Below are 85,250 nucleotides of genomic sequence, written 5' to 3' on the forward strand. Positions count from 1 at the left end.
TCAAAACCTTCGAAGCTTAAAAACGACTCATCAATACTATACACATCAACATGCGGCGTATGCTGGCTGAGTACGTCTGTCACTCTGCGGCTCATGTCTCCATATAAAGCATAATTAGAGCTCAGTAGCGTACATTGCCGACGTATGTGAGGGTCGATCTGATGCGCGGGCATCCCCATTGCTACGCCTAAGAGCTCTATTTCAGCTGACCTCGCTACCACACAGCCATCGTTATTAGACAGAACGCCTACGGGCTTACCTTCCAGGCGGGGATTGAATACGCGCTCACAGCTGACGTAAAAATTATTGCAATCGACGAGCGCTATCACACTGAAAACCCAGGAGCGAGAACATGAATATTATGTGTGACCACACCCCATGCGTGGCAGTCATGGCCAGAGAGGGGGATAGGTTTAAAATTTGGGTTAGTCGTTGTTAAATAGTAACGGTCACCGATCTTGCTTAGACGCTTGCACGTGAGATCGCCATCCACGCACATGATAACGACGTGACCACGACGAGCAGTAAGTGAGCGATCAACTATCAGTAAGTCCCCGTCGTGAATGCCGTCATCTATCATAGACGTGCCTTTGGCTCGTAAGTAGAAAGTGGCTGATGGGTGTTGAATAAGGTGCGCTACAAGATCGAGATCGGCTTCAATGTAGTCATCAGCAGGGCTAGGAAAGCCAGCACGAACAAAACCGCCAACTAGAGGAATGCCAACAGGTGGTGCAATCGTATCGACGCGGCCCAAAACAGTTAAGTGCATACTCATGACATAGACTCTTCAGGGTTCCAGCTGATTCCAACATGCTCAGCCTCGTCGTCAATCGGGGTGAGCGTGACGTTTTCAACAGTGCCCAATTCTGAGATCACTCGTGCCCAGTCTTCCTGTTCATCGTCGGCATGACGTTTTATCTCTACCCAGTGTTTCGATTGAGCGCCAGGGCTATTGATTGCCCGCTGCACTCGCTTGACTAATTGCTCGTATGATTTTGACATAAGCGCCTCCTTTGGTACTGGTAATATATGGCTATGTTGGCATCTTCTGTTGATGTGCTTTAAATATACTGTATAAAATACTGTATATGCAGCCTTCCTCTGGAGCATGCCATGAAGCAAGCAGACTTCAAAATCCTTGAGCAGTCACTATTCAGCCTTCCAGTTGATCGCAAGAAATACATTGCGGAACGACTCCTTGGGCAAATCAGCTCCCAGGCGAATACGCTGATTGATACCTTAAACCATCACCTTCCATGCCCACATTGTAGCGGCGAGCACGCTGTTAAGTGGGGGCGCAGCGGTGGCCTGCAGCGGTATCGATGCCGGAATCCCGAGTGTCACAAGACATTCAACGCCCTCACAGGCAAGCCCTTGGCCAAGCTGCAACACCGGGATAAATGGTTCGACTACCTGCGCTGCATGCAAGACAGCCTGACGTTGCGCGCCTCAGCGGCCCGAGTGGGTATTGATCTGAAGACGGCTTTCCGATGGCGGCATCGTTTCCTGAAAACGAGTGCTCAAGACAATGCCAACCCACTATCTGGCATCATTGAGGTAGATGAAACCTTCTTCCTGGAATCCTGCAAAGGAAAACGTAAGATCGCTCATCGCCAACCTCGAAAGCGCGGAGGGCAAGGCAATATTAAAAAGAAAGAACAAAAGATTCAGGTGCTTATCGCGCGAGACCGTAACGGAAAGATTAGTGATTTGGTTGATCCAGCACTTCAGAAATCGACGGTTCATGAGTTTCTGGCACCGATCATCGATCGCGACTCGATTTTATGCTCGGACGGTCACAGCTGGTATAAAACCTTCTCTGCTGAGCATGGGATTGCCCATCATCGACTGATCACACTCGATAATCAGCGAGTGATCGGCAAGGAATACCACATTCAAAATGTGAACAGCTATATGAGTCGTTTGAAAGGGTGGATGAAGCGCTTTCATGGGGTGGGGACAGCGTACTTGCCTAATTACTTGGCATGGCGACGGTTGTTTGAAACCGCAAAGCCAGCCGAGGAGGCGTGGCTTCGTGCGGCGATGGGGACTGACCAACAGCAGATGCCAACATAGCCTAATATATACAGTATAAGTGCAGACGATAAGCGATTAGAAGGGGAGGCTGCAAGTGTTGATATTTAGTGACGGACTGGGAAGTGCAATTTATCGACTATCATTCAATCATGTGTGGAAGATTTGCTCTATTCACCCCCTTAGGACAGTTGGCCAAAATGGTCGCAGTGACTGTACCTGAGCGTATAGCGCAACCGCGTTACAACATCGCTCCCGGCACATGGATCACTGTCGTTAAGCAGCTGTCAGAAAACGAGCCGCCGTTTATCGATGATATGTGGTGGGGGTATCTTCCAGCGTGGGTAAATGGAACGGGCAATCAGCCTATTAACGCGAGGGTTGAGACAGTAGCGTCTAACGGCTATTTTAAATCAGCTTTCTCTAAGCATAGGTGCTTGATCCCCGCCAACGGGTGGTATGAATGGATCAAGAATTCAAATCCTAAACAACCGCATTTCCTGGCCCGTGTTGATAAGCAGCCCCTGTTCTTTGCAGGTATATTTTCTGATCGAGACGACGGAAGCTTAGGCTGTGCAATCATCACAGAAGCTGCACGGGGTAGTGCTGTAGAAGTTCATGATCGTATGCCGTTGATACTTGATAGTGGCTATCTCGAACCTTGGCTAGCACCTGACCTGACGGATCGAGAAGCGATTCATAATATGATGAAGCCTATCGATGCCGCGTTAATAAAGCACTGGCCTGTCAGCACATCTGTTAATAAGCCCTCCGAAGGACAAGGAGAAGGGTTGATCAATCCAGCCCAACATTTTTCATTTGACACTAAGGTTGAAGCGCTAACAGGTCAGATGCTTTATTTCTGTATTACACGTTCTTCTAAGTTAAGAATCAACGACAGATCGACTCGCACGGCACGCCATCTGCATCACCGTCTAATCTTCCGTTCCCACACTGTTGCAAGTGAAAGCGGGCTTCTTCGCAGGAAGCCATCTGTCCGCATGTTTTACGCATGTCGCAACTGTATACCGATGAAGTTTTAGATTGAAAGATGGGTTCCGCCACGTGATCAACGATTTCTACTTCAGCACTAATGGACTCCACGTATGAGTTACTTGTCCCTTGTACTGCTGCGATGCGCCGATTGCGTTCACGCTCCCAGTCATCCACTGCGTCTATGCGATCCCATGCTTCAAATAGCTGCTGCTGTTGACGACTAATTGAAATATCGTAAGTATCACGCATGTACCAATAAATACGAGCAATATCACCAATACGATGAGGGGGAGGTTGAAAGCTACGCTCTTGGAATGACACAGCTACCTGACATGCGCCGTACTCATGCACTGGGTTATTGACCATAGCAAATCGCATGTTAGAGCGGTCTCCATTCACCTCGCCTATGGCTGGCACTAGATTGTGGAGGTCAGCTTCTGCACGCCTGAAGACTTCATCAGTTCGTCGACAATTATCACGCCCGCCTTCTTGCCAACATTGACGCTGACGTCCGATATCATAAGCGGGCATGACGTGCTCCCACTCGATGCGGTTTGCCCGATTAGGCTGTTTGCGTATCTCGTACCCACAACTATTGAGAGTAGGGCCTGTATCAAAATCAAACGTACAGCCGCAGTAGAATGACTCTGTTTGGTCATAGTAAACTTGCTGCTCAGCGACTCGCTTTGCTGAGCTAAAAGAGGATGGGGGAGCAGCGTTTGCAACAAAGCTTATGACTAATAGTATGCCAGCCCAAGCCATGAAAAATGTCTTATACATTGTTATAAAAACCTTATTAACTGTATGATAAACATAGGGGGAGATAGGTTTATTAAACGAGTGACAGTCTATAAAGTAGTTACTAGAATTAAAGTGCGAAAATTCTTTGCAACGTGCGAAACGGAACAAAACTACGAGTCATATTCCATATGCCAGTGATGTTCCCAACTAATGATAGTATTAGATTAACTAAGATGATATGAAACTTAAATATCGTGTCGACAGATATATGCTTTTGATGAGCGATCTCTTAGCAGTTAATGTTATTTCGTTCATAATTGATTGCAATATGATTAAATATTTAAAGCAGGGAAAGGATGCGTGTAATGTTGCCTTTGGTTGCGATGATGAACTTACAATCTAATATTAATTAACTAATATTAATTTTTTAAAATTAGCATTAATTACGTAAGTAAGCAAGCTCAACAATTAATTTTTCACAGCTTGTAGCTAAGATTCTGATTTTGTTGACAATTAAGAATTTACCTCTAGATAGTAAAAAACACCCTCATCCTCCATGCAAGCCTAGTTAGTGCCAATTATGTTCAACAATGGTAGCAATTCAGCGACGACAGGCTGCTAACGGTTATCATAGAGCAGGCAAGCATGCACACTAATTAAGAGCGAATAATATCAGATACAAATTTTCCCTTAGAATTTCATTTTGACTAAGTGGGAGTACTAATTGCTAACACCTTATTCCATCAATAGGATCGGTTGTGTTAATATTACTTAATTAATCAATGGCTTGTCGATAAGCTACTGAAATTACGTTAGGTTTATGTCACAACGTGGCGGATATGGAGAGACAGGCTGTGGCAAACTTTCTAAAAAGCATGGGCAACCTGGCATCACGAAAAAGCAACAGCTTCGAAAATAGCTTGTATCGTTTTCCCTCACTCAAAATCGATAAAATAGCTAGCGATTTACGCCTAAAACAACGAGGGGAAGAGGATGGGAGATTAAACTTCCCAACTGAAGACAGCTTATCTTTGACTGCAGTTGAAAGAGATGCTGTAGAAAATATAAGAAATTTAAGATCAGCAGCTTTAAATAATTTTGAAGCTGAGCTTGAAAGTTACAATACTAGGATTGGCTCTGTTAAAGATGAAAAAGAAAAGATTGAACTTCTAGTAGGTAAAGCAGAACACGAAATCGTTAGCATTTCGAATAACTGGGAAAACAGGCTTGAAAATCAAAGAGTCCGGGTGCGTGAGCACCAGGATAAACTTAAAAAATTTCAGAAAAAAAATAATATTGAAGGCCCTCCAAGAGAGTCAAAAAATATTGTGCTAACTATTGGTTTAATAGCTATCCTTGGTTTAATAGAAACTGTAATGAACGGCTATTTTTTTGCTGAAGCAAATCCAATGGGATATCTTGGTGGCATTATATTAGCAGCAATCATAGCATTTATAAACATTTCTTTCTCAAGTATATTTGGACACTTTTCTAGGCAAATAAACATTAAAAGTATGGTGCCAAAGCTATGGGGTGTTGTTTTAATAATATGTTTTATTATATTTGCTTCAATTCTCAACCTTTCTATTGCTCATTTTAGAGATGCCTTGGAAGTACAGCCATGGGAAGATGCTCTTGTTTCTTCATTAATATCTCTCAAGAATGCTCCATTTGAATTACGGTCAATCAATTCTTGGTTGGTGATCGGTTTTGGTGCGGCTGTAAGTTTCACATCATTTTGGAAAACATTTAGTTTTTCTGACCCCTACCCTGGTTACAGCCGATTGTGGCATGAAAATGAAGAATGCATAGATAATTATACGGATGAGTTTAACGAAGCACATGATGAGCTAGACGCGCATTTTGAAAAGTCATCTAAAAATTTAAGAGATGAAATATTTCGTCGTAGAGATAACATAAAGTCAGCAGAAGATGCTTTGACTGCACGTATTTCTCTTGTAAGAAATCTTAACATTTTCTTAGAAAGCTGTAGCGAAGGTGTTAATAAACTTCTGAGAATTTACAGAGATGCTAACATTAAAGCTAGATCACAACGGGCACCAAAACATTTTGAAGAATTATTCTACTTTGAAGATTATAAAATTGAAGAGCTTAAAAATATGCAAATACGTATCCCAGAAGTAGCTGAAAGAGAATTGATCAAAGCCGAAGAAGCTGTACAAAAAGGAGTGGCTAAACTACTTAAGTCTAGAAAAGAGGCTTTATCTGCATTTCCTACTATTAGACAAATTAAATACGAAGAAGCTTAAATTTCTAGCAACAGCAATGGCAAAGCTTCACTTATAAAAAGTATTAAGCAGAGAAATATATAATGTCTAGACGCCGTTCATATCGTCGAAGAAAGGGAGCTAAATCGACTGGTTTAGGTATAATGCTGATCATTATAACAATCGTCGGTTTTGCTGTTTTGATTTATTTTTGGCAAAGTGAATCTAAACGTCCCGGTATTAATCAAACTACTTTGTGCCCTGAGCATGGGCCTGTTGAGCATTTAGCTATCCTTATCGATACTACCGACCCTCTATCAATGACCCAGCTTCAAGCTGCCAGGCAGAAAGTTGAAAAGATAATACATGATGCGCCTGTAGGAAGTAGAGTAAGTTTTTCGACTGTTTCGCCAAATAATACAGTTCGTCAAAGTTCTTTTTATTCTATCTGTAAACCACCTACAGGAGAAAGCGCGAGCTTTCTTACTCAAAATCCAAAAATAATCGAAAGCAAATACAGAAAGGAATTTTTCTCACCTATCAATAGTGTTCTTGATAGTTTACTAACTCTTGAGTCAGCGGATTCTTCTCCTATAATGGAAGGTCTGCAGGAATTTATTACAAAAATCCCTGAGTTTTCTACTACCAATAATAATAAGGAAATAGTAATAATTTCAGATTTGATACAGCATAGCTCAGATTTTAGTTTTTATCGGGGTTTATCTTGGGAAAGCTTTAATTCAAATGGTTCAGTAGATCAACTTAGTCGTAATTTAGGTGGGGTGAAAATCACTATACTAAGAATTCCTAGGAATTTAGCTAACAAAAATATTGTCGATGATTTTTGGGTACGTTACTTCGAAGCTCAAGGTATCAGCCGAGTCAATGCTTACACGATAGGAAATTTATAAAATGAAAGTCGATAATAGAAAAATAACTTTCGAAATGCTTGGAAGAGATTATCTCGATAAAGTAGTTTTATTTTTAGCTTTTACTGTAGGCATCTTAGGTAGTTTAATAATTAAATACCTAAATGTATCTTTTCTGCTTCCGGCCTTATTTTCAGCAGCAATAATAATAGCTTATGCTATTTGGACGTTTAAGTCGGAATCGATACGCTTAGAACCAGAGCAAATCGGGGATAATGCATATTATCTCGGTTTTGTTCTGACTTTATGTTCACTTGCTTACACTTTGTATGAGATCAGCGGTCATAGTATGGAATCTGATTTTATTGCAGGCGTAATATCAGGCTTTGGTGTTGCCCTTAGCTCAACTATAGTCGGCGTTGCAACTAGGGTTTTTATGCAACAATTTCGATTAGATTTGACTGCCAAAGACAATGAAGCAAGGTTAGCCATCAATAAAGCCATGCAAGATTTTAGGGGGGAATTAACCGACTCTATACGAGGCATGAAAAATTTTGGTACTGAACTTCGACAAAGCCTTGATGAACATCATGAAGCTTCTGCAAAAATACATGAAGAACGCTTGAATAAATCAATGGAGGATGTTCTTAGCGGTTTTAAAATTGCCATGAATACTATTGTTGAACAAGGTAAGAAAGCCAACTCTATTATGGAAAAAAATTCTGAAGAAACAATCACATCTACTACATCTAGTATGGTTGAGGTACTAAAAAGTATCGAAAAATCGGTAGAATTGACTGGTAGAGCAGTATCTTCAGCAACTGAAAACATTGGTAAAACTGTTACACTTAGGCTTAAGGAAAATAGTGATGCTTTGGAAGAGCACTCAAAGCTGACTCAGCAAACCAATAAGCAATTAAAAAGCTCAATCTCACGATTTAATGTTAGCATCAAAACTATAATGGAAAGATTAGAAACAGAGATTTCAACCACTACCCTTGCAACGGAAACTGTTTCTGAATCACTTTCTAAATCGGTATTATCAATGGAAGATGCAATTAAATCAGTAGACAGTGATATGCGTTCAATAAGTAAAAAAATAACTATTCATTCAAATGAAATGCAAACTTTAAAAAGGCAACTTACTCTTGAGGAATCTCAGGGGGCTAATGCTTTAGCGCAATCACTAGAAACAGTAGAAAAACACATAATTAACCTGAATTCTTTAATAGACAGCCAAAGTATGAAAATCAATATTTTTATTGAAAATTTGTCAGAAAAAACAATTCAGTTACAAAAAAATATTGATAAAAGTAGTATCAAATTCAATTTTTTAAATAACTCAGAAAGAGAAAATAGTTTTTCTTTATACCCGGCTAATGTGACTAAAAAATAGTAATGTTAAAGTACTACGAGAATAGCGAAAATTTCGGCGTTACGATCTTTTATTACAAAAAAATTATTTCTCTAGGAGTGATTCTTTGAACAAGTTACCCATGGATCAAAAGTCGAGTTATCGTCGAGGTACGGTCATGGGTCTGACTGCTGCTGAAGCATTTATGCTAATCAGTTTTATTTTGTTATTGCTTCTTGGATTATGGAGACAAAATGCAAATGAGAAAATTGCTGAAATTGAAAATTTCATTTCCAATTTATCCTCTACACAAAGAATAATGGCAATTCGTTATAAGGATGATCTTGATAAACTTGCTCAACTTTCCGAGTATGAAGAAGTGATACAAAAAGCGAAATCACCAGAGGAAATTATTGCCGCATTAGATGTTTATAACCGAGTTAATAATATTGATCCTGATGATGTCGAGAAGCGTGTGCAACTTCTTGACGAACAGCTAGTACAACGCTTAGCTGAAGCAGCTGTACTTATGCCCGAACCTAAACTTCGAACATTAATTGATCTTGCTAAGTTAGAAGAACTACCAACTATAAATGAGCTGAATGAAAAGGCTGAAGAACAAGCAAGACTTCAAGAAGAGTTGGTTACATATACTGAAACAGGTTTAACTCCCGAAGAGGTTGCTGAAATCGGTGAGCTTCGTCGTAATGCAGGGCGCACAGGTGCTGATGTAGCAGCAGCAATCAGAGAACAAGCAGGCGATACAATAGAAAGGCTTGGTGGTGAAATCTTAGAAAATGGAAACGTGATCTTCCCAGATAGCGTGCTATTTGACTCAGGTAGTGCTGAAATCAAGCCTTTGTTTGATAGCGTGTTAAGTCAGTTTTGCCGACCATGGTTTGAAATTCTTTATGATGCTGATCAGTCCCTGAGTCGTGTACAAATTGAAGGCCATGCTTCATCAGATTGGAATGATTCACCTCCAAATCAAGCATTTGAGAATAATCTTGATTTAAGCCAACGTCGTGCGGGTGCAGTTTTTAAAAGATGCTTGGCTTATGGTGGCGAAGACGAAGTAGCTCAATGGGCGCGCTCTAGGTTAGCTGCCATCGGTTTTTCATCGTCACGCCCCATCTTAACTAATGGACTTGAAAATAGAGAGAAATCACGTCGAGTGGTGTTTGCCATTGATACACGATCTGAAGAAGATGCAATTACAGGTGAGTTCGACTTATCTGATTCAAAATCAAACGTACAGCCACAATAGAATGATTCGGTTTGGTCATGATAAATCTGTTGTTCAGCGATTCTCTTTGCCGAGCTAAAAGAGGATGGAGGGGAAGCGCTCACTGCGAAGCTTGTGGTGAGTAGCAATAAACTGAATATAAGAGCAAAACTCGATCTTATCATTTTAAGGAAATATTCGTTTAACATATTGATATTAAATACATTAGGCAGATTTTCCACATGAGTCTATATTTCGCAGTCATGTCAAGCATTGAAGCTTTTTGTTCATAAGTCTATGTAGATTTAAGCTTCTATGCTAAGATGAATTAGCAGAAAGGCTGGTTAAACTTTAACCATCCCAAATATAGAAAAGCCTGTGGAACATGGAAGCTAACCGCCATGACGGGTGACACTATGAATATATATCTAACTAAAAGGCGTTTTTCTATGAAAAAGTTAGTAGCTATCCTTTTCGCTTCAATGATGATTGTTGGCGTAGCCCATGCTCACTCTGGTGGAACTAACAGTAGTGGTTGTCATGCGGGCTCCAAGCCTTACCACTGCCATTAACTAGTTAACTGCTGCACGGAGTGCCTTCTCTCAACTTCGTGCAGCGTATTCTGATTGTCTGTTTTCTAGAATTAAAAGCTGCACATTTCTTACAGCTCATCTCCCAGCCCAATGTATTAACATATTGGGATATTAATATTTCAATCTATGATTTTTCAGAAGCCAGTCACGCTTCACTCTAACAACCGTTAATGTTGTCTAAACATGTTCCGTTGGGGTTGGATCACCAGTGGCCTGGAATGTAGGTGCCATCAGCACGGTAATAGCTATTTGCCCAGTGTCGGCTCGAGTTGGTATAGCTGTTTGCTGGAGCTGCATGGTTACTGTCATTTGCTGCAACCGCTGCTAGTCCAACAGCTGTAATCATTCCAATCGTTTTTCTTACTGAAGCATCTTTTTCCCTCGCCGCGTTTAGCTCTTTCATGGCCATCTTTCTATTGAAGTCATGTCCACGCATTTGCTGAACCCAGTCAGTGATGGTAATCCATTCATCATTCTCACTGTGACCAAACCGGTACTCAGCGATGGCATCATATTCGTTTGCACAATTGCTGAACTCAGTGGTTATTTCTGCAGCAGAATCTCCAGCAGTTGCGTACTCTCCGTAGGAAAAACTATTTCCAGCCGATAAGTTCTTCATGATGACAGTAGCAGGTTCCCTAAAGCCGGACGCACACTCGCTTGTGATAACTTCGGTTTTGTAAGGCGAGGAATTAAATTGGCTTCTTTCCTCAGTCCCTTCGTTCCAAGCCAAAACTTGATGTTGGTTATATTTAATTAAATCGGTTTTAGCCTTTGTGAGGTCGGCAATACCGCTCCATCCCCATCGGGGATCATGCAGTCAACGACACGCAAGCCATTGAAGCAAATAGTAATTGCTTGTTTAAAATATGATCCCTATTCTTCTATTACTTTTTTTATGCGCCGCTGTATCCCGCAACTATGACTCCCGCCTATCGCAATATCAATTTACCTTGGGCTAAGTAGTGTTCAGCTAGGTTGAAAAAATCACTCCATCGCAAAGGAAAAGCTGATAAATAGTTCTTAAATAATAGTTTAAGTCGATCAGGAAGCGGCTCAAGAGGCTTTGTGATTTGCTGCGCAGCTAGTGCCCATTTGGATATACCTTAGAGAACACGCCCCTTAAGAATGTATAGCTGTATTCATATGTGTGCATTTACAACTCATAAGACTACATGTATTATGAACACACTCAAATGACCACGTTGAAGCTTGGAGATGAACACATGGCTGAGTCGACATTCATTCGTGCTTATCTTCGAGCCTCAACTGACGATCAGTATGCGAGCCGTGCTCGTGCTACGTTAAATTCATTCGTCGAGGAGAAAGGATTTAAGGTTGCGGCGTGGTATACCGAGAATGCCAGTGGTACCAAGGTTGATCGTACTGAGCTCTCTCGCTTGATTGATGATGCACAATATGGCGATGTTTTGCTTGTCGAGCAGGTTGATCGACTCACCCGCTTAACCAAACCTGATTGGAATCGGCTCAAAGCTGCAATTCAAAGTGCAGGGCTTCGTGTTGTGTCATTGGATTTGCCAACAAGCCATGCGGCGCTGCGAATGTCCAACAGCGACGATTTTACTGGCCGTATGTTGGATGCTGTTAATTCGATGCTTATGGATATGCTGGCTGCAGTTGCTCATAAAGACTGGGAGGATCGTCGCCGCCGTCAGCGTGAAGGAATAGATCAAGCAAAGCGGGAAGGGCGCTACAAAGGCCGTCCCGTCAACGATGCTTTGCATTCACGGATTTTAGAGTTGCGCCGTCATGGATTGAGTATTCGTAAGACAGCAGAAATTGTTGGATGTGGCGTGAGCACAGTACAACGTGCTGAAAAGCGAACCAGTCAGACCTAATATTATTGATGGTGGGGGTTATGCTGAAAGATTATTTCATCTGCCAGAGTTACTTACAGGAAAACGAATTAGAGTAGGAAAGAGCATGATATTCTTTTCGCCACTCTGGATGGCAAATCCAGAACCCATCACGCTGTCCTTTACCATAAAGATGGTATTTAACCTCATTTTCTGAAACACCATTATTACTTACATAACGCTGCTTCAGGTAACGAAGTGACAAGCCTAGAGCATATACATGCTTCCTTCGGATTTTACAGTAGCGCGACTTGTGGAGCTGATTTCTAAAAAAGAAGGCAACATAAAGTCGTTTATTGTTAACGTATAAATATACTTCATGCTCATTAGGCTCAGGTTTCATATCTATTTTTAAGAATTCTGTTTCAGCTTCAGCAACTATTATCTTATCGTTCTTCTTCAGTGCAGGCGTACGGATAAACCCTATTTCAGCGATGCATTCAATTGCTAAAGAAGTTAGCTCAGCTTCGATCTTTTCTTGACTTTCTCTATAATGCCTTTTCTTTTTTTCTCTCTATCTCTCGTGCTGCTTTAGCTTCTCGGTTTCTTTTATTGCGATCGTCTCTCTCCTGTCTTTGTTCTTCTAAATAAAAATTTGCGTTTGCGAGCATATTTTTCTTTAACTCCTCATGTGCTTCACCCGTTTTGGAATGAAATACCCAGCTTAGGTTATCAATTACTTCTACCGCTGATTGGATATCTTTTGGTGTGGACATCCTATCGATTTTTGATAAATTAATCTCTAAGCTTGAAATGCGATCTTTTTTTATTTTAGCTCTTTTCTCGTCATCTACCTCATGAGTCACTTTAATTTCTACAAGAAGTTCTCTGCCTCCTTTCATAACAACTAAATCAGGCCTATACGAGCCTCTCCACTCTTCAATTCTCGCTTCTTCGAACAAAAAATTCCTTTTTTGTTTTACTACATAACATGAATCACTGTATTCTAACTCACCAATAGTAACTGAAGCACCTACCACCAAAGTAGGGAGTAGTAGTGAAAGATTCTCAGAAATTATTTCTTTTGCTTTTAGGTGAATGCCAGTTTCAGCTGCTAGGGAGCATTCTGAAATATTGTGTTCATGTGCAAAATGAGCTGTGTACTTTCCGTTAATGCTCTTGGCAAGCATACGTGTTCCACAAACAGGGCAATAGCAGCCACAGCGCCGACCTGTATGCTCCTCACTCAGCTCAGAAATATGGACGATTTTACCCTCATAAAGCCCATTCGGTATGTGGGAAGAATTTTTTGATTGATGCTTCATACCTAAATTACCCCCCTCAAGCCTGTGGCGAATGTATGTGATAAATTATTAATATGTGATCTATATACCAAGGCTACCTCGGTTTATTGACTTCGTAAATGGCCACCACAGAGGTCATTAGGTTATTACTGTACTGATTTTAATAATATTTTTTTACAGCTACGGTGTGGCTTTATTTTTTTAGGTGTCAATGTTGCTTTCTGTTAACCTCATGTTCATTTTTCTGCTAATGTTTATTATATACCTTCTCATATTTTAAAGGGCTATAGCCACTTCGACGTCTTGTCGCAAAATGGTACATTGTTCAACACTCTTGCGGACTTATTCGATCCTTGAACGTAGAGTCGTATCCCTTTCAGGTTTTTAACCGACTACCTTTGAGTTAAGCGGCGTGTTCTTCTGATTAGTTAAGGGGGTTTCTGAGAGTTAAGCTTGGATTTGACTTGGCAACAACGAACTTAGTGTTCTGGGAAGCTTAGGGAGCAACTAATGCCAAATAGACAAAGAAACTGGCTAGAGTCTTTAATTGATAAGGCACAAAGGTTTTGGCCTTTATCTCTACTACTCATGGCCTTGACGCTATTAACAAAATTTGAATCTCTACAGGTTTGGTCGGAAGGACTAGCATTTGTTGTAGATCGCTGGCGGGAATTGATGCGACTATTCTGGGAATTTTTGGTCAATTTCATTCGTTCATTGTTTAAATTACCCAAACTGCACATCGAGCATCCTATTCCTGAAGTTCTCACTTTTACCTCATTGTTTTTTACCAGCATTCGAGCAAAAAGTGTAACAAAACACTATTTAATATCCTTTTTAGAAAAAATATGTGCACATACTACCCATGAGGATTTTATATATTTAATCCTTAGTTTTATCTCTGTTATGCTGAGCATTGTCGCTATCGGCATTCTATTCTCAAATATGGACATATCGATCTTAATTTTTACATTTATGTTAATTGGAAGTAAGTTATTAGAGCGTTTTGTTAATAAGTCTGGATCAAGAAATGTAGTTGCGTATGTTAGGTTTTTTAGTTTTGTTGAGTATCTTGTAACCTTTTGGTTTATTACTGCTGGGATAGTAATATTGGGTTGTGCGTTATTTGTTGTGGCAGTGTTTCTTGAGTTATTAGTTGAATATCTTGGCATAATATTTACCCAGTTTGAAAATTTTGAACAGAATAAGATGTAGTTTTCATATATGAAAATATTAAAACTACTTAATGAGGCTGTTTTTATAATTTGGGCAATAGGTTAGTAGGTAAGTGGCAATAGCGATAAAAACTTAAGTTGTGTGGCGCGTCACTTGAAATCGTAAATGTTGTCAACATCATAATTGTTTTCCAATATATACCATTTAATTCGATCATCTCAACGTTACACTCTAAGACGAGGCTTCCTTGCCGCGCTGTTTAATTTGATTTATGCGTTTTCTAGGCGAACGACATGTCCCCATAAGGCCGGTGCCTTACCGTCTTCCGTAATCACCCACAGCACCGGTAAGTCCGGTGTTGCCTCGGGTGTACGTCCATAGCCATCCGTTAAGAACAGCAAACATTCCGGCATGACGTCGTTGGCTCGTTCGAACACAGGGCGAAAGTCGGTACCTCCGCCTCCCCGCAATGTAAGTCCATCGCCATTATCACTACCGATTTCTTGTAACTCCTGTACGTGATTAATGACACGTTCACGATGAATATCTGCATCACACTCGATCAGGTGTATTTCGACGTGCTCGGCACTAGTCAGTAGGGCTTGCAGCTCAGCAATAAACACTTGCAACTGTCGTTGTGTGCTGCCACTGGTATCGATAGCCAACATGAGGGATAAGGCTTTTCCTTGTCGTCCTGGCAGATAATGCCCTTGTGCAAGAGACCGACGATTGATTCGATTCCAGGTTAGCTGGCTTCCGCTATGGCGTAAGAAAAAGTCGTGAAGGGTCGTTCGCCAGTTTACCTGTGGCTTAGCGATGTTATTCACTATCAGTTTCATCCCGGCGGGAATCGATCCCGAAGATACCTGCTGTGCCTCCTGTAACACCATTTCCTGCCAATGCTGAATAATCTGACGTGCCATGTCAGTGTCGACCCGCAGTGGTGCAAAATCGGGATCGACCACCAATGCGTTGTTATCGTCATCTATGGAAGCTGGAGCAAATAGTTCTTCACCATGGCGATCAAAAGGCATATCCATCTCTGGTCGAGGATGTTTTAGCAGCCATTGGTAGATTGTTTCAGCATTACGCCCTGCCTGTGCGGGATAGAATACGGCATCCAATGGCATCCATAGACCATCGAGCATTAAGCGGTAATTGGCTTCCGCATCGACAGCTAAATTCCAGCACAGGCGCTCACGTCCGTATTGACGCATAAAATGCCCCAGCAGCACATGATAAAGCTCATGTCCTATGACGAACCGACGCAGTGCTGATGAGCATTGAGCCGCAAAATGAGCATTGACGAAGACATTGATCCCATCGGTGCAGGCCGTGGGTACACGGGTATCCACGACCATGACCAGTTTTAATCGCATCACCAGCTTGGCGGTGAATGGATAAGCAATCAGCCAATCACGAATTTCTTGTCGCCATACGGTGTGCTGTTGGGCCTTAGCTGTCTGTTCTTCTGCTGTAGGTTCACGGAAGGGTAGAATCTGTAAGGGCTTCATCATGATTACGGCTTCCCTGATAGATTGGCTGCCTTCAGGGAGGCATTGCGAGCACTGGCGGTAGCGAAACGTCCCTCCGGTAAGCCAATGCTTGGGTCTGAAGTGATATGTTCCATGGGCACCCCATGGTGTTGCAGCCATGCTTCAAAATCAGGGTGTGCAAACACACACTCAGCGCGTGTATCCGCATCGGTTTCATCGTTTATCCGAAGAACATCCATGAGCATCAGTGTGGCGAGATCGCTGGTAAGTTGTGTACTGATCTCAAAGAAAACCGAAAGGCGTTGCCCCTGCAGACTGTTATCGCCTTGCCACAGATACGTTGCCACCGACGCACAGAAGGTCAGTTGCTGATCAATGCGGTCTGGAATCGCGACGGGTATTTCACCACGTAACATCGCCGGGATATCAAAACGTAAATGTGCAAGCTGGCGAAAGGCCAAGAACTCAGAGCAGGCTGACTCACCAACAAGGCCTGTAATCATCAGCCGTTGGGTGACGTCATCAAGTTGAATATTCGCCATGAGCAAAGAGGCCACCCGTTCCCATGAGCGGGGTGAAGGCCAACCACGCTGACAGTTGGCATCATTGACTAGCAGGTACTCAGGTTTGAAGCGCAGGAATGCCACGACATCAGCGTGCAGTCCTTTAGAAACGGCGTAAGCACCCCAGGCCTCTATGTCGGCCTTGATCTCTAAATGCAGCAAGCGGTTCGCAAGTGCCGATGACATGGGGACAGACACAGCACGATCTTCAGCGCGGTTACCTGCAGCCATCATTAGCCAGCCATCGGGAAGTGTGTAGAGGTCTCCCAAGCGACGATCCAGCAGCAACTCGTAAGCCGCTACTTGTAATGATCGATCCGCCGCTGAGAGTTCGTCGAACAGTAAAATACCCCGGCTTTTATCGTCACGTGGCCATGAACTCGCTACCAGCCATTTCACACTGTCGCCGTCGGGAACCGGTATTCCACGCATATCCACCGGTTCCATTTGGGAGAGACGCACATCAATAAAGTGAATACCTAGCTGTTGGCAGAGCTCGCGCACTAACTGGCTTTTACCGATGCCAGGTGGCCCCCACAGCATAATCGGCGCAATTTGCTGAGTTGCACAGGGAGACGACCACAGCTGTTGTAGCTGAGTCTCAATGATACGACGGGCTTGGAAAGGGCTGGTAGCAAACGACATAGCGTCTCCTTAATAGTGACCCTAGTAGAGTAAAGGGGTCACACGACGCAGCTTGTCGCTTTTGCTAATTTAATTCAGCCTACACGTGAAATCGCTAGTGCTATCGCTTTGGCACGAAAGCTATCTGCCTCATGTATGTTGTCGCAACGCTCTTCCCGCCAATCACGAGAGCGTTGTGCAATGTTTAATAAACAAGCACGAACTTCGGGGTGGTGGCATCCGATTCTCACCAGTACATCCAATAGGTCTTTAAGGTGTAGGAGCCTTTCGCAAGTAGCTAAATAAGCTCGGTCTAGCTGTTGATCCCCACCATAGCGGGCAGTCAGCATTCGCGCCTGTGTTGCCCAATTAGCAAGACTCAAAGGCTCCTTCGCTGCCATAACGTCCATAACCTCACACCACAGATCAATCTCATCGGTGGAAGTTTGGTTGGAATGCCGCGCCATAGCGTACATCACGGTCTGCATGGCTAATCCATCAGGATGGTTAGCACAGGCTCTCACCATGGCATGGCGATAGTAAAACGCTTCGGGAACTACCGGGGCACACTTTGCCCATAGCTGGTAATCCGATTGCCAACCCTCACGACAAAGATCATCGGGGAGCTGCCACTTCCAATGGCTTAAAGCGATAGCCGTTTTGGATGTTGAATCACGTCGCCGTTTGGTACGAGACGCGAGATGCATTGCCGACAGATCAAGGCGTATCTTCCACACCTGTTCCAGTGGGGCACCTAGTTCGCTCAATTGCTGAAGGAGTTGCAACGCCTTTAAACAAGGCACCGACGGCGACATGGAAGGTATTAACGTCGCTAGTTTCACCATGATGGTTTCTGGGTATTGTGGATAAGCACTGACCAGTGATTTCACCAGAGATTCATCAACAACGACGGTAGCAACACCCAGTAATGCGTCAGGAACCGCACCCTGGCACTGCACGGTCGTTAGAGGAGCTAACATTACCTTGTTGAGCGATGGGCAGTGCATCAGGGACAACTCAGTGGGCTCCTTAATTTCTAGTGATTCCACCGCAGAATGGCACAGCATCATTCGTTCGCTGGTCATCTCCGTTCGTAAGGCACCCGCCCGTTGTGCGACCTGCGTAAGATGTAGATCAGTCACAGCTCCAGTTAGCTGTATCAGAGAACGACAGTCACGAAGATACACGCTAGCAGTAGGTGAATGGACATCCACTGAATGTAGTGCAGGTAATGCCTGTGCTTCGATCTGAGGCTGTATGTCGCCAAGGCATACCACTGATAAGGCCTGTAACTGTTTACCCCCTGAGATGTAACAATAACGTACCTGTGGGGCATCAATCACAAGGTGCGATGTGGCGGGGGATAATATGACCCAGCAATCAGCATTAGATGATACATGGGGTTGGGAAATGTCCTTGAGGTGATGACTGACCCACACACCTTGCCATGGAGTCCCAACACTCTTGACTGAGCAATGGCCCGACGACCAACAGGCATCAAAATGATCCACTCGTCCTTCTACTTGTAAAGAAGGCATGTGAGTTCCGCTATCAAAATGAAGAACAGCACCATTGCCATTATTGGGTACAAGTATGCGTTTTAAAGAAGGGCAATTTTGAAAGGTGATGTGACAGTCTGAATGGCATTGCGATAAATCCAGACAGACCAGTTCAGTACAATTCACCACATCAAGATACTGAAGCTGTGCAGATGCAATGGCGACAGACGTACCACAATGTCCAATGAACTCACCGCCGCCATTGCTATCCACATCCACCCATAAAGCGTTCGTGTTATGACATGATGGGTTATCGGATTCCTGCATCTCACGCTCGCTGTTCTTTTAAATGCAACAGCATAGCCACTGAGTGCGACAAGAAATGACTTAAAGACAAACGTTAGGTAGCTGCTAAAGATGAAACATTGGGATTGCTGTAACCAGCTGCCCAGTTATTTGGGACAGGCAAATCTACGTGATACTGATTATCCAAAGACCAGCGATATGGCCGTGTGGATTCATCACATAAAATAGGGAAATGAATACTTAAACGTTCTGACAAGTCACGCTGGATAGACCGCTGTGTAAGGTACATCCCACGTTGTTCAAGAAGCTGCAGTAGCTCAGGCGTGGTGATGTAACGTGGATGAGAAGGAATGGATTGGAGAATAGTTATGTAGCGATAGAAGACACCTGCGAAATCAGACATATTGCTCTCCTCCGATAAAACTATCGTATTCCAAAGCGATAAAAGCTATGCATTAATTATAATATAAAAACTAACAAAAGAAAATAATAAAGTTCCCAAGAAAAATTGCACGCATGAAACAATTGTCGTTAATTACATATTTCTACTTAGCCTCAACCAGAAGTATTTTAAAAATTAAACCCTCTACTAATGCAATCAACTACTAGCAAGCAAACAGTTATCGTATCAAAAAGCACAACGTTTTCAATTAGATAAATATAAGCCTAAGTTTTATTTTTATATTTTTTTACACACGGAAGCAGTAATTCACTTGAGCATTTCACCATCTTAATTATTAACTATTTCTAAAAATGCACCTGTAAATAAATATTTACAGGTGCTTTGGTAGCATGTAAGTATATTTTTTCAAAAAAGGAAAACAATATATAACTAAATATATATTTCAAAATGCTTAAACAGAAAGCTAGAGGGCATATAGCTATAACTTTATTCCTTCTGGAGTTACCAATTCGTATACAATAGCAAGTTCATTGATATTTGATCTTTTGCCTGGAAATAAGTGGCCAGTTTCTTTATAAACATATTCCAAGACACCCAGTGAATAGTTTATTGGTTTAAACCAAGACAAGCTATCATATCTAGTTGTATATGAAGAGTCTGCTATGCTAGAGGAGCCCCATATGTCAGCAATTATTTCTTTCATTTGAATGAAGCTATACTTTTGAACTTTCTCACTTCTTTTATATGGGTCTTCTATTATTAAGTGGATATGCCAATTGGTTCTTATTTGTCTTTCCAAAACATTAATATGGTTACATCTATCAGCGCCCATCTCAAGAACTGGCAACATTTTTAGAACTCTCTTATCCCTTCTTCCAAATAGAAAATTATTAACCTTAATAATAAATTTATTCAGCTCTGCTAAAGCTCTATCACGAGTTATGTCAAACAGGACTGAAAAATTCAAAGTTAAAAAGTAGCAAGGATCGAATGTTGCTATAAATTGATCCATTTGCTCTTTGTGTATTGGGTGTAGCTTGCTCATTATATATTTTCCTTATTTTTATCATGTCTTATAATAGTTTATTTTTGTTACATGATCTACAAAACAGGGTATCATTGAAAACAATGAAAACCCTGGTTACGCTCATTAGTTGGATATAACCACGCAGAGTAATAATCTTACGTGCCATGAAAAAATGAACACCTAGCTTTGTATAGTGGATAAGCTTCTATACTAGAAGCACATATAAATGCGCCACGAAAGCAGCTTATACAACGTGTTAGCTTTAGGTATATTTAGTAAAAATGTTCGCATCACTGTTAAATCATGATGCGTTGACCATGTATAGCTAGGCATGCACTAGCTACAAAGGCAAAATTTTTGACTTACTAGGTAGGGCTACTAATAAAGCTAATTAAATATTAACACAAATTGATAATAATGTCAACCTAAGATATGTGGCAATGTCAACCTTATTTCTGGAATTTAACAGATGCAATTTTTACGACCAGCCGGAAGGCTGGAAAGAGTCCGTTCAATACCCTTTGAGGTCTGGTCGTTTCATGGAGTATTCCAATGGAAAGTCGCATATACATTAGATTTCCGGAAATGGTGTACAATTTGGGGTATAAAATGATTTATTAAGTTAAAATTCTATAATAAACAACTATGTATAACCTAATGTGTAAAGATGCCCTATAAAGACACCCGATTTTTTACCCATTTAGAGTGCCAGCCGGAACATTTTTATCCAAAAGACCCGCGTGGTTTTTTAAAAAGAACCGGTTGAAAAGAACAGCTTCGAAGTAACTGCTTAAGAAAAATACCGTTTCTCATCCTGGAGAGGGCTGTCAATCAGCGATACGTAAGCGGTTTGATTGCCCCGCCAACCATGCCGAAAGTTGCGCTGCTAGGGCGTCGCTGGCCTCGCCAAACGCATCCACAACGTCCGGAATTTCTGTGCTAACCGCTCGGGTACGGATAACAAAATTGGTCGCTGCTAGCGGATTTCGGTTCTGCGTATTCACCAACTGTACATCTAATTGAAGATGAATACTGGGTGGGGAGGCGTCGTACTCACTTTGGAAGTGGCGCAGCTCGCTAAGTAGCAGTACATCATGGGCCAATCGGTCGCTACTCACGCTGGTGAAGAGTTGGCGCTGCTGTAGGTCTGAAATTAAGCGCGCTTGAAGCATATCAGGGGCGTTTTCATGCCAGCGAGCACCCTCATACACGTTCACCACATTACCTTGTGGATACACCACAATACGGTTGCTGTTAAGCAAGTGACCTGCTCCCGGGGTGGCGATGCCCAGCCGTAAGGGGAAGCTAGTTGCCGCTTGCGTAGCCGGAGAGTTAGGAGACGGTAGCCGATAGAGCGTTGCGGGGTTGCTTTCGGGCAGTATTGAACAGCCTGCGCTTAATAAAAGCGCCGTTAATATGATGATGCTAAACGTAGCACGCAAGCTCATGGACGAAACTCCTCTACCTGATCCCGGCCTAGGAAAAAGTCTGCCGGACTCTCTTCAAGTTGGCGAGTAATACGATCAAGGTTGTTTAGTGTAGAACGCAAAGCTGACAGTGCTGGGGCAATATCTTGTGCTCCTTGCAGTGTGCTGTCGACAGCCCCTGCATTATCGTTAACCAGCTGTTCAATTCGTCGCGCGGCATTGGCTACATCGCGACTGGCGCTTTCAGCGCCTTGCATCATTTGCCGACCATCTTGGCGCAACAGCACGGTCGCTTCCTGGCTAAGAGTGTCGATACTCTCAAGGGTAGCCGTTGCTTGGCGTGACACCTCGCCGAATAGCGCCATATTTTGATTAAGCGCTGTTTGTTGTGAGGCAATCATCTGTGTGATTTGCGCCATACTCGTCAAAATACTTCCGGCTTGTTCGCGGTTGCTGTCATTAAATAGTTCATTAACATTAAGTAAAATAGAGTTAATGTTTTGGACCATTGTTTCGCCTTCATCAAACAGCGTGGCGATAGGAGAAAGGTCGGCGTTGATAAACGGTGCCATGTCATCGGTCTGATCTATCAAGCGTGGACTTTCGGGGGTGCCGCCATACAACTGAACCGACATACTGCCGGTAATGCTGGCAAACGCAAGCTTGGCACGGGTATCTGTCTTAACCGGTGTATCCTCATAGACACGCACACTGGTAATCACTTGGCGGGGGTCGTCGGGGTTTAGCGTCAGTTCGGTCACATCGCCTACTTCAATGCCGTTGTACTGCACCTTACTACCAATCGATAAACCACTGACATTGCGTTCGAACAGAATCCGGTAGGGCTGGTAATCGCGCTCCCCGGCGGCGTAGCTCATCCACAGCGCAAACAGAAGCACAGCCGCGGCAGATAATACGGTAAATAAACCGATGACGACGTGATGGGCACGGGTTTCCATTGATCACTTACTCCTTTAAACCTGACGTTGATGCGTTAGCGGCGTATTGAGCGGCGCGCCCGCGAGGTCCATTAAAGTAGGCTTGCACCCACTCATCGTCAGTATTGGCGACATTTTCAAGCGTATCCGCCACTAATACGCGTTTCTGAGAAAGCACGGCGACGCGGTCACAGGCAGCATAGAGCGTATCTAAATCATGGGTAACCAAAAATACACTAAAGCCCAACGCATCGCGCAGCGTGACTAATAACTGATCGAAAGCGGCTGCCCCGATAGGGTCAAGACCCGCCGTTGGCTCATCAAGAAATAAAATATCAGGATCAAGTGCCAGCGCACGAGCCAGTGCTGCCCGCTTTACCATGCCGCCTGAAAGAGATTCAGGAAACTGCAGTGCTGCCTTAGCGGGAAGCCCAACTAAAGAGAGCTTGATGCGTGCCAGGTATTCCGCATCTTTTCGCGACAGTTTGGCGTGCTCAATAAGTGGTAAGGCAACATTTTCCTGCAAATTCAGAGAGCTGAATAAAGCCCCCCGTTGAAACAGCACGCCAAAGCGGCGTTCAACCTGACTTCGTTGTTGTTCATTTAACTCGTTAAGGCGAGATCCCAGGACATCGATAGTGCCACCATTTGGGCGCTTTAAGCCCACAATGCTTCTCAACAGTACGGACTTACCTGTTCCTGAACCACCCACCACACCGAGAATTTCCCCCTGCTTTAACGTTAAATCGAGGTCTTCATGAACAATCACCGAGCCAAAGCGATTGACCAGCCCTTTAACAGTGATGACAGGTTGCTCGTCTTGTTCGTTTTCAGCTTGCGTCGTCGCTACCATCCGAGCTCCATAAAGAACAGTGCAGCCAGCGCATCGATAAGGATGACCATGAAAATTGATTGCACCACGCTGGAAGTGGTGTGAGAGCCAACTGATTGCGCACTACCGCTGACTTTAAAGCCCTCGAGACAGCCAATAACGCCGATAACAAAGGCAAACACGGGCGCTTTGCTAAGCCCCACTAAGAAGTGGCTGACGGATACATCTTTTTGTAACGTGGTCATGAATTGGCTAATCGATATATCCAGCGAAAGCGTTGCCACCATGGCACCACCAACGAGTCCGCTCAGCATTCCCACGAAAGCGAGCAGCGGAAGGCTAATGAGGAGGGCGATTACCCGGGGAAGCACTAAGAGTTCTATAGGGTCAAGTCCTTGGGCTTGAAGAGCATCAATCTCTTCATTGGACTTCATGGCACCTAATTGGGCAGTAAAGGCACTAGCGGTGCGTCCCGCCAGCAAAATTGCTGCCAGCAACACACCAAACTCACGTAAAAAAGAGAAAGCTACTAAATCGATCGTATATACCGTGGCCCCAAAATCTTGAAGCACAGTGGCTCCTAGAAAGGCCACTACAGCGCCCACCATAAAGGTTAGAAGCGCGACGATAGGTACTGCGTTTAGCCCGCTTGAATGAATATGCGCGATCGTTGCCGTAAAGCGCCAACGATGGGGGCGAAATAGCAGAGAAAACAGCGTTGCAAGCACCAGCCCAATAAACGCTAAAAGTTGACGCTGTTGTGACCATAGCCCCACCATTTGCTGGCCAACCGTCGCCAATGCATCAACGATACGGTTGTTATTTGCAGGCTCGACATCAAGAGGCGTCTCCATCGCCTCGGCAACACGCACTAACAGTGCCTGCTGTTTTGTGGGTAACGAATTTGCCGCTTGTTGCTTGGCGTTTTCAATGCCCAGTAGCTTAACAATTAACGCAGCACCGGCTGTGTCTAGCTGGGTAATACCGCCCAGCGAGACAGCATGATTTTTGGCAGTGTCGCCATACCGCGCCACTAACGATGTTAGTGCCTGATAATGAACTAGCGTCCACTCGTGTTGGAGCGATAGGTTCCCGCTTTCGCGGGTTATCCATTCGTTTGGCATCCCTGCTCCTCATCGACATTCACGACAGACATTCACGACAGACATTCACGATATTGGTAACATTATGATGCATTCAAACGAGCGTTAGTAAAAGAGGTACCGTTCAGCTTATAAAAATTACGCTTATGAAAACTCACGCCATGCGGCATAAGTGCTTAGAAAAACACGCCCGGTCAGAGCCTCTAAAAAGTCACTTTTTTTGAGCTGATCCATAACAGGACCCTTCACTTCGGACAGGTGAAGTTTGACATCGGAATCTTTTAAACGGGCGTTGATGGCATCCAAGCTTTCAAGCGCTGATGCATCAATCAAGTTAACGGCAGAACAGATAAGCACCACATGCTCGAGCTCAGGATAGCTGGCGACCAAATTATAGACGGTATCTTCAAGGTAGCGGGCGTTCGCAAAATAGAGGCTTTCGTCGATCCGTAGGAGCGCCACATTGCTGATGGTTTCAACATCATGGCGTGCTGTATTGCGGAAGTGTTCGGTATCTGGCACCCGGCCAACCAGCGCGCTATGGGGGCGGCTGGTGCGATACAGAAATAACGCGATAGAAAGGCTTACGCCACCAATGATGCCAGCTTCAACTCCTTCAACCAGGGTCAGTAGAATTGTGACGGCCATTGCGGCGAAATCGCTGTGAGAGTAGCGCCATGTTTGGCGCAGCATGGGGATATCCACCAGAGTCAAAATAGACACGGTAATTGTCGCGGCTAACGTGGCAATTGGTAAGTAGTGAAGCCAACCAGTAAAGGCCATCGTTACTAAAGCAATCCCTAGTGCTGCGAAGGCCCCAGCAGCAGGTGTTTGCGCGCCGGCATCATAGTTGATGACCGTGCGTGACAGGCCACCGGTGACGGGCATGCCACTGGTAAACCCAGCGGCTAGATTAGCGGCCCCTAAGCCAATCAGTTCCTGGTTGGCAGAAATACGCTGGCGGCGTTTCGCGGCCAACATTTGCCCCATGGAAACAGATTCCACAAACCCCACCAAGCTAATGAGCAGCGCGGGGATCAAGAGTGCACGCCATAAGGAGGTATCGCCCCATGGAAAGCTCAGTGCAGGCAGCCCGCTGGGAATGCTGCCAACGATGGCAACGCCTTGGTCGGCCAACTGCCAATGCCAGGTAGCTAGCGTGGTGATAGCCACAGCAAAGACGGGGCCAGCTTTGGTGATTAAATCGGCAAGTGTCTTAGGTATACCAATCGCACGAAGACTCTGTTTACCAAAGCGTCGCATTATGATGAGGAAAAATAGCGTGCCAGCACCGATCACCACCGTATATAGGTTAACGGTGGGAAGATTAGGTAACAGCGTTACCACTCGCTCTACCAGTGTAAAGCCACTGCTGGAGACGCCTATCAGGCTGCCTAATTGGCTGACTGCAATCAGAATGCCCGATGCTGTTAAGAAACCAGAGATTACCGGATGACTTAAAAAGTTGCTAAAAAAGCCCATTTTAAGCGCACCCATTGCGACCAATATTCCGCCAGAAAGTAACGAAAGTACCAGTGCTGCTTGTAAATAGTCAGCGCTGCCGGGGGTTGCAACAGAAGAGAGTGCTGCCCCCGTCATTAATGCAATGATGGCCACCGGCCCAACGGCCAAGGTGCGGCTTGTCCCTAAAAAGGTATACAAGAGTTGTGGCAAAATACTGGCATATAAGCCCACCACCGCAGGCAAACCTGCAAGTAAGGCATAGGCTAACGATTGCGGAATAACCATCGCGGTTACGATGAGTCCCGCTAATACATCGGCGCCTAGCAGGCGCTTATGGTAGTGGGGCAACCATGTAAGAATAGGAAAATAGCGCTTAAACATAAGCTCCTGGCGTCAGTTTTGTTGTTTTAAAACCCCAACCACTGGTGAGTCCGTTAGTTTAACGCGTTGTAGGGAAGATGTTGGTCTTTGCTTTCAAACAAAAAACTGTTCTGAACCGAAAGTGCTACTTCTTTTGCGATTATTTTGGCTGTTAGTGCCTTTGGCTGTGTTGGGCATTTCTGTATGGATGATGTCTGCATCTGGCGCTTTCCCCCATATTGCGTTGCTGCTGCTGGCGGCGGGTGCTAGTGCGAGCTTGATGCTGGTTGCAGTGATGACTGTTTATTCAGCAGATCAGGCCGCATTTGACGAAGCCTATTTTCGGTCTCAAACCCATTCGCGCAATGGTTCGCTTCGCGTAATGGTTCACTTCGCGGGCTTACCGGTTGATGAACCAAGCCAGCAGCACCGCTATCGCCTTGGAAGACGTATCGCACTACGCTGATCTCATGGCTCAACGCCTTACCAAGTAGGAAGCCATGGCCAATGAGGCGTCATCGAGTATGAGCGCCATTGATGCCGCCATCATGCAAGTGAGTGCCAGCGCTTCCCAAGTGGCCTCACTTGCCGAGAATGCACGATCTTTCGGTACCCATTTACATTAACGGCAGACACTGGGAAGGCTTTCGCGTTGGTTATCAGACTGAAAAGTCAAACGACAGAGCGCTTGTTGTTGACTATCTGGCTGCTGAAAAGCGATTGGCATCCGCTTCAGATAGCCACTTTTTGGCGCGGACGTGACTGCCAAGAAGACCAAGAATAGAGTGCCAAGCCTGTCCAGATCATCACAAAGGTAATCAATTGGATGAGACCTAGAGGCTCGCCAAAGACGATGATCGCAATCAAAAACTGAATGCTGGGGTTGATGTACATCAAAAAACCCAGCGTTGCTAGCCGTAAGCGACGTGCAGCCCCAGCAAAGGCCATCAATGGTAGGGCGGTTAACACACCGCTAATTATTAACAGAGCACTCATTGGCACATCATGGATAAAGTGAGACTCTCCCTGCCAGCTAAGCCAAGTAATCGCTATTAAGGCGAGTGGAAACAGTAACAGTGTCTCTACAAAAAGGCCTGAAAGTCCATCAAGAGGTACTTGCTTACGAAATAGGCCGTAGCTACCAAAGCTAAGTGCCAGTAATAGGCTGATCCAGGGCAGCTCCCCAAGCATAATGAACTGTATTGCAATCGCCGAACTCGCCAAGCCCAGGGCAACCAGTTGAAGTCGTGCCATCACTTCACGTAGTACTAGTACTCCTAAAGCAACGTTGACCAGCGGAGTCAAAAAGTAGCCTAAACTGGCTTGTAACACCTGCTTACTTTCAACAGCATAAATATAAAGGCCCCAATTAAAGGCGATTAGTAACGCGCAAGCGAGTACACGCCCCAAGCGTTTAGGCTCGACAAGTGCTGCAACCACGGGTGGCCAGCGGCGCAGTATGCTGATTAAGCCGACCAAAAAAAGGCATGACCATAAAATTCGATGTATGAGGATCTCGAACGCAGGAATGCCATCAAACAGAGCGAAAAATAGCGGGAAACAGCCCCACATGGTGTAAGCAGTTAGGCCAAACATAACGCCTTTAACCGCTTCAGGATCCCTTGATGCAGGTGGAAGCATAGCAGCCTCATTAATTAAAAATGTTAATCTAGCACACTATTGACGAACACACTGATGCAAAGGAGACATGGCATGAGTCAACTGAAAACGAGCTTAGTACAGTGCGATTTGCGCTGGGAAGATCCTCAGGCCAACCATGCGCATCTTGAACGGCTGTTAGGGGAATTAGATAGCCACGATACCGATTTAATTGTATTGCCAGAGATGTTTGCCACTGGCTTTACCATGAATTCACGGGAAATGGCCCAGCCCATGGCCGCGAGCCAGAGCGTTGCCTGGCTGCAGGCCCAGGCAAAGGCAAGAGGCTGTGTAATGACCGGTAGCGTGGCGATTGTTGATGACGGGCAATACTACAACCGTATGGTCTGGGCTACCCCGGAAGGTGATGTGCAGTACTATGACAAGCGCCATTTATTTCGTATGGCCGGAGAGCATGAACGCTACGGTATGGGCAACGGCCGGAAAATTGTTGAACTGAAAGGCTTCAAGCTGCTGTTGAGCGTATGTTACGACCTGAGGTTTCCGGTTTGGATGCGCCAGCAGCCAGCAGAAGGCGAGCATTTCGAGTATGATGCGATGCTGTGTGTGGCGAACTGGCCTGCACCCCGGCGGCACCCATGGCGCACGCTGTTACAAGCGCGTGCCGTAGAAAACTTAGTTTACGTAGTGGGTGTAAACCGCGTCGGTGAAGATGCCAAAGGGCTCGCCTATAGCGGCGACTCTATGCTGGTCGATTTCAAAGGGGAACCGCTGATCGACCATCCTGCAAACTCCCCGTTTATCGAGACGGGGACGCTAGATAAAACGGACCTAGATGCTTTTCGTGAAAAATTTCCTGCCTGGCAAGACGCCGATCGCTTTACGTTACTGCCAGGAGTGGGCCAATAATGCGCCTTGATCGCTTTTTAAGTGAAACAACCCCGTTGACTCGCAGCTTAGCGAAGCGTGCGCTCAAAAATGGCGAAGTGACCCTGAACGGCGAGCCCATTAAACAATCAGCGACGCAAGTTGATACCCAGAACGATGAGGTGAAACTCAACGGCGAAATGCTTGCGCTAGTTGGGTTGCGTTACCTGATGATGCATAAGCCGCTGGAAGTAGAGTGCACCGCCCGCCGTGGGCTCTACCCAAGGGTGATTGATTTAATTGATCTTCCTAAAGTAGAGCGGCTGCAGCCGGTAGGGCGCCTGGATGTTGATACTACGGGGTTGCTGTTGCTGACCGATGATGGCCAATGGTCTCACCGTGTTACCTCTCCACGTCATCGCTGTGCAAAAGTGTATATCGCAGACTTAGCGGAACCTATGGAAGGTGACGCTGCCCAGTGGGCGATTAATCAAGTGGCGCAAGGGCTACTGCTCGATGGTGAAGAGACCTTAACTCAACCCGCCTTGCTAAGGTTCATTACCCCCCAGCAAGCGGAATTGACGATTACCGAAGGGCGCTATCACCAAGTAAAGCGCATGTTTGTCGCGCTAGGTAATCACGTTAATGCCCTGCATCGCCGTTCGATTGGCGATGTAGTCCTGACGGATGATCTAGCACCTGGCGAGTGGCGGGAGCTAACGCCAGAAGAAATTGCCAGCTTTTAAACACCCATAGCGTCATTGTTGTTGATATAACACGCTCCAGTCTAAGCACGGTTGTGTCAAGGCTGGGGCGTTTCTATGCGTGATGAAAACGTTATACCGTTATCTTTATTGTATAAACTAAAGTTTACTCAACTTTGAAAACGAAATAGAGAAACATAGAGTTGAGCAGATTAGTGCAAATGAGCAGCTTCTATCAGTGCCTTGGTATAGTGATGCTGTGGGGCAGCGAGGACTTCCAAGCAATTCCCTTGTTCGACCACGTCGCCATCTTTTAGCACCATAACGCGATGCGCCATAGCACGCACCACGGCAAGGTCGTGGCTGATAAAGAGATAACTTAGTTGGCGGCGTGCTTGAAGTTCGCGCAGCAGCGTAACCAACTGTTTTTGCACCGTACGGTCTAATGCCGAAGTAGGCTCATCCAGTACCAATAATTCCGGTTCTAGGATAATTGCCCGCGCTACGGCGATGCGCTGGCGTTGTCCTCCCGAAAACTCATGAGGATAACGGGCAGCACAGCTTTCCGGTAAGTCGACTTCCCGCAGCGTGCGATGCACACGCTCGGTGACTTCTTCATTGCTCAAATTGGGGTAATGAAACCGCAGGCCTTCACTAATAATATCAAACACCGGCATGCGCGGAGAAAGCGCCCCGTAAGGGTCTTGAAAGACCATTTGCAGCCGGTGACGCTGGCGTCTAAGCGCGTCGCCAGAGAGCTGGCTTAACGTGGCCTTACCCAGTGTCACCTCACCTTGGCTAGCGACTAACCGCATGATCGCTGACGCCAGCGTCGTTTTTCCAGAACCTGATTCACCAACAATGCCCAGGGTTTCGCCAGGGGCGATAGTAAGGTCAGTGGCCTTGAGTGCCTCAAACGCAGGCGGCTGGCGCTGAAAAAGGCCAGTTCTCGGTCGCTTGAAGCTCACGCTAAGCTGGCGTGTGGTTAAGAGGGGCGTGATATCGGCAGGTGGCGCAGGGCGGCCCTCTGGTTCGGCGGCAATAAGTGCTTTTGTGTAATCGCTTTGAGGATTGTCAAACACATCGGCCACGCTACCGGTTTCCTGAATTTTCCCCTGATACATGACACAAACACGGTCTGCATGACGGCGTACTAAATTTAAGTCGTGGCTGATAAACAGCACGCCCATACCATGTTGATCACGCAGTTCCTTCAGCAGGGCCAAAATCTCTTGCTGGACGGTCACGTCGAGTGCGGTGGTAGGCTCATCGGCAATCAACAGTGCCGGATTATTGGCAATGGCCATGGCAATCATTACCCGCTGGCGCTGACCGCCAGAAAGTTGATGTGGCCAAGCGTCAAGCAGTTCATCAGGGCGCGGCAGTTTGACTTGTTCTAAGAGCGCTTTGGCCCGGGTGCGTGCCGCTTGTCCACTAAGGCCTTGGTGTAAGCGCAAGGTTTCGCCTATCTGCTTTCCAATGCGGTGCAGTGGATTGAGCGACGTCATGGGCTCTTGAAAAATAAACCCTACACGATTGCCGCGGATGCCATTCCAATCGCGCTTGCCTAGCTGATTGAGGTTGGTCTCCTCTAACCAGCGTTGGCCGCTTACGGCGGCATTGTCCGGGAGTAGATCAATTGCGCCTAGTGCCGAAACAGATTTGCCAGAGCCAGATTCCCCTACGATCGCCAGTGTTTCACCTGCATTGACGGTAAGCGAAAGCGAATCGACAACTACGTTGCCATTAAAGGAAACCGAAAACTCGTTCAAGCGCAGTAGTGGCTTAGCGTTGCTCGCGTTATTAGGCATGCTTGGTTTCCTGGGCGGGTGACAGATGCTGCTTCACATGGCGTGGGTCAAAGGCGTCACGCAGTCCTTCACCAATGAATACCAGCAGTGAAAGCATAATGGCGAGGGTCATAAACGCAGTGATGCCTAACCATGGTGCGTGCAGGTTGTTTTTGCCCTGCGCCGCTAGTTCGCCAAGTGAGGGCGCGCCAGGCGGCAGGCCAAAGCCTAAAAAATCCAGCGCGGTGAGCGTACCAATAGCACCCGTAAACAAGAAGGGGATGAATGTCAGAGTGGCTACCATGGCGTTAGGTAACACGTGCCGCCACATAATCAACCGAGAAGGCAGCCCCATCGCCTTGGCTGCACGAACGTACTCAAGATTACGCGCACGTAAAAACTCAGCGCGCACAATATCCACTAACCCAAGCCACGAAAACAGCAACATGATCCCCAATAACCACCAGAAGCCCGGCTGCACGAAACTGGCTAAAATGATCAGCAAAAACAGTACTGGCAACCCAGACCAGATTTCGGTGAACCGTTGGCCGATGAGGTCTACCTTACCGCCAAAGTAACCCTGTACACCGCCTACAAGAACGCCTAGCACCAAAGAGCCTGCAGTCAGCACTAATGCAAAGGCAACGGATAAACGAAATCCGTAAATCACACGTGCCATCACGTCACGCCCTTGATCATCTGTACCTAGCCAGTGGCGGCTATCTGGGGGTGCCGGCGAAGGTTGAGTCATCAGCATATCGAGGGTTTGGTAGGAATAGGGAATAATCGGCCAAAGTGCCCACCCGTTATCGCTGATTTGCTGTTGGACAAAGGGGTCGAGATAGTCGGTGCGGGTAGGTAAGAAACCACCGAATTCGGTTTCTGGATAATCGACCAGCAGCGGTACATACCACTGACCGTCGTAGTTCATCACGAGAGGCTTATCGTTGGCGATGAGTTCAGCAAATAAGCTGACAATAAACAGGACGCCAAATAGCCACAGCGATACCCGAGCTCGACGATTGGCTTTAAATGCGGCTAGGCGGCGCAGCGTAATCGGCGAGAGACGTGAGCTAATAAATGCCATGGTTATGACTCCCTCGACGCAAAATCAATGCGCGGGTCAACCCACACATAGGTCAAGTCGGATACTAGCTTTAGCAGTAGCCCGATCACTGTGTAAAGAAATAGCGTTCCAAAAATGACTGGGTAGTCCCGCTGCATTACCGCCTCAAAGCCCAATAAGCCAAGGCCATCCAGGGAGAAAATCACCTCGATGAGCAGGGCACCGGTAAAGAAAATGCCGATCATCGCCGAGGGCAAGCCAGCAATAATAATTAGCATTGCGTTGCGGAACACATGACCATACAAAATGCGCTGTTCATCGGCTCCTTTGGCTCGGGCTGTCAGCACATACTGTTTATGAATTTCATCCAAAAAGCTGTTCTTAGTCAGCATGGTGAGCGTCGCGAAACTGCCAATCGCGGCAGCCAGTACCGGTAGAGTGATGTGCCAGAAGTAGTCTTTAATTTTGCCCCATGTCGATAGCTCGGAGAAATCTGGTGAGGTTAAGCCGCGTAGAGGAAACCAATCCAAATAAGTACCGCCGGCAAACACAACAATAAGCAGAATGGCAAACAAAAAGCCGGGGATCGCATAACCGACGATCACCAGGCCCGAGGTCCAGACATCAAAGCGAGATCCGTGTCGTAGCGCCTTGCTAATGCCTAAAGGAATCGAAATGAGATAGACCAGTAGCGTTGTCCACAAACCAAGTGAAATAGACACGGGCAAACGTTCGACCATTAGTTCAATAACCGGACGATCACGAAAAAAACTAGTGCCAAAATCAAAGGTAAGATAATCCGCCATCATGCCGATAAATCGCTCGTGAGCGGGTTTGTCAAAACCAAACTGCTGTTCTAACTGCTCGATAAAGCGTGGATCAATTCCGCGCGCACCCCGAGAATCATCGCTAACTTGAACATCTGCGCCACCCATATCCAGGCGTGTGCTTGCCATGGCATCGGCCCCCTCAAAGCGGGCCAGCATTTGGTCAATGGGGCCGCCGGGAGCAGCTTGAACGATCATGAAGTTAAGCAGCATGATGCCGAACAATGTCGGGATCATCAGTAGCAGTCGGCGTAAGGTATAGCGTGCCACAGCGCGCTCCATGATTAATTAGGGGCCAAAAGTTAGTGCTGGTAAGCCGTTATAACTATGTTTGTTAATTCAGCGACGCCGATGACGGCCTTGCAGCTCTGCTTCACGTTCGGTGTTTACCCACCACGCATCTAAATCCATGGCATAAGCTGGAAACGGCTCTGGGTAGCCAAATTTATCCCACACAGCAATCCTTGTCTCGCCGGAATGATAGTGAGGAATAACATAAAAGCCCCAGCGCAGCACCCGATCAAGCGCTTGTGCAATAGTATCCAGCGTCTCACGATTGTCGGCACGAATGAGCTGTTCCACTAGAGCATCAACCGCCGGGTGGGCAAGGGACATACGATTGCGGCTTTGTGGCGCCTCTGCGGCAGCGCTGGTCCAGTAATCGCGTTGTTCATTGCCAGGGTTGTTAGATTGTGGGAAGTGGCTGATGACCATGTCGTAATCGTAGCTGCGTACTCGGTTAAGATATTGATTAATATCAACAATGCGAAGCGATGTTTGTACCCCAAGACGCGCCATATTACGCAGCATGGGCTGTACAACGCGCTCCAGACCCGAGTCATAAAGCAGTACTTCTAAGCTTAACGGTCGCCCCGTCTCACCATGCACCAGCACACCCTCTTCAACGCGGTAGCCAGCGTCACGCAGCAAGTCAAGTGCGAGTCGCAGTCGCTCACGCAGCTCGGTTGGGTGCTCAATGGGCAACGGGTCGGTGAATAACCGTTCTGATTGATGGGAACTAATGAGTTCTTCGCGAAAGGGTTCGAGCAGCGCAAGCTCTTCTTGAGATGGCGTGCCGACGGCTTCCATCTCAGAGTTTTGAAAAAAACTTTCCGTGCGCTGGTAAGTGTCATAGAAAATATTGGTGTTGAGCCAAGGGAAATTGAAGGTAAGGCTCAGCGCTTCTCGTACCCTTGGATCCTGAAACTTATCTTTGCGTAAGTTGAAGACAAACGCTTGCATCATAGAGGGGTTAACATCGGGCACTGTAATTCGATTGATTAGCCCATCACGATAAGCTGGGAAATTATCATAGCCAATGGCCCACGTAGCAGCACGTGCATCGGTTCTGAAGTCGGTTAGGCCAGCTTTAAAGGCTTCCCAGGCAATATCGCGGTCGCGGTAATATTCATAAACGACACGGTCGATATTGTAGCGTCCAACATTGACGGGCAAATTCTTACCCCAATAATTGTCATCGCGTTGATAGACAATTCGCCGCCCTGGATCTACCACACTAATACGATACGGCCCTGATCCTGGATGTGCATCCAAGGTTGGGGAGGCAAAGTCGCGGGCCTCCCAGTAGTGGCGAGGTAAGATGGGTAGCTGGGCAACAATCAGTGGCAGTTCGCGTGATTCAGTGTCGTTAAACTCAAAACGCACCTGATGATCGTTCAAAGCAACAACGCGTTCGACACCAGCGTAGTAGCTTGCGTAGAAAGGGTTGCCTTCTTCACGTAGCAGGTTTAGCGAAAACACCACGTCATAGGCCGTTACTGGCTCACCATCTTGAAAGCGGGCTTCTGGGCGCAAGTCGAACTCTATCCATCGGCGTTCCGGGTCCAAACGTACGCCTTCTGCCAATAGCCCGTACAAACTAAACGGTTCGCCGGGGTTGCTTGCCATCAGCGAGTCGTAAATCTGAAAAATACCGGTAACCGGTGTGCCGCGAATGATAAACGGATTAGTTGAATCGAAACTGCCGCCCACAGCGGTATGGGTAATCGTGCCACCTTTAGGTGCAGACGGATTAACATGAGGGAAATAGGCAAAATCTGAAGGTAGTGCTGGGCTGTTGTAAAGAGATAGCCCGTGTACGGTCTCAACGGGAGCAGAGGTGTTAATTTCGGAGACGTTTTCAGAAGCCAATAGCGACAGGCTGAGCAGCAAACCGCTGGTTAACAAAAGCACTTTAGTAAACAACACACCGCGCGGCATTGGTAACTTCCTGTAGCAACGAAGGCTTAATAGCTGTGGATCGGTATCTGAAACACATTACTGAATCACGGTACTGAGTCTGTCACACTAACTGCCATACAGTAATCGCGATAAGGTAACCGCGATAAGGTAACTGCAACACAGTAACTGCAATATAGTAACCGAGACCTAGCAGCTAAGAACTAACAAAGACGACGTTTTAAATCTAGTTAACAAAACCCCGGTTAGATTCCCCATTTCAGCGTCCTGAGAGAGACAGCAGTTGGCCTGGCTGCAATGCCTCGGGGCGTTCGATGGCATTCCATCTGATTAAATCCTGCTGAGCAACATTGTAACGCGCTGCAATCACCGAAAGATTATCGCCGCTTTCAACGCGGTGAATATCAGGTGTGCTGGCGGATGCTAATGCAGTACTGGTTGATAGCGAAAGCTGAGCTAACACCTGAGTGTCAACTTCTTCAGGCACAAGTAATGTCTGTGCGCTGCGTGGGTCGAGGCTGCCATTCAAAAGGCCAGGGTTTAGCTCGGCCAGCGCGGAATGGCTGACATTGAGAAGCTGTGAGGCCTGTGCCAGGCTAACCGGCTGTTCTAGCTGAACTTTGGCAAAAGCAGGGTCAGGATGAATATCGGGAAGAGCAACGCCGTATTTCTCGGGATCGTTGATAATCGTCGCAATCGCTTTAAGCTTTGGGACGTAATGCATCGTTTCGCGAGGCAGTGACAGTGCCCAGTAGTCACTTGTAAGGCCTTGGCTTAGTGCTTGGCGTTGTGCTCGATTAACGGTGCCAGCACCTGCGTTGTAAGCGGCAAGCGAAAGCATCAAGTCGCCTTCATACCACTCATCAGCTTGCATTTCTAAATAATCAAGCGCCGCCGCCGTAGACGTTACAACGTCTAAACGACCGTCATAGTTGCCGTTGCGAACAAGGCCTAATGCATCCCCTGTACGCGGCATAAATTGCCAAAGACCAGCGGCCCCGCGATGACTTAGAGCATTTGTATCGAACGAGCTTTCGACAAACGGAATTAGTGCGATTTCACCAGGAAGGCCGCGTTCACTAACTTGCTGAGTAATCCAGGCAAGCCAGGGCGTCGCTCGTTCGGTAATAGCGACAATATTCTGCGGGCTGGAACGGTAATGCTCTATCCACTCATCAATTCGTGCTTGAACATCAGCGGGTAGATTTTTCTCTTGCCACTGAAAGCTGTCACGTAGGGTGCTCCAGGCATCTTGAGGTTGCAGTTCTAATGCTTCCCAAAAGTGGTGCTGAAAGGCATTGGGGCGGAAACTAGGCGAAGCAGACGCGCCACTGTGCGCGACGTTGGCTTGTTGTGCTTCAATAGTAGAGGCCTGAGAGCTGGCCGCTGCGGCCAAAAATAGGCTCACAATGACAGTGCTTCCAGCGCTTAGCAGTAAGCGCTGGCGAATCGTTCGATAGGTCATAGTCGGTTCATTTCACTCGATAGCGTTTTTAAAAACGGTTCTTCCACTCGCGTATAGTGGAGAACGTGGCGAGATCATCATCATTGGCCCCATGAGTACCTGCTGCCTGGCGTACACTATCGGTGCCTACGCGCAGGTAGGGATTGATTTTCAGCTCGCGTCCTATCGTGCTGGGTAAGGTAGGTCGGTCTAATGCCCGAGCCTTCTCACACTCCTGCAATGCATATTTAACGTCTTCGTTATCAGGGTCTGCAGCACGAGCAAATGTCAGGTTAGCTTGCGTATACTCATGAGCTGCAAAGACCAGCGTATCCTCCGGAAGTTCCGCTAACGTACGAAGTGACGTCAACATTTGCTCCGGCGAACCTTCAAACAGGCGTCCGCAACCACCGCAAAAAAGAGTGTCGCCGCAGAATAGTAGCGCAGGAATTCCTGGTGTGAAGTAACTCACGTGGTCTAACGTATGTCCTGGCGTTTCTATGACATCGAAAAGTCGCCCCATAACGCGTACTTCATCGCCATGAGCCACCTGTTCATTGATGCCTTCAATGGTGGGGTTACGGGGGCCAATAACATGAGGTGAGTAGCGTTTAATTAACTCTGCAAGACCATCAGTATGATCGTGATGGTGGTGAGTGATTAAAATCGTATCAAGCGTTAAAGATTCGCGCTCCAGAAGCTCAATAACAGGCGCTGCTTCACCGGGATCCACCACGCAAACGCTTTGACTGGTATCTTGTCTCAATAGCCAAATGTAATTATCGCTAAGTGCGGGAATCGGTGTCACGCTCATCATGGGCGAGATCCTTTGAAGTTAAAAATAGACGTTCATCCTCACGTTTAGCATGCGGCATCGCTAACGCTAGGAACGTTAAAAAATATTTACTGTGGAGGGAAGCACTGTTCATGTCAACTCCGTCAATGGCTACCCGGCTCGCCCAGCAGATGGCTGAAAGCCAAGTGTACTGGCAAACAGAGACCGGCCGTTCGTTATGGGAAACGCAGCGAGCGTGCCTGGGGCCGCTAGTTGAAGAACGTAAAGGAGGGCATAGTTTAGAGATGGGGATGGGGCCCTCGTTGATGACGATGTCAGCCATTCCGCATGTCATTCGGTGGTCACCGACGAGAGCAACGGCCGAGTCTTCCTCAACGTTAATTTGCCCGCCAAGTCATCTTGCCTTGCCAGACCGCAGTTTAGAGGTAGTAGTGATCCATCATTGGCTAGAGCATTTGCCTGATGCTCACCACACGTTGAAAGAAGCTGCTCGAGTAACGTCAGATAGCGGTGTGTTAGTCCTCTTTGGGTTTAATCCCCTTGGGTTAAACGGGTTAACTCAGCGTTGGCGAAAACAACAGGCAAATTACCCTTGGAGCGGGCAGTGGCGAACGGCTAACCGTCTGCGCGACTGGCTGGCGTTTGTCGATTTTGAGGTGGAGCGCGTAGACTACTGCTGTTTTCGGGGGCCGATGAGCACCACTTGCAGAGAGCGATGGGAATCACTGGGCCGAAGGCATAATTTACCGTTGGGTGAAAGTTACATGATTCAAGCACACCGACGGCAGCGTCATGCGCCGGTAGAGCGTCTTAAATTTGGGTTGCGTGCACCGGTCACTCCCTCTTCGTTGGGGGCTACCCGAACGAGCGCTTCTGCCCGATACCCCACGAGTCAACGTCGTCTAGAAAAGGATAGTGAAGGTGAGTAAGCAAGCAGCCGACGAGTTGCCTCGCGTTACGGTATATACCGATGGAGCCTGCCGAGGAAATCCAGGGCCAGGCGGCTGGGGAGTTGTGCTGTCGAGCGGGCAGCATGAGAAAACATTAAAAGGCTTTGAGGCAGATACTACTAATAATCGCATGGAATTAATGGCGGCTATTATGGCGCTGCGGACCTTGAATAAACCGTGTGAAGTGGCTATTTGGACTGATTCCCAGTATGTGCGCCAAGGGATTACCCAATGGATTCACAACTGGATTAAGCGAGGCTGGAAAACAGCGGCTAAACAACCAGTCAAAAATGCTGAGCTTTGGAAAACCCTCCACGAAGAAACACAGCGACATCGTGTCGAGTGGCATTGGGTCAAAGGACATAGTGGGCACCCTGGCAATGAGCGTGCCGATGCGTTGGCCAACGAAGCCATTGATGAGCATAACAGGAGAGCAGCATGCGCCAAGTAATCTTAGATACGGAGACGACTGGCATCGATCCAAAAGAGGGGCATCGATTGGTCGAAATTGGTGCCGTTGAAATGGTGAATCGGCGGTTTACGGGGCGCTCCTATCATCAATATATCAACCCTGAACGGCATATTGATGCAGAAGTGGTGGCGGTTCACGGTATTGATGACGCAAAAGTAGCGAACGAACCGGTATTTGCCAATATTGCTGACGACTTCTGGGCATTTATTGAAGGTGCCGAGCTGGTGATTCATAACGCTCCTTTTGATGTGGGGTTTATTGATCACGAGCTTGGCATGCTGAACCAGCATCGCCGTTCACCCTTACTGGGCCCTGTTAGTGAACATTGCCGTATCCTTGATACGTTGGTGATGGCCCGCCAGATGCATCCGGGTCAACGAAATAGTCTCGATGCGCTATGCAAGCGCTACGATATTGATAACGGTCATCGCGTACTGCACGGCGCATTGCTTGACGCTGAAATCTTGGCCGACGTCTATTTGGCGATGACGGGCGGACAAACAGCACTGACGCTGGATGCTGAAGCATCGTCAGGCAAGCAGCAAAATAACCACGCCAATGAAGGTCTTTCCGTACAACGTTTATCGCTTACGCCAGGCCAACTTAGGGTTATTCAGCCTAGTAATGAAGAGCGCGCTGCTCATCAAGCTAAGTGTCAGGCGCATCAGCTACGTTGGTTTGAGGATAATGGCTCCGAGGGTAATAGTGTCAATGCTTAGGCGTGAAATACCTCATTATGCGCGAGAAGGTCGAGTTATCCGCGTGTCTCGCAGTCACTTGGCGCCAGCGCCACTGGCTGATAACGGCGAGCTAACGCCACTACAGCCGACACAGCCTTGGGATGAACGGATGCAGCCGCTGTGCTATTGGCATGACGAGCCGGTGGCGCTGTTAGTCGAAAGTAAGCCAGGTGATGGCTGGATTGATGGGCGGCAATGGCTTGGGGAATTACCGGTTTCATGGTTTAGTCTGCTGTCGACCGCGCTTCAGGTAGGCGCTTGGTTAGAAAACCATCGCTTTTGTGGGCGTTGCGGCGAAAAGGCAAGCAAGTTAGAAGCCGAGTTTGCGATGCACTGTCATGCTTGCGGGCACCGAAACTATCCCCGCATTTCACCTTGCATTATTACGTTAGTGACCAGCGGTGAAGCGATGTTGTTAGCGCGAAGCCCAAGATTTCCACCGGGTCGCTATTCTACGCTGGCTGGTTTCATTGAGCCTGGGGAGTCTGCTGAAGAAGCCGTACATCGTGAGATATACGAAGAGGTAGGCGTGCATGTGGAAAATCTGCGTTATCATCAAAGCCAAGCGTGGCCATTTCCACATTCGCTAATGTTTGGTTTTTTTGCTGAAGCCACAACACGGCGTATTCATATTGATGGAGTGGAAATCAGCGATGCTGCTTGGTTTTCGCCGAGACAGTTACCTTCGCTGCCACCCCCTTACTCAATTTCCCGTGACCTTATCGAAACGCATCTCGCCCGCTGGCGGTAGGTAATAGCTAGCGGGCGACAAGACAGCTATTGACTGGGAAACAGGCTGGTCAGTTTAGTGGCCAGCATCACATTGCCGGTAGCTTTCAGCTTACCTGTCATAAACGCTGTCATGCCATTGACGTCTCCGTTCATAATGCCTTTAAGCGTATCAGTACTCATGCTCAGGCTTACAGAGGGATCGTCATGCTCACCTTCGTGTACGTCCAGCGTGCCGTCTTGGATAACCATGTAATGGCTGCCTGCGTCAGAGAAATGAAATTGAAATACCTCTTCCATGCCCTTGGCAGCCTCTGGATCAAAGCGAGACTGAAGTTTATCTAACGTGTTCGATGACATAATAAGTTCCCAAAATTATTTGGTCGTTAACCAAGCGGGTGTAAGGCGTTAAGTGAGGTTCTCACAACGCTACAAATGAGGTTATTTTAAACAAGTGTTTTATTCAAGCCGGATTATCGAAGCTCGCATTAATCGTTTAAAACAGTGACAGGAGAGAAGGTATGAATGAATGGGTTGTTGAGATGGGCACGTTTTTGATTCAAGCCATCTTGCTGATGGTGATAATTGGCATCGTGCTAACGGTAGTGATGCGTAATAAGGAAAGTGGGGATAATAGTCTCAAGCTAAGCGTAGAGTCGCTCAATGACCAGCGCCGCTCTCGCGGGCGTAAGCTTCGCGTTATCACCACAGAACAAGGTGCACGGAAGAAGTTGGTAAAAACGTTACGTAAAGAAGAGAAGTCAAAGCACAAGGCCGCTAAGCAAGGTAAAGGAGAAGCCCAAAACTCTCAGAAAGTATGGGTGCTGGACTTTCATGGTGACCTCAAGGCTTCACAAACCGAAACGTTTGCTCAAGAAGTGTCTGCCATTATCGATGTTGCAGCGGCCGACGATGAAGTTATTGTGCGCTTAGAGTCAGCGGGTGGACTCGTTCATGCTTACGGTTTGGCAGCAGCGCAGCTTGACCGTCTTCAAGGGGCAGGGCTAACTACCACGGTGTGCATCGATAAAGTAGCCGCCAGCGGCGGTTATATGATGGCGTGCACGGCTAACCATATCAAAGCTGCGCCATTTGCCGTCATAGGCTCTATTGGCGTGGTGGCTCAGGTTCCGAACATTCATCGCCTACTGAAACGCAATGATATCGATGTTGAGCTGCTAACCGCGGGTAAATATAAACGTACACTGACCGTGCTAGGAGAAAATACCGAAGAAGGCCGTGATAAGTTTATTGATGACTTGGAGAACACACATCGCTTGTTTAAAGAGTACGTATCTCAGCATCGCCCCAACATGGACATTGATGCGTTAGCCACGGGTGAAATTTGGTATGGCAGTGAAGCGTTAGAACAGAAACTGACAGACAGTATCGGTACCAGTGAAGCGTATTTAGTGGAACGTATGGCACAGGCTCAGGTTTACAGCGTAAAGCTTGAACCGCCGAAAACCTTTAGCCGCAAGGTGGGTTTGGCTGTGTCGGCGGGTGTCGAACAAGCCATTGTTAAAGGGCTTGGATTGATCGATGCGGCTGGCTGGCAGCGTCGGTAATTGATCTGAGCGGTCGCTAAGCGGCGTAGTGGTTCGCCAGGGTGTCAATAATCGCCTTGGCGCTTTCACTGCTTAATGAGTAGTAAATGGTTTGCGATTCTCGGCGGGTGTTTACCAACTGATCGCGGCGCAAAATGGCCAAGTGTTGGCTTAACGCTGACTGGCTTAGTGTCAACTGCTGATTGATATCAGTGACTGAAAGCTCTTTTTCAGCCAGAAGACAGAGAATTTGCAGTCGTTTTTCATTTGCTAGTGCTTTAAGCAGGTTGGCCCCCGCTTCAATGGCGTGGCAGTCATGTTCCAGCAAACGGGCAGCAGCGCTAGTAGAAGCAGACATGAGGATCTCCCTACACGGTTGTGGCAGCGTTGTTATAGGTTATTAAGGCATCGTCGCGTCGCGAGGATCAGTTGCTTAATGATCAGTAATTTAGCGGTGTTTGTCCAAGCGCTGGTTTAACGATCTATCAATGGTAGTAATGCATGGCGTTGTCAACAATGTTGCTAGGTGCATAGCGCTTTAGTCGCGATTTATCCCATAGTATGAGGGTGTAAAGGCTGTTTAGTTTATAAAGTGTCAACAATTGGCTACTTTCATTGACACAATAAAGGCAATTCCACCATGGGCCTCTACCAGCAAACTTATCAGCAATCAGTTGAACACCCCGAAACCTTTTGGGCGGAGCAGGCTAAGCGCCTGCCTTGGTTCAAATTTCCTTCCACTATTCTTTCCTATGATGATCAGCAACACGCTCGCTGGTTCGACGACGGTGAGCTGAATATCTGCTATGCGGCGATCGATTATCATGTAGAGCAGGGAAGGGGCGATCAGCCAGCTATTTTATGGGATTCTCCCGTTACCCAATCAAAGCAAACGATTACCTATCAGGCGCTGCGTGATCGTGTCGCGCACTTTGCGGGAGGGCTGGCTAGCCTTGGCGTGACGAAGGGTGATCGAGTGGTTATTTACATGCCGATGGTGCCTGAGGCGCTCATCGCTATGTATGCTTGTGCCCGATTAGGAGCGGTTCACTCAGTAGTATTTGGCGGTTTCGCACCCCACGAACTAGCGGTGCGCATTGAAGATGCCGAGCCCAAAGTCGTCATTGCCGCTTCCTGTGGCATTGAGGTAGATAAAGTTCTTCCCTATAAGCCTATTATTGACAAAGCCATTTCGCTAAGCAGCTTTAAGCCGGATGCCTGCGTTGTATTTCAACGTGATGCCCATTGCGCGGAACTTCATGAGGGAGATCATGATTGGCAGGCGCTGGTGGCGGATGCTCCGTTTGTTGACTGCGTACCTGTGAAAGCGACCGATCCTCTCTATGTGCTTTATACCTCTGGAACGACAGGCAAACCCAAGGGGGTAATGCGTGACACCGGTGGTTATGCCGTCGCGCTAGCATATTCAATGGAAGCAATTTATGCCCTAAACCCTGGTGATGTCATGTTTACAGCGTCAGACGTGGGGTGGGTGGTAGGGCACTCTTATATTGTCTATGCGCCACTGCTAAGAGGGTGTACCACCGTGGTCTATGAGGGAAAACCTGTTAAAACACCGGATGCAGGCGGTTTTTGGCGGTTAATCGACGAATATAAAGTGAAAAGCTTTTTCACTGCACCAACTGCCTTCCGCGCGATCAAGAAGGAAGACCCTGATGCCAAACTCTTGGAGAATTATGACATCAGCAGTCTTGAACATTTATACGTCGCGGGCGAACGTTTAGACCCACCAACGTTCCATTGGCTGGATGACCTGCTGGATGTGCCGGTGATCGACCACTGGTGGCAAACTGAAACGGGCTGGCCTATTGCGGCAAACTTACCTGGCATTGAATCTACGCCAACTAAAGCAGGCTCGGCAACCTTCCCAGTGCCAGGTTTTAACGTGCAGATTTTGGATCGTGACGGAGAGCAAACAGCGTCAATGCAGCAGGGCAGCGTGGTAATAAAACAGCCACTTCCGCCAGGTTGTCTAACCGGTATCTGGCGTGATCCTCAGCGTTTTCACAGCGCCTATATGGCGGCCTACCCAGGCTATTACCTCACTGGTGATGGTGGCTATTTCGATGAAGAAGGGTACTTGTTCATCATGGGTAGAACCGATGACGTGATCAACGTCGCTGGGCATCGTCTCTCCACCGGTGAGATGGAAGAAATCGTCGGTGCACACCCCGCGGTGGCAGAGTGTGCTGTGATTGGTATTCACGATGATCTCAAAGGCCAGTTACCAGTCGGGCTGGTAATCACCAAAGATGGTTTCGATGGCGATGAAGCAATGCTAGAAGCGGAACTGATCAGCCGGGTACGAGAACACATTGGGCCGATCGCTTGTTTTAAGCAGGTGTTGGTCGTCAATCGGCTGCCGAAAACTCGCTCGGGTAAAATATTGCGCAAATTGCTACGTAATATCGCTGACGGTAAATCGTTCGGGATTCCCTCAACTATTGATGATCCGACCAGTTTAGAAGACGTACATGCGGCGATGCGCGAGCGTTCTGTTGGGGCGTCGGATCAAGCTAAGTCGCTCGACGTATAAATTAATTGTTGTTAGTAGTGTTGGAGTGGTGAATAACGTCGCCCAGGCAGGTGGGCGACTTTAATTACCTAACGGAAAGCGTATAATGCGCGCCCCAGTGGCGTTAACAGCGCTTTTATGAGGGTTCCCTAACCCCTCGGACTTGCAAAAAAAGGCCAACCTGCATGTTTTGCTTAACCGACACACAGCATCGCCGTTGCCTCTTGGTAATGGTCGCGTTTCATATTGGTATTATCGCCGCTAGTAACTACCTGGTTCAGCTCCCGTTTACCCTGTTTGGTTTCCACACGACGTGGGGGGCGTTTAGTTTTCCTTTTATCTTTCTAGCGACTGACTTAACCGTTCGTTTGTTCGGTAAAGGGCCTGCCCGCTCGATCATACTGCGCGTCATGTTTCCAGCGTTGGTGGTTTCCTACGTTGTTTCGGTCATTTTTCCACGGGGTAGTTTTGCGGGTATTGAAGCCTTGGGGGAATGGAATTTATTTGTTGCTCGTATTGCACTAGCCAGTTTTCTCGCCTATGTATTGGGCCAGTTACTCGATGTGCACGTTTTTGATCGTCTTCGTCAGTGGGCTTGGTGGGTTGCTCCCGTTTGTTCCACGGTATTGGGTAATCTTGCGGACACTTTTACTTTCTTCTCGACCGCGTTTTATAACAGTCCAGACGCTTTTATGGCTGAACATTGGGTAGAAATAGCGGTTGTCGACTACGCCATTAAGCTGGGTATTAGTCTATTGTTTTTCCTTCCTTTGTACGGCCTGCTGCTAGCGTGGCTAACGCGCCGGTTAGTCGTGTGGACAGGGCAAACCGACGCATCACCCCGTACCGTATAATGGCTAAGCACATAGACGACGCCTACAGACGATGTCTACATACGTTGTATACAGACTAAGGAGCCTGCATGACTAACCATGCCAGTGTTGATCTCTATGTTATCGATTTACCCGCTGAGTCAGATGACGACGATCAGCTGCCCGTTGTAGTGATCCACGGCTTATTGGGTAGTGCTGATAACTGGCGTTCGCACTTAAAGGTTTGGCAGCGCAGCCGTCGGGTGATTGCCGTTGACCTTCGCAACCATGGCCGATCCCCCCATGTGGAAGGGATGAGCTATACCGCGATGAGCCAAGATGTCCTAACGACACTTGATAAGCTTGGGGTTGAACGTGCACATGTACTGGGCCACTCGATGGGTGGAAAGGTGGCTATTACGCTGGCGCGTATGGCCCCTGAGCGTTGTGCGTCACTCATGGTGGCGGATATTGCGCCGGTGGCTTATCAGCATGGGCACGACGATGTATTTGCCGCACTTGAGCGTGTAAGCGCGGGTAAACCCACCAATCGTCGTGAAGCAGACGCCTTATTGGCTGAGCACGTCGACTCCCGTCCAGTTCGGCTGTTTTTGGCCACTAACCTAGTGCGTAATGAGCAAGGTGAGATGGAGGTTCGCGTTGGGTTGGATGAAATTCAACGTGGCTACGAAGCGATTATCGGCAAGCCAGATGGTGATCGTGCTTTTGATGGGCCAACCCTAGTCTTAAAAGGCGCTGATTCGCACTACGTCGCCGATGATATGTTGCCAGCGCTACGCGAAGTGTTGCCGCGTGCCAAAATAGTAACGCTCAAAAACGCCGGGCACTGGCTTCATGCAGATCAGCCAGAGGCGTTTCAGCAAGCGGTTGATACGTTTATTGCCGCTCATTCGTAGCGCATACATGGAAGGCTAGAGCGGCGACACCGTAAGGTTGTGCCGCTCAGGTTCACGTAAAAAACGGGTTAGGATGCGATAGGTATCTACATCAAACGTGGGGGCGTTACCTTTCAGCCCCCGGGCACCCTGTTTAGTCGAAGCGCAGCCTAAATAGCACCAGTGATCGACCACATGATGGCTGGTTGGGCCGTTCTTACGACTTTTCTCGCGAATTATGATCCGACCCGGCCATGGCCAGGTGTCTACTTGAAAAGAGGCTAGCGCCTCCTGAGCGCGTTGCGTGTGGTCTTGAAGCGGCTCTTGCCCACAGCAGGCTCCCTTGCACTTGCCTAGCTGGTTAGCAAAACAGCGTCCTGTCCCCTTATCTAGTCCCAGTACCTGCGGACAAAGCTGATGCGCTTCGGCAATACTGCGCAGTGCATCTTTGGCTTCCTTGGCGCTGCGAAATAACCCAAAAAGTTTGCCTGGCTGTGGCTGGCTAATCGCTTTGCCACTGACCAACGCTGGGCAAACATGGTCGGTTGGCCAATACCAAGTCTTTAAATGCCCTTGGCGGCGCAGCTGACGGTTCATGATCGGCATTAGCGCTTTGACCAGTTGGGCTTCTCTCAGCTGCGCGCTTAAATCGCCAGCGGTCTCTTCCCACTCAATATGCTGTATTTGTTGGGCAAGGCGCATCTCTTTGTCATCTTGATGGTCGCGTTGAAAATGGCCAAGTACGCGGCTGCGTAAATTGATGCTTTTGCCAACGTACAACGGAAGGCGATTGTGACCATAAAATAAATACACCCCTGGCGAGGCGGGAAGCCCTGTTAGCTGTTCGCTAGGCAAGTGGGCGGGTAGGCTACGATGGCGTTGCTCATCGGCAAGGGCTGTTTGCCAGCTAGCGTCGTCATACTGCTGTTGCCAAGCTTGCCACAGTTTCCAAAGCGCAGCAGCATCATCTTCTGCTCGATGCTGGCGTGCCTGCTGAATGTCGAAGTGGGCCAATAGTGCCCGGAGATTATGTTTGGGCAGCTCAGGCATCAAGCGGCGGGAAATGCGCAGTGTGCACCTGAGTAGCGGCTGATATGTAATGTCGGCGCGTTTGAACTCATTGCGAAGAAAGCTGGCGTCAAATCGCGCATTGTGGGCCACCAGGCAATTCTCGCCGAGCCATTCACGTAAAACGATCGCAATAGTCTTAAAAGAGGGTGCATCAACCAGCATGTCGTCATAAATTCCGGTGATCTGGCTAATGTGGGAAGGCACGCTGGTGCCTGGGTTGATCAGGCTGACCCAACGATCTGCTACCTTACCTTTAATTATCTTTAGTGCAGCAATTTCGGTAATGCGATCACGCGTTGCACGGGTGCCTGTCGTCTCGACATCAATGAAAATCAGCGGTTTATCATTCATAAGGTGTTCGTATTACTACCTTTTTTAGTCAGCGTACATCTGTCAACGCATGCGGATTAATGGCTAGCCGTGAAACGGGTAATACCGTTTCGGTAATTCCTGCTTGCTGAAGATACTGCTCAAAGGCTTCATAGCGACGGACATCAAGTGCCGCCGGACTAATAGCAATGCGCCGCAGAAGATCGTGCCAGGCGTTCTCGTTAATTGTATTGTCCAGCACTGGATGGCTGCTAATCAGCAGCGACCATGCTGCCTCCGGGTTTTCGATGATCCAGTTGCTAGCCTCTTCCAGAGCAATAACAACACGTGACCAAGTGGCTGCTCGTTTTGTCACGGTGTCGCTATTAGCCAGTAGTATCAAGCCGTCATGGCGCGGAACATCGATATCGTTATAACGCACTGTATGGGTGACGATTCCATCTGATGCCAGTTGTTGTGGCAATGAGTGATAAAAACCGTCAGCGATGGCATTAACTTGGCCTTCTCGCAGGGCGCTGGCGGCATTGAAATGAACACTTGCAGGCGGGATGAAGTCGTCGATTTGGCGCAGCGAGCTGGGCACCAGTTGGTTCACCAACACATCACGCCCTTCGCGGGTGGAAAAGCCATAATTCAAGCCGGCGAGTTGATCGGTAGTTTCGTTTGTAGGGGGATCTCCCACCACAATAACCGCGTTTAACGGGGTCTCAATCAGTGTGGCAATTCGGGTAATAGCGGCGCCATCGTGAGCGTGTAAATGCAGCAGCGGCTGGCGGGTTAATGCCAAATCAACTTCACCTGCGGTTAAAAGTTTAATCGCAATGGAGGGGTCTGCGGGTGTTAATAAGTCAATGTCGAGCTCTTGAGCGGCAAATAAACCGCGCTGCTTTGCCACAATTATTGCGGCGTGCTGGAGGCTGATATGCCAATCTAACATTAGAGAAAGCTGCTTTGGTGGCGGCGGGTCCAATGGCGGTGGTGGTATCAGCGTCATACTGGGGGCTTCTTCTTGTTCAACTCCCTCTGCTGCCGTTTCATTTTCTGAGAGCGACCACAAGCCAGGAGGCAGTATCACCTCCCCATCAAGCAACAGTGGTTCATTATTACTCACTGTTTCGTTTTCTTTGTTTGCGTAAGTAGCTGTAATTGAAAAAAATAAAAAAACACTTAACGTTAGAAATACGAGTGAACGGGTACGCAAAAAAGCGTTCAACATAACCTTTACTCCAGATGGTATAACGCCGGAGTTTAGCTGTGAGGTGAAGGATCTGGCTAGCCCCAAAAAGCGACAAGCCTAAGTAGCTCAGTAAATTGTACGGCGGCATGTAATAATAGATCGGCATTGGTGGGTGAGACGGAGAGACATGGACTCAATTTACACGTTTTTCTTAGTAGGCGGTTCCCTAATGGCGCTCAGCATTCTCGCGAGTCGCCTATCGTCAATGATGGGCGTGCCGCTACTACTGATTTTCTTAGGGCTTGGCATGCTGGCAGGGGAAGAGGGCTTGCTAGGGGTTGAGTTTGACGACTACACCATGGCCTTCACGATAGGCCATTTAGCGCTCGCCATGATTCTGTTGGATGGCGGCCTTCGTACTCGATTAAAAACTTTCCGTGTAGGTTTTAGGCCAGCGCTCTCACTAGCCACCTTTGGCGTCTTTATCACTAGCGCTATTGTTGGTGTTATTGCCATGTGGGTATTTGATCTCTCCTTGGTGCAGGGTTTTCTAGTCGGCGCGATTGTCGGCTCCACTGATGCCGCCGCGGTATTCTCGATGCTTAGCGGTCGTGGTGTGAACCTTAACGAGCGGGTAGGGGCCACGCTTGAAATTGAATCGGGTACCAACGACCCGATGGCTATTTTCTTGACACTGATGCTGGTTGAAATGTTGGTCGGCGATATTGGTGGCGTTGGCGAAACACTGCTGTTTTTCATTTCCCAGTTTGGTATTGGGCTAGTGGTTGGTATTGGCGGTGGCTGGCTAAGCGCTAAGCTGCTGCGTTGGTTAGATCTCGCGCCAGGCCTATATGCCATGTTAGCGCTGGCGCTTGGGTTTAGCGTGTTCGGCTTAACCAGTGTGCTAGGCGGCAGCGGCTTCCTAGCGATTTACCTAGCAGGACTAATGATTGGTAACCAGCCAGGTCGCCACCTTAACTTTATTCTGCCGGTACATGATGGGTTAGCTTGGCTGAGCCAGATTGGTTTGTTCCTGGTGTTGGGCTTGCTTGTCACTCCAAGTCAGCTCTGGGATGTGGCGTTGCCAGCGAGCATTGTCGCGTTAGCTCTGATCTTTGTTGCCCGCCCATTGGCAGTGCTAATCACTATCAAACCCTTCTTTAAATTCCGCTGGCGAGAGACTTTCTTCATTGCCTGGGTGGGCTTGCGGGGTGCAGTACCTATTGTACTGGCTATCTTCCCGTTAATCGGCGGGGTGGAGAATGCGTCGTTATATTTTAACGTCGCATTCGCCGTGGTACTGATGTCGCTGCTTATCCAAGGCGGCTCGCTGACCTTCATGGCGCGATGGTTAAAAGTAGAAGTGCCGGTAGGCACAACGCCCAACCGTCGGGGGCCACTTGGCATCATGCCGGAAAACGATTTCGAGATGTTCGTCTACGTCGTCGAAAACGAGGACTTAGAAGATGTGCCCATTCGGCTACTGCGTTTTCCCTCAGGCGCACTGATTTCGGCGCTATTCCGCAAACACGTTATGCTCCACCCAAAAGGGAGCACACGACTAAAGCTCGATGATGTCATTTGTGTGATTGGCCGCACCGAAGACCTCGTTGCGCTCAATCGGCTATTCAACGGCGATGCGAAGCTCAAACAAGAGCGCGCCTTCTTTGGTACCTTTACCTTGGATGGCGCGGCGCAAATGCAAGATATTGCCCAAGCTTACGGCTTAACCTTAAGCCCCGGTGAGCAAAACATGACACTGGCTGAGTTCATCTCGCTGCGCGTAGGCGGCCACCCAGTAGTTGGCGACGATGTCGACTGGCATGGCATTCATTGGGTTGTTAGCGAAATGGAAGGCGGCAACATCACCCGAGTTGGCTTAAGACTCTACTAATTAACCGGAAAGGCGTTGACTTCCAAGGGAAAGCTGTTATTATACGCACCCATAAGCCGGAGGGATGGCAGAGCGGTTGAATGCACCGGTCTTGAAAACCGGCATAGGTTAATAGCCTATCTAGGGTTCGAATCCCTATCCCTCCGCCAAGTATTACGAAGAAGCCGCTGTTTTCAGCGGCTTTTTTTGTGTCTGTGGTTTAGTCAACCTATATTCCAGCCCAGACTTGTTCATGGCAAGCTCGCAGTCTGTTGGTGTCAAAACTTCTATTCTGCGAGTCTGGCTTTGTCCTGCCAATGTTATTCCTCCAAACGCAAACAGGCTCTAATAGGTTATTTTATTTAATAAACATAATTAGCCATGTATGCGAAAGATCTAAAAATGTTCTGTTGGCTGAGGCTGTAGGTAACAGATTATTTTGGTTCAGCGTACCGTTTATATCCGTGAAATACGTCTCACAACGTCGGCGGTTGGCGCGACAGGGCGCGGATCTCATCTCGTAAAGCGCTTACCTCATCCCGGATCGCAGCCAGTTGCTTGGCCCCTGCCACTTCGGCGTTGTTATCGTCGGCGTCCCTACCGACAAAAAAGGTGGCAAGTGCCGCTGTTACGTAGCCGAAAACCCCGAAGGCGTACAGTGCCAGAAAAACACACAGTACGCGCCCTTCGGCTGTTTGTGGCCAGTATTCAGAGCCCATTGTTGCCATAATCATGGCCGTCCACCACAGCGCTTCTCCATAGCTTTCTATGCCGCCGGACACGTCGCTTTCGAATGCGTACATACCGGCTGCGCCGGCGAGCGTGACTAGCACGGTAAGGGCGATCACATAGCCGAAGCCCCGTCGGCTTAAACTCGCGCCCAACGCCTTCATTCCGCGGTTCAGTGAACTAACGACTCGAACTAGCCGCAACCCCCGGCCTGCCCTGGCCAAGCGGAGCAGCCGAAACACGCGGGCGACGCGGAAAACCCGCAGCGCGGGGAGCAGTAGGGCAATGGCAGTTAGCCAGTTGCTCTTGAGGTAGCTGAGCTTGTTCGGGGCCAGAATCAACTTCACAGCGAAATCGATAATGAAGACGACCCAGATAGATGTACCGAGAAAATTAAACAGCAGACTCTCGCCCCGAACCAGCTCGATTATTAATAGCACTAGCCATACAAACGCGAGAACTAACATCGGTGTTTCCAGCCAACCTTCCAAGCGCTGCAGCAGCTCGTATCGTTCCCGTTTCAGTTGCTCCGTGTCCGCGGGTTTTACATCAAAATTTTTGTCCGTCTCGTCTTCGCTCATCGAGTGCCCCATTTTCAACTACTTTAGAAAGGCTAATAATTTCAGTATCAATAATATGTCCTGGTATTGCGTTAAAAGCCCTAAAATAATTTAAAAAAAGGGTTAGTGCATGGTGACCCGCATCACCATGCTGAGAGCAAACGAGACCCGCGTGGCCGGTTTGATCTCTTGGATGCTGCCAGCGAAGAGCTTGATAAGCACGAAACTGAGAAAGCCATAGGCAATACACAGGATAATTGAGTAGGTATGCGGCACCAGGGCAGGCGCGGTGGCGATACCCCTGTACTCGTAAATTGTCGAGGTTGTAGCTGGGCGGTCACGGCACATACCTTCTGCGATTATGTTAGTTGTCGAACAGACAAATCCTGTCATCGCCCTGAGAATCTCTGAGTGTAAGCGCCAAACTGCGTTTAATTCAGAGCCGGAAGGAGCGTTCATGTCGACAATTACTACCATTAACCCCGCGACCGAAAAAGCAATTCAGAGCTATGAGATCATGACCGAAAAGCAGGCGATGGAGCGACTCGACGCCTGCCATGCGGCATTTCTGGAATGGCGCGAACTGAGTCATCAGGAACGGGCCCCTTATCTCAAGAAAATCGGTCAAAAATTGCGCGATAATGCTGATGAGTTGGCCGGTTTGATGACCAACGAAACAGGCAAGCTCCTAAAAGACGGACTTGTTGAGGTTGAACTCTGTGCGGCGCTCTTTGATTACGCCGCTGAAAATGGCCCCAATATTCTGGCGGATGAGGAGCGTGAGCAGGGTCTCAACGGCAAGCGCGGCGTTGTCAGTTATCAGCCCATTGGCGTCGTCTATTCGATCCAGCCCTGGAATTTCCCGATCTACCAGCCGGTTCGCGTGCTGGCGGCAAACCTGATGGCAGGCAATGGCTGTGTTTTGAAACACGCCAGTATCTGCACGGGGTCCGGCCTGCGCCTGCGCGAACTATGTATTGAGGCAGGCCTGCCCGAGGATCTATTTCAGGTCATCGTGATCGACCACGACACCAGCGATGATCTGATCGCCCACCCCAAAGTTCGTGGTGTCACGCTGACCGGCAGTGACGGGGCGGGGCGACACGTCGGGGCTATGGCCGCCGAAGCACTGAAAAAGACCGTGCTGGAATTGGGGTCGAACGACGCTTACCTGGTGCTTGAGGATGCCGATATCGAAACGGCGGTGAAGTTCTCAGTCATGGGGCGGCTTTACAACAACGGCCAGACCTGTGTTTCTGCTAAGCGCTTCATCGTGACCGACAAGGTGTATGACGCCTTTGTTGATGCCTTCGTGGCTCAAATGAAAGACATCGTCATGGGCGACCCCACTGATGAGAATAGCCAACTTGGCCCGCTTTCAAGCCAGGATCAGTTTGATACCGTCAAAGAGCAGGTGGATGCCAGCGTCGCCAAAGGTGCAAAAATTCTCTGCGGTGGCGAAGCGCCCGAGCGCACCGGTGCTTATTACCCTGCCACTATGTTGGCAGATGTCACGCCTGGAATGCCTGCCTACGACGATGAAATCTTCGGGCCTGTTGCGTCGATCATCCGTGCCAACGATGACGAGGACGCCATGCGACTGGCCAATGACAGCCGCTATGGCCTGGGGGGCGGCATCTTTTCCAAAGATGAGGAACGTGCCCTCACGTTAGCCCGGGATCACTTTGACACGGGCATGATTCGTATCAACTCGTTCGGGGCCGCTGATCCGAATATGCCCTTTGGCGGGGTCAAGGATTCTGGATATGGTCGCGAACACGGTGGTTTTGGCATGAAGGAATTCGTCAACGTAAAGTCGATTTTCCTGCCATGAACACAATCCAACTCATGAATGCCTCTAATCAAAAAATAGGAGAAGTCTTATGTCAGAAATTAATGGCAAGGTTGTCATCATTACCGGCGCCAGCAGTGGTCTCGGCAAAGCCACCGCCCACCGTCTGGCCGAGAGTGGCGCAAAGCTGGTGCTAGCTGCCCGCCGCGAGGATCGTCTTATTGAGCTGCGTGATGCTATTAAAGAGCAGGGTGGTGACGCTATTTACCAAGTGACCGACGTCACTGACCGCGATCAGGTCGAAGCGCTTGCCACCGCGGCCAAAGAGGCCTTCGGGCGAATCGACGTGCTGATTAACAATGCAGGCTTGATGCCGCTATCGCCGCTTGATGAGCTTAAAGTCGACGAGTGGGACAAGATGATTGATGTCAACATCAGAGGGGTGCTCTACGGCATCGCCGCCGTGCTGCCAACCATGCGCGAACAGCATGTTGGGCACATCATCAATCTCTCGTCGATAGCTGGGCATAAGGTTTTTCCGGCATCGGCCGTCTACTCGGCAACCAAGTTTGCCGTGAAAGCCATATCAGAAGGTCTCCGTCAGGAAGGCGACGGGGAAATCCGCTCTACCAATATCTCGCCGGGGGCCGTGGCGACCGAGCTGACCAGTAAAATCAGCGATCCCGATACTGCCAAGGGTGTTGATGAGATGTACGAGATGGCCATTGACGCCGATGCGATTGCCCGGGCGATTGCCTATGCTATCGAACAGCCTGCGGATGTTGATGTCAACGAGATTATTATCCGGCCGACTAAGCAGCCGCTCTAACTAGCGTTGGCTGGGTGGTGACGCTCAGCCCCCCACTTAGAATGGCTAAAAATGAAGAGTGTTTGATTAATTGCCATGGCTAATTGAGGTGGATTTTTTGCGATATGTGTCAGGATCATTGCCAAATTTTGTTTTAAAAGCGGCGCTGAATTGACTACGGCTAAGATAACCGCAGCGTTCGGCAATGCGTTTGACTGGTAGTGAAGTGGTGTTTAAAAGGCGGGCGGCGTGACGAAGACGTAGTTCGTTTGAATATCGCTGTGGCGGCATCCCAAAAGCACGTTTAAAACGTTCAATAAAGACCGTCCGACTCATATGACAACGTTCGGCTAGCTGGTCAATGTTTAATCGTTGTCCTTTGTGCTGTGTCATTGCCTCAATGGCATTGTGTAGTTCCGGTGCTTCCAATGTTAATAACCATGGGTGTTCCGGTGCATTTGCTTGGAGTTCACGTAGCAATAAGATGAAGCATTGTTTCATTATTGCTTCCAGCATTGCTGTGGTTCCAAGCATTGACAATGCTAACTCTTGAAATAATTGGTGAAAAAGGTGCTGGATGTCAGCATTTGTGTTTTCAAGGTGTACTGGGATGTTCAGGCGGTCAAAGGGAGAGCCGCCGGTTAGTGAGTCGACTTCCAATAAGCCACATAAAATGAGAACGCCTGGCAGTGTCGTATCGGTATGAGAGCGTATCCAATGTAGTGAATGCGCCGACGTGCAGTGGTTAATGCCAAATGGTTCTCCCGCAACCTCGTCAATAGTGAGAGAGTAGTCGGGTGGACAGATGACTAAGCTACCAGCGTTCAGTAACGTTCGGTGATGATTTTGACCTACCATACTGCCTTTTCCGTGCAATACGTAATGAAGCGATACTGTTCCTAATGGGGGTGTCTGCAGCGGCCAGCCCCGTCGTATATCACATACAGCAAATGAAGTGACGTTGATCAACATGTCTTTGAGAGCGTTTTCAAGCATAGTAATCACCAATGATCCGAACGATATAGCACGCTTCTAGGACTTTTGCTGCGGCGTTTGCACCTAGAGTAGCCAGGGTAAAACACTCCAAGAGGATTTGCCTTATGTGCAACCATCATAGTGATCAGCAATCGATAGCTCCTCTTCATAAAGTAGATGAAGGTCGTCGGCGCGTATTAGCGGGCGGCCTGGCAGGTATTACGGCCGCAACAGTAGGTGGTTTTTCAAGTGCTGCGATGGCGCAAGGCGCAGCTGAAGACCCATATGCTCCGCCGGCAGAAGGGGTTTTACCTGAAACGGGATTTCAACTAGATCTAAGCCGTGCAGCCTTGGTTGTCACTGATCCCCAAGTAGATTTTTTAAGCCCGGATGGCGTGACGTGGCAAGTTGTCGGGGAAAGCGTCCAAGAACACAATACAGTAGAAAATATTCGCCGTTTGTTTGAAGCCGCTAAGCAGCGGGGGATAACGGTGGCGGTATCGCCTCATTTTTACTTTCCGCACGACCACCAATGGACGTTTGGCGGTCCGCTAGAAAAAATGATGCATGGGCTTGGTATGTTCGATCGTCAAAACCCGCTCGCTGCTTTGCCGCGTAATACAGGCGCTGATTTCATGCCGCAATATAAAGAATATATTGAAGACGGTGAAACAATAATTACATCTCCGCATAAAATTTATGGCCCCGAGCACAACGATTTATCGCTTCAACTCCGTAAGCTCCGGATTGATCAGGTTATTTTAGCTGGCATGTCAGCAAATTTGTGTGTCGAATCACACTTGCGAGAGCTAGTAGAACAGGGATTTGAAGTGGTCGTTGTACGTGACGCTACTGCCGCAGCAAAAATACCGGAAGGCGATGGCTACTTAGCAGCCTTAACTAATTTTAGGTTTATCGCCAATGCGCTTTGGAGTACCGACGAAACGGTTGCTAAATTACAGGGGTAAAAATCCGGCAAATAAAAGGCTGCGTTGATGACGCAGCCTTTTAGGTTAGCAAGCTTCCCTTTAGAAAGATGCATGCATTGCTCAGGAAAAACACTTGAACGACGATCAATCGGCTGGAGAGGTTTTTAGAATATTTTCAAGACGTTCGATCTCAGCTCGTGCATTGACGAGTTCGCTTACATCGTACTGCACTCCAAGGTAATAGATTAAGTTACCCGAGGTATCATGCAGCGGTTGAATCATTAGCCTGTTGTGAAATAGCGTTCCGTCCTTACGATAGTTGCGCAGCGTAACCTCAACGGAATCATGTACTTTAAGGGCAGCACGGATCTTATCGAGCTCGGGTTGATCACGATCTTCACCCTGTAGGAAGCGACAGTTGCGACCCAAGATTTCATCCTGGCTGTAGCCCGTCATGTGCTCGAAAATTTCATTAGCATAAATAATCGGAGAGTCTGGCTGGTCCGGGTCTGAGAGGGTTACTCCATTGACGCAAGTGTCCAGAATTTTTGTCAACACGTGCGGGATAACGCCAGTATCTTTATCAGGAATAAATAGCATGGTAACTCCAGCAAGGGGGCACGATATTGATAATATTAGTCCGTCTTCTTATGGCCAAGTTCCCGTTCGGCCAGAGTCTTCAGGTCGCGTACTACACGATCTGTACCATCCTTGACCGCTATGCGAATGAGTTTCTCAAACGGCCGCATAGCGAAGCTCAGGCGCGCCAATTCAAAACTGAAGGTGAGCCGTGTGCAGTCCAGTTGAGGTTCGAAAATGTAGTGGATAACAAACGGATCCTTGATGCCTTTGAAACATACTCGGCGATCAGGTTCTAGCTCAATGACTTTGAAGTCGGCCTCGGTACGGCGCCCTTGGTCTATTCTTACCTGCCGCGCTGTCCACCCGACAACCAATGGCCCGCTGCTCAAGGGTGTCAGCTTCTGAACCTCGGGTGACCAGCGTGGATAGTTCTGGGCAAAATCGGTCACTACGAAGCCAAAAACATCAGGCACCGAACAGCGAATCAGGATACTGGATTGGGACTTAACCATCGTTCGAGTACTTCCCATTAAAACGTTTACGGGAGTTCGCAACGCTATGAGCATTTGTGCCAATAGAATCGTTGTTGGGTTCTATTGCGAATACGCTAAGCGTTGAACATAGCAGAAATCTCAGCAGGCCCTCAAGGCGTTATTTACCAGAACGCAACATGGGGCACTGCGCCCGTTTTCCAACGTAACTAAATCGAAATAGTCATTATGGTTATCTTCAGCCAGATATATTTCCATGCTGAGATACTTTACATCACCACCTATATTTCCCGTTATCCACTCGAACTAGATGCTGCCATGGCGGCGTCAACGATAACGCCTCGATTAGATGCCGCCATGGCACTAGGACGTTCACATGTGCCATGAAACGTTCCCGACAAGTTATTTTGATACTAAGACCTGGGCAAACAAGAGCAAGTGCTTTGACTATTTTTTCAAAGTTTACTTACCTTAACAGGCAATCCCTGTCGCACGCTGGCACCGCTAATGGGTTCTAGCCACGTGCCGCCTACTTCCCGTGTGGGGTCTTGAAAGCCTAGGTCGTTTATGTTGATACCTGCCCGCATCCAGGGCATGTCGGGTTGAGACTCTCCGTCAATAATGTGCGGCGTGGCACCTAGGTCTTTATGGCCGTAGCCGTGTTCGATACCCAATGCGCCGGGCACTACGCTTTCGCTGACCAGCGCCAGACCGACCACGCTACCGCCGGGGCTTTCAATGCGAATGGTGTCGCCATGCTGAATACCAAAGCGCTCGGCGTCCTGGCGATTCATCTGCACAGGGTTGTAAGGCTTGATCATTCTTAGCCGCTCGTTGCCAATGGCATAGGAGTTCATCAAGTTGGACTTGAATGAGAACGCCAGCAGCGGCCATTGCTGTTCTGAAAACACCTCGCGCATGGCTTGTTTGTTGGCTAGCTGGGGAAGCCTGTGGCGGGGCACGCCACTATTGGGTAAGCCGTTGGTAGTATCAATACTGGTGCCAACTGCTTCGTTGTAAATACACAGCGTTCGTTTCCACTGGTTTTTTAGATGATCGCCGATAAAGTGTTCGCTGGCGTCTTCAAAGCGCCCACCTCGCGCGTAAAGGTAAGCAACCGGGCCACGCTCGTCTGTTTTGAGCGTGCGTTCGAGTTTGGGCAACAATGGGGCAATACCGCCATGAGTGATGTCTGCTGCGTTCGCTTCCGGTAACGGTTCATCTTGAAAAGCAATATTGGCGGCTGCCCGTAGGTAATAGTCTTCAGCGCGATGAAGCGGGTGAAGGTGGCCATCGGTATCAGGAATGGCGTTGTCGCCAAAGCCGGGCAGCCCCAGCCGCTTAGCAACGGCAATAAAGAAGCTGTCCATAGATACCGGCTCACCTTCGGCGGTTTTCTGTTGGCGCGGCTCCACAACGGGCCAGCAGGCGGTGGAGAGTTTGCCCAGCGTGCCTTTCCATGCACCCGCGAACCCCCATACTTCGTACATCACCGAATCGGGCACGATGTAATCGGCGTAGCGGTTAGTTTCGTTGATAAAACCATCGACAGCGACAAACAGCCCTAATCGCTTAGGGTCTTTCAGCTTATCAACAATCACGCTTTTCAGGCCCGCTTGGCCATAAATCGGGTTGGCCATACAGCCAATGACTGCTTTGATAGGGTAGGGGTAGCCATCTAGCGCGGAAGGTAAATGTTCGGTGAGCGTAGGCGGTGCTAAGGAACGCCAGGGGGCTTTTGCCGGGTAAGGATTCTCTCCGGCAGCGGCTTTGCGTTGATACTCTGATGATTTTTCATAGGGAAAGCGTGAGCGGGAAAGGAACACGCCTTGAGGGCCACGTTTACCGGGGAAGTTGGCTAGGTCGTAGCGGGGGCCTGCTCCCGTACCGCTGTAAGTGCCACCGCCCACTGCGCTGCCGCCTTTCATGTTGTAGTTGCCTGCCAGTAGGTTAAGCATTTGCACGCTGAAGGCAGCGTAAAAGCCATTACCTGACATCATGCCGCCGTGGCAGTTAACGGCTGCTTTTCTACCATGGCTGGCATAGCGGCGAGCCAAGTCAATTATCGTTTCTTTAGAAATGCCGCAATGTTCGGCATAGGTGTCTAGATCGTACTCATTGGCTGATTCACGCAGCAGCGATAGGCTGGTTTTTACCGTCACGGTCGTGCCATCGGCCAGTGTTACCGGGCGTTCATCAAACAGATCAGCGGTCATCACCTCTTCGCTTAGCGCAAGTTCACCGTTTGCCACCACCACAGGGGTGTCTGCATCACTGCCGGCTTCGGCAAGACCCAGATCACTGGCGCGCAAAAAGTAGCCCCGGCGTGGGTGCTCGAAGGTATCAATTACTAAGTGGGTGGCATTGGAGTGGGTGGTTTCAGCTGCGGCATCGGCGGCGGCTTGACCGGGTAACTCGAGAAATTCGTGCGCATAGCCTTCGTTATCCAGCAGCCACTGAATAATCGCCATGGCAAAGGCGCTGTCGGTTCCAGGGCGAATCGGTACCCAGCGGTTGTTGTCCGCAGCATGGGAGGTGGCGGCATTCAGCGCAGGGTCGACAATAACATATTCTAACGTGCCGGCGGCACGGGCCTGAGCAATCAAGCGGCCCTGGCGTTTAAAAGGGTTCCCTGCCTGACTAGGCGCAGAGCCGATATACATAATAAAGCGGGCGTTCTGAATATCGGGCTTTACGTGGGCATTGGTGACAAGATTATTCATCACTGCCCCAGAGCCCATGCGGAAAGCCAATCCACAGTAAGCGCCATGGTGGCCATAGTTGCGAGTAGCGAAGGCGTTAAGAGTGAAACGTTTAAGCAAATCCGAGCGCCCGTAGTCTGTGGCTTCCATCACCATCAACTGATTAGCTTTGGGGCCGAACTCCGGGTTGTCAGGGTCGATCAGCGTATCGTGGTCGCGTATATCACGCAGGCCGTCTACTTGACCTTCACCAAACAGATCGCCGCCTTCACATATTTCTTCAATAAGTTGCTCAAAGGAAATTTTTTGCCACTCGCGATTGCCCCGTTCACCTACTCGTTTAAGGCAGTGATCGATACGGAACGGGTTGGTGATTTGGCTCATCATTGCATTGCCGCGGGCACAAGCGGTAGAGCGGTTCACTTGGCCTTGTTCTTTAAAAGCACTCACGCTGCGCAGTGCATCGGCCACGGGGGTACGCATGGGTAGGTGATCATCGGCGGAAAGCGGGTGGTAAGGATTGCCCGAAACCCGCAGCACCTCTCCACGCGTGTCATCGACCCGAACGCGTACGCCGCACTGGGTGGTGCAGCCGTAGCAAATGGTAAAGGCAACCCGCTGGTCAGGTGTAAGGGTTAGCTCGCCGGTGTCTAAATCAACGCGGTACTCCGGTGTTAGCGAGTTGCCGTGAATATTGTGCTTAGGTTTTTCACCCGCGCTGCCGGTAACACCTTTGGCCATTTTGGCCAACGGGTCGGCGTAGCCTACTGCAAAGGTGGCTGCACCGCCTGCGGCAGCAGCGCCTTTAAGAAACCGGCGGCGTGAGAGGTCTTGAGAAGACTTAGCCATGGTTAGGCGCTCCTTGTTTAGCGTTAAGAGAGTCACTGGTAGCGGCAAGAGAATCACTGGATGCATTGGCATCGAGAGGAGTAGGCGTGCTGACACCACCTTGCTGGGCTTGCCGCCAAGGGATAAACAGTTCAATCAGTAAAATAGCGGCGAGCCACAGACCAAAGGTGCCGACAATGCCTAAAATGCCGGAAGAGCCAGCGGGAATGCCATAGTGGTGGAAGCCCGCGCTGTTACGTGCCACATGCTGAACATCCATCAATACCACCCAACGGAACATCCAGCCCATATGAATAGCCACTAGCCCCAGCAACCATGCCCAGGCAAAAAGAGTAGGTTGGCGCTTGGGTGAGCGTGTTAGTAGCACGATAACAGCGGCGAATAGGCCGATACCGGTGATGCCTCCCCATAACGCGGTGTTGCGCCAAGAGGGGCTGTAGCGTACAGATTCAAGTGCGGCGGCTACAGAGCCGACATGGGCATTAATGCCATCTAAAAACCAGCTAAAGGCGATGAGTCCTGCCACCCCACAAGCCACTAACAGTACATATAGCATCTGTCGAATAGCGGTTTGTGAACAAAGTCCGCTCACCCGGTTAAGTACTAATAGCAGCCCCGCGGCAGCAATAAAACCGGTGGCAACCAGCATGGGCGGTAGCCAAATTGTGTTCCATAAGGGGCGAGCTTTGACGATAGCCAACTCAGCACCGGTATAGAACATGATGCCGCTAGAAAGTAAAAGCGCGGCCAAGCAAACCACGGCTACCAGCGCTCTGGGCGTAGAACCACTTCCCATGCTTAGCCATTTTGCGATAAACCCACCAATTCCTGCGGTGTTTCGCTGGGCTTGTAACGCAGGCCGCCAGGCCAACCAAGCAAGGCCTAAGATGCTGATCAGGTAAAGAGGCAGTACCACACTGCCAATCGACATCCACGAGTGAGTGTTGGCGTAAGCATAAAAGTGCCAGAAACGCAGTGGCTGGTGTAAATCTGCCAACAAGGCCACTGGTGCTACTAACGTAGTGCTGATGCAAGCAATGAGTGCTAAGCGTGCGGTGGGTAGCCAAGCTTGTTTGCCGAAAATTAACGCCGGAGCAGTTAGCCATAGACTGGCGTAAGAGACCGCGATCATAAAAAAGTACTGGACTGCCCAGGGGTACCAAGCGATGTCATAACGTGGGGCGAGTAGTTCAATGGTGGAATTCATAGCCCATCTCCTGACCGTGGGGATCGAACACTTCAAGCGCCACAGGTTCCGCCATCGGGCGAGTAGTGAAGCGCTCATCCATACCTAGGTAGAACACTTGGGGAAAGGTGTTTTTTTCTGGCTGGAGCACCATGAGGGCGTCGCGATGCTCGTTAATTAGACGGCTAATTTGGCTGTTTGGATCACGCATATCGCCAATAATCCGCGCGCCGCCTACGCAGCTTTCAACACAGGCGGGCAACAGCCCAGCTTCTAAACGGTGGGAGCAGAATGTGCACTTGTCAGCGGTTTGCGTTCGTTCATTAATGAAGCGTGCATCGTAAGGGCAGGCGTTAACGCAGTAAGCACAGCCGACACAGCGATCACTATCTACCACAACGATGCCATCCTGCTGTTGATAAGTCGCTTCAACGGGACAAACCGGCACGCAGGGTGGATTTTCGCAGTGGTTACACAGTCGTGGCAGCATAAAAGTCGCCAGCTCACCGCTCTCTTGGTGCTGTACCTCATATTGAGAAACCGTCGTGCGGAACTGACCTAACGGCGCGGCATTCTCGATATGGCACGACACCGTGCAGGCCTGACAGCCGATACACTGGCGCAGATCGATCAGCATGCCATAACGTTTGGTGGGGTCGCCTTCGCGACGTGCAGGCTGCTGATTGATACCTGCGTTGGCAAGACTGGAAAACGGTACTAGCGCAGCGCCTGCACTTAGGCGGGCCAGCTGGCCTAGTAACGACCGGCGTATGGCGTCCATAACGCCTCCTTAGCTGATGAAGATCACGCGCACATGGCGGCGGAAGATCGAGATACACTAAGGATACGCTGTTGGTTAATGTGAAAAATTGATACGTGTCAATGAGTTACCGTTAAAGTCTTAATGCTGCCTTAATCTTAAAGCGCTAACAAACTGTTTTTAAAGCGTTATGGGAGCAACAGGATCTATCGATTTATATTCATATTTGATGCGACTAAATACCTCGTGCGGACGCCTTAAAAATGGGCTAATATTTAATTGTGTTATTAGCTTATAGGTTTTTGTTATGAAAAAATTAAGAATAATTCTGACGACTGCGATGGTTACCGCGCTAATACCGGCATCTACCGTTGTCGTTGCTGATGATGCAGCAGCCTACCGCGAGACGTCCTTAGGACTTTATGTGAACGCGCGAGAAGCCTATGCGTTACTTGAGGAAAACGAGGACGCTATTTTGATTGATGTCCGTGACCCAGTTGAAATCAAATTTACAGGCTTCGCTGAGCCTACCGATATACATGTACCCTGGGTCATTGCTGACAACAGTCAGTTTGACGCAGCAAACAGTACTTGGCCGATGGTGCGCAATTCTGATTTCGCGGAACAGGTCCAGGTAGCCCTAGCTAAGCATCAAGTTAACGAAAACACGCCTATTATTGTTATGTGCCGCTCGGGGGCAACACGTAGTGCGCCCGCAGCGGATGAAATTGCAAGTATGGGATTTTCTAACGTGTATTCGGTGAGTGATGGTTTTGAAGGCGGTACCTTGGCAGAAGGGGACTCTAAAGGAGTCCGTGCTCGTAATGGCTGGCGCAATTCAGGTTTACCGTGGAGTTATGACGTAGATCCGAATGTAGCTTGGTCTAGTGCTCAATAATAAGGTGCACACAACACCTAACTACTCTTTAAAGGAAACAACTATGCGAAAATTATTATTGATAGCCGGTGCTTTTGCTTTTGCAGTTCCTGTACTGGCAACAGCTGAAAACCACTCCAGTGAGAGCGATAAAGCTCTAATAATCTTGACTAGTGACTCTCTTGAAACACAAACCATGGCGATGATATTGGGTAACGCTATGTATCAACAGGGGACGGAGTTACATTTTCTGCTATGCGATGCAGCAGGTGATCTTGCTGTTAGTGGTTACGAGAGCGATAAAGCTGTTAACACCCCGCCTAGTAATCCTGCAGGGCAAGTGACGCCAGAAGGTATATTAAGCATGCTTATGGCGGAAGGGGCAAATGTTGATGTCTGCGCAATTTACCTCCCCAACTCAGATTATACTCAAGAAAATCTTTTAGATGGTGTCGGCGTTGCTGCACCAGGTCCAATGGCAGAAATGATGCGTGACCCGAACATACCAGTGCTCAGCTTTTAATTATTAACCGATAACTGCGCTATGACGAGTAAGCTCGTGGCGCAGTTTTTTTTGTTGTGTTTAAAATAGTCACCAGCTCTATGTTTTGCTAAAAAATCCTCTGATTAATGATTTTTTTAGCTTGTATAAGTCGTGCTACTAGAAATGGTTTTTTAATTTATGGTGATTGGAGGTGATGTGATTTTTCCCCCACGGTTTTCTCGCGCTATTTTTTCTATTTTAATGTCAATTTATATGGTTACTATAATGACATTTGTCATTACCTGGGCTAATACAGGAATGGTGGATGGTTTTCTTGGGCGCTGGTGGCAAGCATTTTATATTGCATGGCCAATAGCATTCTGCCTGATATTAGTAGGGGCTCCTCAGCTACAAAAATTAGCGGCTATGTTGATTAGAAGAGATTTTAAATAACAGCTTATAAATCCTTGCTGTGCGCCGCTAACAAGTACAACGCCTTAATATTATTGTGTAGTCCACATTACCAAACATAACGGCACCCAAAACGTATTTGGTCTGCTGAGGAAAGGATATTTAATTTTAGTGATGCAATCGGTCATGCCCCAGATTAACCGCCAATCTCGCGATTTCACTGCTAAAACTACGCACGGTGAAAAGTCGTTGAGCGACTATCGTAGTAAGTGGTTAGTACTTTTTGCCCACCCGTCTGATTTTACGCAGGTATGCACCACGAAGGCTACGAGTACACTGACTGGTACTTCTGCAAAAAATCCGTTTAACACCTGTTGATGACGACTGGATGACTGACTACGGTCAGTCATCACGGAGTTTTCAGCCAATTTTTAGGAGAATAACGCATGAATATTTTTGCGCATTCTGAGCACACCGATAGAGGAACACCTGATGTTGCTGGTTTTTTTGACCCGCGCACCTTTAGCATCCAATACGTGGTGAGCGATCCTGCGACGAAGCAGTGTGCGATTATTGATCCTGTATTAGATTTTGACGAAAAATCAGGCGCTACAGCGACTCATCATGCTGACGAGCTACTGGCCTACATCAATAAAGAAGGTTTGTCGGTGGTGTGGATTCTTGATACCCATCCCCATGCCGATCACTTCTCTGCAGCGCAATATTTGAAAGAAAAAACCGGCGCTCCAACGGCTATTGGTCAGCACGTAACCCAGGTGCAGGCGCTGTGGAAAGAGATTTACCACTGGCCTGACATGCCCGCCGACGGACGCCAATGGGATAAGTTATTTGCAGAAGGCGAGACGTTTACCATCGGTGAGTTAAGTGCTCGGGTAATGTATTCACCAGGCCATACACTTGCTTCTATTACCTATGTCATTGGTGATGCAGCGTTTGTTCATGACACACTTTTCCAACCTGATTTTGGCACTGCACGGGCGGACTTCCCCGGTGGCGATGCCAACGTGCTGTGGAACTCTATTCAGCAGATTCTTGCGCTTCCAGAAACAACACGCGTGTTTACTGGGCATGACTATATGCCCGATGGCCGCGAGCCTCAGTGGGAAAGTACGGTGGCGGAACAGCGCGATTGCAACCCGCACTTAGCAGGCGTCAGTAAAACGGATTACATCGCCTTACGCCATCAACGTGATAGCGAGCTACCCATGCCTAAGTTAATTCTGCACGCTCTACAGGTGAATGCTCGAGGCGGTCGATTGCCGGAGCCAGAAGCTAATGGTAAGCGTTTTTTAAAAATTCCACTGGATGCCTTAGAGGGTGCTGCTTGGGATTAGCGTATTTGTAACTTCCAGACGATTGGTAGTGACGCGTTTGCTAATGAAGCTGCTTATCGCCTTAGTTATTGGCTATCGTTTTAGTTATCGGCTATCGCTGGGCTGCTTGTAGCCGAAATAAATGTCCCCGTGATGGATCGCTTAAAAGACACCAACCTTTATCATGAACTCACAGGGCCGATGTTTTCGCTACCTTCAATGCCTAGCAAGCGTTGGTTTATCCCGATTAAGCACTCACGGCAATAGAATGTCAGCACGCTTGCTGAGCGAAGTGATTGCTTACATAAGTTAGAGGAAAAAACGTTATGCAACAGCAGCAAACGAAGATCGCCATTATTGGAGCGGGCAGCGCTGGGCTTAGCGCGTGGCACGCTGCACGTAAGCACACCGATGATGTTGTTTTAATTGAAGCAGGTGCTTACGGCACCACTTGCGCTAGGGTAGGCTGCATGCCCTCTAAGTTACTGATAGCCGCCGCCAACACGGCCCACAGTGCCCGCAACGCTGCAATGTTCGGTGTCACCATTAACGATATGGTGGTTGATGGGCATGCGGTGATGACTAGGGTAAAAGGTGAGCGCGACCGTTTTGTTGGCAACGTCTTGGCCTCTATGGCGTCGATTCCCGAGTCACACCGCCTGCAGGGGCACGCGCGTTTTATCGATCCCTACACGCTGGCTATTGATGACCATACCCAACTGACAGCCAACGCCATCATTATTGCCACTGGTTCTCGAGCAACATGGCCGCGCTTATTAGAAGGTGCGGGAGACCGCTTAATCATCAATGATGATGTGTTTGACTGGGATAGTCTGCCGCCATCCGTTGCCGTAGTAGGGCCGGGCGTCATTGGCATGGAGTTGGGGCAAGCGCTTAGTCGATTGGGCGTGCGTACGCGCACTTTTGGTGTTGGCGGTGCTATTGGACCTTTTCAGTCTGAGAAACTGCGGCAGCTAGCCGATGAAACGTTCAGTCGCGAGCTATATCTTGATCCTGATGCCACGATTGAGCATGTTGAGCAGCATGACAATGGCGTTGCCATTACGTTTTACGAGCGAGAAAGTGGCCAAAAAGTCACCGAAATAGTCGACTACGTTCTAGCGGCAACAGGGCGTAAACCTAACGTAGATCAGTTGGATATTGAGAAAGCAGCCCTGGCGCTAGATGAGCGTGGCGTTCCTATGTTCAATCGTTTTACCACGCAGTGTTTGGGCAAGGACAACACACCTAGCCATATTTTTATTGCAGGAGATGCGAACCAGTCAGCTCCGCTACTTCATGAGGCAATCACGGAAGGAAAAATTGCCGGACGCAATGCCGCTTGTTTAGACGATGTGCAAGTGGGGCAACGTAATGTTCCGCTCGCGATTGTGTTTACCGAACCCCAGATGGCCATTGTGGGCGAAAGTCGTGCGGCGCTAGAAACGCGCTATGGAGGTTGTGACTGTATTGCTGAGGGAGGCGTGTCATTTGACGACCAAGGCAGGGCATTGGTAATTGGAGAAAACCATGGTTACTTAGCACTTTATGCTGAGCATGGCAGCGGGCTTTTTTTAGGGGCTGAAATGTTAGGGCCCCGTGCAGAGCACATTGCCCATTTGCTTGCCTGGGCCTTAGAGCAAAAGTTAACCGTTAGCCAAATGCTGGCAATGCCTTTTTATCATCCTGTCATTGAAGAGGGCGTAAGGTCTGGGTTGCGTGACTTGCAGGCTAACTTGAAGCAAGGGTCGAGCATTACTGAGCGCTGTATGGAGTGCGGGCCAGGCGACTGATAAACGGGTGTAGATAATACATTGGTAAGAAAATGTTGAGCTGAGGGCTATATGGTGGGGCATACCGTTTCCTTTGAAACGATAGATGCCTGCAAAAATGCCACCAGTTCATCACTATGTTGCGCCATGCTTGATGTTAAGTCGTGTCCGCCCGGCACTAAGCGCAGCATCGCGTTGTCCGTTTGGTTGGCCAGTCTATCGGCATCTGTTGGCGGTATTACGCAATCACTGTCGCCATGAACTAAAAGGACGGGGCAGGTGATGCGCGCTAACGTATGTAGCGGGGCAATGCTATCAAACCGATACCCGATCACCCGCTCTACATAACGAAGTACGTACCAGCCGAGGGGGAAAAACGGCATGCCTTTTTCTGCCAACCATCGCTTCATCATATCCGCAGGATGAGCAAAGCTCGATATACTAACAACGGCGGTTATATCTCTTCGCCGTGACGCTGCTAGCAGCGTGGCAGCAGCACCGACTGAATGGCCAATCAGTGCCGTGGCACATCGATTATTGGTGCTATGTAACCAAGTGAGTGCAGCGTCAATATCTTCGGCAAAACGTGGCATTGAGGAGAATGTATCTTCATCACTGTTGCCATGATTGCGCACATCGAATACCAGCACGTTCCAGCCAGCCGCTAGCAATATGGGAACTAACGGTAGTAGAGCGGTACGATTAGACCCCCAGCCATGGGTCAATACCGCATGTCCCTTCTGTTCATGCGTAGTGGTAAACCACCATCCTTCTAATGTGAGCCCTCGCGCCGTTGCAAAACGTATGGTTTGGCGATTAGAAAAGACCGGATTTTCTAAGTTAACAACTGATTCACGGGCAGGGGTAAGCTGATGGCGCAGGCGCTGATGAAAAAAGTGGAAGAGCATAACGACCAGTATGCTAATGATGAGAGTACCAGGGGCCCATAGCCATAGGTTCATGCTTTATCCTTACTATACGGTGCCAACGGTAACTATTTATCGTTGAGGAAAACGAGGTAGGCCCTCTTTTATGCTTAAAAGAGGGCAGGTGTGCACGATAAGACTGCTTAGTCCTGATTAGCGAAACTATCGAATGCTTCCAGTGCTTGGGCAGCATAGGTAAACGCCGGTCCACCGCCCATGTACATACAAACGCCTAGCATCTCCATCACTTCTTCGCGGGTTGCGCCAAGCTCTGCAGCAGCTTTAGAGTGGAAAGCAATGCACCCATCGCAGCGCACACTAATGCCAATTGCTAACGCCATCAGTTCTTTATGTTTGTGCGAAAGGGCGCCTTCTTTGTTTGCTCCCTTAGCCATTTGGGTAAACCCTTTGGCAACATCTGGAATGTTTTTGCCAATATCCTGCATTAGCGCCGAAAGGTCTTGGGTCTTTTTTTGCCAATCTTTATGCACAGCGGTCTCCTTTAAGTGAGATGACGTTAGTTAGATCAGTGATGATAGCCTTCACCCACTTTTACCTTGCCGCGAAATATCCAATAGGTCCAAGCGGTATAGGCAAGTACAATGGGGATAACAAACAGAAAGCCTATTAACAAAAACAGCTGGGATTCCGGAGCAGAAGAAGCATCCCAAATGGTGTAGTTTGGCGGCACAATCACCGGCCACTTACTGGCGATTAACCCAAGATAGGTAAACAAAAAGATGCCAAGCGCCATGACGAAAGGCAGGCCTTCATTTTGGCGCTTCACCGAACGGTACACCATGCCTGAGCAAAGTAATGCCAGCACTGGAAATACCCAGATGAGCCGGAACTGATCCAGCCAGCGGCTATATACCTCAGGGCTAACCAGCGGTGTCCAGATACTAACAATGGCAAACACGGCTAAGACCGCGATTAACAGTTTAGGCGTTATGGTGTAGGCCCACTGCTGCACATGCCCTTCTGATTTCATAATGAGCCAAGTGGCGCCTAGTAGCGCATAGCCTGCCATCAGCCCTACCCCTGTGAGTACCGTGAACGGCGTTAGCCAATCAAGTGCACCGCCAGCATAGCGAAAATCTTCAACGGTAAACCCTTGGATATAGGCACCCACTACGGCGCCTTGTGCAAATGCCGCGATGGCCGAGCCTAAGAAGAACGCACGGTTCCACCAGCGACGGTTTTTATGGGATTTAAAACGAAATTCAAACGAAATACCGCGGAAAATTAAACCAGCCAGCATCAGAAATACACCGATATACAAGGCGGGCAAAAAAACCGAATAGACCAGTGGAAACGCACCCAGAAGCCCCGCGCCGCCAAGTACTAGCCAGGTTTCATTGCCATCCCATACCGGCGCTACAGAGTTCATCATCACATCGCGCGATTCCTCGTCGGGAGCAAAGGGATACAGAATCCCCAGGCCTAAATCGAATCCATCCATAATGACGTACATGATGACGCCGAAGCCGATGATGACGGCCCAAATAATGGCTAAGTCAATACTCATGATGCGTTTGCTCCTGTCGCGTTTTCGACCAAATCGTCATCAATCGGGGTATGTGCTGCTGACAGCGGACGTTTGGGACGCTCAACTTCCCCATCAATCTCGTTGGAGTCATCAAGCATTCCATTGCGTACAACGCGCGTGAGGTAATACACACCCACGACAAAAACCACACTATAGACAGCGATATAGCCAATCAGCGTGAACAGAGCCATGCCGCCCGTTAATGAGGGAGTTAGCCCCTGGGCATGCGTCATCACACCGTATACCAACCAAGGAGCGCGCCCGGCTTCTGTGACAATCCAGCCGGAGAGCACGGCAAGAAAGGGCGTGACGATCATGACTACCAGTGTTTTGAGAAACAGCGGATTCTTGAAAGCATGTCCTTTTCGACGCATTAACAACCCAGCTACCGCGACGCCTATCATTAAAAAACCAATGCCCACCATTACACGGAACGACCAGAATACAAGCGCAACGGGAGGCTGCTCGTCGGGCGCGACCTCAGAAATGCCGGGGATCACCCCCTCTGCGCTATGTGTGAGAATGATGCTCGCCATGCTGGGGATGCCAATCTCAAAACGGTTCGTCTGGTTTTCCTGATCCGGCAGCGCAAAGAGCAGCAGCGGTACGTTAGAGCCGGTTTCCCAGTTACCTTCCATCGCCGCTACTTTCGTTGGCTGGTGCTCAAGCGTATTGAGGCCATGGAAATCACCAATCACTGCCTGCGCTGGCGTGAGAAATAGGAGTAGCCATAAACACATGGAAAGTGCTTTTTTGTTGGCCTCCACATCGCGGTTGCGCAGCAAATACCAGGCGCTAACGCCTGCGACGACAAAACCACCGGTGAGGAAAGAGGCCATGCCCATGTGCGCAAAGCGGTACCAGAACGAGGGGTTAAAAATAGCCTCAAGCCAGGACGTAATGTGGAAGCGCCTATCAATCAGCTCATAGCCCGCCGGTGTTTGCATCCAGCTGTTAGCGGAAAGAATCCAAAACGACGAAATGAACGTGCCGATCGCCACCATGATGGCGGCAAACAAGTGAACCCCTTGGGGTACCTTGTGGCGGCCAAATAAAAGTACACCCAAGAAAGCAGCTTCAAGAAAGAAAGCAGTGACTACTTCGTAGCTGAGCACAGGGCCCAGAAAATTCGAGGTGGCGTACGAAAAGTTGCTCCAGTTGGTGCCAAATTGAAAGGACATCACGATGCCTGAAACCACGCCCATGCCGAATACGACAGCAAATACCCTTGTCCAGAACTGAGCTAGACGATCCCATGCTTGGTTGGCAGTTTTATAAAACAAACCATGTAACACGGCGATATAGGATGCTAAGCCAATAGTAAACACTGGGAATATAGCGTGGAAGGAAACGACAAACGCGAATTGCAAGCGGGATAAAAATAGCGGATCGAGCTCCATTTAAACCTCCAATAGCATGAAGCATGATAAGAGATAGATGAGTGGGCGTGTTACGTGTGGTAAACAAGAACGCATCTCTCTTATATTTCTTTAAGTACTATGCTTATTACTTTTTTATGATACATGAGGCGGAACTGAAGCAATAGACAAGAGGGGGTGGAAGGGTGATGGCGTATTGTCGCATCATGGGGCGCAGGTACGCTGCGCCCCTCTTTGTGAACTGCTTAGCGAGCGTGAATAAACATTAATCCTTCACGCCCTGTCATTGCTTGGGTAACTCCTCGTGTTTAAGGCTAATTAAATAGCTCAATGGATGCAGGATGATTAATGCAATGACAAACGTGGCGGCGGCGGCACCGATGAGCGCTATCCAGTCAACGGCTGTTGCTACAAAGCCAAGCGCCGAGTGAGTTAGCCAAGGAACCCAGAGTATTGCCGTCAGTCCGATTAATAGAGCCAATAGGTTAGCAGGGCGGCTACGATGGTGAGTGATCTGATAGCCGCGTAGATAAGCGAGTAGGTGCAGGCCGATGATAATGATTAACCCCATTATTAGCAGCCACACAAAGGGCGCTAAAGCGTACATCAATATGGTCAGTATTCCGCCAATGGACATGTCAGCTCTCCTTATGCTTGACCTTCAAGCACAGCGTAGTAAGCGGGTTGAAGCATGCGGTCTTTCATTACCCATACGGCCCAGGACTCTTCAGTGGGATCAATGAAGGGGAATGACGGCATAAACGCGAAATTATCGGCGTAACCAAACTCTACTAGCATGGCCTTACCAATGCCGGTAATCATAGGGCACGAGGTATAGCCCATATGGCGTGCAGGAAGCGCATTCCCTTGCATCAAGGCAAGCAGGTTCTCTTCGACCACCGGTGCTTGTGCCTTAACACTGGCGGCGGTTTTATTAATGGGGGCGCCGATTACGTCGCCAATACCAAACACCTCTGGGTAGCGGTTGTGCTGCAGCGTGTGGATATCGACATCTAGCCACTCGCCCCTAAACGGGCCATCTTGCGCGATAAGAGCGCTCTGTTTGACAAAATCGTGGGCACTCATCGGCGGCACGACGTGAATAAAATCGTAGTCTGCAATGACGGTTGGTTGGTCATCGCGTCTGAACTCTGCTTGGCGTAATTGATGGTGGGACGTGAACTCGCTTTCTGGCCCGACAAACGCAAATTCAGCCTGTTTGGCGTGAGGGTCAATGGCGGAGAGTCGATAGTGGTGCCGTCGATTGACGCCCTGGTCATCAAAGCGTTGCTTAACGAATTCATCGACCCACGGTTGAGAGAATAGGCTAGCACCCGGGGCCATATAGTCGACATCAAAGGCATCGCGTCGCCCAGATGCTTCTAATCGGCTTAAGGTGGTGAAGGTCATTTTCAGCGGTGCTCCAGCGCATTTTACCGGGGTGGGAGCCGCCGTAAAAATACCTCTTCCGTGGCCGTTCTGGAGCCACGTTTGAATTGCCTGGTTAGTGCGTGATGCTTCCTCAATACCTGCATACACACTGCCAATTCCATGCTGTCCAACCAACTCCGGTTTCATACCCTCGATTAAATGGTAATTCAGTTGAATACCGGTCGCGACAATTAAGAAATCGTATTCAAGCGTTTCGCCCCCCGCAAGAGTGATGCGCTTGTTATCAGCGTCAATGCTGGCCGCGTGTTCACGCACCCAATTGACACCCCGGGGTAGGAACTGCGCGTTAGGACGCATGGTTTTGTCTGCGTTCCAAACGCCGGACGCCACCAGTGTCCAGCCCGGTTGGTAGTGGTGCGTTTCGCGAGGTTCTACAAGTGTGATAGTTCCGCCCTGTAGGCGTTTGGCGAGTCGATTTACCATCGCCATGCCTGCTGCACCACCGCCAAGAACCACGATATGTGCTTGGGTTCGCAGAGTGCTAGCAGATAACCCGCTGAGCGGTAGTAAGCTACCAACACCCAGTCCAGAGCCGACTTTCAATAACGCCCTTCGCGTCACTTTTTGCGTCAATAATGATGGCTTTTGCATGGGATCTCCTTAAGCGAAAGCTAACATATAATTTTTAGATATATTGTTATTCCATTATGTATGTTTTGCGCAAAAAAGCTATAGACAATTTGTCCTACTTGGCGTGTCAAAAACCTACGTAAAAACGGACTGTACAAACACTAAAGTGACCCTTGAGCGCTTCCGCTGTCACTGCGCTTCCAACGATTGCGGCCGTGCTCAACCCACGAAAGCAAAGCAGGGATGATAAATAGCACGAGCAGCGTGGAGCCCCCCAAACCGAAAGCAATTGATGTTGCCATGGGGATGAGAAATTGGGCTTGCAGCGATGTTTCAAACAGCAGTGGTAACAGCCCGCCAATGGTGGTTAGCGACGTGAGCAGAACGGCTCTGATCCGTTGCACAACGGCTTCATTGAGTGCAGCGTCAATTTCCAAGCCCTTTTCACGCTGCTGGCGGTAGAAGCTGACCAGAATAATGGCGTTATTCACCACAATGCCTGACAGCCCAAACAGGCCGAAAAGCGACAAGATTGTCAGGTCGATCCCCAATGCCCAGTGCCCAAGCAGAGCGCCTACCAAAGAAAAGGGGATAATCGCCATCACGATCAGCGGCAGGGTCCAGGAGGCAAAGACCCAGGTTAAAACGGCGTACATTAAGCCCAAGCCAATCACAAGGCCGGTGCGCATATCTGCCATGGTTTCGCGCTGGTCAGCCGCTCGCCCCTCAAAACTGGTCGTTAAGAAGTATTCACGCTCCAAGCGAGGTAGTAGCTCGACGGACAGGCTTTCTAACACCTGTTCTGCGGATGTTGTCTGGCTGTCAATTTCGGCGGTTACCTCAACGGAAAGCTGCCCCTCGGCATGGCGCAAGGTCTCGAAGCCTTGGCGATGGGATAAATCCATCACCTGAGAGAGCAGTACCTGGCGGTCATCCGCTAACGTCACTGCGAGACTGGAAAGAGTAGATAAGCGCTCGCGTTGGTACCTGGGCAGTTGAACGCGCACTTCGATTTCATCGGCACCTGATTGGTGTACCTGCACGATCCGGCCATCAAAGGCGGTACGTAACTGGCTGCCTAAGTCTTCAGTGGTTAGGCCCAGTGCTTGGCCATAGGCGTTAACACGGTAGATCAGCTGCTCGCGCCCCCAGGGCATATCATTTTCGGTGCTGAGTACGCCGGGTAACCCTGCCATGGCCTCGCCTAGCGTATCGGCGGCACGGCGCAGGCCTTGCGCGTCTTCACCGATTAGCCTGATGTTCACATCCTTACCCGGCGGGCCCGCGGCACGCTCAGTGATATTCAAGTTATCCAGTCCGGCCGGTGTTTGTATCCGTTCACGCCAGGCGCGGATAAATTCCACATTGCGCACGTCACGGGTATCGGGCGAGGTGAGCTCGACCATTAATGAGCCGACGCCATCGCCGGTGCGGGCTGGCGCGCCCCCTGATTGAGTGCTGCCGTAGTGAGCAACGGCCGTGCGCACTAAGCCGCCGCCGAGGGCATCATCGGTTGCCTGTAGGGTGGCCTGCAGGTGGTCGACAAAATCGGCTGCTTGCCCTCGGTGGGTGCCTGCCACAAAGCTGGCGTTGGCATACACAATGCTGGATTCTGGCGACGGGAAGAAATTGAAGCCTATACGGCCACCGGCGAGCAACCCGGCGGTCACCAGCGTAATTGCCAGCGCAGTGGCCAGCGTGACGCCACGGTAGCGCAGGGAGCGCTGAGAAAAACGCCGGAAGCGGCCGTCACGAAACTGTTCAAAACGCGCCTCGAACCCTTGGCGCAGCCGCTCGACACCGCGAGCCGGGCGCTTAATCTTGTTAGCAGGTATAAACGCATTACGCAGGTGGGCAGGCAGCACCACAAAACATTCCAGCAACGAGGCGATTAGAACGCAGATCATAATAATCGGAATATCGCCGAGGATATTGCCGATCACCCCGCCGACCATTAAAAGCGGCATGAAGGCTGCCACCGTGGTTAGCGACGAGGCGATCACTGGCCATAGCATGCGTCGTGCAGCGCCAGCAGAAGCAAGCCTTGGGTCTTCGCCCATGCGGTGGTGAGCATCCGCGTCTTCGCCCACCACAATCGCATCATCGACAATCACCCCCAGCGCCATGATAAGGGCAAACAACGACATCATGTTGATGGAGCCGCCAATGCCCCAGAAAACACCTAAAGATGCGAGAAACGCCGTAGGAATGCCAACGGCTACCCATAGCGCCACCCGCGCGGGAAGAAAGAAATACAGCAGAATCACCACCAGCAGCAGGCCGGTTAGACCGTTACCCAACAGTAGCGAGATGCGCTCATCGATCAGTTGCCAAGACTCATCGTAAACCTCTAACTCGACGTTGGGCGGCAGGGTGGGGCGCGTGTCTGCCAGCCAGCGCTCGAGGTGTTTCGCGGCTTGCAGGGAGTCTCCGCTTTCTGCCCGCTGCAAAATCATTTCAACGGCTGGCTGGCCGCGGTAGGTTAGTTCGACCTCCCCCTCGCGGGCTTCCTGATGAACGCGTGCGACGTCGCCTAAGCGCAGCTGCAGGCGGTCGTTACTGAGAACGGGCATGTCCTCGAAGGCTAGGGCATCACGGTGTTGTTCAAGAGAGCGTAATTCCCGGGTACTGTCTTGTTGCCCTAATAAGCCCGCTGGTAAATCCCGCGACATGCCCTGAACTTGAGCAGCAATTTCTTCCAGGGATAACCCGAGTGCTTGCAGGCGTTCAGCAGGTACTTCGATGCTGATTTGTTGAGCAGGAAGCCCGTTGAGCTGAATACGGTCAATCCCCGCCATCAGCAACGAGTCTTCAAAACGATGGGTTAACTGGCGCAGTTCGTGGGGGGCTAAATCACCATGCACCAGCAGGCGCGCCACGGGTTCGTATCGTGCTTGGCGAGCGATTTCGGGGGTTTCTGCATTGGCTGGCAGGTTCGTAAAACTATCCACTTGTTGGCGAATGTCGTCCAGCGCTAACACCGGGTCGCTGCCTTCCTCCATTTCCAGCGTGATATTGGCAATACCCTGGGCTGAGGTGGACGTCATTCGCTTCAAACCGTCTAGGCTGCGCAGTCGCTGTTCCAGCGGATTCGTAATGCCCTGTTCAATGTCTTCGGCAGAAGCACCGCTCCACACCACGCGCACGCTGACCACATCGAGCGCAAAGGTGGGGAAAAACTGAATGTTCATGCGCGCAATACCCAGCGCACCGCCCAGCAGCATTACCAGCATTACCAGGTTGGCCGCTACCTTATGGCGAACAAAAAAGCCGATCACATCGCCACGTTGGGTCATTGAGTATCCCCAGGGCCAGTCGATGTGTGGGTGATCTCAACAGGCAGCCCCTGAACAGCGTTAGGCAAGTGGGTCGACATGATGCGGTCGCCTTCTTTCAGTGTCTCTGCACGCACTAATAGCCAACGCTCCCCGTCGTGCTGGGTCACTTCACCTAACCGTTCGACGTGCTGGCGCTCCAGGCGGTTGTCATGATTGATACGATAAAGTAGATCGGCCCCGTGCAAAGCGGAATAGGGCACGACGAATGCATTCCCCACCCCAGGGCGGCGAAGCTGAACTGCCATCATGGCCCCCGGGCGCAATCCATGAGCGAGACCTTGCACTGAAAAAATTGCTTCGGTGCCGGTTGGGTCGCTTTCCCCCGCCAGGCGTTCCAGTACGAAGCGCTGGATGCCATTGGTGGCGGTAGCCTCAAGCGGTACACCGCTGAGCAGGTGCGCTTCAAGTTCAGTGTGATAGCGCTGTGGAATACGGGCGCGTAGCTCTAGGCCATCGAGCGGATAAAGCGATAGTAAGGCGGCGCGTGGAGCCACGTCGTCGCCTTCAGCAACATGCACCCGCGTTACGCTGCCAGCGAAGGGTGCGTGAACACGGCCACGCTCCAGATCACGTTGTGCGTCGTCTTTTTGCACTTGGGCCCTGGCCAAGCGAGCTTCCAAGCTGGCTAGCCGAGAAGGGTATTCGGCGATGGTGCTTTCACGGGCAGATACAGTGAGCTGAGCGCGAGCCACGGAATCGCGGGCCGCATCAACATCAGTTTGAGACGTTAGGTTGCGTCCTTCCAGAGAGCGGTTGCGTTCCAATTGGCGGTTAGCGCTGGCGAGAAGATTGCGCTCTTGGGCTAAAACTTGGCGATTATTCTCATGGCGGATGCGCTCGTTTTCTAACTGAGCCTGCAGGTCGGCTAGTTCAGCCTCGGCTTGGCGCAGCGGCGATGATAAGTCGTCTTCGTCCAGCGCTATAAGCAGCTCCCCTTGGGCTACCCGCTGGCCATCGCTTACTGGCCGCTGCGCCACCCGCGCTTGAATTGGCGCTACAAAGGTGACCATATCTGGCGCAACCACTTCGCCAAATAATGCAAGCAAGGGGGCATGTTCGCCAGGCGAAACGCTCAATGCCTCGACAGGCCAGCGGCGCTCCTGGGCTTCCACAGGGGCAGGCTCAGGGCGTGTGTAACGCAACGCCATAAAGCTGGCAATGCCAAGAACTAGAATCACCAGCGGGAGTAATCGCTTCAGCATAAGAATATCTTTATATGGAATAAGGCGTGCTTATATTAACCCGCTTGCATTCCCAATAATATCGATTCACAGCACTGTTGCGACAATGCGGCGCACTTAGAGAAGGTTCGCATGGGTTGCCCAAATTTTCTGACCAATCAGATATAAATAAGGTATATCGCTAAAAAAACGAAAACAAAGCGCTTTCCTATAGCCGGTGCGGCTGTTTGCCCTAATGAACGCTATATATAATTTATTGATATATGTTTATCATTATATGTATAGGCATCTGCTCTATAGATTATATCTGTATTTTCTTGTCCTCCTGGTGCGAGGGTCACCGTTACTGCTAAGGAAGCTCAATGCAATACCTTGTTCTGTCCCTGTTAACGCTACTGTTGGTTGGCTGCCAAGAGCAGGCGCCGCAGACATCGTCGGACGCAGATCCTCGCTGGGTTAAAACTGCGGTGGTTATGGCGGATACCGCGCGAGCGCTATCGCTAACAGGTGTTTTGCGTGCGCGCCACGAAACGCCTCAGGCCTTTCGGATCAGTGGTCAGATTGCCACGCGTCACGTTGATGCCGGGCAGTCAGTTCGTCTAGGAGAGGTATTGTTCACCCTTGACCCAAGTGATCTGGAAGAAACGCTCGCTGCTTCTCGGGCGGAGTTGGCTGCGGCACAGGCATCGTTAGCGGTGGCCGAGGCGGATCTGGTTCGTGACCGACAATTGCTCGAGCAAAACTACCTTAGCCGCCAGGCGTTCGAGCGCGCCGAGCTTAGCATGCGCGAAGCCACCACGCGCAGAGATGCTGCCAATGCGCGGTTGGCCGAGAGCCGCAACGCGCTAGGCTACGCAACCCTGCGCGCCGAAGCCGATGGTGTGCTGATCGATGTCAACGGCGAGCCGGGGCAGGTAGTTGGCACCGGCCAGACGGTAGCTAGGCTGGCGCATGATGGACCCCGAGAGGTAGAGGTCAGTTTCCCCGCGCACTGGCGCCCACCGCAGAAGGGCGAGTTGCAGGTAGGGGAGCGGCAGATCGCGCTGACCCGCCGCGAAGTGGCAGGTGCGGTCGACCCCGCTACGCTTACCTGGCGCGCGCGATATCGGTTGGAAGAGCTACTTGAAGAGCGTGGCCTAGGCGATGTAGTGGAAGCACGCTTCATGCTAAACGATACAAAGGCGACGGGATATTTTCGTGTGCCCGTGGCCGCACTGGATGAGCGTGGTAACGGCTCGCAGCTATGGCAGGTGGTGGATGGCAAGGCCCAGCCGTTGCCAGTCACTCCAGAGCGGACGACGCGCGAGCACGTTTGGATTAGCGGTGAAGGGCTTGAAGAAGGGCAAGCAGTGATCAGCTTGGGGACTCACCTGCTTACACCCGGTATGGCAGTTCGTCCGCTGAGTGAAGAGGTCGCGCCGTGAGCTTTCCAAATTTTTCTGCTCTAGCTGTTCGCGAACGGTCTGTCACGTTGTTTTTTTTGGTGATCTCACTGCTGGCAGGGCTCTATGCTTTTGCCTCTATGGGGCGCGCTGAAGACCCAGACTTTACGGTGCGGGTGATGATGGTCTCGGCTGTATGGCCAGGCGCTTCGCCGGAAGAGATCCAGGAAAGCGTGGTAGACCCGCTGGAAAAGCGCATCCAAGAGGTTGACGATCTCTACCGTATTGAAACGACTATTCGCCCGGGGCGGGCCGATATCAAGGTGGAGTTCGAGGACTATACGCCTGGTGAAGAAATGGCAGATCGATTTTATCAGGTGCGGCGTCGGATGCAGGACGCCGCTCCCACCCTTCCTGATGGCGTGTTGGGCCCGCTGATCAATGAGGATTTCGGCGACGTCTACTTCTCACTGGTGGCCTTGAGTGCACCGGAAATGCCGATGCGCGAGCTGGTGCGCGAGGCAGAAGACATTCGTGATCGCCTGCAGCGTGTTGAGGGGGCCAATAAGGCTCAAGTGTTGGGCGAGCGTCAGGAACGCATATACGTCGATTTTGATCTGGCCAGGCTTCAAAGCTTGGATATCTCGCCACAGGCGGTCTTTGCCGCTATCGAAGCGCACAACCGCCTGCTGCCCGCTGGGCGTGTCGATACCGATGGCCCGCGGATGTATCTCCGGCTTAATCACGACCTGTCGGACCCTGATGCGCTGGCCGACGTGCCCATTCGTATTGGCGAGCGTCTGATTCGCTTGGGTGACATCGCCGAGATCTCCCGTGGCTACGAAGACCCCCCTAACTACCAGGTGCGTGCCTTCGGTGAGGAAGCGCTGTTGCTGGGAGTGGTCATGCAGAACGGCGTCAACGGCCTTGCGTTTGGCGAGCGCCTTGACATGTTTTGGCAGCAAGAGCGCGAGCGATTGCCATTAGGTATGTCGCTTGAGGTGATGACCAATCAGGCTGATGCTATTGCCGGTGCTGTGAACCTTTTCCAGGTGAAGTTTCTGGTGGCGGTAGTCGTAGTGATGTTGGTCACTATGCTGGCTGTCGGGCTGCGTGCCGGTATCGTGGTCGGCATTGCCATTCCGGTCACCCTGTCGTTGACCTTCGTGGTGATGCTGGCGATGGGTATCAATCTGGATCGGATTACCCTCGGTGCGCTGATCATCGCGCTAGGGCTGCTGGTCGATGATGCCATTATTGCTATCGAGATGATGATCGTAAAGATGGAGGAGGGCTGGGGCCGAATCGAAGCCGCTTCCCACGCTTGGAACGTTACCGCCGCCCCAATGCTGTTTGGCACGTTGGTGACAGTCGCCGGTTTTGTACCCATAGGCTTTGCGCAGTCGGCGGTAGGCGAATATGCCGGTAATATTTTTTGGGTGCTGGGCATCGCGTTGCTGTTGTCGTGGATAGTGGCGGTAGTTTTTACGCCCTATCTGGGGGTCAAGCTGCTGCCCAAACAGAAGGTTGCTCATGCTGGGCACCAGGCCTATCAGTCGCGCGGTTACCGTGACCTGCGCGGCGTTATTAGCAGCTGCGTACGTTTCCGAAAGAGCGTGGTGGTGGTGACGGTCATCCTGCTGGTGGCCGCAGTAGCAGGCATGGCCGGGCCGGTGGAAAAACAGTTCTTTCCCGGCTCGGACCGCGCTGAGGTGCTGGTCAGCGTTTATCACCCGCAGGGCACCGCTATCGGCGCGACCGATGCGACTACGCGCAGACTTGAAGCGTTGATGGGCGAGGCTGAAGGCGTGGAGTCGCTTTCCGCCTACGTGGGAGCGGGGGCACCGCGCTTCTTCATTTCGGCCAACCCCGAACAACCCAACCCGGCGTTTGCCAAGTTGATTGCTGTGACCGAGGGCGTCGAGGCGCGTGAGCGGTTGATTCAAAGGCTTAAAGAACGCATTGCGGAGGGTGCCTTCCCCGAAGCACGTGTACGCGTAGAGCGACTGCTCTATGGCCCGCCGGTCGACTGGCCGGTGAGCATTCGCGTGCTGGGCGATGATCCTGATCTTCTGCGCGATATTGGCTACGACGTACGCGAGGTGGTCGCTGCGCATACGGCCACGCGTGATTCCCACCTGGAATGGGACGAACGGGTGCCAAGGCTGAATCTGGCGCTCGATCACCATCGGCTTCAACTGATGGGCCTGACACCCGACGACGTGGCACGTCAGCTGCAGTTCCAACTGGACGGGATGACTATCACTGAGCTTCGTGACGGTATTCGTTTAGTGCCCGCTGTAGGGCGTGGTGCTGCACAAGATATTGCCGACTTGCAGAGCCTGGAGGTCTTGAACCGCGAAGGACGTCGGGTTCCGCTCGCTCAGTTGGGCGAGCTGGAAACCATCTTTGAGGAGCCTGTGGTCAAGCGTATCGACCGTTATCGTTTCTTGGCTGTGAACGCCGATATCGAGGGAGCCCAGCCCAATGATGTCACCCAAGAGGTCTGGTCGGCACTGGACGAGGTGCGTCAACGCTTGCCCGCCGGTTATCAGTTGCAAATTGGTGGCTCGGTGGAGCAATCGTCCAAGGCTCAAGCCTCAATCCAGGCGCTGCAACCGTTGATGGTGGTGCTGATGCTGATCTTTATCATGCTTCAGATGCGCTCTTTTGCTGGCACCTTCATCGTGGTGGCTACTGCACCGTTGGGGCTAATCGGGGCGGTGGCAGCGCTACTGCTGTTCAACCAGCCTTTTGGTTTTGTGGCGACGCTGGGGCTTATCGGCCTAGCCGGAATACTAATGCGCAATACCCTGATTTTGACCCAGCAAGTAGCAGATAACGTTAAGGAAGAGATGGCAATGCGTGATGCCGTGGTTGAGGCAGCTGTGCAGCGTGCTCGCCCTGTGGTGGTTACAGCGGTAGCAGCGATACTGGCGTTTATCCCGCTTACTCTCGATAGCTTCTGGGGGCCGCTGGCTTACGTGCTAATTGGCGGTGTGGCCGTCGGTACATTTATCACCCTGCTGTTTGTACCTGCGTTATACGCGCTTTGGTACCGCATCGCCTGACGGTTGGCCTAGTAACAAGTGCGACAATCTCTCACATTACGATAAATGTTATAAAGTCGTAGAGTGATGTTTTATTCACAAGGAGAATAACGTTATGCGTATAAGTAATCTTTCATTAACAGCTACTTTTGCTGTCACGATGGCGCTTAGCACCGTCATGTTAGCTGGCGTTGCACAAGCAGATACGGTGACCGTTGAAGACCCTTTTGTGCGTGAGGTGCCGCCTGGCTCACCTGCTACGGCTGCCTTTATGAAGTTGTATAACCAAAGCGGTGTGCCGGTACGATTAATCGACGCCCAAAATAGCATCACGGAATTTACAGAATTACACGATCACGTAGTGATTGATGAGGTGATGCAGATGCGCCAGATAGAAGCGATTGAAATACCTGCGTATGGGGAAACACAGCTCGCTCCTGGAGGATTGCATTTAATGTTAATTGGCTTGAACCAGCCTGCACGCAAAGGCGATTCAGTGAGTTTGAGTCTAATGTTTGATAACGGCGATGTTCTAGAAGTTGAGGCGCCTGTTCGTCCAGTGATGCCTATGCATCAATAGTGCTGACTTACTCATGAGTGATGCTGATTAAGCTCGTAGAGTTGCCAGTTATTCTATTAATCTAGGCGTTAAGTTAAGCGGGACCTTCAGGCTACCCCCCTCTGTCAACCTAGTTGTCCGGTTGGCGATATTGCCCAAATCTATTCCAGAGGGAGCGGCATGGAGCACGTGTGCCACGTTATTCTGCAGAGCGTAAAGCCGCCGTACTGAAAAAGTTGTTGCCCCCCCATAATCGCAGTGTGGTGTCGGTCGCCACTGAAGAAGGCATCTCTGACGCGACGCTGTATAGTTGGTTAAAACAGTGTCGAGAAAAAGGAGTGCCTGTGCCGGGTTACACCCAAAGCGACAACGAGTGGTCGCCTGACGCCAAGCTTGCCGTGGTCATCGAAACCGCCACCCTCTCAGAAACAGAGCTTGGTGCTTACTGCCGCGAAAAAGGCCTTTATCCCGAGCAAATCCAGCAGTGGAAAGCCGCTTGTCTCCAGGGCGCTGGCCAACAAGAAGACCAGCAAAAAACGGCACAAAAGCAGCGTAAACAAGACCGTAAGACGATCAAACAACTCAAAGCGGAAGTGCGCCGCAAAGACAGAGCCCTAGCGGAAACCACGTCGTTGCTGGTGCTCTCAAAAAAGCTCGACGCCTTGTACAGCGAAGACCCGAACAGCGGCGAGGACGACTGACGCCGTTTGAGGAACGTGCAAGGCTCATTGCGTTATTTGATGAAGCGATAACGGGGGGTGCTTCCCGTTATCAAGCAGCGGCGATTATCGACGTGAGCGAGCGCACACTGAAACGCTGGCGTTCTGCGTGTGGCGCGGTGGCTGAGGATCAGCGTCCACACGCGGTACAAGGCCGTCAGCCGCATCAACTGACTCACGAGGAGAAACAGGCCATTTTGAACGCCTGCCATCGCCCCGAGTATCAGAGCCTGCCGCCGTCTCAAATCGTGCCGTTACTGGCCGATCAAGGGGCCTACTTGGCGTCCGAATCGTCGTTCTACCGGGTGCTGAAAAAGCACGAACAGCAGCACCACCGAGGGCGAATGAAACCACGCCGACCAGTACCTGAGCCGACGAGCTTTACGGCCACTGGGCCGAACCAGGTCTGGTGTTGGGATATCAGCTACTGTTCTTCCGTTGTGCGTGGTCAGCACTGGTATCTCTATCTGATCATGGATATCTACAGCCGCAAAATCATCGCGTGGGAAGTCCATGAGGCGGAATCAGGCGAGTTAGCGAAACAACTGCTGGAACGCGCCTTATTGCGAGAAGGCTGCTGGCATCAGCCCCCGGTGCTGCACTCAGATAACGGTGCGCCGATGACGTCTTATACGCTTAAAGCAAGATTAACAGAGCTGGGAATGTTGATGTCTTACAGCCGGCCGAGAGTGAGCAATGACAACCCTTACTCGGAAGCGTTGTTCCGCACCGTCAAATATTGCCCCGCGTGGCCTACGAAGGGGTTTGCATCGCTGAGTGCGGTACGAGACTGGATGCTGGCGTTCGAACGCGCTTATAACGAACAGCACCTGCATAGTGGCATTCGGTACGTGACACCCGCTGATCGGCATCGAGGTGTCGACCGAGAACGTCTTGAGCACCGCAAAGCGGTTTACGAAAGGGCTAAGCGCCGGCATCCACAACGCTGGTCGGGCAGCACCCGAAACTGGGAGGTGCTCGGTTCGGTGTCGCTCAACCCTGGAAAAATGCACGAAATCGAGCGTAATAAACAGGCTGCTTAGAGGCAGCCATTTGGACAACTGGGTTGAAAATCACCG

General features: G+C 49.5%; 74 protein-coding genes, 1 tRNA gene and 1 pseudogene (1 of these 76 cut by a window edge). 34 read left to right on the forward strand and 42 right to left on the reverse strand.

Features of this window, described 5'->3' with window-relative positions; genetic code table 11:
• The 3 genes in view from ELY33_RS00905 to ELY33_RS00915 are tightly spaced (each overlapping or abutting the next) and all read right to left on the reverse strand, a layout consistent with a single transcriptional unit that may run on beyond the window.
• Window positions 1-329 carry the beginning of a Y-family DNA polymerase gene (locus ELY33_RS00905; protein WP_126942554.1) on the reverse strand. The gene continues 946 nt to the left of window position 1, outside the view, so 329 of the gene's 1,275 nt are visible here — the first part of the coding sequence; it begins with the start codon at window positions 327-329; the stop codon falls past the left edge of the window.
• The gene (locus ELY33_RS00910) at window positions 326-775 is read right to left on the reverse strand and encodes a LexA family protein (protein ID WP_244208534.1); all 450 of its coding nucleotides are present in this window, start codon (window positions 773-775) and stop codon (window positions 326-328) included. The genes ELY33_RS00905 and ELY33_RS00910 overlap by 4 nt, the downstream gene beginning before the upstream one ends.
• Window positions 772-1,002: a DUF1654 domain-containing protein gene (locus ELY33_RS00915; protein WP_167470018.1), complete on the reverse strand. Its 231-nt coding sequence runs from the start codon at window positions 1,000-1,002 to the stop codon at window positions 772-774. The genes ELY33_RS00910 and ELY33_RS00915 overlap by 4 nt, the downstream gene beginning before the upstream one ends.
• A 111-nt stretch (window positions 1,003-1,113) precedes the next feature.
• On the opposite strand from ELY33_RS00915, the gene ELY33_RS00920 reads away from it, so the two are divergent.
• Both ELY33_RS00920 and ELY33_RS00925 read left to right on the forward strand, forming a co-directional pair.
• Entirely contained in the window at window positions 1,114-2,076 is a 963-nt protein-coding gene (locus tag ELY33_RS00920; RefSeq protein ID WP_126942560.1) for an IS1595 family transposase, read from the forward strand.
• A 110-nt stretch (window positions 2,077-2,186) separates the two neighbouring features.
• A pseudogene (locus ELY33_RS00925) lies at window positions 2,187-2,792 on the forward strand (SOS response-associated peptidase); the annotation flags it as partial.
• A gap of 133 nt (window positions 2,793-2,925) precedes the next feature.
• Here ELY33_RS00925 and ELY33_RS00930 read toward each other — a convergent pair.
• Window positions 2,926-3,810: an endonuclease gene (locus ELY33_RS00930; protein ID WP_126942775.1), complete on the reverse strand. Its 885-nt coding sequence runs from the start codon at window positions 3,808-3,810 to the stop codon at window positions 2,926-2,928.
• Between the two features lie 815 nt (window positions 3,811-4,625).
• Here ELY33_RS00930 and ELY33_RS00935 point away from each other — a divergent pair.
• From ELY33_RS00935 to ELY33_RS00950, 4 genes are all read left to right on the forward strand, one after another.
• Entirely contained in the window at window positions 4,626-6,041 is a 1,416-nt protein-coding gene (locus tag ELY33_RS00935) for a hypothetical protein (protein WP_126942563.1), read from the forward strand.
• A gap of 62 nt (window positions 6,042-6,103) precedes the next feature.
• Window positions 6,104-6,910 carry a hypothetical protein gene (locus tag ELY33_RS00940; protein WP_126942566.1) on the forward strand — a complete coding sequence of 269 codons (807 nt, stop codon included), beginning with the start codon at window positions 6,104-6,106 and terminating at the stop codon, window positions 6,908-6,910.
• Window position 6,911: 1 nt separating this feature from the next.
• Entirely contained in the window at window positions 6,912-8,264 is a 1,353-nt protein-coding gene (locus ELY33_RS00945; RefSeq protein ID WP_126942569.1) for a coiled-coil domain-containing protein, read from the forward strand.
• A 136-nt stretch (window positions 8,265-8,400) separates the two neighbouring features.
• Window positions 8,401-9,489, forward strand: coding sequence for an OmpA/MotB family protein (locus ELY33_RS00950; protein WP_167470019.1), 1,089 nt, complete (start codon window positions 8,401-8,403; stop codon window positions 9,487-9,489).
• A gap of 753 nt (window positions 9,490-10,242) precedes the next feature.
• On the opposite strand, the gene ELY33_RS00960 is transcribed toward ELY33_RS00950, so the two are convergent.
• A complete protein-coding gene (locus ELY33_RS00960) occupies window positions 10,243-10,773 on the reverse strand; it encodes a hypothetical protein (RefSeq protein ID WP_126942578.1) in 531 nt (176 codons plus the stop codon).
• Between the two features lie 493 nt (window positions 10,774-11,266).
• Here ELY33_RS00960 and ELY33_RS00965 point away from each other — a divergent pair, with 493 nt between their 5' ends.
• Window positions 11,267-11,899 carry a recombinase family protein gene (locus tag ELY33_RS00965; RefSeq protein ID WP_126942581.1) on the forward strand — a complete coding sequence of 211 codons (633 nt, stop codon included), beginning with the start codon at window positions 11,267-11,269 and terminating at the stop codon, window positions 11,897-11,899.
• Between the two features lie 506 nt (window positions 11,900-12,405).
• Here the strand turns inward: ELY33_RS00965 and ELY33_RS00970 are convergent.
• The gene (locus ELY33_RS00970; RefSeq protein WP_126942584.1) at window positions 12,406-13,182 is read right to left on the reverse strand and encodes a hypothetical protein; all 777 of its coding nucleotides are present in this window, start codon (window positions 13,180-13,182) and stop codon (window positions 12,406-12,408) included.
• Window positions 13,183-13,671: 489 nt separating this feature from the next.
• On the opposite strand from ELY33_RS00970, the gene ELY33_RS00975 reads away from it, so the two are divergent.
• Window positions 13,672-14,376, forward strand: a complete 705-nt coding sequence (locus tag ELY33_RS00975) for a hypothetical protein (protein ID WP_126942587.1) — start codon at window positions 13,672-13,674, stop codon at window positions 14,374-14,376.
• A gap of 230 nt (window positions 14,377-14,606) precedes the next feature.
• On the opposite strand, the gene ELY33_RS00980 is transcribed toward ELY33_RS00975, so the two are convergent.
• The 10 genes from ELY33_RS00980 to ELY33_RS01025 form a co-directional block, all read right to left on the reverse strand.
• On the reverse strand, window positions 14,607-15,854 hold the full coding sequence (locus ELY33_RS00980; protein ID WP_167470020.1) for a vWA domain-containing protein: 1,248 nt from the start codon (window positions 15,852-15,854) through the stop codon (window positions 14,607-14,609).
• Window positions 15,855-15,856: 2 nt separating this feature from the next.
• On the reverse strand, window positions 15,857-17,041 hold the full coding sequence (locus ELY33_RS00985; RefSeq protein ID WP_126942593.1) for an ATP-binding protein: 1,185 nt from the start codon (window positions 17,039-17,041) through the stop codon (window positions 15,857-15,859).
• A gap of 74 nt (window positions 17,042-17,115) precedes the next feature.
• On the reverse strand, window positions 17,116-18,105 hold the full coding sequence (locus ELY33_RS00990; RefSeq protein ID WP_126942596.1) for a hypothetical protein: 990 nt from the start codon (window positions 18,103-18,105) through the stop codon (window positions 17,116-17,118).
• Window positions 18,106-18,919: 814 nt separating this feature from the next.
• Window positions 18,920-19,228: a hypothetical protein gene (locus ELY33_RS00995; RefSeq protein WP_126942598.1), complete on the reverse strand. Its 309-nt coding sequence runs from the start codon at window positions 19,226-19,228 to the stop codon at window positions 18,920-18,922.
• A 478-nt stretch (window positions 19,229-19,706) separates the two neighbouring features.
• Window positions 19,707-20,273: a hypothetical protein gene (locus ELY33_RS01000; protein ID WP_126942601.1), complete on the reverse strand. Its 567-nt coding sequence runs from the start codon at window positions 20,271-20,273 to the stop codon at window positions 19,707-19,709.
• An 809-nt stretch (window positions 20,274-21,082) separates the two neighbouring features.
• Window positions 21,083-21,703, reverse strand: coding sequence for an ABC-type transport auxiliary lipoprotein family protein (locus ELY33_RS01005; protein ID WP_126942604.1), 621 nt, complete (start codon window positions 21,701-21,703; stop codon window positions 21,083-21,085).
• Window positions 21,700-22,641 (reverse strand): MlaD family protein, encoded by a 942-nt coding sequence (locus ELY33_RS01010; RefSeq protein ID WP_126942607.1) that lies wholly within the window; start codon window positions 22,639-22,641, stop codon window positions 21,700-21,702. Before ELY33_RS01010 ends, ELY33_RS01005 begins: the two co-directional genes overlap by 4 nt.
• A 7-nt stretch (window positions 22,642-22,648) precedes the next feature.
• Window positions 22,649-23,473 (reverse strand): ABC transporter ATP-binding protein, encoded by an 825-nt coding sequence (locus ELY33_RS01015; RefSeq protein ID WP_126942610.1) that lies wholly within the window; start codon window positions 23,471-23,473, stop codon window positions 22,649-22,651.
• The gene (locus ELY33_RS01020) at window positions 23,467-24,576 is read right to left on the reverse strand and encodes an MlaE family ABC transporter permease (RefSeq protein WP_126942613.1); all 1,110 of its coding nucleotides are present in this window, start codon (window positions 24,574-24,576) and stop codon (window positions 23,467-23,469) included. The genes ELY33_RS01015 and ELY33_RS01020 overlap by 7 nt, the downstream gene beginning before the upstream one ends.
• Before the next feature lie 123 nt (window positions 24,577-24,699).
• Window positions 24,700-26,400 (reverse strand): SulP family inorganic anion transporter, encoded by a 1,701-nt coding sequence (locus ELY33_RS01025; protein WP_126942616.1) that lies wholly within the window; start codon window positions 26,398-26,400, stop codon window positions 24,700-24,702.
• Window positions 26,401-26,533: 133 nt separating this feature from the next.
• On the opposite strand from ELY33_RS01025, the gene ELY33_RS01030 reads away from it, so the two are divergent.
• Window positions 26,534-26,845: a hypothetical protein gene (locus tag ELY33_RS01030; RefSeq protein WP_126942620.1), complete on the forward strand. Its 312-nt coding sequence runs from the start codon at window positions 26,534-26,536 to the stop codon at window positions 26,843-26,845.
• Between the two features lie 266 nt (window positions 26,846-27,111).
• On the opposite strand, the gene rarD is transcribed toward ELY33_RS01030, so the two are convergent.
• Window positions 27,112-28,020 carry an EamA family transporter RarD gene (gene rarD, locus ELY33_RS01040; protein ID WP_126942623.1) on the reverse strand — a complete coding sequence of 303 codons (909 nt, stop codon included), beginning with the start codon at window positions 28,018-28,020 and terminating at the stop codon, window positions 27,112-27,114.
• A gap of 72 nt (window positions 28,021-28,092) precedes the next feature.
• On the opposite strand from rarD, the gene ELY33_RS01045 reads away from it, so the two are divergent.
• The gene (locus ELY33_RS01045) at window positions 28,093-28,908 is read left to right on the forward strand and encodes an amidohydrolase (RefSeq protein ID WP_126942626.1); all 816 of its coding nucleotides are present in this window, start codon (window positions 28,093-28,095) and stop codon (window positions 28,906-28,908) included.
• Window positions 28,908-29,612 carry a pseudouridine synthase gene (locus ELY33_RS01050; protein ID WP_126942629.1) on the forward strand — a complete coding sequence of 235 codons (705 nt, stop codon included), beginning with the start codon at window positions 28,908-28,910 and terminating at the stop codon, window positions 29,610-29,612. The genes ELY33_RS01045 and ELY33_RS01050 overlap by 1 nt, the downstream gene beginning before the upstream one ends.
• Window positions 29,613-29,782: 170 nt before the next feature.
• On the opposite strand, the gene ELY33_RS01055 is transcribed toward ELY33_RS01050, so the two are convergent.
• The 6 genes from ELY33_RS01055 to gloB form a co-directional block, all read right to left on the reverse strand.
• A complete protein-coding gene (locus ELY33_RS01055) occupies window positions 29,783-31,381 on the reverse strand; it encodes an ABC transporter ATP-binding protein (protein ID WP_126942632.1) in 1,599 nt (532 codons plus the stop codon).
• A complete protein-coding gene (locus ELY33_RS01060; RefSeq protein ID WP_126942635.1) occupies window positions 31,374-32,447 on the reverse strand; it encodes an ABC transporter permease in 1,074 nt (357 codons plus the stop codon). The genes ELY33_RS01055 and ELY33_RS01060 overlap by 8 nt, the downstream gene beginning before the upstream one ends.
• 2 nt (window positions 32,448-32,449) lie before the next feature.
• Window positions 32,450-33,523 (reverse strand): microcin C ABC transporter permease YejB, encoded by a 1,074-nt coding sequence (locus ELY33_RS01065; RefSeq protein WP_126942638.1) that lies wholly within the window; start codon window positions 33,521-33,523, stop codon window positions 32,450-32,452.
• 69 nt (window positions 33,524-33,592) lie between these two features.
• Window positions 33,593-35,473 carry an extracellular solute-binding protein gene (locus ELY33_RS01070; RefSeq protein WP_126942641.1) on the reverse strand — a complete coding sequence of 627 codons (1,881 nt, stop codon included), beginning with the start codon at window positions 35,471-35,473 and terminating at the stop codon, window positions 33,593-33,595.
• Window positions 35,474-35,711: 238 nt separating this feature from the next.
• Complete coding sequence (locus tag ELY33_RS01075; protein WP_126942644.1) at window positions 35,712-36,917, reverse strand: transglycosylase SLT domain-containing protein; 1,206 nt, start codon at window positions 36,915-36,917, stop codon at window positions 35,712-35,714.
• Between the two features lie 28 nt (window positions 36,918-36,945).
• A complete protein-coding gene (gene gloB / locus ELY33_RS01080; protein ID WP_126942647.1) occupies window positions 36,946-37,713 on the reverse strand; it encodes a hydroxyacylglutathione hydrolase in 768 nt (255 codons plus the stop codon).
• Window positions 37,714-37,823: 110 nt separating this feature from the next.
• Between gloB and ELY33_RS01085 the strand changes: the two genes are divergently transcribed.
• From ELY33_RS01085 to nudC, 4 genes are read left to right on the forward strand one after another with little or no spacing between them, the layout of a single operon-like run.
• Entirely contained in the window at window positions 37,824-38,621 is a 798-nt protein-coding gene (locus ELY33_RS01085; RefSeq protein ID WP_126942650.1) for a class I SAM-dependent methyltransferase, read from the forward strand.
• On the forward strand, window positions 38,614-39,093 hold the full coding sequence (gene rnhA / locus ELY33_RS01090; RefSeq protein WP_126942653.1) for a ribonuclease HI: 480 nt from the start codon (window positions 38,614-38,616) through the stop codon (window positions 39,091-39,093). The genes ELY33_RS01085 and rnhA overlap by 8 nt, the downstream gene beginning before the upstream one ends.
• Window positions 39,081-39,833: a DNA polymerase III subunit epsilon gene (dnaQ, locus tag ELY33_RS01095; protein WP_126942656.1), complete on the forward strand. Its 753-nt coding sequence runs from the start codon at window positions 39,081-39,083 to the stop codon at window positions 39,831-39,833. The genes rnhA and dnaQ overlap by 13 nt, the downstream gene beginning before the upstream one ends.
• Window positions 39,826-40,605, forward strand: coding sequence for an NAD(+) diphosphatase (gene nudC / locus ELY33_RS01100; protein ID WP_126942659.1), 780 nt, complete (start codon window positions 39,826-39,828; stop codon window positions 40,603-40,605). Before dnaQ ends, nudC begins: the two co-directional genes overlap by 8 nt.
• Window positions 40,606-40,631: 26 nt before the next feature.
• Here the strand turns inward: nudC and ELY33_RS01105 are convergent, their stop codons facing one another.
• Window positions 40,632-40,943, reverse strand: coding sequence for an SCP2 sterol-binding domain-containing protein (locus tag ELY33_RS01105; RefSeq protein WP_126942662.1), 312 nt, complete (start codon window positions 40,941-40,943; stop codon window positions 40,632-40,634).
• Window positions 40,944-41,104: 161 nt separating this feature from the next.
• Here ELY33_RS01105 and sohB point away from each other — a divergent pair, with 161 nt between their 5' ends.
• Window positions 41,105-42,151, forward strand: coding sequence for a protease SohB (gene sohB / locus ELY33_RS01110; RefSeq protein WP_126942665.1), 1,047 nt, complete (start codon window positions 41,105-41,107; stop codon window positions 42,149-42,151).
• 16 nt (window positions 42,152-42,167) lie between these two features.
• On the opposite strand, the gene ELY33_RS01115 is transcribed toward sohB, so the two are convergent.
• The gene (locus ELY33_RS01115) at window positions 42,168-42,488 is read right to left on the reverse strand and encodes an ArsR/SmtB family transcription factor (protein ID WP_126942668.1); all 321 of its coding nucleotides are present in this window, start codon (window positions 42,486-42,488) and stop codon (window positions 42,168-42,170) included.
• A 282-nt stretch (window positions 42,489-42,770) separates the two neighbouring features.
• Here ELY33_RS01115 and ELY33_RS01120 point away from each other — a divergent pair, with 282 nt between their 5' ends.
• The 3 genes from ELY33_RS01120 to ELY33_RS01130 all read left to right on the forward strand — a co-directional run bounded on the left by ELY33_RS01120 (window position 42,771) and on the right by ELY33_RS01130 (window position 46,395).
• The gene (locus ELY33_RS01120) at window positions 42,771-44,687 is read left to right on the forward strand and encodes a propionyl-CoA synthetase (protein WP_126942671.1); all 1,917 of its coding nucleotides are present in this window, start codon (window positions 42,771-42,773) and stop codon (window positions 44,685-44,687) included.
• A 164-nt stretch (window positions 44,688-44,851) separates the two neighbouring features.
• Window positions 44,852-45,520 (forward strand): 7-cyano-7-deazaguanine/7-aminomethyl-7-deazaguanine transporter, encoded by a 669-nt coding sequence (locus ELY33_RS01125; protein ID WP_126942674.1) that lies wholly within the window; start codon window positions 44,852-44,854, stop codon window positions 45,518-45,520.
• 68 nt (window positions 45,521-45,588) lie between these two features.
• Window positions 45,589-46,395 carry an alpha/beta fold hydrolase gene (locus ELY33_RS01130; RefSeq protein WP_126942677.1) on the forward strand — a complete coding sequence of 269 codons (807 nt, stop codon included), beginning with the start codon at window positions 45,589-45,591 and terminating at the stop codon, window positions 46,393-46,395.
• A 15-nt stretch (window positions 46,396-46,410) separates the two neighbouring features.
• On the opposite strand, the gene ELY33_RS01135 is transcribed toward ELY33_RS01130, so the two are convergent.
• Both ELY33_RS01135 and ELY33_RS01140 read right to left on the reverse strand, forming a co-directional pair.
• Window positions 46,411-47,796, reverse strand: coding sequence for a 3'-5' exonuclease family protein (locus tag ELY33_RS01135; RefSeq protein WP_126942680.1), 1,386 nt, complete (start codon window positions 47,794-47,796; stop codon window positions 46,411-46,413).
• A gap of 28 nt (window positions 47,797-47,824) precedes the next feature.
• Complete coding sequence (locus ELY33_RS01140; protein WP_244208535.1) at window positions 47,825-48,886, reverse strand: ABC transporter substrate-binding protein; 1,062 nt, start codon at window positions 48,884-48,886, stop codon at window positions 47,825-47,827.
• Window positions 48,887-49,139: 253 nt separating this feature from the next.
• On the opposite strand from ELY33_RS01140, the gene ELY33_RS01145 reads away from it, so the two are divergent.
• Window positions 49,140-50,846 carry a potassium/proton antiporter gene (locus ELY33_RS01145; protein ID WP_126942686.1) on the forward strand — a complete coding sequence of 569 codons (1,707 nt, stop codon included), beginning with the start codon at window positions 49,140-49,142 and terminating at the stop codon, window positions 50,844-50,846.
• Between the two features lie 58 nt (window positions 50,847-50,904).
• Window positions 50,905-50,995, forward strand: a tRNA-Ser gene (locus ELY33_RS01150).
• A 306-nt stretch (window positions 50,996-51,301) separates the two neighbouring features.
• Here the strand turns inward: ELY33_RS01150 and ELY33_RS01155 are convergent.
• Window positions 51,302-52,135 carry an ion transporter gene (locus ELY33_RS01155; RefSeq protein WP_126942689.1) on the reverse strand — a complete coding sequence of 278 codons (834 nt, stop codon included), beginning with the start codon at window positions 52,133-52,135 and terminating at the stop codon, window positions 51,302-51,304.
• Window positions 52,136-52,571: 436 nt separating this feature from the next.
• On the opposite strand from ELY33_RS01155, the gene ELY33_RS01165 reads away from it, so the two are divergent.
• Both ELY33_RS01165 and ELY33_RS01170 read left to right on the forward strand, forming a co-directional pair.
• Window positions 52,572-53,948, forward strand: a complete 1,377-nt coding sequence (locus ELY33_RS01165; protein ID WP_126942692.1) for an NAD-dependent succinate-semialdehyde dehydrogenase — start codon at window positions 52,572-52,574, stop codon at window positions 53,946-53,948.
• A 49-nt stretch (window positions 53,949-53,997) separates the two neighbouring features.
• Complete coding sequence (locus ELY33_RS01170; protein WP_126942695.1) at window positions 53,998-54,735, forward strand: SDR family oxidoreductase; 738 nt, start codon at window positions 53,998-54,000, stop codon at window positions 54,733-54,735.
• Between the two features lie 66 nt (window positions 54,736-54,801).
• On the opposite strand, the gene ELY33_RS01175 is transcribed toward ELY33_RS01170, so the two are convergent.
• On the reverse strand, window positions 54,802-55,710 hold the full coding sequence (locus ELY33_RS01175; protein WP_126942698.1) for an AraC family transcriptional regulator: 909 nt from the start codon (window positions 55,708-55,710) through the stop codon (window positions 54,802-54,804).
• 104 nt (window positions 55,711-55,814) lie between these two features.
• Here ELY33_RS01175 and ELY33_RS01180 point away from each other — a divergent pair, with 104 nt between their 5' ends.
• Window positions 55,815-56,657, forward strand: coding sequence for a cysteine hydrolase family protein (locus ELY33_RS01180; RefSeq protein WP_167470021.1), 843 nt, complete (start codon window positions 55,815-55,817; stop codon window positions 56,655-56,657).
• A 105-nt stretch (window positions 56,658-56,762) separates the two neighbouring features.
• Here the strand turns inward: ELY33_RS01180 and ELY33_RS01185 are convergent, their stop codons facing one another.
• From ELY33_RS01185 to dsrO, 5 genes are all read right to left on the reverse strand, one after another.
• Window positions 56,763-57,218 carry a PAS domain-containing protein gene (locus tag ELY33_RS01185; RefSeq protein WP_126942701.1) on the reverse strand — a complete coding sequence of 152 codons (456 nt, stop codon included), beginning with the start codon at window positions 57,216-57,218 and terminating at the stop codon, window positions 56,763-56,765.
• Between the two features lie 35 nt (window positions 57,219-57,253).
• A complete protein-coding gene (locus ELY33_RS01190) occupies window positions 57,254-57,712 on the reverse strand; it encodes an SRPBCC family protein (RefSeq protein WP_126942704.1) in 459 nt (152 codons plus the stop codon).
• A 434-nt stretch (window positions 57,713-58,146) separates the two neighbouring features.
• A complete protein-coding gene (locus tag ELY33_RS01195) occupies window positions 58,147-61,242 on the reverse strand; it encodes a molybdopterin dinucleotide binding domain-containing protein (RefSeq protein WP_126942707.1) in 3,096 nt (1,031 codons plus the stop codon).
• Complete coding sequence (gene nrfD, locus ELY33_RS01200) at window positions 61,235-62,449, reverse strand: NrfD/PsrC family molybdoenzyme membrane anchor subunit (RefSeq protein ID WP_126942710.1); 1,215 nt, start codon at window positions 62,447-62,449, stop codon at window positions 61,235-61,237. The genes ELY33_RS01195 and nrfD overlap by 8 nt, the downstream gene beginning before the upstream one ends.
• Complete coding sequence (gene dsrO / locus ELY33_RS01205; RefSeq protein WP_126942713.1) at window positions 62,433-63,209, reverse strand: sulfate reduction electron transfer complex DsrMKJOP subunit DsrO; 777 nt, start codon at window positions 63,207-63,209, stop codon at window positions 62,433-62,435. The genes nrfD and dsrO overlap by 17 nt, the downstream gene beginning before the upstream one ends.
• 286 nt (window positions 63,210-63,495) lie before the next feature.
• Here dsrO and ELY33_RS01210 point away from each other — a divergent pair, with 286 nt between their 5' ends.
• The 6 genes from ELY33_RS01210 (at window position 63,496) to ELY33_RS01235 (ending at window position 68,087) form a co-directional block, all read left to right on the forward strand.
• Window positions 63,496-64,086 carry a rhodanese-like domain-containing protein gene (locus ELY33_RS01210; protein WP_126942716.1) on the forward strand — a complete coding sequence of 197 codons (591 nt, stop codon included), beginning with the start codon at window positions 63,496-63,498 and terminating at the stop codon, window positions 64,084-64,086.
• Window positions 64,087-64,129: 43 nt separating this feature from the next.
• Window positions 64,130-64,588 (forward strand): DsrE family protein, encoded by a 459-nt coding sequence (locus ELY33_RS01215; RefSeq protein ID WP_126942719.1) that lies wholly within the window; start codon window positions 64,130-64,132, stop codon window positions 64,586-64,588.
• Window positions 64,589-64,747: 159 nt separating this feature from the next.
• The gene (locus ELY33_RS01220; RefSeq protein WP_479694249.1) at window positions 64,748-65,002 is read left to right on the forward strand and encodes a DUF2798 domain-containing protein; all 255 of its coding nucleotides are present in this window, start codon (window positions 64,748-64,750) and stop codon (window positions 65,000-65,002) included.
• A gap of 144 nt (window positions 65,003-65,146) precedes the next feature.
• Window positions 65,147-65,338, forward strand: a complete 192-nt coding sequence (locus ELY33_RS01225; RefSeq protein WP_244208538.1) for a redoxin domain-containing protein — start codon at window positions 65,147-65,149, stop codon at window positions 65,336-65,338.
• 68 nt (window positions 65,339-65,406) lie between these two features.
• On the forward strand, window positions 65,407-66,315 hold the full coding sequence (locus ELY33_RS01230; protein WP_126942725.1) for an MBL fold metallo-hydrolase: 909 nt from the start codon (window positions 65,407-65,409) through the stop codon (window positions 66,313-66,315).
• 305 nt (window positions 66,316-66,620) lie between these two features.
• Entirely contained in the window at window positions 66,621-68,087 is a 1,467-nt protein-coding gene (locus ELY33_RS01235) for a dihydrolipoyl dehydrogenase (RefSeq protein WP_126942728.1), read from the forward strand.
• A 47-nt stretch (window positions 68,088-68,134) separates the two neighbouring features.
• On the opposite strand, the gene ELY33_RS01240 is transcribed toward ELY33_RS01235, so the two are convergent.
• The 8 genes from ELY33_RS01240 to ELY33_RS01275 form a co-directional block, all read right to left on the reverse strand.
• Complete coding sequence (locus tag ELY33_RS01240) at window positions 68,135-69,028, reverse strand: alpha/beta hydrolase (RefSeq protein WP_208644180.1); 894 nt, start codon at window positions 69,026-69,028, stop codon at window positions 68,135-68,137.
• A 107-nt stretch (window positions 69,029-69,135) separates the two neighbouring features.
• Entirely contained in the window at window positions 69,136-69,483 is a 348-nt protein-coding gene (locus tag ELY33_RS01245) for a carboxymuconolactone decarboxylase family protein (protein WP_126942731.1), read from the reverse strand.
• A 35-nt stretch (window positions 69,484-69,518) separates the two neighbouring features.
• Window positions 69,519-70,520, reverse strand: a complete 1,002-nt coding sequence (gene cydB / locus ELY33_RS01250; RefSeq protein WP_126942734.1) for a cytochrome d ubiquinol oxidase subunit II — start codon at window positions 70,518-70,520, stop codon at window positions 69,519-69,521.
• Window positions 70,517-71,941, reverse strand: a complete 1,425-nt coding sequence (locus tag ELY33_RS01255; protein WP_126942737.1) for a cytochrome ubiquinol oxidase subunit I — start codon at window positions 71,939-71,941, stop codon at window positions 70,517-70,519. Before ELY33_RS01255 ends, cydB begins: the two co-directional genes overlap by 4 nt.
• A 262-nt stretch (window positions 71,942-72,203) precedes the next feature.
• The gene (locus ELY33_RS01260; RefSeq protein WP_126942740.1) at window positions 72,204-72,557 is read right to left on the reverse strand and encodes a DUF5368 family protein; all 354 of its coding nucleotides are present in this window, start codon (window positions 72,555-72,557) and stop codon (window positions 72,204-72,206) included.
• Between the two features lie 11 nt (window positions 72,558-72,568).
• On the reverse strand, window positions 72,569-73,963 hold the full coding sequence (locus ELY33_RS01265) for an NAD(P)/FAD-dependent oxidoreductase (RefSeq protein ID WP_126942743.1): 1,395 nt from the start codon (window positions 73,961-73,963) through the stop codon (window positions 72,569-72,571).
• A gap of 140 nt (window positions 73,964-74,103) precedes the next feature.
• Entirely contained in the window at window positions 74,104-77,238 is a 3,135-nt protein-coding gene (locus ELY33_RS01270) for an efflux RND transporter permease subunit (RefSeq protein WP_126942746.1), read from the reverse strand.
• The gene (locus ELY33_RS01275) at window positions 77,235-78,482 is read right to left on the reverse strand and encodes an efflux RND transporter periplasmic adaptor subunit (protein ID WP_126942748.1); all 1,248 of its coding nucleotides are present in this window, start codon (window positions 78,480-78,482) and stop codon (window positions 77,235-77,237) included. Before ELY33_RS01275 ends, ELY33_RS01270 begins: the two co-directional genes overlap by 4 nt.
• Window positions 78,483-78,823: 341 nt before the next feature.
• Between ELY33_RS01275 and ELY33_RS01280 the strand changes: the two genes are divergently transcribed.
• From ELY33_RS01280 to ELY33_RS01295, 4 genes are all read left to right on the forward strand, one after another.
• The gene (locus ELY33_RS01280) at window positions 78,824-79,885 is read left to right on the forward strand and encodes an efflux RND transporter periplasmic adaptor subunit (RefSeq protein WP_126942751.1); all 1,062 of its coding nucleotides are present in this window, start codon (window positions 78,824-78,826) and stop codon (window positions 79,883-79,885) included.
• Complete coding sequence (locus ELY33_RS01285) at window positions 79,882-82,914, forward strand: efflux RND transporter permease subunit (RefSeq protein WP_126942754.1); 3,033 nt, start codon at window positions 79,882-79,884, stop codon at window positions 82,912-82,914. The genes ELY33_RS01280 and ELY33_RS01285 overlap by 4 nt, the downstream gene beginning before the upstream one ends.
• A gap of 94 nt (window positions 82,915-83,008) precedes the next feature.
• Window positions 83,009-83,473, forward strand: a complete 465-nt coding sequence (locus ELY33_RS01290; protein ID WP_126942757.1) for a copper chaperone PCu(A)C — start codon at window positions 83,009-83,011, stop codon at window positions 83,471-83,473.
• Between the two features lie 170 nt (window positions 83,474-83,643).
• Window positions 83,644-85,214 (forward strand): IS3 family transposase gene (locus tag ELY33_RS01295; protein ID WP_126942763.1). Its coding sequence is split into 2 segments (ribosomal slippage): window positions 83,644-84,097 and window positions 84,097-85,214, totalling 1,572 coding nucleotides; the frame shifts between segments, so codons are not numbered across the junction.
• The last annotated feature ends 36 nt before the right edge of the window (window positions 85,215-85,250 follow it).

Origin of the sequence: Vreelandella andesensis, assembly GCF_003989795.1 — a bacterium.
Classification (GTDB): Bacteria; Pseudomonadota; Gammaproteobacteria; order Pseudomonadales; family Halomonadaceae; genus Vreelandella; species Vreelandella andesensis.

Coding starts and splice junctions, on each gene's coding strand:
- ELY33_RS00975 (WP_126942587.1), top strand. CDS start 13,672: ATGCCAAATAGACAAAGAAACTGGCTAGAGTCTTTAATTGATAAGGCA.
- ELY33_RS01185 (WP_126942701.1), bottom strand. CDS start 57,218: ATGCTATTTATTCCTGATAAAGATACTGGCGTTATCCCGCACGTGTTG.
- nrfD (WP_126942710.1), bottom strand. CDS start 62,449: ATGAATTCCACCATTGAACTACTCGCCCCACGTTATGACATCGCTTGG.
- ELY33_RS01235 (WP_126942728.1), top strand. CDS start 66,621: ATGCAACAGCAGCAAACGAAGATCGCCATTATTGGAGCGGGCAGCGCT.
- ELY33_RS01105 (WP_126942662.1), bottom strand. CDS start 40,943: ATGTCATCGAACACGTTAGATAAACTTCAGTCTCGCTTTGATCCAGAG.
- ELY33_RS00945 (WP_126942569.1), top strand. CDS start 6,912: ATGAAAGTCGATAATAGAAAAATAACTTTCGAAATGCTTGGAAGAGAT.
- rarD (WP_126942623.1), bottom strand. CDS start 28,020: ATGCTTCCACCTGCATCAAGGGATCCTGAAGCGGTTAAAGGCGTTATG.
- ELY33_RS01225 (WP_244208538.1), top strand. CDS start 65,147: ATGCCCCAGATTAACCGCCAATCTCGCGATTTCACTGCTAAAACTACG.
- ELY33_RS01060 (WP_126942635.1), bottom strand. CDS start 32,447: ATGGCATTTATTAGCTCACGTCTCTCGCCGATTACGCTGCGCCGCCTA.
- ELY33_RS01265 (WP_126942743.1), bottom strand. CDS start 73,963: ATGCAAAAGCCATCATTATTGACGCAAAAAGTGACGCGAAGGGCGTTA.
- ELY33_RS01175 (WP_126942698.1), bottom strand. CDS start 55,710: ATGCTTGAAAACGCTCTCAAAGACATGTTGATCAACGTCACTTCATTT.
- ELY33_RS01055 (WP_126942632.1), bottom strand. CDS start 31,381: ATGCCTAATAACGCGAGCAACGCTAAGCCACTACTGCGCTTGAACGAG.
- ELY33_RS01170 (WP_126942695.1), top strand. CDS start 53,998: ATGTCAGAAATTAATGGCAAGGTTGTCATCATTACCGGCGCCAGCAGT.
- ELY33_RS01000 (WP_126942601.1), bottom strand. CDS start 20,273: ATGAGCAAGCTACACCCAATACACAAAGAGCAAATGGATCAATTTATA.
- ELY33_RS01050 (WP_126942629.1), top strand. CDS start 28,908: ATGCGCCTTGATCGCTTTTTAAGTGAAACAACCCCGTTGACTCGCAGC.
- gloB (WP_126942647.1), bottom strand. CDS start 37,713: ATGATGAGCGTGACACCGATTCCCGCACTTAGCGATAATTACATTTGG.
- ELY33_RS00980 (WP_167470020.1), bottom strand. CDS start 15,854: ATGATGAAGCCCTTACAGATTCTACCCTTCCGTGAACCTACAGCAGAA.
- ELY33_RS01155 (WP_126942689.1), bottom strand. CDS start 52,135: ATGAGCGAAGACGAGACGGACAAAAATTTTGATGTAAAACCCGCGGAC.
- ELY33_RS00915 (WP_167470018.1), bottom strand. CDS start 1,002: ATGTCAAAATCATACGAGCAATTAGTCAAGCGAGTGCAGCGGGCAATC.
- ELY33_RS01075 (WP_126942644.1), bottom strand. CDS start 36,917: ATGACCTATCGAACGATTCGCCAGCGCTTACTGCTAAGCGCTGGAAGC.
- ELY33_RS00940 (WP_126942566.1), top strand. CDS start 6,104: ATGTCTAGACGCCGTTCATATCGTCGAAGAAAGGGAGCTAAATCGACT.
- ELY33_RS01260 (WP_126942740.1), bottom strand. CDS start 72,557: ATGTCCATTGGCGGAATACTGACCATATTGATGTACGCTTTAGCGCCC.
- ELY33_RS00970 (WP_126942584.1), bottom strand. CDS start 13,182: ATGAAGCATCAATCAAAAAATTCTTCCCACATACCGAATGGGCTTTAT.
- ELY33_RS01195 (WP_126942707.1), bottom strand. CDS start 61,242: ATGGCTAAGTCTTCTCAAGACCTCTCACGCCGCCGGTTTCTTAAAGGC.
- dsrO (WP_126942713.1), bottom strand. CDS start 63,209: ATGGACGCCATACGCCGGTCGTTACTAGGCCAGCTGGCCCGCCTAAGT.
- ELY33_RS00990 (WP_126942596.1), bottom strand. CDS start 18,105: ATGACCAGCGAACGAATGATGCTGTGCCATTCTGCGGTGGAATCACTA.
- nudC (WP_126942659.1), top strand. CDS start 39,826: ATGCTTAGGCGTGAAATACCTCATTATGCGCGAGAAGGTCGAGTTATC.
- sohB (WP_126942665.1), top strand. CDS start 41,105: ATGAATGAATGGGTTGTTGAGATGGGCACGTTTTTGATTCAAGCCATC.
- ELY33_RS01070 (WP_126942641.1), bottom strand. CDS start 35,473: ATGCCGCGCGGTGTGTTGTTTACTAAAGTGCTTTTGTTAACCAGCGGT.
- ELY33_RS01210 (WP_126942716.1), top strand. CDS start 63,496: ATGAAAAAATTAAGAATAATTCTGACGACTGCGATGGTTACCGCGCTA.
- ELY33_RS01190 (WP_126942704.1), bottom strand. CDS start 57,712: ATGGTTAAGTCCCAATCCAGTATCCTGATTCGCTGTTCGGTGCCTGAT.
- ELY33_RS00910 (WP_244208534.1), bottom strand. CDS start 775: ATGAGTATGCACTTAACTGTTTTGGGCCGCGTCGATACGATTGCACCA.
- ELY33_RS01270 (WP_126942746.1), bottom strand. CDS start 77,238: ATGACCCAACGTGGCGATGTGATCGGCTTTTTTGTTCGCCATAAGGTA.
- ELY33_RS01025 (WP_126942616.1), bottom strand. CDS start 26,400: ATGTTTAAGCGCTATTTTCCTATTCTTACATGGTTGCCCCACTACCAT.
- ELY33_RS01010 (WP_126942607.1), bottom strand. CDS start 22,641: ATGGAAACCCGTGCCCATCACGTCGTCATCGGTTTATTTACCGTATTA.
- ELY33_RS01020 (WP_126942613.1), bottom strand. CDS start 24,576: ATGCCAAACGAATGGATAACCCGCGAAAGCGGGAACCTATCGCTCCAA.
- ELY33_RS01115 (WP_126942668.1), bottom strand. CDS start 42,488: ATGTCTGCTTCTACTAGCGCTGCTGCCCGTTTGCTGGAACATGACTGC.
- ELY33_RS01240 (WP_208644180.1), bottom strand. CDS start 69,028: ATGAACCTATGGCTATGGGCCCCTGGTACTCTCATCATTAGCATACTG.
- ELY33_RS00965 (WP_126942581.1), top strand. CDS start 11,267: ATGGCTGAGTCGACATTCATTCGTGCTTATCTTCGAGCCTCAACTGAC.
- ELY33_RS01215 (WP_126942719.1), top strand. CDS start 64,130: ATGCGAAAATTATTATTGATAGCCGGTGCTTTTGCTTTTGCAGTTCCT.
- ELY33_RS01145 (WP_126942686.1), top strand. CDS start 49,140: ATGGACTCAATTTACACGTTTTTCTTAGTAGGCGGTTCCCTAATGGCG.
- ELY33_RS01165 (WP_126942692.1), top strand. CDS start 52,572: ATGTCGACAATTACTACCATTAACCCCGCGACCGAAAAAGCAATTCAG.
- ELY33_RS01125 (WP_126942674.1), top strand. CDS start 44,852: ATGTTTTGCTTAACCGACACACAGCATCGCCGTTGCCTCTTGGTAATG.
- cydB (WP_126942734.1), bottom strand. CDS start 70,520: ATGAGTATTGACTTAGCCATTATTTGGGCCGTCATCATCGGCTTCGGC.
- ELY33_RS00920 (WP_126942560.1), top strand. CDS start 1,114: ATGAAGCAAGCAGACTTCAAAATCCTTGAGCAGTCACTATTCAGCCTT.
- ELY33_RS00950 (WP_167470019.1), top strand. CDS start 8,401: ATGGGTCTGACTGCTGCTGAAGCATTTATGCTAATCAGTTTTATTTTG.
- ELY33_RS00995 (WP_126942598.1), bottom strand. CDS start 19,228: ATGTCTGATTTCGCAGGTGTCTTCTATCGCTACATAACTATTCTCCAA.
- ELY33_RS00985 (WP_126942593.1), bottom strand. CDS start 17,041: ATGTCGTTTGCTACCAGCCCTTTCCAAGCCCGTCGTATCATTGAGACT.
- ELY33_RS01120 (WP_126942671.1), top strand. CDS start 42,771: ATGGGCCTCTACCAGCAAACTTATCAGCAATCAGTTGAACACCCCGAA.
- ELY33_RS01015 (WP_126942610.1), bottom strand. CDS start 23,473: ATGGTAGCGACGACGCAAGCTGAAAACGAACAAGACGAGCAACCTGTC.
- ELY33_RS01280 (WP_126942751.1), top strand. CDS start 78,824: ATGCAATACCTTGTTCTGTCCCTGTTAACGCTACTGTTGGTTGGCTGC.
- ELY33_RS01230 (WP_126942725.1), top strand. CDS start 65,407: ATGAATATTTTTGCGCATTCTGAGCACACCGATAGAGGAACACCTGAT.
- ELY33_RS01255 (WP_126942737.1), bottom strand. CDS start 71,941: ATGGAGCTCGATCCGCTATTTTTATCCCGCTTGCAATTCGCGTTTGTC.
- ELY33_RS01275 (WP_126942748.1), bottom strand. CDS start 78,482: ATGCTGAAGCGATTACTCCCGCTGGTGATTCTAGTTCTTGGCATTGCC.
- ELY33_RS01135 (WP_126942680.1), bottom strand. CDS start 47,796: ATGAATGATAAACCGCTGATTTTCATTGATGTCGAGACGACAGGCACC.
- ELY33_RS00930 (WP_126942775.1), bottom strand. CDS start 3,810: ATGTATAAGACATTTTTCATGGCTTGGGCTGGCATACTATTAGTCATA.
- ELY33_RS01180 (WP_167470021.1), top strand. CDS start 55,815: ATGTGCAACCATCATAGTGATCAGCAATCGATAGCTCCTCTTCATAAA.
- ELY33_RS01290 (WP_126942757.1), top strand. CDS start 83,009: ATGCGTATAAGTAATCTTTCATTAACAGCTACTTTTGCTGTCACGATG.
- dnaQ (WP_126942656.1), top strand. CDS start 39,081: ATGCGCCAAGTAATCTTAGATACGGAGACGACTGGCATCGATCCAAAA.
- ELY33_RS01045 (WP_126942626.1), top strand. CDS start 28,093: ATGAGTCAACTGAAAACGAGCTTAGTACAGTGCGATTTGCGCTGGGAA.
- ELY33_RS01005 (WP_126942604.1), bottom strand. CDS start 21,703: ATGAGCTTGCGTGCTACGTTTAGCATCATCATATTAACGGCGCTTTTA.
- ELY33_RS01130 (WP_126942677.1), top strand. CDS start 45,589: ATGACTAACCATGCCAGTGTTGATCTCTATGTTATCGATTTACCCGCT.
- ELY33_RS01220 (WP_479694249.1), top strand. CDS start 64,748: ATGGTGATTGGAGGTGATGTGATTTTTCCCCCACGGTTTTCTCGCGCT.
- ELY33_RS01085 (WP_126942650.1), top strand. CDS start 37,824: ATGTCAACTCCGTCAATGGCTACCCGGCTCGCCCAGCAGATGGCTGAA.